At 44.7% G+C, this 115,343-nt stretch carries 135 protein-coding genes, 1 pseudogene and 1 riboswitch (1 of these 137 running past the window's edge); of the genes and pseudogenes, 43 read left to right on the top strand and 93 right to left on the bottom strand.

Going from position 1 to position 115,343, the window contains the following annotated elements; translation table 11 throughout:
* The 66 genes from AC0YN6_RS18045 to AC0YN6_RS17720 all read right to left on the bottom strand — a co-directional run.
* On the bottom strand, nt 1–441 hold the 5' portion of the coding sequence (locus tag AC0YN6_RS18045) for a hypothetical protein (protein ID WP_475748492.1). It extends 237 nt beyond the left edge of the window; 441 of the gene's 678 nt are visible here — the first part of the coding sequence; it begins with the start codon at nt 439–441; its stop codon lies beyond the left edge, outside the window.
* Between the two features lie 58 nt (nt 442–499).
* The gene (locus AC0YN6_RS18040; protein WP_475748491.1) at nt 500–745 is read right to left on the bottom strand and encodes a hypothetical protein; all 246 of its coding nucleotides are present in this window, start codon (nt 743–745) and stop codon (nt 500–502) included.
* Nucleotides 746–987: 242 nt separating this feature from the next.
* Nucleotides 988–1,473 (bottom strand): 3D domain-containing protein, encoded by a 486-nt coding sequence (locus tag AC0YN6_RS18035; RefSeq protein WP_475748490.1) that lies wholly within the window; start codon nt 1,471–1,473, stop codon nt 988–990.
* An 896-nt stretch (nt 1,474–2,369) separates the two neighbouring features.
* Nucleotides 2,370–2,603, bottom strand: coding sequence for a hypothetical protein (locus tag AC0YN6_RS18030; RefSeq protein ID WP_475748489.1), 234 nt, complete (start codon nt 2,601–2,603; stop codon nt 2,370–2,372).
* 28 nt (nt 2,604–2,631) lie between these two features.
* On the bottom strand, nt 2,632–2,838 hold the full coding sequence (locus AC0YN6_RS18025; RefSeq protein ID WP_475748488.1) for a hypothetical protein: 207 nt from the start codon (nt 2,836–2,838) through the stop codon (nt 2,632–2,634).
* Nucleotides 2,839–2,928: 90 nt separating this feature from the next.
* Nucleotides 2,929–4,236 (bottom strand): DNA polymerase III subunit beta, encoded by a 1,308-nt coding sequence (dnaN, locus tag AC0YN6_RS18020; RefSeq protein WP_475748487.1) that lies wholly within the window; start codon nt 4,234–4,236, stop codon nt 2,929–2,931.
* Nucleotides 4,237–4,323: 87 nt separating this feature from the next.
* Nucleotides 4,324–4,620, bottom strand: a complete 297-nt coding sequence (locus tag AC0YN6_RS18015; protein WP_475748486.1) for a hypothetical protein — start codon at nt 4,618–4,620, stop codon at nt 4,324–4,326.
* A gap of 17 nt (nt 4,621–4,637) precedes the next feature.
* Nucleotides 4,638–4,817 carry a hypothetical protein gene (locus AC0YN6_RS18010; RefSeq protein ID WP_475748485.1) on the bottom strand — a complete coding sequence of 60 codons (180 nt, stop codon included), beginning with the start codon at nt 4,815–4,817 and terminating at the stop codon, nt 4,638–4,640.
* A gap of 34 nt (nt 4,818–4,851) precedes the next feature.
* The gene (locus AC0YN6_RS18005) at nt 4,852–8,151 is read right to left on the bottom strand and encodes an SNF2-related protein (RefSeq protein WP_475748484.1); all 3,300 of its coding nucleotides are present in this window, start codon (nt 8,149–8,151) and stop codon (nt 4,852–4,854) included.
* Between the two features lie 21 nt (nt 8,152–8,172).
* Entirely contained in the window at nt 8,173–9,537 is a 1,365-nt protein-coding gene (locus AC0YN6_RS18000; RefSeq protein ID WP_475748482.1) for a DUF6094 domain-containing protein, read from the bottom strand.
* Nucleotides 9,534–10,106, bottom strand: a complete 573-nt coding sequence (locus tag AC0YN6_RS17995) for a hypothetical protein (protein WP_475748480.1) — start codon at nt 10,104–10,106, stop codon at nt 9,534–9,536. Before AC0YN6_RS17995 ends, AC0YN6_RS18000 begins: the two co-directional genes overlap by 4 nt.
* Nucleotides 10,107–10,427: 321 nt before the next feature.
* Nucleotides 10,428–11,105, bottom strand: coding sequence for a hypothetical protein (locus tag AC0YN6_RS17990; protein ID WP_475748478.1), 678 nt, complete (start codon nt 11,103–11,105; stop codon nt 10,428–10,430).
* A gap of 20 nt (nt 11,106–11,125) precedes the next feature.
* On the bottom strand, nt 11,126–11,347 hold the full coding sequence (locus tag AC0YN6_RS17985) for a hypothetical protein (protein WP_475748477.1): 222 nt from the start codon (nt 11,345–11,347) through the stop codon (nt 11,126–11,128).
* A gap of 9 nt (nt 11,348–11,356) precedes the next feature.
* On the bottom strand, nt 11,357–12,697 hold the full coding sequence (locus tag AC0YN6_RS17980) for a CHC2 zinc finger domain-containing protein (RefSeq protein ID WP_475748476.1): 1,341 nt from the start codon (nt 12,695–12,697) through the stop codon (nt 11,357–11,359).
* 96 nt (nt 12,698–12,793) lie between these two features.
* Nucleotides 12,794–13,810 (bottom strand): ArsR/SmtB family transcription factor, encoded by a 1,017-nt coding sequence (locus AC0YN6_RS17975; RefSeq protein ID WP_475748475.1) that lies wholly within the window; start codon nt 13,808–13,810, stop codon nt 12,794–12,796.
* A 101-nt stretch (nt 13,811–13,911) separates the two neighbouring features.
* Complete coding sequence (locus AC0YN6_RS17970; protein WP_475748474.1) at nt 13,912–15,891, bottom strand: ATP-dependent helicase; 1,980 nt, start codon at nt 15,889–15,891, stop codon at nt 13,912–13,914.
* 268 nt (nt 15,892–16,159) lie between these two features.
* Nucleotides 16,160–16,339, bottom strand: coding sequence for a hypothetical protein (locus tag AC0YN6_RS17965; protein ID WP_475748472.1), 180 nt, complete (start codon nt 16,337–16,339; stop codon nt 16,160–16,162).
* A 53-nt stretch (nt 16,340–16,392) separates the two neighbouring features.
* Nucleotides 16,393–17,970: an FAD-dependent thymidylate synthase gene (locus AC0YN6_RS17960; protein ID WP_475748471.1), complete on the bottom strand. Its 1,578-nt coding sequence runs from the start codon at nt 17,968–17,970 to the stop codon at nt 16,393–16,395.
* 12 nt (nt 17,971–17,982) lie between these two features.
* Nucleotides 17,983–18,204 carry a hypothetical protein gene (locus tag AC0YN6_RS17955; RefSeq protein WP_475748469.1) on the bottom strand — a complete coding sequence of 74 codons (222 nt, stop codon included), beginning with the start codon at nt 18,202–18,204 and terminating at the stop codon, nt 17,983–17,985.
* Nucleotides 18,205–18,215: 11 nt separating this feature from the next.
* The gene (locus AC0YN6_RS17950) at nt 18,216–18,470 is read right to left on the bottom strand and encodes a hypothetical protein (protein WP_475748468.1); all 255 of its coding nucleotides are present in this window, start codon (nt 18,468–18,470) and stop codon (nt 18,216–18,218) included.
* 1 nt (nt 18,471) lies between these two features.
* Nucleotides 18,472–18,684, bottom strand: coding sequence for a DUF2997 domain-containing protein (locus tag AC0YN6_RS17945; RefSeq protein ID WP_475748467.1), 213 nt, complete (start codon nt 18,682–18,684; stop codon nt 18,472–18,474).
* A 1-nt stretch (nt 18,685) separates the two neighbouring features.
* A complete protein-coding gene (locus AC0YN6_RS17940) occupies nt 18,686–18,898 on the bottom strand; it encodes a hypothetical protein (RefSeq protein WP_475748466.1) in 213 nt (70 codons plus the stop codon).
* Nucleotides 18,899–18,999: 101 nt separating this feature from the next.
* Nucleotides 19,000–19,398, bottom strand: a complete 399-nt coding sequence (locus AC0YN6_RS17935) for a DUF1257 domain-containing protein (protein ID WP_475748465.1) — start codon at nt 19,396–19,398, stop codon at nt 19,000–19,002.
* A 282-nt stretch (nt 19,399–19,680) separates the two neighbouring features.
* Entirely contained in the window at nt 19,681–20,061 is a 381-nt protein-coding gene (locus tag AC0YN6_RS17930) for a hypothetical protein (RefSeq protein ID WP_475748464.1), read from the bottom strand.
* A 23-nt stretch (nt 20,062–20,084) separates the two neighbouring features.
* Nucleotides 20,085–21,725: an AAA family ATPase gene (locus tag AC0YN6_RS17925; protein ID WP_475748462.1), complete on the bottom strand. Its 1,641-nt coding sequence runs from the start codon at nt 21,723–21,725 to the stop codon at nt 20,085–20,087.
* 21 nt (nt 21,726–21,746) lie between these two features.
* Nucleotides 21,747–21,986 carry a hypothetical protein gene (locus AC0YN6_RS17920; protein ID WP_475748460.1) on the bottom strand — a complete coding sequence of 80 codons (240 nt, stop codon included), beginning with the start codon at nt 21,984–21,986 and terminating at the stop codon, nt 21,747–21,749.
* Between the two features lie 11 nt (nt 21,987–21,997).
* Complete coding sequence (locus tag AC0YN6_RS17915) at nt 21,998–23,155, bottom strand: hypothetical protein (protein ID WP_475748459.1); 1,158 nt, start codon at nt 23,153–23,155, stop codon at nt 21,998–22,000.
* Nucleotides 23,156–23,160: 5 nt separating this feature from the next.
* A complete protein-coding gene (locus AC0YN6_RS17910; RefSeq protein ID WP_475748457.1) occupies nt 23,161–23,958 on the bottom strand; it encodes a 4Fe-4S cluster-binding domain-containing protein in 798 nt (265 codons plus the stop codon).
* A 131-nt stretch (nt 23,959–24,089) separates the two neighbouring features.
* Nucleotides 24,090–24,815, bottom strand: coding sequence for a hypothetical protein (locus AC0YN6_RS17905; protein WP_475748455.1), 726 nt, complete (start codon nt 24,813–24,815; stop codon nt 24,090–24,092).
* Nucleotides 24,816–24,859: 44 nt separating this feature from the next.
* A complete protein-coding gene (locus AC0YN6_RS17900) occupies nt 24,860–25,009 on the bottom strand; it encodes a hypothetical protein (RefSeq protein ID WP_475748454.1) in 150 nt (49 codons plus the stop codon).
* 194 nt (nt 25,010–25,203) lie between these two features.
* On the bottom strand, nt 25,204–25,752 hold the full coding sequence (locus AC0YN6_RS17895; RefSeq protein ID WP_475748452.1) for a hypothetical protein: 549 nt from the start codon (nt 25,750–25,752) through the stop codon (nt 25,204–25,206).
* A 9-nt stretch (nt 25,753–25,761) separates the two neighbouring features.
* On the bottom strand, nt 25,762–26,478 hold the full coding sequence (locus AC0YN6_RS17890) for a hypothetical protein (protein WP_475748451.1): 717 nt from the start codon (nt 26,476–26,478) through the stop codon (nt 25,762–25,764).
* A complete protein-coding gene (locus tag AC0YN6_RS17885) occupies nt 26,475–26,924 on the bottom strand; it encodes a LytTR family transcriptional regulator DNA-binding domain-containing protein (RefSeq protein ID WP_475748450.1) in 450 nt (149 codons plus the stop codon). The genes AC0YN6_RS17890 and AC0YN6_RS17885 overlap by 4 nt, the downstream gene beginning before the upstream one ends.
* Nucleotides 26,925–27,080: 156 nt before the next feature.
* Nucleotides 27,081–27,545: a hypothetical protein gene (locus AC0YN6_RS17880; RefSeq protein WP_475748449.1), complete on the bottom strand. Its 465-nt coding sequence runs from the start codon at nt 27,543–27,545 to the stop codon at nt 27,081–27,083.
* Nucleotides 27,546–27,549: 4 nt separating this feature from the next.
* Nucleotides 27,550–28,227, bottom strand: coding sequence for a hypothetical protein (locus tag AC0YN6_RS17875; RefSeq protein ID WP_475748448.1), 678 nt, complete (start codon nt 28,225–28,227; stop codon nt 27,550–27,552).
* A 36-nt stretch (nt 28,228–28,263) separates the two neighbouring features.
* The gene (locus AC0YN6_RS17870; protein WP_475748447.1) at nt 28,264–28,902 is read right to left on the bottom strand and encodes a hypothetical protein; all 639 of its coding nucleotides are present in this window, start codon (nt 28,900–28,902) and stop codon (nt 28,264–28,266) included.
* A 152-nt stretch (nt 28,903–29,054) separates the two neighbouring features.
* Nucleotides 29,055–29,139, bottom strand: a riboswitch (cyclic di-GMP riboswitch).
* A 58-nt stretch (nt 29,140–29,197) separates the two neighbouring features.
* Nucleotides 29,198–29,470, bottom strand: coding sequence for a helix-turn-helix domain-containing protein (locus AC0YN6_RS17865; protein ID WP_475748446.1), 273 nt, complete (start codon nt 29,468–29,470; stop codon nt 29,198–29,200).
* An 18-nt stretch (nt 29,471–29,488) separates the two neighbouring features.
* Entirely contained in the window at nt 29,489–30,064 is a 576-nt protein-coding gene (locus AC0YN6_RS17860) for a uracil-DNA glycosylase family protein (protein ID WP_475748445.1), read from the bottom strand.
* 19 nt (nt 30,065–30,083) lie between these two features.
* Complete coding sequence (locus AC0YN6_RS17855) at nt 30,084–31,262, bottom strand: recombinase RecA family protein (protein WP_475748444.1); 1,179 nt, start codon at nt 31,260–31,262, stop codon at nt 30,084–30,086.
* Nucleotides 31,263–31,265: 3 nt separating this feature from the next.
* Nucleotides 31,266–31,610, bottom strand: a complete 345-nt coding sequence (locus AC0YN6_RS17850; RefSeq protein WP_475748443.1) for a hypothetical protein — start codon at nt 31,608–31,610, stop codon at nt 31,266–31,268.
* A gap of 324 nt (nt 31,611–31,934) precedes the next feature.
* Entirely contained in the window at nt 31,935–32,699 is a 765-nt protein-coding gene (locus AC0YN6_RS17845; protein WP_475748442.1) for a single-stranded DNA-binding protein, read from the bottom strand.
* A gap of 73 nt (nt 32,700–32,772) precedes the next feature.
* Nucleotides 32,773–32,952 (bottom strand): hypothetical protein, encoded by a 180-nt coding sequence (locus tag AC0YN6_RS17840; RefSeq protein WP_475748440.1) that lies wholly within the window; start codon nt 32,950–32,952, stop codon nt 32,773–32,775.
* A gap of 18 nt (nt 32,953–32,970) precedes the next feature.
* Nucleotides 32,971–33,171 (bottom strand): cold-shock protein, encoded by a 201-nt coding sequence (locus AC0YN6_RS17835; RefSeq protein WP_475748439.1) that lies wholly within the window; start codon nt 33,169–33,171, stop codon nt 32,971–32,973.
* 33 nt (nt 33,172–33,204) lie between these two features.
* Nucleotides 33,205–33,540 (bottom strand): hypothetical protein, encoded by a 336-nt coding sequence (locus AC0YN6_RS17830; RefSeq protein WP_475748437.1) that lies wholly within the window; start codon nt 33,538–33,540, stop codon nt 33,205–33,207.
* 3 nt (nt 33,541–33,543) lie between these two features.
* Nucleotides 33,544–33,879, bottom strand: a complete 336-nt coding sequence (locus tag AC0YN6_RS17825; protein WP_475748436.1) for a hypothetical protein — start codon at nt 33,877–33,879, stop codon at nt 33,544–33,546.
* Nucleotides 33,880–34,074: 195 nt separating this feature from the next.
* Nucleotides 34,075–34,302, bottom strand: coding sequence for a hypothetical protein (locus tag AC0YN6_RS17820; protein WP_475748434.1), 228 nt, complete (start codon nt 34,300–34,302; stop codon nt 34,075–34,077).
* Nucleotides 34,299–34,652, bottom strand: coding sequence for a hypothetical protein (locus tag AC0YN6_RS17815; protein ID WP_475748433.1), 354 nt, complete (start codon nt 34,650–34,652; stop codon nt 34,299–34,301). The genes AC0YN6_RS17820 and AC0YN6_RS17815 overlap by 4 nt, the downstream gene beginning before the upstream one ends.
* A 14-nt stretch (nt 34,653–34,666) precedes the next feature.
* Nucleotides 34,667–35,446, bottom strand: a complete 780-nt coding sequence (locus tag AC0YN6_RS17810; protein WP_475748432.1) for a ThiF family adenylyltransferase — start codon at nt 35,444–35,446, stop codon at nt 34,667–34,669.
* A gap of 5 nt (nt 35,447–35,451) precedes the next feature.
* Nucleotides 35,452–35,886, bottom strand: a complete 435-nt coding sequence (locus AC0YN6_RS17805; RefSeq protein ID WP_475748430.1) for a hypothetical protein — start codon at nt 35,884–35,886, stop codon at nt 35,452–35,454.
* Between the two features lie 12 nt (nt 35,887–35,898).
* Nucleotides 35,899–36,567 (bottom strand): hypothetical protein, encoded by a 669-nt coding sequence (locus AC0YN6_RS17800; RefSeq protein WP_475748429.1) that lies wholly within the window; start codon nt 36,565–36,567, stop codon nt 35,899–35,901.
* The gene (locus tag AC0YN6_RS17795) at nt 36,564–37,088 is read right to left on the bottom strand and encodes a hypothetical protein (RefSeq protein ID WP_475748427.1); all 525 of its coding nucleotides are present in this window, start codon (nt 37,086–37,088) and stop codon (nt 36,564–36,566) included. Before AC0YN6_RS17795 ends, AC0YN6_RS17800 begins: the two co-directional genes overlap by 4 nt.
* Before the next feature lie 11 nt (nt 37,089–37,099).
* Nucleotides 37,100–37,453 carry a hypothetical protein gene (locus AC0YN6_RS17790; protein WP_475748426.1) on the bottom strand — a complete coding sequence of 118 codons (354 nt, stop codon included), beginning with the start codon at nt 37,451–37,453 and terminating at the stop codon, nt 37,100–37,102.
* 13 nt (nt 37,454–37,466) lie between these two features.
* Entirely contained in the window at nt 37,467–38,363 is an 897-nt protein-coding gene (locus AC0YN6_RS17785) for a hypothetical protein (protein WP_475748425.1), read from the bottom strand.
* A 142-nt stretch (nt 38,364–38,505) separates the two neighbouring features.
* Nucleotides 38,506–40,404: a DEAD/DEAH box helicase gene (locus AC0YN6_RS17780; RefSeq protein WP_475748423.1), complete on the bottom strand. Its 1,899-nt coding sequence runs from the start codon at nt 40,402–40,404 to the stop codon at nt 38,506–38,508.
* Nucleotides 40,405–40,792: 388 nt separating this feature from the next.
* Entirely contained in the window at nt 40,793–41,740 is a 948-nt protein-coding gene (locus AC0YN6_RS17775) for a hypothetical protein (RefSeq protein WP_475748422.1), read from the bottom strand.
* A 172-nt stretch (nt 41,741–41,912) separates the two neighbouring features.
* Nucleotides 41,913–42,182 (bottom strand): hypothetical protein, encoded by a 270-nt coding sequence (locus AC0YN6_RS17770; protein WP_475748421.1) that lies wholly within the window; start codon nt 42,180–42,182, stop codon nt 41,913–41,915.
* Between the two features lie 62 nt (nt 42,183–42,244).
* Nucleotides 42,245–42,742, bottom strand: coding sequence for an RNase H family protein (locus tag AC0YN6_RS17765; protein ID WP_475748420.1), 498 nt, complete (start codon nt 42,740–42,742; stop codon nt 42,245–42,247).
* A 60-nt stretch (nt 42,743–42,802) separates the two neighbouring features.
* Nucleotides 42,803–43,138: a hypothetical protein gene (locus AC0YN6_RS17760; protein ID WP_475748419.1), complete on the bottom strand. Its 336-nt coding sequence runs from the start codon at nt 43,136–43,138 to the stop codon at nt 42,803–42,805.
* Nucleotides 43,138–43,599: a hypothetical protein gene (locus AC0YN6_RS17755; RefSeq protein WP_475748418.1), complete on the bottom strand. Its 462-nt coding sequence runs from the start codon at nt 43,597–43,599 to the stop codon at nt 43,138–43,140. Before AC0YN6_RS17755 ends, AC0YN6_RS17760 begins: the two co-directional genes overlap by 1 nt.
* An 84-nt stretch (nt 43,600–43,683) precedes the next feature.
* Nucleotides 43,684–44,061, bottom strand: coding sequence for a DUF2493 domain-containing protein (locus AC0YN6_RS17750; RefSeq protein ID WP_475748417.1), 378 nt, complete (start codon nt 44,059–44,061; stop codon nt 43,684–43,686).
* 933 nt (nt 44,062–44,994) lie between these two features.
* Nucleotides 44,995–45,222 (bottom strand): hypothetical protein, encoded by a 228-nt coding sequence (locus AC0YN6_RS17745; RefSeq protein ID WP_475748416.1) that lies wholly within the window; start codon nt 45,220–45,222, stop codon nt 44,995–44,997.
* 33 nt (nt 45,223–45,255) lie between these two features.
* Nucleotides 45,256–45,531, bottom strand: coding sequence for a LysM peptidoglycan-binding domain-containing protein (locus AC0YN6_RS17740; protein WP_475748415.1), 276 nt, complete (start codon nt 45,529–45,531; stop codon nt 45,256–45,258).
* 78 nt (nt 45,532–45,609) lie between these two features.
* A complete protein-coding gene (locus AC0YN6_RS17735; protein WP_475748414.1) occupies nt 45,610–46,101 on the bottom strand; it encodes a hypothetical protein in 492 nt (163 codons plus the stop codon).
* A gap of 78 nt (nt 46,102–46,179) precedes the next feature.
* Nucleotides 46,180–46,482, bottom strand: a complete 303-nt coding sequence (locus AC0YN6_RS17730; protein WP_475748413.1) for a hypothetical protein — start codon at nt 46,480–46,482, stop codon at nt 46,180–46,182.
* 12 nt (nt 46,483–46,494) lie between these two features.
* Complete coding sequence (locus AC0YN6_RS17725; protein ID WP_475748412.1) at nt 46,495–46,782, bottom strand: hypothetical protein; 288 nt, start codon at nt 46,780–46,782, stop codon at nt 46,495–46,497.
* A 125-nt stretch (nt 46,783–46,907) separates the two neighbouring features.
* Nucleotides 46,908–47,768: a hypothetical protein gene (locus AC0YN6_RS17720; RefSeq protein ID WP_475748411.1), complete on the bottom strand. Its 861-nt coding sequence runs from the start codon at nt 47,766–47,768 to the stop codon at nt 46,908–46,910.
* Between the two features lie 366 nt (nt 47,769–48,134).
* On the opposite strand from AC0YN6_RS17720, the gene AC0YN6_RS17715 reads away from it, so the two are divergent.
* Together AC0YN6_RS17715 and AC0YN6_RS17710 are read left to right on the top strand one after the other, a co-directional pair.
* Complete coding sequence (locus tag AC0YN6_RS17715; RefSeq protein WP_475748410.1) at nt 48,135–48,497, top strand: hypothetical protein; 363 nt, start codon at nt 48,135–48,137, stop codon at nt 48,495–48,497.
* A gap of 26 nt (nt 48,498–48,523) precedes the next feature.
* Nucleotides 48,524–49,864 carry an FtsZ/tubulin family protein gene (locus AC0YN6_RS17710; protein WP_475748409.1) on the top strand — a complete coding sequence of 447 codons (1,341 nt, stop codon included), beginning with the start codon at nt 48,524–48,526 and terminating at the stop codon, nt 49,862–49,864.
* Nucleotides 49,865–49,899: 35 nt separating this feature from the next.
* Here AC0YN6_RS17710 and AC0YN6_RS17705 read toward each other — a convergent pair whose 3' ends face one another.
* The 27 genes from AC0YN6_RS17705 to AC0YN6_RS17575 all read right to left on the bottom strand — a co-directional run bounded on the left by AC0YN6_RS17705 (nt 49,900) and on the right by AC0YN6_RS17575 (nt 64,415).
* Nucleotides 49,900–50,148, bottom strand: a complete 249-nt coding sequence (locus AC0YN6_RS17705; protein ID WP_475748408.1) for a hypothetical protein — start codon at nt 50,146–50,148, stop codon at nt 49,900–49,902.
* Nucleotides 50,136–50,417, bottom strand: coding sequence for a hypothetical protein (locus AC0YN6_RS17700; RefSeq protein ID WP_475748407.1), 282 nt, complete (start codon nt 50,415–50,417; stop codon nt 50,136–50,138). Before AC0YN6_RS17700 ends, AC0YN6_RS17705 begins: the two co-directional genes overlap by 13 nt.
* Nucleotides 50,401–50,604 carry a hypothetical protein gene (locus tag AC0YN6_RS17695; RefSeq protein ID WP_475748406.1) on the bottom strand — a complete coding sequence of 68 codons (204 nt, stop codon included), beginning with the start codon at nt 50,602–50,604 and terminating at the stop codon, nt 50,401–50,403. Before AC0YN6_RS17695 ends, AC0YN6_RS17700 begins: the two co-directional genes overlap by 17 nt.
* A gap of 487 nt (nt 50,605–51,091) precedes the next feature.
* On the bottom strand, nt 51,092–51,367 hold the full coding sequence (locus AC0YN6_RS17690) for a hypothetical protein (protein WP_475748405.1): 276 nt from the start codon (nt 51,365–51,367) through the stop codon (nt 51,092–51,094).
* 113 nt (nt 51,368–51,480) lie between these two features.
* A complete protein-coding gene (locus AC0YN6_RS17685) occupies nt 51,481–51,678 on the bottom strand; it encodes a type II toxin-antitoxin system HicA family toxin (protein WP_475748631.1) in 198 nt (65 codons plus the stop codon).
* Between the two features lie 26 nt (nt 51,679–51,704).
* Nucleotides 51,705–51,920 (bottom strand): type II toxin-antitoxin system HicB family antitoxin, encoded by a 216-nt coding sequence (locus AC0YN6_RS17680; RefSeq protein ID WP_475748404.1) that lies wholly within the window; start codon nt 51,918–51,920, stop codon nt 51,705–51,707.
* Nucleotides 51,921–52,038: 118 nt separating this feature from the next.
* On the bottom strand, nt 52,039–52,314 hold the full coding sequence (locus AC0YN6_RS17675; RefSeq protein WP_475748403.1) for a hypothetical protein: 276 nt from the start codon (nt 52,312–52,314) through the stop codon (nt 52,039–52,041).
* Between the two features lie 45 nt (nt 52,315–52,359).
* Nucleotides 52,360–52,800, bottom strand: a complete 441-nt coding sequence (gene rnhA / locus AC0YN6_RS17670; RefSeq protein ID WP_475748402.1) for a ribonuclease HI — start codon at nt 52,798–52,800, stop codon at nt 52,360–52,362.
* A 103-nt stretch (nt 52,801–52,903) separates the two neighbouring features.
* Nucleotides 52,904–53,176 (bottom strand): hypothetical protein, encoded by a 273-nt coding sequence (locus AC0YN6_RS17665; RefSeq protein WP_475748401.1) that lies wholly within the window; start codon nt 53,174–53,176, stop codon nt 52,904–52,906.
* 47 nt (nt 53,177–53,223) lie between these two features.
* A complete protein-coding gene (locus tag AC0YN6_RS17660; RefSeq protein WP_475748400.1) occupies nt 53,224–53,484 on the bottom strand; it encodes a hypothetical protein in 261 nt (86 codons plus the stop codon).
* A 143-nt stretch (nt 53,485–53,627) separates the two neighbouring features.
* Nucleotides 53,628–53,870 (bottom strand): hypothetical protein, encoded by a 243-nt coding sequence (locus tag AC0YN6_RS17655; protein WP_475748399.1) that lies wholly within the window; start codon nt 53,868–53,870, stop codon nt 53,628–53,630.
* 19 nt (nt 53,871–53,889) lie between these two features.
* Nucleotides 53,890–54,141 carry a hypothetical protein gene (locus AC0YN6_RS17650; protein ID WP_475748398.1) on the bottom strand — a complete coding sequence of 84 codons (252 nt, stop codon included), beginning with the start codon at nt 54,139–54,141 and terminating at the stop codon, nt 53,890–53,892.
* Nucleotides 54,138–54,332: a hypothetical protein gene (locus AC0YN6_RS17645; RefSeq protein WP_475748396.1), complete on the bottom strand. Its 195-nt coding sequence runs from the start codon at nt 54,330–54,332 to the stop codon at nt 54,138–54,140. Before AC0YN6_RS17645 ends, AC0YN6_RS17650 begins: the two co-directional genes overlap by 4 nt.
* 80 nt (nt 54,333–54,412) lie before the next feature.
* Nucleotides 54,413–54,580, bottom strand: a complete 168-nt coding sequence (locus AC0YN6_RS17640) for a hypothetical protein (RefSeq protein ID WP_475748395.1) — start codon at nt 54,578–54,580, stop codon at nt 54,413–54,415.
* Nucleotides 54,581–54,634: 54 nt separating this feature from the next.
* Nucleotides 54,635–54,781 carry a hypothetical protein gene (locus AC0YN6_RS17635; protein ID WP_475748394.1) on the bottom strand — a complete coding sequence of 49 codons (147 nt, stop codon included), beginning with the start codon at nt 54,779–54,781 and terminating at the stop codon, nt 54,635–54,637.
* Between the two features lie 280 nt (nt 54,782–55,061).
* Nucleotides 55,062–55,298, bottom strand: coding sequence for a hypothetical protein (locus tag AC0YN6_RS17630; protein ID WP_475748392.1), 237 nt, complete (start codon nt 55,296–55,298; stop codon nt 55,062–55,064).
* Entirely contained in the window at nt 55,298–55,519 is a 222-nt protein-coding gene (locus tag AC0YN6_RS17625) for a hypothetical protein (protein ID WP_475748391.1), read from the bottom strand. Before AC0YN6_RS17625 ends, AC0YN6_RS17630 begins: the two co-directional genes overlap by 1 nt.
* 20 nt (nt 55,520–55,539) lie before the next feature.
* A complete protein-coding gene (locus AC0YN6_RS17620) occupies nt 55,540–55,809 on the bottom strand; it encodes a hypothetical protein (protein ID WP_475748390.1) in 270 nt (89 codons plus the stop codon).
* A gap of 658 nt (nt 55,810–56,467) precedes the next feature.
* Nucleotides 56,468–56,728, bottom strand: a complete 261-nt coding sequence (locus AC0YN6_RS17615) for a hypothetical protein (RefSeq protein WP_475748389.1) — start codon at nt 56,726–56,728, stop codon at nt 56,468–56,470.
* Nucleotides 56,728–56,976 (bottom strand): hypothetical protein, encoded by a 249-nt coding sequence (locus tag AC0YN6_RS17610; protein WP_475748387.1) that lies wholly within the window; start codon nt 56,974–56,976, stop codon nt 56,728–56,730. Before AC0YN6_RS17610 ends, AC0YN6_RS17615 begins: the two co-directional genes overlap by 1 nt.
* Nucleotides 56,973–57,242 carry a hypothetical protein gene (locus AC0YN6_RS17605; protein ID WP_475748386.1) on the bottom strand — a complete coding sequence of 90 codons (270 nt, stop codon included), beginning with the start codon at nt 57,240–57,242 and terminating at the stop codon, nt 56,973–56,975. Before AC0YN6_RS17605 ends, AC0YN6_RS17610 begins: the two co-directional genes overlap by 4 nt.
* Nucleotides 57,243–57,340: 98 nt before the next feature.
* Nucleotides 57,341–57,682 carry a helix-turn-helix transcriptional regulator gene (locus tag AC0YN6_RS17600; protein WP_475748385.1) on the bottom strand — a complete coding sequence of 114 codons (342 nt, stop codon included), beginning with the start codon at nt 57,680–57,682 and terminating at the stop codon, nt 57,341–57,343.
* Nucleotides 57,682–58,017: a DUF6877 family protein gene (locus tag AC0YN6_RS17595; RefSeq protein ID WP_475748384.1), complete on the bottom strand. Its 336-nt coding sequence runs from the start codon at nt 58,015–58,017 to the stop codon at nt 57,682–57,684. Before AC0YN6_RS17595 ends, AC0YN6_RS17600 begins: the two co-directional genes overlap by 1 nt.
* A gap of 524 nt (nt 58,018–58,541) precedes the next feature.
* Nucleotides 58,542–58,811, bottom strand: coding sequence for a hypothetical protein (locus AC0YN6_RS17590; RefSeq protein WP_475748383.1), 270 nt, complete (start codon nt 58,809–58,811; stop codon nt 58,542–58,544).
* A gap of 12 nt (nt 58,812–58,823) precedes the next feature.
* Nucleotides 58,824–59,072, bottom strand: a complete 249-nt coding sequence (locus tag AC0YN6_RS17585) for a hypothetical protein (RefSeq protein ID WP_475748381.1) — start codon at nt 59,070–59,072, stop codon at nt 58,824–58,826.
* A gap of 527 nt (nt 59,073–59,599) precedes the next feature.
* Nucleotides 59,600–63,346, bottom strand: a complete 3,747-nt coding sequence (locus tag AC0YN6_RS17580) for a hypothetical protein (RefSeq protein ID WP_475748380.1) — start codon at nt 63,344–63,346, stop codon at nt 59,600–59,602.
* A gap of 568 nt (nt 63,347–63,914) precedes the next feature.
* Nucleotides 63,915–64,415, bottom strand: coding sequence for a hypothetical protein (locus AC0YN6_RS17575; RefSeq protein ID WP_475748379.1), 501 nt, complete (start codon nt 64,413–64,415; stop codon nt 63,915–63,917).
* A 756-nt stretch (nt 64,416–65,171) separates the two neighbouring features.
* Between AC0YN6_RS17575 and AC0YN6_RS17570 the strand changes: the two genes are divergently transcribed.
* The 41 genes and pseudogenes from AC0YN6_RS17570 to AC0YN6_RS17370 all read left to right on the top strand — a co-directional run.
* Entirely contained in the window at nt 65,172–65,411 is a 240-nt protein-coding gene (locus AC0YN6_RS17570) for a hypothetical protein (RefSeq protein ID WP_475748378.1), read from the top strand.
* Entirely contained in the window at nt 65,396–65,581 is a 186-nt protein-coding gene (locus tag AC0YN6_RS17565; protein ID WP_475748376.1) for a hypothetical protein, read from the top strand. The genes AC0YN6_RS17570 and AC0YN6_RS17565 overlap by 16 nt, the downstream gene beginning before the upstream one ends.
* 188 nt (nt 65,582–65,769) lie before the next feature.
* Complete coding sequence (locus tag AC0YN6_RS17560; protein WP_475748375.1) at nt 65,770–66,120, top strand: hypothetical protein; 351 nt, start codon at nt 65,770–65,772, stop codon at nt 66,118–66,120.
* A gap of 116 nt (nt 66,121–66,236) precedes the next feature.
* Nucleotides 66,237–66,590, top strand: coding sequence for a hypothetical protein (locus tag AC0YN6_RS17555; protein WP_475748374.1), 354 nt, complete (start codon nt 66,237–66,239; stop codon nt 66,588–66,590).
* Between the two features lie 49 nt (nt 66,591–66,639).
* Nucleotides 66,640–66,882 (top strand): hypothetical protein, encoded by a 243-nt coding sequence (locus AC0YN6_RS17550; RefSeq protein WP_475748373.1) that lies wholly within the window; start codon nt 66,640–66,642, stop codon nt 66,880–66,882.
* A 26-nt stretch (nt 66,883–66,908) separates the two neighbouring features.
* A complete protein-coding gene (locus tag AC0YN6_RS17545; RefSeq protein ID WP_475748372.1) occupies nt 66,909–67,289 on the top strand; it encodes a hypothetical protein in 381 nt (126 codons plus the stop codon).
* A 16-nt stretch (nt 67,290–67,305) separates the two neighbouring features.
* Nucleotides 67,306–67,590, top strand: coding sequence for a hypothetical protein (locus tag AC0YN6_RS17540; protein WP_475748371.1), 285 nt, complete (start codon nt 67,306–67,308; stop codon nt 67,588–67,590).
* Between the two features lie 2 nt (nt 67,591–67,592).
* Nucleotides 67,593–67,886 carry a DUF1653 domain-containing protein gene (locus AC0YN6_RS17535; RefSeq protein ID WP_475748370.1) on the top strand — a complete coding sequence of 98 codons (294 nt, stop codon included), beginning with the start codon at nt 67,593–67,595 and terminating at the stop codon, nt 67,884–67,886.
* A gap of 91 nt (nt 67,887–67,977) precedes the next feature.
* Nucleotides 67,978–68,517, top strand: coding sequence for a hypothetical protein (locus AC0YN6_RS17530; protein ID WP_475748369.1), 540 nt, complete (start codon nt 67,978–67,980; stop codon nt 68,515–68,517).
* Between the two features lie 510 nt (nt 68,518–69,027).
* Entirely contained in the window at nt 69,028–69,774 is a 747-nt protein-coding gene (locus AC0YN6_RS17525; protein ID WP_475748368.1) for a hypothetical protein, read from the top strand.
* Nucleotides 69,771–70,130 carry a hypothetical protein gene (locus AC0YN6_RS17520; RefSeq protein ID WP_475748367.1) on the top strand — a complete coding sequence of 120 codons (360 nt, stop codon included), beginning with the start codon at nt 69,771–69,773 and terminating at the stop codon, nt 70,128–70,130. The genes AC0YN6_RS17525 and AC0YN6_RS17520 overlap by 4 nt, the downstream gene beginning before the upstream one ends.
* A gap of 6 nt (nt 70,131–70,136) precedes the next feature.
* Nucleotides 70,137–70,595, top strand: a complete 459-nt coding sequence (locus tag AC0YN6_RS17515; protein WP_475748366.1) for a hypothetical protein — start codon at nt 70,137–70,139, stop codon at nt 70,593–70,595.
* A gap of 16 nt (nt 70,596–70,611) precedes the next feature.
* Nucleotides 70,612–70,962, top strand: a complete 351-nt coding sequence (locus tag AC0YN6_RS17510) for a hypothetical protein (protein ID WP_475748365.1) — start codon at nt 70,612–70,614, stop codon at nt 70,960–70,962.
* 17 nt (nt 70,963–70,979) lie between these two features.
* A complete protein-coding gene (locus tag AC0YN6_RS17505) occupies nt 70,980–71,405 on the top strand; it encodes a hypothetical protein (protein WP_475748364.1) in 426 nt (141 codons plus the stop codon).
* Between the two features lie 48 nt (nt 71,406–71,453).
* A complete protein-coding gene (locus AC0YN6_RS17500; protein WP_475748363.1) occupies nt 71,454–73,208 on the top strand; it encodes a terminase large subunit domain-containing protein in 1,755 nt (584 codons plus the stop codon).
* A 15-nt stretch (nt 73,209–73,223) separates the two neighbouring features.
* On the top strand, nt 73,224–73,496 hold the full coding sequence (locus AC0YN6_RS17495) for a hypothetical protein (protein WP_475748362.1): 273 nt from the start codon (nt 73,224–73,226) through the stop codon (nt 73,494–73,496).
* A gap of 158 nt (nt 73,497–73,654) precedes the next feature.
* Nucleotides 73,655–74,902, top strand: a complete 1,248-nt coding sequence (locus AC0YN6_RS17490; protein WP_475748361.1) for a hypothetical protein — start codon at nt 73,655–73,657, stop codon at nt 74,900–74,902.
* A 77-nt stretch (nt 74,903–74,979) separates the two neighbouring features.
* Nucleotides 74,980–77,241: a hypothetical protein gene (locus AC0YN6_RS17485; RefSeq protein WP_475748360.1), complete on the top strand. Its 2,262-nt coding sequence runs from the start codon at nt 74,980–74,982 to the stop codon at nt 77,239–77,241.
* Nucleotides 77,241–78,719: a hypothetical protein gene (locus AC0YN6_RS17480; protein ID WP_475748359.1), complete on the top strand. Its 1,479-nt coding sequence runs from the start codon at nt 77,241–77,243 to the stop codon at nt 78,717–78,719. The genes AC0YN6_RS17485 and AC0YN6_RS17480 overlap by 1 nt, the downstream gene beginning before the upstream one ends.
* A gap of 27 nt (nt 78,720–78,746) precedes the next feature.
* Nucleotides 78,747–79,964: a hypothetical protein gene (locus AC0YN6_RS17475; protein WP_475748358.1), complete on the top strand. Its 1,218-nt coding sequence runs from the start codon at nt 78,747–78,749 to the stop codon at nt 79,962–79,964.
* A 21-nt stretch (nt 79,965–79,985) separates the two neighbouring features.
* Nucleotides 79,986–81,071: a phage major capsid protein gene (locus tag AC0YN6_RS17470; RefSeq protein WP_475748357.1), complete on the top strand. Its 1,086-nt coding sequence runs from the start codon at nt 79,986–79,988 to the stop codon at nt 81,069–81,071.
* 87 nt (nt 81,072–81,158) lie between these two features.
* Nucleotides 81,159–81,632, top strand: a complete 474-nt coding sequence (locus AC0YN6_RS17465; RefSeq protein WP_475748356.1) for a hypothetical protein — start codon at nt 81,159–81,161, stop codon at nt 81,630–81,632.
* 23 nt (nt 81,633–81,655) lie between these two features.
* Nucleotides 81,656–83,737, top strand: coding sequence for a hypothetical protein (locus tag AC0YN6_RS17460; RefSeq protein ID WP_475748354.1), 2,082 nt, complete (start codon nt 81,656–81,658; stop codon nt 83,735–83,737).
* A 16-nt stretch (nt 83,738–83,753) separates the two neighbouring features.
* Nucleotides 83,754–85,835, top strand: a complete 2,082-nt coding sequence (locus tag AC0YN6_RS17455; protein WP_475748353.1) for a hypothetical protein — start codon at nt 83,754–83,756, stop codon at nt 85,833–85,835.
* A 21-nt stretch (nt 85,836–85,856) separates the two neighbouring features.
* Complete coding sequence (locus tag AC0YN6_RS17450; RefSeq protein WP_475748351.1) at nt 85,857–87,590, top strand: hypothetical protein; 1,734 nt, start codon at nt 85,857–85,859, stop codon at nt 87,588–87,590.
* 21 nt (nt 87,591–87,611) lie between these two features.
* On the top strand, nt 87,612–88,130 hold the full coding sequence (locus tag AC0YN6_RS17445) for a hypothetical protein (RefSeq protein WP_475748350.1): 519 nt from the start codon (nt 87,612–87,614) through the stop codon (nt 88,128–88,130).
* A gap of 15 nt (nt 88,131–88,145) precedes the next feature.
* Nucleotides 88,146–88,457 carry a hypothetical protein gene (locus tag AC0YN6_RS17440; RefSeq protein ID WP_475748349.1) on the top strand — a complete coding sequence of 104 codons (312 nt, stop codon included), beginning with the start codon at nt 88,146–88,148 and terminating at the stop codon, nt 88,455–88,457.
* On the top strand, nt 88,454–89,320 hold the full coding sequence (locus AC0YN6_RS17435) for an Ig-like domain-containing domain (protein ID WP_475748347.1): 867 nt from the start codon (nt 88,454–88,456) through the stop codon (nt 89,318–89,320). Before AC0YN6_RS17440 ends, AC0YN6_RS17435 begins: the two co-directional genes overlap by 4 nt.
* A gap of 334 nt (nt 89,321–89,654) precedes the next feature.
* On the top strand, nt 89,655–90,473 hold the full coding sequence (locus AC0YN6_RS17430; RefSeq protein WP_475748346.1) for a hypothetical protein: 819 nt from the start codon (nt 89,655–89,657) through the stop codon (nt 90,471–90,473).
* The gene (locus tag AC0YN6_RS17425; RefSeq protein WP_475748345.1) at nt 90,473–90,973 is read left to right on the top strand and encodes a hypothetical protein; all 501 of its coding nucleotides are present in this window, start codon (nt 90,473–90,475) and stop codon (nt 90,971–90,973) included. Before AC0YN6_RS17430 ends, AC0YN6_RS17425 begins: the two co-directional genes overlap by 1 nt.
* Entirely contained in the window at nt 90,948–91,985 is a 1,038-nt protein-coding gene (locus AC0YN6_RS17420; RefSeq protein WP_475748343.1) for a hypothetical protein, read from the top strand. Before AC0YN6_RS17425 ends, AC0YN6_RS17420 begins: the two co-directional genes overlap by 26 nt.
* A complete protein-coding gene (locus AC0YN6_RS17415) occupies nt 91,982–92,656 on the top strand; it encodes a hypothetical protein (protein ID WP_475748342.1) in 675 nt (224 codons plus the stop codon). Before AC0YN6_RS17420 ends, AC0YN6_RS17415 begins: the two co-directional genes overlap by 4 nt.
* Nucleotides 92,643–95,405 carry a hypothetical protein gene (locus AC0YN6_RS17410; protein WP_475748341.1) on the top strand — a complete coding sequence of 921 codons (2,763 nt, stop codon included), beginning with the start codon at nt 92,643–92,645 and terminating at the stop codon, nt 95,403–95,405. The genes AC0YN6_RS17415 and AC0YN6_RS17410 overlap by 14 nt, the downstream gene beginning before the upstream one ends.
* Before the next feature lie 77 nt (nt 95,406–95,482).
* Nucleotides 95,483–96,202: a hypothetical protein gene (locus tag AC0YN6_RS17405; protein WP_475748340.1), complete on the top strand. Its 720-nt coding sequence runs from the start codon at nt 95,483–95,485 to the stop codon at nt 96,200–96,202.
* A 77-nt stretch (nt 96,203–96,279) separates the two neighbouring features.
* Nucleotides 96,280–96,768, top strand: a complete 489-nt coding sequence (locus AC0YN6_RS17400) for a virion structural protein (protein WP_475748339.1) — start codon at nt 96,280–96,282, stop codon at nt 96,766–96,768.
* Nucleotides 96,765–97,529, top strand: a complete 765-nt coding sequence (locus AC0YN6_RS17395; RefSeq protein WP_475748338.1) for a hypothetical protein — start codon at nt 96,765–96,767, stop codon at nt 97,527–97,529. Before AC0YN6_RS17400 ends, AC0YN6_RS17395 begins: the two co-directional genes overlap by 4 nt.
* A gap of 64 nt (nt 97,530–97,593) precedes the next feature.
* Nucleotides 97,594–98,028 carry a hypothetical protein gene (locus tag AC0YN6_RS17390; protein ID WP_475748337.1) on the top strand — a complete coding sequence of 145 codons (435 nt, stop codon included), beginning with the start codon at nt 97,594–97,596 and terminating at the stop codon, nt 98,026–98,028.
* Nucleotides 98,029–98,037: 9 nt separating this feature from the next.
* Nucleotides 98,038–98,727, top strand: coding sequence for a hypothetical protein (locus tag AC0YN6_RS17385; RefSeq protein ID WP_475748336.1), 690 nt, complete (start codon nt 98,038–98,040; stop codon nt 98,725–98,727).
* Nucleotides 98,728–98,871: 144 nt separating this feature from the next.
* The gene (locus AC0YN6_RS17380; protein WP_475748335.1) at nt 98,872–104,838 is read left to right on the top strand and encodes a hypothetical protein; all 5,967 of its coding nucleotides are present in this window, start codon (nt 98,872–98,874) and stop codon (nt 104,836–104,838) included.
* 12 nt (nt 104,839–104,850) lie between these two features.
* Nucleotides 104,851–111,867 (top strand): PolC-type DNA polymerase III domain-containing protein, encoded by a 7,017-nt coding sequence (locus tag AC0YN6_RS17375; protein WP_475748334.1) that lies wholly within the window; start codon nt 104,851–104,853, stop codon nt 111,865–111,867.
* A gap of 13 nt (nt 111,868–111,880) precedes the next feature.
* Nucleotides 111,881–115,343 (top strand): annotated as a pseudogene (locus tag AC0YN6_RS17370) (lysozyme family protein); the annotation flags it as partial.

Genomic DNA, 115,343 nt, shown 5'->3' with positions numbered 1-115,343 from the left:
TTTGCTTCCATACCTCTCCTCCACTATCACGGTTATTTCAGATATCTCGTCATACTCAAGTTTGTTCAACTCTAAATCATCTTCAGCCATTTCTTTAATTAGTTCAGAGAGCTTGTACTCATCCTTACTTGTGCCAAGAATTTTCTGTAGTTGTTCTTTGATGGTTTCCATGCCCTCTTTGTAAATCGAGTTATCAAGTTCCTCTTGGATCATATTAAGAATGACTTGGTTGTAAGAAGGAATGTCCAGATTTTGAAGGTTAATAGCTAGGTTGGATTCAACTTCTGTTTTTAGCTGCTTACCAAAATCTGAATAGCTACGCAATGCGTCTTTCACTACGTCTTTAATCGTATCCTCTAGTTGCGTCTTGACGATCTTTTCAACATAACCTTCAGCTTTCAGTGCTGTAAGAGTGTCGTTCACAATTAAATTCAAGTCCATTTCATTTTCCTCTATTCATTTTTCTTTATTGCGCAATATGCACCATCGTCGAACTGCGTCACTGAACACTGCTATTCCATGACATGTCTTGTTCCAGTTTCTCGATTAACAACTTGACCTCTTCGTTATTGTTTTTAGCCCATTCATACAGCTCATCCAACACCATGTGTGCTGGCTTCTGCTTGTCATAGACCGAAATTACAGCGGTCAAACCCTGCGTTTTCTCAATGTTTTCAAACTTCATATGCCCAACGCCAGCATTCATTTCAGTGACTTGCTTTGCTAAATTTTTTACGATTTCCAATCACTTCACTCCTTCGCAATATGTGTCTACTGCGCAAACTCCAGATTTATTTTGATACAAGACGACGCCAAATGTCATATACCCTATTGCTCATCCAAACATATGCAAAGAATAATGTCATAATCGGCATGAGCCAAATATAGTTATACCACTTTGAATATTCTTTTGGATTCCATGGGTTAAAATGCCTTAGCAACATGAACACCACCAATTCACTGAGCTACTTCGATATAAGATGAAACTCATTCGAATCCTGCAAGAACCCAAACTTTACGAGTCTCTCGGCCAAAATCATTGGCGCTTGAGACCTTATCCATGAATACGTCGACATGGTAGCCTTTTACCGCGCTGCCTGTGTCTTCAGCTCTACAGTATCCATAATCTTCAATGTACAATGAGCTGCCTAGTGGAATGTAATTTGGATCAACTGCGCAAGCTCCTACGCGAGCTTTAGTGCCCGTCTTCGTAATACCATAGCCTTTCATGCCAGGACTCTTTCCTGTTGATTCTACGCCAGCTGTATACGCTGTAGTAAGCATGTCGACCGGATCTGTCTGATTTACATTTATGTATTTGGTGATATATTCAGTCACAACCCTTGTTTCGACAATGGTGTTTGTTTTAACAACAGGCTGCGCTTCAATAGTGGGACTTGTTAAAGTTGGTTGAATCAGAAGCATCATTCCAATTCCGATCAGTGCGCCAATAATAAAGTTAGATACCTTCATACTGTCACCCCTTCTCCAGTTGTATTGGAATAGGTTGTCCCAATCTCACCAGCCTAGTTCATGCGTGATTTATAAGGTGTTGCCTCCCTCCGTCGATTTAGGTGAAAGAACAGGAGTGGAAAGCTCACTGACGCATCATCTCGGCGTATTAAGAGTGTTGATTGGGACCATACCCATCTTGCCGGCACGTCCTCTGGCACAATTTATAAGCGATGCAATAGATGGAGGCTTAGACGCTGGAATATATCTCCCCGCGAATGCGGAGGCTTAGACCCTGGAATATTTCTCTCCATCTGCGCTGCTGGCCCGGTGCTCATGCACGATTCTCAGGCAATTTGACAGACCTCATGCCACCACTATCTGTCTGGGGAGCCCCTATTGTTGCTCCTTCCTGTGTCTGATACTGAAATGCCACCAGCGTCGGATTCGAACCGCGCCTCCCGATTATCATTCGGACGCTCTACCTGTTTAGCTACTCCGGCAGACTCACATTCAATATCAGACAATGATGACCCTCACCCACCGCTTGGTCATCATGGGAGATCCACAACGTTTAATCTCCTTCTCTGCAAGGTTTACGGCTTATCCTGTGCCGGCGCAAGCGACTTCCTGTTTGTTTAGTGGAACATCAACCAGCCTTGACCGGTCGTGACGGCATGTCATGCACCATCACTCGTATCTGCCAGCCTATCCAGGGATTACTTACAACAGGCAAAAAACCCATCCCATTATTCGTATTTTGCAAGGGGAACAGAACGAGAGGAAAACAAACCCCTTAGAGGCTCACAATGCCGTCATGTCTCAAGATTCGCAAGGCGCGAACCGGTACAGAGGAGCGGACGATTATGAGACCTTTAAGGAGCCCCGTAGCAAGAAGCCACGGATCAACACCCTACTTACCTTTGCGTCGATTGAATCCCTATATTCTTTTGCGCCCAGCCTATGAAAACAGGATCTTTCTTCTCTTTCATCCATCGAATGTAAGCGACGTTATCGGCCCCATGGTATCCGACACGACTCTTAGAAGGAATATCTTTTTCGAACTGCATCCATAGAGCGGTATGCTCCGCTGGATACTCGGATGCAAAAGCATTTGTAGCGAATATCGCTTGCTGAATTGACTTATCCATGAGCTAAAACTCCTTTAGTTGCTTCAACCTAATGAAACACCATTTCCAATTGTCCTTCGGCATCTTTCCAGATGTGTCTTACCTTACCCTCTTCCACAACATACACCTTATCGGAAACAGGATAATTTCCATCGTAGCAATGAATAACATCGCCGATATCCTTGCCTGTAAAGTCAGCTTGTGGAATCAAACTATCGAATGGTCTGTTAGTAATTGAGTTAACTGCAACTGCCATTATGATCACCTTTTTCTATTAGATAACCACAATGTAAGGCGATACATTCATTATAGACGCCCTACATCGCGATTTCAAGAGATAAATCGATTATTCTGTAACAATATCCTCTGATTTGGCGTAAGACGCCGCACGATCCTCGAATGGCTCAGCATCCTGGACTGTAATCGAGAACTCTGGCATCTCTGCTGTCTCTGGCATAGTAGGGTTTTTTACCGGAACAATGAGATTAACATTTTTATCATTGCCTCCTACCTGCTGTATGATAAATGCACTGAATCCATTGAACGATAATTTGAGTGTTTCATTATCGCCATAGGCTTTAATTGCATCCAGCAAGTATCGAACATTAGAAGAAATAACGATCTCGGTGCCATCCGCTCTACTTGGGCGAACATCTTCTACGAGTGTTCCAAACTCCGACTTCAAGCTTGTGAAGCGCAGCTGCTTGTCCTTCGGGTTAAGCTGCATGAAGGCCAGGGATGCTCCCATATCATCCGCATATATCGAAATGCGATCAATGATTTTCTTCAGATCACTAACGCCGATTTGGAAGCTTGTCGCATAGTTTGGCTGAATCAAGCGATCGATTGGCGGATAAGTTCCTTCGATTGTGCTGGAGAAGATCGTAACATTCTCCGTCTTGTAGATGACCATATTGTTGCCGAATCCTATGCGGACATTAGTGGCTGTTTTTAAATGCTTACTGATTTCAGCGATCACAATGGCAGGAACCGTTTGACTGATGTCTTCTGCTTCGATATCGACTTCATGGTAAACTCGCGCTAAGCGGTACTTATCTGTTGCTGCGCAGCGGAATTGGCCGTCTTTAATCTCGTGGGATACGCCCATTAGAACTGGTGTGCTGTCTGATATCGCAACAGCGAAAGAAGTCTTCTTATACATCGAAAGCAGTGCGCCTGCCGGCAATTCAAAGCTATTCTCTTCTTTGATCGCTGGGAAATCTGGATACATGGCGTGATGCTGTCCGACAAGTGCTGCCTTGACTCCGCCACACTTAATCGACGTGGAAAGACCATCGAAAGTCATGGTGATTGAGCTGCCAGTCACTTTGTTGATCAGGTCAATAAACTTCTTGCCTGGGAATACGATCGCTGCGTCGGAGCCATTTTCAAATACGAAGTCTTCCGACGAGATTTCTGTCTCGGCATAGAAGTTTCCGTTTGCAACACGAAGACGAATACGATCCTCCCATGCATGCATGTAGATTCCTTGCAGGATTGGCGAATTTGTCTTGCTAGGAAGACCGCTCTGGATACGATGCAAGGCGCTGCGAAGTGCATCCGTCTCGATCACCAGCTTAGATTTTTGATCACTTGAAAAAGCTTGTTGGTCAGCTTGTTGCTCAAGTACAGCTTCATGGGTAAGGGTCATCATGTTAATCCTCCGCTTCGTAGTCATTACCGTTATTTTGTGAAAAGAATATGCCGCCGTCAGGTGGCTACTGATTCAATAGGACATTATTTACAGTGAAAGAATCATGATGCGAAGATTATTGGATTTAACAAGCTTCTGCGCATTAAGTGGAATCGGTTGCCCAGCTTCCCGAAGAAGCGTCATGTTAAATTGATCGACATTGCTATCATTAAGATTTGCCAGTGCAGTCTTCTCTTCAATGAATCCAAATATGGAATAGCCGGCATCTGATTCAGCTGCGTGAGGGAAATACTCTTTGCCCGCTGGCAGACTATCCGCCATTATTTGCATTTGATCCTGATTTATCGTTTTCTTCCCACTAAGTTTAAGAAATAGTCCATCCATGATTTCTTTTCCTCCTCTTATTTTTGTGGTGGTCGACCGCCACCAACATTCCATGTATTTATTCTTGTTTCCCTTCCCGAATCGGAGATCCATTGTGAGATACGCCTTGGGATAATGACAGGACTTGGGCCACGCTTCTTCTTTTTTGGTGGTATAGGCTCTTCTTCGTCTTTAGCTTTCGCTTCTTGTTGCGCCATGATTTCATCACCTCCAAAGAGACGTGGGAGGCGCCTAAAAGAGCGCCAATTCCCCTTGTCCTTCCACAATCTGATTCTTCTTGCTTATGCCACGATTAAGATCACGCACATTCTCAACCATAGAGAACATTTCCTCTACATGCGTCAAGTACTCTGCAAGCTCCTTGGCTTCCATGCGTCCAGACGCAACGTCTGTTTGCATTTTAGTCACGATGCCCGATTGAATCTCACGAAGTCTTTCCATGCCAAGTGGGTTCTGCTCATAATTGTCATAGCCACTGTACTCGACATTTCGAAGCTCGCCATGAGCCTCATTTATTCGCTTCCACCGGTTCTCTATAGAGTCGACATTATCCAGTCGACCTTCGCTCATGAGCTTCTTGGCCAATGCATTAATGCCATCGCCAGAGTCAGCCATCGCGCGCAAACCTTCTTCAGAGAACTTACCTTGCAAGGCCATAGCCGCATCAATCTTCTTCGATATGTTTTCAAGAACATCGGTTTGGATGGTTTCACGATAAGCAAATGTGAAGACCTTTACGTCTTTGGTTTGCTTGATCCGCCAAGATCGACGAGATGCTTGCATGTAGTTGTATGCTGAGTAATCCATTTGATAGAAGGCGATGTTCGGGAAGTATAAGATATCAAGACCGACAGCCATCAAGCGAGAGTTGGCAATCAAGATGTCCCAGTCATGCTTCTCCATCTTATCGCGCAGCCATTTCTCACGGTCTTCCGGCTTCGGAAACTTCATGCCGTCATATTGACCACTAGAGCGCATGATTCCAACATTGTACCCATCAAGCTTCAGCTTATCGTACAAATAAGTATCCATTGGGACACCTGAATTTTCACCAGTGAATCGGGCGTAAATCATCATCTTACGGCCCTTCTGCTCAACCTCTTCATCAATCAGATTCAGAAGAGAATAGTACTTCGAAGGACTGAACTCGTGCTCGTCGAAGTTTCTTGGCCGTGCAAGAACGCGTGTTGTTCCATCCTGATCATACGTGATTTCGCTTTGTCTGAAAGGTGCATCTGCATACTGATACAAGCGGGATACGTAGGTAGAAACGTGCTTCATGCCGCCTTTTGCAACATTGAGACGCATTGCATTTCCGATCTCTAATTCTAGAGTATTATAAGCCTCGCGATGCTCGTCACTCATTTCCACGATGATTGGATGCTCGGAGTATGGCGGAAGCGCATAGCCAATATCAGAGAGCTCAATGAATGCACAATTGCTCATTAAGAATCGTGGGAATACTTGCGGCGAAACGCCAGGGTGAATCTTTGTCTTATTGCCGACACGCGGGTTTCCTGTGACCGTTGTTGCTGTACGCTCATATACACCGTATCGTTGAACAAACAAGCTCATTTCATTGTAGCCGATGCCTTCACGCTTCAATCGCTTCGGATCTAGTCTTGCAAGCAGATAGAAAATATCTGTTGCCATACCGCCGAGCAATGTGCCTGTCAGCAAGATTTGCTTAGTCGTGTGATTTACAAGCTGACCAAAAGCATTTGCACGATCAGAGTCGCCAGCCTTAAACTCATGCACCTCGTCAACGATTAGATACTTGAAGAATCCGCGACGAAGGTATTTATTGATATACCAAGCTGGAGACACCTTACGGCTTGCCGAGTCTATAGCCAATTGCTTTGGCTGACGAAGAATGAATCCGCAAGTTTGTGTTGGCTCATTAGGATCAATGACATCATAGGATGGCAGCGACTTTGTTGGCACCGTATTCTTACAACGATAGTTCATCTCATTCATATTTAATGTGGTACTAAAAGTGCCGTCAGCAAGCCGCTTGCGCCGCGAAAAGAAATTCTCTCCAGCGATACGATTACGCTGCTCACGCAGTGGATTACCACAACGAGGACAGTGCATGCCTGTGTATCCAGGTCGTGCTTCTTCTACCATGGAGAATCCACGGTGAATTTCCTCAACGCTAGGGCGAATACGAACCTTACGGCCTTCTGCAGCAAACCGCTCTTTGTATTCAGCAAGCTGGCTTTCGCCGTCTTCTGGGTTCTCAGGATCAAATGTCATCCCTACGCGGAAATCCTCAATTGGCTCCATAGGAAAGGTTTGCTTTGATACGTCACTCGACATCACATAATACTCAATTTGCGATGGCTTGTAGGAGTGGTCGCGCAGCTTCTTCACATCAGTCCAGCGATTGATCTCAAAGATCTTTGCATCTGGCACACGCTCAGCGATTTCTCGCTTCCACTTCTTAACGGTGATTGCTGGAACAAGAACCAATGCACGGAACGGATCAGGCTTTTCTTTCTTGCAGTTGATCGCCTCGGTCACATAGGGAACGATTTCACCCATGGATGTCTTACCGCTTCCTGGTTCGCCGATAATGAAGGCGTAGTTGTCAGTCATAAGAGTCTTTGCCACACCCATTACAACGTCTGCTTGAGGCGGGTAGAGTCCTGTAATGCCTTGCTCATTGGCATGCATGTTTGAATGCCAGATGGAGCGATGATGATCCTCTGTATTTGGATCGAAGCGAAGTGCACTGTTCTCCTGCACGCGGTTGCCCAGTTCGCCTGCAAAGTTCTCAAGATACGAATCCAAGCTATTGCAATCTTTTAATACACCCTCGTCATCTAACCGACTGTCTCCTTGATTGAAAGAGCCAAACATAAACTCGCCGACTTGGATGGCTTCCGTAATGATACTCTCGAGCTGCTCTTCTGTGATGCGCAACATTCCTGCGCGAAGATCGTAGCTTTGACCATAGCTTCGTACTTGCAGTTCACGGAAATAGCCCATCATGATACAAGTTTCTATAATGTAATCTTGCCACTCTGGAAGCATTGGCGTGTTATACCAATCATTGAGCACCTTGTATAAGTGACCATGCAGATCTCCATCCCAAGCAAGTATAACCTCGCTAGGGGAAGGAATAGGTGGCTGTCCATTTTCTAAAGCTGCTTTGTTCTTTTCTTCCCAATCCTGACGACGCTTTGGATCATACTTGGCAATCTTCCGTACGAACAAAACGTTTGTCATGTCCTCAGTCTTGCTGTCGTACATGTCAAACGCCTTTTTGTCTGATACGTACACATTATAGGACTCGTGCCCTTCATCACGGCTGGAACCCTCGCTGCGACGAACAATGCCGGCTTTGATGTTTTGCATTTCCGCCATCATCATTTTAGCTTTTGTATCGGATGCAATAACATTGGCCAAGATGATTTCATTTCGAGTAGTTGGATCTGTTACAATCAAATCTATATAAGCCGTGTCACTCTTGCCTCGGTTTACATATAGCTCCAGCGTATATATTTCGTCGCTGCGCAGTTCTGCCATGAATGGCACCCTCCCTTGTTATTACAGTAGTTTGTGAAACTCCCCGTTTCGATCCAAGAATTTAATGCCGATGTGGAAGTATTCCTTTTCAACGATCTTTGTTTCTTCCCGTCCATCCGGCAACTCTTCTGTCACATCAGTTTCCGTCGAAAGCTTAACTACGCTTCCCTTTACCAAGTGCTCATCTGGACCTGTTCCAATATAGCCGTTCAAAAGCCCACTAGATAGCAAAAGTCCAATATGACCTTTATGCAACTGAGTAGGCGGCTGCGGAACCTCATTGCTCAAGTCCAAGCCATGATTCTTTACATAGGTACTAATTGTTGTAGAGCGCTGCATTATCTGCAAAACCTCTTCTTTTGTAATGCTACCGACTCGGAAATGAAGAACATCTTCTCGCTTCTTTGAAGGTACGGTATATGTAGGTTCAAGTTGCGGCTCAATAGTCGGAATGTCTTTCCATGATTTTGTCTTATGCGTCATAAGCTCATAAGCAAGTTCTTCATTCCGCTCTACGCGCTGGCGCTTTCTTGCGATAATAATACATTTGCGATAGCTCTGATACTCGTCATCATCAAGTCTTACAATTTGAATATCCTCGTAATTGTTCACTAGCTTGAAGCAGATTTGACTATCAATAAACTCCTTAGGCGTAATGAAAACCAATATACCTTTAGGAGCTAAATACTTCGTAACCATGGCAAGCATGAATTTATCATCCCGGTATGTTTCTGTCCGCTTCTCTTGCTCACGAAGCATGCGGCGATATAGAACCTGCCGATCTTCGATGGCTTTCTTCACCTTCGTTTCGATCTCTTGCCACTGTTTGAAACGCTGCTCGTCAGTAATGCCATCCATGCCAAAGTCTACCTCCACGACTTCTGGAGGAAGAACAGGGCCGTACACCAATTCACCTGGAGCTTCTTTTACTTCTGATGCAGGTGTCTCTGCAAACAGATCTATTTCGAGTTCTCTCTTTTGCTGTTCGATCGCCATGATGCGGCGTCGCTCTTCGGCTTCAAAGTTTGGAATCTGGAATGGATCAAACCCGTCAAAAAGATCATCCATGAATCGGTAGTCGACCGGCGGATTCACCACTGCGAGTGAGAATACATCATTTGTAATCTTAGACTGACTCTTTACGTCAGCCACGCATGCTTTGACAAAGCCGTAATCCCTCTCAGCACTGATACTTTCTCCTCTATAGCCACAAACACCATACAATGCACGATCGACTACTCCACCTGTCAGGCTGCCTAGAAAGGATCCGTCCTCGCAGGCGAAATCTACAGCTGTAACGGGCTTGTCTTCAGGAAGCTTTAAATATGTTTTCAGCAATTTAGCTGTGTATTTGGATAACGGATCATTGATTTTATCGGCGATCATTGGATACCCTCCCATAGTAAATCTAAATCAAGATTAAAGCTTTCTTTACTCACACTAGGAACATCAGCCGTCAGGCTGTTCACGGTTTTGATCGTATCAATCGATAGGCTATCGAAAATAATTCCATCCGCGAGTTTCGCATTAAACTTCGGATCTGTGGCAAACTTAATGTCTTGCTGCACTTTTTCAATTAACTCGAGCGGGACGCCCTTTTCAACAAAACCTCTTGTTGTTTTCATTTCACGACCATGCCAAGCTTTAATGTCTTTGAAGCGAATGGATATTTCTCGACTTGTAGATACAGATTGATCCTGCTCCAATTGTGCAACTAAAAAAGGAACAGGCATATCAAGATTAAGCAAGTCTTCACCTGCTGTTTGAAATCGAATCATTACACGAAACATGGTACCGCTTATATCAAATCGCTTGTTCATGACACGGAATCTTCCGAGATTGCCGCGGTCGTCATTGAACCAATCGAGATTTCTCAAATTCGAAAGTATATGTAAGGGAAGGCCGGCTGTTTGTATCGATAAAGCATTGAATAAATACATGGACAAGAGTTCCACTTTATCACCTCATAGGGTATTATAGCACAACATGGGCAAAAAGAAAGACGCTACAAAGTAAAAAATGTAACGTCTTGCAATATTTCTGGATATAGCTGATTTTATCTTCAGGACGCTGCGAATCTTAATCACGCGAGCTCTTGTTATCCCTCTGGTCGCAATATGTATTCCATCCCCATACTGCAAACAAAATGGCTATAAATAACCACAAAGTACCTGAGCCAAACTGATTTGGAACCCATATTCCCAAGTAACTAAGCAGAGCAAAGATCACGGCAAGAGAAACAATAATACCAGTACGAATCAATGTTATTTTCATCGCTATGCCGTATGCCTAGCTGCTTGATCTAATATATTGAACACAACTTGAAGTTGATCCATTGCCAGCTCAGTTAAATACGTGAACTGCTTTGTATTCATGATGCATTGTTGGTGCAGCTGAGCAAGCATATTTGGACCACGGGATTGTAGCTGGCTAAGTAGTGCATTGACCTGATTCTCCAAAAGAGCTCGCTCTTGCTGGATCTGCTCGGTCTGCTGAACTTTTGCCATCTCTTCTTGGCTTGCACTGCCACTATGGTATCCAAGATTATCGAGTGCGCGTCCTGCTGCGGATTCTTCGCAATTCTCCACCCAGGCTGTCTTGTCTGCTTGCTTTCCACCGGCGATCGATAGAGAGTAGCCGATACTGTCAGCGTTTAGCATAAGTCCAATGGTGGCCGCTATGACGCCAGCATTATCCGAATTTACTGTTTGAGCAAGCTTAGACACTTCCGCTAAAACGGCTGCGTCCGAAACACGAGTGGACTTGTCTTTCCAAATGAGCGCCAAAAATACGACGAATTGATTAGCATATCCAATGCCTGAAACTTGCACGGGGTAAATAATAGAGTTGGGATGATCATTACGCAAACGAGATTTTCTCGACTTGACGGTTTCATACTTTGCAAGATCAAATACGCGATTGCCGCCACCTGAATTATACTGCTGCTGACTCATAAGCTACAGCTCCTTGTTGTTTATGGATTTGGATTCGCTTGTTCCTTATACTTGCGCATGATCTCTGTAAGATTAATGCTCATGTCCACTTTATTTTGCTGAATCTCAATCATTGTAGCTGGGATGCCATGCCCTTCAAGGTACTTTCTTTGCTCCCAAGCCAGATCAAACGTACCACAGATGGCATCGATTTTGGCGACGCCACCCTCTTCTTTAATGACCATGCGTAAAGTTTTTCCCATGGTACCCTCCTAAGCCGACAGTTTAATAATAACAGCATCATAGCTAATATTAAACATATCGCTGACTTGTCGAATATAGATATCGCGCTCAATCGGATCTTCAATCCCATCAAGAATACGAACTGCTTGCATGATTCGAGTAGACTGCAGCTCTGCGATTTGACCATAATGGTAATCAATCGTGTTCTGTGTATCAGTGTGCAGGCGCTTAATTTGAAAATGATGCAATGGCATAGCTGCATTGTCGATCCATCTAGACAAATCATCCTGGCGACCGTAAAACTGGTCGCAGAACTCACAAGGATCAATGCCGCCTTCGAGAGGAACAATCAATGACTCGATCCCATGCTTTGAGAGGATCTCGCTATCGCGCATAGCCGCCTTCCAGCCAGCCTCATCGCCGTCACGCATACTTAGAACCCGTTTAACGCCATAACGCTTTAGAAGCAGAACCTGAGCTTCTGTGAGTGCTGTACCCATAGTGCTGATTGCATGTTTTGCACCATACTTCTGAAGCTTGATGACATCGGTCCAGCCTTCAGCCAGAATGGCCACTCGCCACTTCTGCAGATATTCCTTTGCGGCATGTAATCCATAGAGGAATGTGCCCTTCTCGAATACAGGGAATGGATGATGCTGAAAATTAGTATGATCGCTTTTAAGTGGATGGCGATCCAAATATTTTGGAATGGTCGGCTTACTCTGTGACCGAAGAGTTTCATTTGTCTCTTTTAAAACATGATCAGGCATGAGAACACGGCCAGTAAAGCTTGTAATATTATCGTTATGGTCAAATAGCGTAAAGACAAGGCGATCTTTGGTATTCAAGAAATCAAAATCTACATTGTCTCCCCAGCCAAGCTTCCATGTCACGATATCAAGCATGGTGAATCCTCTATGGTACAAGTAATCCATAGCTTCTTTATTAGACAAAAGGTTCTTATGGAACCGATCAGCAGCTGCCGCGCAGTACTCGTACCATCTCTGCTGCTTGTCTACCGCCAACTGCGAAGCCGGATCCATGGCGGGCAGCGGCTCTCCAAGAAGCTGAGCAAGCCATTCGATAGCCTCACCTAGATTACATCGAAGCATTCCTTTGATGAATCCGTAGACATCTGATGACTGAACGTCGCTGTGCATGCGACTACCAGCCTTGCAAGAGTGGCAATGAAATGTATTTGTATCAGGATTAACTTGCATACTTGGTTCTTTATCTTGATGAAATGGACAGCTCGCCATAAAAAGGTTTCCTTGCTGCTGAAGCGGGATGAAGCTCCTAATTACGCTTACAATGCTCGCCTTGCCTTTCAGATGAATCTTAAAGTCGTCCGGAAACGATCGTGTTGTCATGCAAAATGCCACCTCCAGATCAATAGTAAATAATCATGATGAATTAGGACGCGTCAGCGACCCGTTATTACAAATAAAAAAGGAGCCCGGAGGCCCCTATTTACCGTATTGTGTGATGTAACGATACAGGTTAGAAACTTCTTGCGTATGTTGCTTTTTAAACTCTCCAAAACCAAGACGCTGTGCATGACTTGGCAGACGCTCATACGCATCAATAAGACTATAAAGTCCTTGAACAGAAATCTGAATGCGACTTAGATCAATTTTGCGATCATTTTGTTGTCGCATTTCATCCATATGTTGACGCATTTGCTTCATGTCATTCTCGTTAGCCTCGAGTTTTTTAATATTTTCATTTCGCTCTTCGATCAACATTTGAATCATTTTCTTATCTTCAATGGTGGATAATTGCTGAGAAAGGTCTTGCATATATAGGACATGCTGGTGTATAGATTCTGTAAGAACAGACATGATTTCACGATCATCTTTTTTAAGGAGCATTTCTGCATTTGGAAGTGCATTCGATCTCGCCTCGAAGTCTGAAATATATTCATCGAGTCCTTTTTCACGTTGTTCCATGTGTACATCAAAAGCATCTTTTTCTTTTATTGAGGATGCATGTTCCTGATGAATAGTCGATTTTTCCTGAATTTCTTCCTGATTTTTTTCCTGAAGAACACTCTTTACCTGATCTACAACTATATCATCAGACTTTGGATTCTCAGGTTCATTGTAAGGTGGTAAGTCTTTAGATTTGTATTGATCTGAAGCCTCCGTTGACTGACCCATAGCTTCTTGAGAAGCTTTTAACAGCTTTGCAAAGATCTCAGAGTCCTCCCCAGGATTCGAGATAATTGGGAAGTTCGATTCATGGTTTGGTATACGATAAATCCGACAGTTATATCGGCCTTTTTTATTTGTAGTAATTAATTTACCTTCATCAACAAGCTTATTGAGATGATAATCCACGGTTGGCGGGCTAACATCGAACTCTATAGATAAATCTTTAGCTGAAACTTCGCCCTCGATACCGCCCTTCTTTCGAATCATCTCATAAGCTAAATTCAACAGATGTTCGCGATCGACATTTTTTCTTGCTGTTGATGCGCTCATAATAGACGTTCCTCCCCCAAGTCTTCATTCTATAATCAATTGTGTTTAGTGTCATTGTGTCCCGTTACAATTGATTATAGAACATGATGCAGTAAATATCATTAGTTTTTTTGAGGAAGCTCCATTTTTTGAACGATTTCTTCAGGAAGCTCATTCAGGAACCGTGATGCCTCTTGTGCTTGCATGCCTCCACGGTAATTGGTTCGCATCTTCGTCGTAGTCAAATAAAGCTCTCTTTCCGCGCGTGTTATGCCAACATACATAAGGCGTCGTTCCTCTTCTAAATCCTCTTTTTCCGTGCTACGCCAAGAAGGAAACAGTCCTTCATTGCAGCCGACAATAAATACGCAAGGAAACTCAAGGCCCTTGGATGAATGCAAGCTTAACATGCGCACAGCATTGTCTTCGTTGCCTTCGCCAAAATCAGCAAGTAAAGAGATCTCTTGCAAAAATTCACCCATAGTCTTTTCAGGATTTTCTTTCTTGTAGCTCTCCACTTGACGCAAAAACTCATTGATATTCTCAAGTTTCTCTTGCGCCTCTTTTGTCGTCTTGTTGGCCCATAGAGCCCAATAGCCGGTTTGCTCGACCATATAGCGGACAAACTTCAAGATGTCGTGTGTCTTTCGTGATTCAATATCATCAAGAAGATTCATGAAGTCTTTGATCTTTGTGATCGTACCCTTCTTGATCTCAGGAATATCCTCACAGGTCTTCATGGCACGAAACAGGCTAACGGTGTGATTGTGGGCATAAGCCACCAAATGATCCTGCGAAGTGTCACCGATTCCTCTTGCAGGTTTGTTCATGATCCGAGTCATGGCCCCATCGTCTTTACGATTATGAAGGACACGCAAATAAGCAATAACATCCCTGATCTCTTCTCTCTGATAGAAACCAGTTCCTCCGATAACCTTATAAGGAATCATCTGATGTATGAAAAGTTTTTCAAAATTAGCAGACTGATCGTTCGTTCGGTAAAGAATAGCGAAGTCCTTATACTTTGCGCCTTCTTTCACCTTTTTGGAGATGACATAAGAGATGAAAGCCGCCTCTGCCTGCTCATTTGCGCATGTGACTTGAACAAGCTTTTGTCCACCAGGCTTATCTGCAGTGAGATCGCGATGATCCTTGTCGTTTGAATCGTTTCTGTCGATCAAAGTATTACCTGCTTGCACGATAACTTCCGTAGATCGGTAATTCTTATGAAGTACGATTTTTGTGCATGGAAAGTAATGATTCTCAAAGTTCAAGATTAAGCCAACATTCGCGCCGCGGAACTTGTAGATGGACTGTCTGTAATCACCTACTACAAATAAGTTGTTTTGCGGATAGGCGAGCAAGGCCAATAATTGAAACTGAGCATGATTCGCATCTTGATACTCATCAGAGTATACATACTTAAATTTGTTCTGCCAGTAGTTGCGACATTCTTCGAAGTCACGAAGTAGCACAACCATGTTCATAATCAAATCGCCAAAATCCATGGCATTTTGCTCTTTCATAAGCAGCTGGTAATCGCGGTACACGATCGACATACACTGATCGGCAGTTGTCTCCGCATTGTGCATCGCACAAAATTCCGGATCCCAAAGCTTATTCTTTGCATTATCGATGTAATGTAATGCAAGTCCTGGCTTGTATTTTTTGGTGAGACCATGAATCTCATAAAGTCGATCAATAAGATTCAAGCAGTCACCTGTATCATAAATGGTAAAATTGCTTTCGTAATTAAGAAGCTGGCAATGTTTGCGCAGCATCCGGACGCACAGGCTGTGAAACGTCCCCATAAATAAGTCTTTAACTTTATCCTCGCCGACAGCTTTGGCGATTCGACCCTTCATTTCTTTAGCGGCCTTATTGGTAAAAGTGGCGCAGTAGATCTCGCCTGCCTGTATATTTTGAGACATCATATTAGCGATGCGGTAAGTTAGCGTCTTTGTTTTTCCTGATCCAGCTCCAGCTAACACCAAGACTGGTCCATAGAGGGTTTCGGCAGCTCTGCGCTGCTCAGGATTTAACTCGCTCAATAAGCTTTCAATCGTGGACGGCGCAGGTGCGCTAATGGTTTGTGTAGACATAGGTGATCCTCCTTTGATTTGTCCCGGTGAACCGGAGCGTTAGCGATATTTTTAAAATCTCCATTTGGTAGGCAACTTGACCCACCTTCCATTCCTATGCTTGATCTCGTGCATGCAAATAACGCAGCCAAGCTTTCCTCCGCCAATCAAATAAACTTTATGCGCACACGGGATTATCGATTTCCAGATCCCTTTAAGACACTGTATCATGGAGAAAATCCCCCTTTTATGTAAGAAAGCCGCAATTTGCGGCTTCCTGAATACTTTTTTACACTTCAGCAAGTGCATCTGCAAAACGCTTCTTGAAAGCTGCAACACGCTGCTTTGTAATCTTTTTGTTTTCGATGTATTGTTGTCCAGCAACATGAGACAGACGACCTTCTTCTGCTCCTTGGAACTGTTCAACGAGTTCATCAAAAACTTCTTTCATCTTAGCTGTGTTAGCCATAGTAATAACACTTCCTTTTAATATAATGTAAGGCATTACTATTTTATCACAGCTTAACGTCTTTTGGCACTCTTGATTAATGTCGGATGAACTTTCTCTATTTGAGACAATAATTCCTCAAAGGTATCTCGGATATCCCACTGCGCTTCATCTGTCGTCCGAAGGTTAATGAGATGATAAGCCTCCCATAAGCTGAAGCTGGCCACCACGCGGCGCTTGTGAGCGTTAAGAACAACATAGGCAGCTGCTTCTGGGGCATCAGAGTGCTCAATATTCATGTAGTAGAATTTTGATGCCTCCGCCAATTCCTGCAATAAATGCCCTAAACCGGCCTCTTTGATTCTTGGAGGAATGGTAATCCCAGCATGTACAGTTGGCTCATTGAAACTGAAAGACACGCGACGATTGTGGCGAAGCAATTGATGCCAATTAGCCTCGGATACCAAAAAGTCAACTTTATAATGGACTGACTTAAAGTATTCCGGTGCCATATCATTTGGCCCCATCTCAAACAGTAGCTGGTCAATTAGCTGCTTCTGTTGAACTGGACCCATCATGCGGGCGCGGTGAGATGCTTCGGCAAGAGAGGCACCTGACTCTTCAGAAATGATTTGCGATACAATACCTTGGATGGCCAATTCCTCCGGCTCCCATGAAGACAGTTGGGCACTCCAAGTAGGATAAGGTGCAGGAATCACATTCTTCTCGAATGCACGAACTCGCTTCTTGCTGTTCACTTGGTATTGTGATGCATTAGCATGGCGAAGCAGTGTAGGTAGCACCTTTGTGATCTCTAGCTTCAGATCATCAGCCAGCATTAAAACCTCTGGATAATCAGAGTTCTTCAGCTTTGCAATGCCATCTCGCCAAGCGCGGCCATTCGCCGTCATGCCAAGCTGCGTATACATAGCCATAGGCAAAGCATAGCGTGCATCTTCGAAGGCTAACTTCATGGCATTCGCTTTGATGCGGTTGATTTCTAAGTCGGAAGCAGGATAGTATCCGCCTTCTGTAAGGTGCTTGTATACGCCATCGATCAGCTTCTCGAACACATCAAAGCACCTATTCATGTAGAACTCGAAGTCCTCATTCATCATGTCGTTCAACGGGAATGGATTGTACCATTCACCACGAACCGGCTTCTGATAACGCTGACTGTATTCTGTGATCGCATAGAACTCATTAGAGAGCTCCAGTTCGGCAGATGCCAGGCGTGACACTTTCTCTACGCCAACATGAGCGACAGCATGTTCAGCAACGCTGGAATGACCATAGGATACGGTCCACTTCTCATGAAAGGCGTTAGCTTTTTCTGAGAGGCGCGAATAGGCGCCGTCATAAGAAATGGAGCTATCGATTAATCCTTCCTCAATGGATTCGATTAGATGCTGCTTAAACGATTTTGGGGATCGAGACACCCATGCGAATAGAACAGCGACAAATTCTTCTGGCAAATTTGTAATGCAATACACGTTACCTTCCGGATTAGTAACGTATTTAGAAATGATGGAATGTGTTTCATTATCCAAAGAAGGATCACTGTCGACTAATCCAAGATTCAGAGTCCCCTGATCAGAGGACTCCTTGGCTAGAGATTTGCCGGCAGCTCGTGATTTACGTTGCTGTGTCATACAATATCTCCTTTAGCTTTTGTTTTGTTTCCGATAGGATTGAAGTTCTTCATAATCGGATCGAAGGTTTTTGAGTTGTTCGGGTTTTAAATAAATCACGTACATATCGTCTGGATCACAATTAAGCTTATCTTTCATGCGCTTAATTGTGCCATCTTTTTTAACATGTTCTATACGACTTGCTTCGTACGAAATATTTGCAGGAATCTCATCAAGTGATACTGGCTGAGTCATGCGACATCTCCTTAAATAGATTGCTGATATGTATCATGCTCAAAGAGCTCGATGCATGCCAATATGCTTTGACGATATTTAATTCCGCCTTTTCCAATAACCCGCTTGCCATGCACAATGACATTGATATCAAGCGGGCCAAGGATGGTTCCATTCTTAGGGATCAGCTCATGCCGATATTTCACCACATAAGCTTGCGGCCCATACTTTTCGACGGAGGCATGACCGACAGATCCGTCCTCAAACGTGATCGCCGTCCGATGCATATTAATTACCGCCGAGATCGTTAAATACGTCGATGCTTGGGCCAGCTTCGTAATACTCCGGCTTCTTGCCTTCGTCTACTTGCTTGCCAACCTTGCCCAAGTGAAGCTCTATATCTGTTGTAACAAGTGAACAAGACTCGCCTGTGCCACCCATTACTTCAAATCCAATACCGCCACCTGGCTTGATTTTAAACTTCGCTGTATGTTGTTGCATATTAAACAGCCTCCTCTTTGATTTGTTTTATGAGATCGGCATTTACATCTGCCTCGTTAATTCCTTTGTAAATAAAGGCTTCTTCGCCCAAAATGGTCTTGATTTCGTTATCATCAAGGCCTTCGGTATCACGATCTACAATCGTCACCTTTGCAGGCTGATCCGTAATGATCTGGCGAACGCAACCGTCTTCGATTATAACTGCGATTTCCATCGTATACCTCCAATATCGAATTTCAATACCGCCGTCCCGTGCGATACATTTCAAAAAGCAAGCCGAGGGCTAATGCCGCCGGCTCCCCTTATTGTAAATTCCTAAGCCCAGCTTGTCGCAAGGAACTCGATTTCACCTGCTTCGTTCGTTGTGAAGGAATCCTCGTCAATACTCCAGCCGGCAGCTTCGCAAGTTTCCATTGCTACATATTTGTCGTGCAGTTGTGCAACTTTGTTCGTGAAAGCTTTCTCGCCCATCGGTACTTTGTACCAGTCAGACCAAGTGTTAATGACTTGCTCGCCTTCTGCGTCTTTATCGACAGAGAAGCCAAGTGGCAGAAGCTTATTGTCTTTTGTTACGCCAAGTGCAACCTTACGGGTTTGGTGAGCCCAATCTGTGATCGTCACATTATGCTGAACACCGAAGCCCATCTCCAAAACAGCTTTCTCTACGAAATCCAAACGGGAAACCTTACACTCATACGTCTTAAAGTGAGACATGTGATAACAACCCTTCTATGATGAATTTTTTAATACCGAATTTAGCATGTGGGCCAAGGACTTACACCTTGGCATGATAGCCGCAACATTCAGGGAGCGCGGCAGCTGTCTCCGCACACTTGCTCCCTACCCTTCTTTTTCGCCCCATCACCGCAGGCACCAGCACTTCCGGATCTCTTTTTTCGCCATCTATCTCCACCGACGTAGCGTCTAGCGTCTTTGCCGGTCGGGACTGTAATACTAAGTCTCCTCGTGCTTATTCCGCCACCACATGCTTCTTACTTAATCACCGAAATAGGTTCCGACAATCTTCTTCAACAATTCAGTGCGTCTTACTTGCGTTTCGGTCACTTGCTGGTAAATTGCATCGGGCATTTGCTCGAGCTCTTGCTTTGTATAAGTTTTTTCAATCATATATTTCGATTGCTCAATTATGCTGCTGACTTGCTTGGAAATCGGGGCTGAAATCAAGTCGGTGAACACATGCAAATGTCCGACCCGTTTTTGGAGGTCGTCAAAAGCCTGTTCGAACTCCTTGACCTCATCCAACGCAAACCCGATAGCCCGCTGGACGCGATGCTGCTTAGTTTCGTCCTTTTCACCAGATGAATACTGATTAACAAGCTCAAAGGCCTTAACTCTCTCTTTTTCAGGATCGAACATGAATTACCACAACCTCTCTTGATCTAAACTTCGATATCATTAATAATACGCAGTCTGTTAGGTGTCTCCTCGCGATAACCAGTACCATGAATAAAATCATGCTCCTTGCTAGATGCACATTTTGCAGCCTGTTTTGCCCACTTACGAAGATCTTGCAAGAGAATCGGATCACGCTTAGATAAAGGAACGAGACGCTCTGCCTGCATCACTAGATCGTCTGAGCAGACATAGTGTGTATCACGCTCACCTTTACGGAAGGCAGCGAATGCGCGGCGTCCAGCCTCTGCTACGACTTGCTCGATCTCAGCTCCTGAGAAATCAGGTGTTAGCTCCGACAGCTTTTCAAGAAGATTGCATGAGATTACATTTCCACCTTCCTTGATCACTTCATTTGGATCTGTGGAGATGGTATAACCACGCTTTTTCAAGTGAATACTAAAGATATCTTTTCGCTCATGCTGATGCGGCAAGCCAACAAAGAAGATTTCATCGAAGCGACCAGCACGAGTAAGCTCAGCCGGCAATCGCGTAATATCATTAGCCGTTGCGACAACGAACACAGGCTTCTCTTTTTCCGAAAGCCAAGTCAGCATCGTTTGAACAACGCGACTCATCGTACCCGCATCTGAGCGATCAGACGAGCTCATGCCAGCCAATCCTTTTTCAAACTCATCGATCCACAGGACGCATGGACTAACAGCCTCTGCCAGCTTGAGGGCACGATCAATATTTTTCTCGGACTGACCCACGCGGGAGTCCATAATGTCACCCATATTCATTTTAAGAAGCGGCAAGTTCCATTCAGCAGCAACAGATTTTGCTGAAAGAGATTTCCCGGTTCCTGGGAAACCTGCAAGAACTACGCCTCGAACCGGATCAATATTGAAATTTGCAGCAGCCTCAGGTTCAAATGCATAATAAGCATCATCAAACCAGTTTCGCAAATTATCGATGCCGCCGACATTCTTCATGTCTCCAAGCTTCGTGATGTATTCAAGCAATCCAGTTTTGCGAATAACTTGCTCTTTCTCTGCTGTGATTTCAGCCAAAACAACTTCTTTGTGTTGAGAAACTGACTTTTTCAATACATTAATAATTTCTGATTCAGTCATACCAACAAGGGCATGAATGATAGCTTCTCGCAGACGACCTCCTGGAAGTGGCAAGTCTTTTGTTTTCAACATTACTTCGATGGACTCAAGAAGTTGAATGACGCGTTCGCGGTCCGGAAGATCATAGGACACCATAGTGATTAGCTTTTCAAGCTCCATAGGAATCTGTGTTGTAGGTGATACAAGTAAAATTGGCTTGTATACTGCATCCGCCTTTTCAAGCGTGTCGCGCAATTTACGTTTAGCTTGATAATTTCCCCAAATGTCATGGAAATCCTTAATGACAAAAATAGCTTGAGAGCTGTAAGCATTTATGTAATCCATGATCTTTAGCGGATCAAAGATCTTCTCAACCTGCTCGCCTGTCATGAGGTCAGTTAGTCCGCTTGTAATCGTCCATGAAAAGATGTGATAGCCCTTTGTTTCAGCGATCATTTTGAGGTCATCTTGGAACCTTACCTCTTCATAAGTGTTGACAAGAATGGAACGACGACGCGAACTCATAAGTGTAGTGATTTCTTCTAATCCTGAAAGTTTCATAATTTGGCTCATAATGGCCTCCTAGTATTTTAATTAGATCGATTGTTTTTCTTTTGACCAGTGAGTTGTTTCTCCGTCCAAACTTTCAACGAACAGTACTTCAATGGCATCGCCTTCAATTCCATATGCATCGGTTTGCTCAATACCAGCGATCAGATCTTTATCTGTTATGACGCCGTTACTGATTTGAGTAATAATGGCTTCTATATCCGATGGATCCTGAACATCGATTGAAACTGTACCTGTTAACGTATATACGATGTTTGCTTTCAATTGAAATCCTCCTAAAATTCGATATCTGCGAATTGCTGCACCATCTTCATCTTGGATGCTGCTTCTCTCGATTTTCGGACGATGCGACTACGGCTTTCTCTGTACGAATCAAACTCTTCAGTGAAAATTGGATCATTAGACTCTCGACCGATGACTGCACTCAAGTAAGAACTCTCTGCATGAATCTGTTCCGCTTTATCGTCAGGAACACCGATTAAAACTTCGCACGAGAATCCAGACGACATGACCATCGACGCGTCAGCGACGTTAGACTCTTCTGTTTTAAGTCCTGGAGGAGCTGTAATGCGCAGTTGGCGATTTTTATCTAAATCATAATAGGTGTATACATAACGATCAGAATCGTCAATAAGATCAGAAAGCGGACGAAGGAGCGAAAGCAGGTCGTTGAAGATACCCGTAACGCCATTTTTATCCTTACTGCTTTGAATGGTTATATGCTCAAATGTAGCGACTTCTTGATTCGCTTTTGTATCAACAACAACGCCTAGTCCGCCTTTTATGACGATTGTCTTACCAGCATGAATAACTAGTTCATTACTTGATTCACAGTAGTTGCTTAACATCTCATCAATCAAGGTGCGAAATAGATCCGTACCCTCCAGGCGCATGCTCTGGTTGTTATGTACAATATCAGAAAGTATTGCTTCCAATTGCTCGGTTTGAATCGTTTTATTGAGCGTAGAATTGTCTGGAAATTTTGCGATCAGCAAGATTCTCTGCTCATTTTCGCCAGCAGCTAGAGACAATTCCACCTTGTCACGCTTACCAGTGGTCATGTTGATCAAGTACTCAGGCTCAATAATCGTGCGGTCAAGAAGTGAGAAATCGATATGATCCATTTCACCTTCAAAAGATGGTTTTGGACTTAGTATTGGCATTTGAATCGCCTCCAGAAGTTTTTGTAATTGGTGAATATAGGTGGATTGCTGCGGGTTATTGCCCGTAATAGCAAGTATTTTTCCATAAAAATTTAGGGACTTTGATACAGACCCCATGTAGCGATCAGACAATTCAATATCAATGTCAGCCAAGCTCAAATCAGGGACACTCGGATCATCGTCTGGATCGTAGCCAATTTCCCACTTTCCAGTGTTGGGATTGTAGCCTCTATTGCCTCCAGCTCCAAGCCCCCATTCTCTAGGCAGCATATGCATTAGACACCGCCAATCTTAGCCATCACCTTGGCCCTACGATGATAATTAGTCTTGCATGTATAATCACAATAAGTGAGCCTGCTATGAATGATATGCCCACAGCATCGGCAATGCTTCTTTCCTAACTGACCTTCCATCCACTTATCAGCATGCTGATAAACAATGTCATGTGTCGTTTGAAGTGTCATCTGCGTATCAATGACGCGCTGATTACTGGAGCCAACAAACATGCCTTCGTTCATATATTTCTCAGTAGGAATCCTGTACTCAGCCTGGTAGTCACCGTCAACAAGAAGGTCTATTACTTCCATGAGCTCGCGGATCTGATGAGGCAAGACGACCTCGTGCATGCCATCTCTTTCTGTGCGACCAGAGTAGACCTCTAATGCTTCTTGAACATCAGGTCCATCTTGCAGTCGTGTCTTATATTTTATGCCGTGTGTCAAGAGACTCTCTATCTTATAGGCAGTGTAGACAACGATATGAAACTTCGGATCAATAGCTTTTAATCGCCGACAAACCCGAATCAAATTGCGTGTTTGGAGCAATGGCTCACCGCCACAGAAAGTGACTTGTCGATTCCATGCGTCGCGGGAAATCATACCTGCAACTTCATCAACCGTCATTTCCTTGCGAAGACCGCCAAACTCCCAGCTTGTAGGGTTAAAGCACCCTTCGCAAGGATTGACGATACCGCGAATGCAGCCTTTCAAAAATAACTCCAGCCTCTTACCTGGGCCGGCAGTGGTTGCATCTTTAGTCACACCCATAAAGCGAAGAACATCATTGCTGCTCATTTCAATCACCTCGTATTCGCAAATTGTATTGCGTTACATTAGTATAAAATAAAACATAGGGAAAGACAAGAGAAAAATGGCGATCTCATTAGTAATAACGAGATCGCCATGAGTTGCGCCGTCATGGCGCCTTATTCTCCGCTATTCCAGCGGATAGCGAGTGATTTTGTCTCGCCTTGATACTTCAGTGCTTCAGGCAACGACTTTTTGAATCCTTCGATTGCCTCTTTAATTGCAACTTGGACACCTGCAAGAATATCTTTCTTTTCAGCAGCAAAACGAGCTTGCTCAATTTTCTTCTCTTCTGGCTTTAACTCTTTTAAGCGCAACTTAACTTCCTCTTCTTTTGCTTTGATCAGATCTTTAGCAGAATCCTCTATCTTTTTGATTCCATTATCGACATAGCTAATCATGTGAGCGCGGGCCAGGGTTTCATTGAACGGACGGTCACCAAGAAAATCTTCATACAGGTTCACGTTTTTCAGATATGTGACAAAAGCATCTGAATCGGAAACCTCGACTTTATGCTTAGTTGTACGCATAGATAAAGTGGCAACATCAAGCATGATCTTTCCGTCTTTGTTGCTCGCCACAAATGCCTCTATTACGCCTTCAAGCTGCTTCGCCTGATCCAATGGCTTCTTCAGTTTTTTATCCCACTCAGCAACAACAGCATCGCGCATCGCTTTTATTCTCTCTGCTTCTTTAGTTAGGATTTTGCGACGGATTACCATTTTTCGAATCGTAAGCTCATCAAGCTCTGGGCGGACAGCACCTTCTGTTTGGACATCTACAAGAAGCTGATCAATCATACTTAAGTCTTCTTCAAATATAGCTGCTTCAAAAATTGAGTTCATGGATGATTCCTCCTTAGTTGTATCTCGTAATGAATTTGGGAGCGTTAGCGACCCTCTTCGTTCTTAATTTCTTGCTCTATAATAGGTGTACACGGCGGGCAGATTGCAGACCCATCTTCAAGCAGCCAGCACAGCTCTTCATCGAAAATGTCTTCGATGTCTTTACCACATTTGAAGCACTCGCCTTTTTCCACTATAACACACCCTTGTTAAATGTATTGAAGCAGTTCACAGTACTCGCCACTGTGTTTTTTATACAGTGTACTGTTGTAGACCTCGGACCAATCACCAGTTTCCCTTGCATTTATGATGCGTTTTATGTCCGCTACAGTAGTGCGACTCTTTTCTCGCTTACTCTGAATAGTGCGTAATATTCCTTGCACGACAATCACTCCTCGTCTCCCTGCAGCTGCATTTGAAGCAGCCTTATTGTTTCATGCATCGTCTGGATCGTCTGCACATAGGCAAGCAGTCGATCATAAGTCATGGCCACATAATCAGTATCACTTCCCTTGAATGTAAAGGGAAGAAAATAAAACTCTCGATTCATGGCGCGAGCTTCTTCTTCTAATTTGTCGAGCCATTCTTTCTTAATAGAGATTTGCTTCTCTCCTGTGGCGCTCTTGGTCCCGCGCTCCTTGAACTCGGCAAGCGCAGCCGTTAACGATTCTTCAGTAATCATGTCACCCAGCGCATAATGAAGAGCGCCAGAGGCTAGTTGCCGGCGAGCAACATCCCTGGCGCTATGAACAGCTTTATTATATTGCTTGGTTCCGCGATTTTCGAAATTCATGCCTTCTTTTTTCTCGTTCTGCTTATAGCTTCTCGAGCCAAGACTGGATTTTGCCTTCATTGACTTATATTGATTAAAGCCAAAACACTTTCGACAAGATTTGTCGACGTTGGCACACTCTTGCGCATAAACACAATCGCTCATGTAGACTCCCTACTTCGGCAAATAATCCGATGGATATTTAGTTGCGTAATAGTCTTTTATATCTCTGTAGTTTTTAATGAAAATAATTCCAAGTCCAATTATCGCAACTAGGATGAATGAAAACTCAAGAAAGTGTCCGTAATTATGATTTGAACTAACCCAGTGAATCCCGAAGTGAATGCATGCAACGCAGGCCAGGCATATCGAAGTTACGATCAAGTTGAATCCTTTGACTGATTCTCGGAACGTAACTTTTTCGGAAAGCCAAACGAAGCCTATGTTTGTTTTTCGTAGTATTAGTGCTACAGAAAGCATAACGCCAGCTGATATAAACTGTGTTAACAGGGTTCCGATTACACTATCCTGTATGGCTTCAATGGATCCGAACATCTTCAACACTATAGAAAAAATAACCACGGCTTGAACGATACCAGCTATCAGATACCCTGCGACATAAGTCACAAATGCATAAAGAAATCTCATTCGAAGCAAACTTAGTATTAGGATAAGAGTTAATGTGGTTGACCATACATTATTTACGAGCTGCGTCATATCAAGAATATGAAGCATGAAAACAGATGTGACTGCTACAATGGCGGATCCGAAGAGTAATCGTAGATGAATGCCACAAGTGGGTAATCGAAAAATGACGACACCCATATACAATATAGCAAATGTTTCTAGCGTTGACCCAATAATACGAAGCATGTAATCGGTTAAAATCACGTCTTACCAAACCCCTTCAGCAATTTGTGTATGCCTGAAATAGGTTTGTCAACGGTAGTCTCTATTGTAGTATGGTTGTGATGACTAACAACACTACGAATGAATTTCTCAACAAATTCTTTCTTAATGCGAGCTACAGTGGCAAATTTACTATTTTTACACGGCACCGCAACAAAGTATACCTTACCGAGGGCTGAATCGTAAAATTGTATTTTTTTCATGTTGACAAGATAAGGCCTATCGAGTATATCAAACCCCTTGTCCAAAAGAATCTCTTCGATCTCACTTTTAGTCGTTATTTGATAATATTTTTCGCTACCAATATGATATGCAATGCGACGACCTTCGTTTTCAATAAAGTCAACGTCCATGACATTAATACACTGGACAGTTGTATGACCATGGCTGTCTATGTGAAGAACAGACATAGGGAACTCCGATTTCATATGATGACTCCTCTAAGATGACTTACAACCCCAATCGAGCGGAGTATAAAATACCACAAACATTTGTGTTTGTCAAGTATTTTATATGTTCCGCTAATTATGTATACAGGGCGTGAATTGCACTTTATACTAAAAAAAGATCAGGGTAATAAGCACCTATACGATATTGGAGTCGATTTTAAGAAGCGAATTGCTTGTGACTTTAGCATTGGCTTTTGCTTCCAAGCTTTTAATCGTTGCCTCCATGCGATAATGGAAATCAAGAAAATGATCCTCAAAATCAAATAGGTTTACAGTAGGCGATCTATAGCCATCAGGAGCAGGATAGTTGCGAGCATGTTGAATGCCGCCTGCGCGCCTGGCTACCTCATTTCCACCCGTATATAAATCCTTGAGCACAGTTTCAATTAGACGCTGGATAGCATCCTTATTGCGACGTGCTCTCGCGAAGTCATATTGGGCCCTCGTGTATAGCTCGTTGATATGATGATTCAGACTTGACAGTGATTGAAGATCTGGCTGAAGTGGAACCAATATTTTACGACAATCTTGCTCGTATCGATCTACAGTACGACCCCATGCAATCAAATCCTCATTAAGAAGCCTATCAATAACGCTCACATAGTCACCCCATTATTACTTTTCCGGATTGGCAAATATGAGAAGAACTGCAATTGCTACAAGAAATGGAATCAATATCGTAAATGCTGCAATAGCAAACTGCAACTTCCTTCATCGGTAAGTTTGAAGAAATTGTTTGGATATCATTATTGAACAACTGGACAACGATTTTGATATGATCAACAGCGCCGTTTTTATACACCGGCGAAACGGTGAAGCTTCCAAGCATGTTTGATTTTTGACCTATTCCTCGTTTTACAAAGCTTCTCGTATCGCCACCCCAGCACTTCTCCAAAAGAAGGTTGAGGCGAAGCAAACACTCATGACCTTCTTTTTGGAGACATAAATAATCAGAGATAGAGCTACCCACAACCTCCGACGACAAAACGCCAATTTTATAACACAATTCATATGATGATCCAATGAATACAAACTGACCATCGATTTTCTTTAAATAGAAACACAGATCGTCTGAATCCTCATCTTCCACAACATCGCAGAAGTTGTCCAAACGAGATTGTAGCTCTTGCTGAATGCAGTGTCGCAGCTCCTGTAAAGTTACTCCGTTCAGGCTTGCAGCCTCAACGATTTTCTCCTCAAAATGCTCATTATGGTTCCCAGCATGACGAATTAATGACTGGGCAAGCCATTTTGCCTTTACAGAAGTGTCGGTTATGTCCATTATGCGCTCTCCTCTAGTTGTTATTGCGATGGTTTATTATTGAGATAGTGTGTTCTCTCTTGCGACGACATATCCAATTGTTCCATTTCCGAGATCCGTAATTGAAATCACATTGCCCGCCTTAAAGGGATTTTCATCCGACTCTACCAAGCGTAGTTGATCTTGAAGGGCAGCGTTGAGTGCCTGTGCCTTTTTAAGACGATCACCTATTCCATCAAGCTCCTTGTAAAGATTCCGGTTTTCACGCTTTACATTTTGAACCTCTTGCTTAGTTCGATTCACCATTGTTTGCCAGCGTTCCAAGTTAAGTGTGATTTTAGATGACATGTCAACCAATTCTTTGAATTGTTCACCCTCATCGGGCAGTCCGAAATATATAATTTCATTCGGCAATGATTTGTCTCGAGAAGCTTTCACTTGTATAATGCCTTCGCCTTGCAACTTTCTAACAGCTCGATGAACAGTCGCCTCGCTAAACGACTTTTCCTCTGTAGGGCCACTAGAAGTATTCCGATTTCTCGCAGGAATACGGTCACTAAATCGACTTAGAATATTTTTAGCCATCGAATCCATTGGTTCTTTAACAGATCCATGAATTGCGGCTTCTTCTTTAATGTATTCATGTACAAGTAATTCATTTTTACTTAGTAGGCTTTCAATCAGGCTCTCCGACATAATAAATTTCCCCTCCTTGAAAATTGGCAACCCAGCAATTGGCACATTGCAAGGTATTGCATATTAGCAATATCACCTATTTGCAATACATTATATCATGACAATATAAATAATGCATTACAATTATATGTATTGGAGGGAATTAGCTCAGGTTCGGAAATTCGGCCGCCATGGATTAATATCTTTAGGCCCGTAATTTTGCGTCCTTACCTTTAGATAAGTTTGCCGTGTCGTTTAAGATAAGAGTCCAATTTCATAGAATAAACTATGATTATATAAGGCATTATTTGCTGTGTCAATATGCAGGTTTTTTTCTACAATTAACCGAATTTGATAGAGTTGATTTTCGGTTTAGATACCCATCTATTTGTTTGTCAATATTTAGGTCAAACATTTTCCGGAACGTCGCGATCTCTTTTAACGCAGAGGCGGAATAAATGCGATAGTTGTTGCTAGGATTTCGTTTAGCTTTTGGTATTAAATTATTTTCTTCCCAATAAATAATCGTATCGCGATGAACACCTAAAATGAGCGAAGCCTGTGTGACATTAAAAGTTTTCTCATCCATCTTTTTAATCCTCCTAGCCTACACATGCTGCATGTTATGACGGTTTTGAGCAATATAGGCGAATTGATCATGAAGCATGGCCATTTTGGATGGATCATGCCTGGCGGCTATTAAATTATATGTTTCTAGGCCGTATACGCCAGGATAAATCGTATGCCATTTATTGATGGCCGGCTTAGGATCAAAAGCTGATGCGACTGAAGAGCCTAGAAGAACGACCACGGAAGGTCGAACGGTCATAACCTCAGCATTCAGATGATTGCTGCAAGCAGCAGCATCCTTACCGTCTCGACACTTAATCATGGATGTCACATAGACTTCTTGCGGCAGTATACCGAAACGTCGTAGGAGTCCTGCCAGAACTGATCCACTCTCGGTTTCGAATAAAACGTCATCGGGAGTTTCCCCGATGACCATGATTCGAGCTGTTCGATTGTGGAGTGATAGCGGCTTCGCATAAGAGCTAAGCGGGCAAGATTGACAATAACGAATGCTTTGCAGCAATTCGTCGTGCGACATTTCAAGTAAACAGCCGTCCGGCATGCCCACCAACTGATTAACGAAGATCTTTGGGTCCTCGTAAGCTGTGCTCATGCAAAACGCCTCCTATTCATTAAATTAATGCCATCATGGCAGGGTCTTCTTCGCGAGCCAATTCTTCATCCGTAGGAGCTGGTCCATCATCTGGCTGCTCTTCGACAAACTGTGCATCGCGTGGAATATTGCCAAGCACCACATTATTTGTGTAATCATACAAGGCAGGTGAACTACGTAGCGCATCAAGCAATGCTTCCTTGCCCTGCCAAACGAGCTTATTTCCGGCTCCATCAATATATGGGTTCTTTGTACTCTCACCAAAGAAGTAGTATGCGCCGGCACGATGAATGACATCCATTTCAATAGCTGTCTCTGATATGTTTTTAATTCGATCGACGCCGCCGATCCAGTAGTAATCATATTCAGCTACCTTAAATGGAACTGCACATTTATTCTTAACAAACTTAATTGTTGTCGCTTGTCCAAGGAATGCACCTGATTTCTCGATCTTCTTGGCGCGTACATCAAGACGCATAGAAGAATAAAAGCGCAGAGCCCGCCCGCCTGGTGTTACTTCAAGCGTCATACCTTGACTGCCTGGCTTCTCGCGCAGCTGATTGATGAAAATGAAAGTCGTATTGTGCTTGGAAGCAAGGCCTTTCAATTTACGAAGACCTTTTGACAACATACGAGCTTGCAGTCCAATTGGATTGTAGTTCATGTCATTCTCAAGCTCAGCCATCGGAGTAAGCGAAGCTGCTGAGTCAACGATAACAATGCCGAAGGCTTCAGATAAGCACATGGCTTCCATGAGGTCAAATGCAGCCTCTCCTGAGTCAGGTTGATTAATGAGCATGCCGCTTTCCTCTGACACATCGACTTGAAGATTTCGAACATGCAGTGGATCAAGCGCATGCTCGGCATCGATGAAGCCGGCCTTTTTACCGAAAAGCGGGCCGGGCAGCTTGGATAGCCTTTGAAACTCCGCAACAACCATTAAGCAGAAGCTTGTTTTACCAGCCGATTCAGGACCATAAGCCTCAATGATTCGTCCGAGCGGGACTCCGCCAATGCCTGAAGCATGATCCACACTAGGAATACTTGTCGATATTGGGTATATTTCTACAGCATCTGATTCAAACGTGAAAAATGTTCCATCGCCGAATCGCTTATTGAAGTCTTTCTTTACATCCTTAGTGCCGGCAAGCGCCTCTGTGACCTTATCCAAATTCGACTTCTTATCTCCAGCTGCCATTTACTACACTCCCTTGTAAGTCTTGATGAATTGATCGATTGCATCCTTAGCGGATTTTAGCTGACGAAGTGCAACAAGTAATGGATCCTCTGGATCAAATTCTTTTTTTGCCGATTCCGTTAACTTCTTGCCACGCTGATACAAAGCTTGGGAGAAGAATTGCGCTGCAATCACCAGTAGGTGATCCGGTATTTCTTGCTCCTTATCGATGAATGCGCGTACAACTTGAAGCGTCTCGTCAATCATGCGGCCTTTGGCCTTTTTTGATCCGATACCCTTGTCTTCATAGTGAGCGTAAATGCCGTGCATAAAGCGAGGCAATGCATCCTTGGGGTTATGGGACATCAATTACACCTACCTTCTGTAACTGTTTCTTATACGCCTTCTTGAGTTCCAATCTGTGAAAATGTTCATCCAAACAAGTGGCCACAATACAGAAGCTAGAACAAATGTAGTAATCCATGACAACTCGAAAAATCCGCTGCCTGTGTAGATATTTCTGATCCAGCAATAAGCCGATCGAATGAAGTAAAGAATAATACCGATGGAAAGGTATCCTAAGATAACCCACCCTAAATAAATCAAATAACTCATAGCACATCCTTCTTTCTTCGCACTTGATGAAACGGGGATACGAAAACAATCTCGTAATCCCCGTCATCTAGGCTATTCTTATCGACCGCTGTAACCGCCTTGTTGACCATAAGGCGGCTGTCCACCAAATCCTTGACCATTGGGTACAGCTGGAGCACCATATCCACCTGCTCCAGGAGATGCAGGTGCGCCGTATCCACCAGGTCCAGGTGATGCAGGAGCGCCGTAAGCTGGTGCGCCATATCCACCTTGAGCACCTTGCGGAGCGCCATAGCCTTGAGGTTGTTGACCGGCAGGAGGAGCAAAAGGAGCGCCACCAGGAGGCTGCTGTTGTTGATTACCATAACCACCCTGTTGCTGTTGGTTGCCATAGCCGCCTTGTTGTTGCTGTTGACCGTAGCCGCCTTGTTGATGCTGGCCACCCTGTTGCTGTTGACCGCCACCTTGCTGACCGTTATTGTTAGCTGGTGAATCAAGTGCTTTGATCATCGAAACGCGAATCGTTGGCCAATAAGCGCCATTAGCATCTTTATTTAGGTACGGTGTACCTTTGACGAATACTTTACGTCCAATTGCCAAATGCTCCATTATGAAATTGTGATTCACTTGAGATCCATTAGCGTAAGCCCATGCTTCCAGCTTCCAGAACTCAGCGTCATCGCGGCCTTGAAGGTTAACTGCAATGTTGGAATTGGCAACCTTCGCCCCATCGTTCATCGGCTTAGTGGTCGCATGAACGCGCGCGCCGCCGTTTGGATCTTTGATTCCAGAAATGTTTCCGATTAGTTCAATCTCAGCATGATTATCAAAATGACGATTATTGTTTGGTTGATTAGTTGCCATAATTGCATAACTCCCCTTTAAGGATAGATTGGTATGATTCTCAATATGAATAACGGAACGTTAGTGACGGACTTTAGTATCCCAATACGTAAACAATGCGCTTTTCCTCACGCCTGATTTCCGTAACCGTAAGCAGGTGGGTCGAATCGTCAAGGAGGGTAACAGATAGCTCTGTCCCCTCTTCGACTTCTCGATCCTTTGGGTACATAAAGTCCTGCTCATCGCCGGTAGGAAACTCCAGGACATTACGCATGATTACGACTTCCCCTCACTAGATCTTGTGTACGTTGCACGCTTGCGCGCCACGATTGCCTTGCATGATTTCAAATTGAACGCGTTGACCTTCATCTAGCGACTTGAAGCCTTCTGTTTGAATAGCTGAGAAATGAACGAATACATCGCCGCCTTGTTCTTTCTCGATAAATCCGTATCCTTTTTCTGCGTTAAACCATTTCACTGTACCTTGTTCCATGTTGTGCACCATCCCTATTAGTATTGTTTTTTCTTACAATGTGACGACTTGAAGATCAAAAGCGACAACAGAATAATCTGTTTGAGTGCCGATTTTTGTTTTTTGACTGACCATATTTACGAATCCTTGGATGCATAGAAGCTGACTAGGATCAATAACTGGCTTGAAGTGCTCATACATTTCACTAGACATAAGAACCGTTGTTTTGCCAACCACATCATCAATCCTAACGACATGAAGGTCATCAGATAACTTGAATTGCTCGGTTACAAAACCGCCAACCGTAACTTCCTCGGATTGCTTGGCTTTTAAGCGAATCTCTTCAGAGAAATGTGTTACATGCTTTCGAATATCTTGAATCGTAGCCATTAATTAGCGCCCCCGATCACGATATTCGCGAAATAAATCTTCAACCTCTTTGTCGAGTTCACGCTGCTGAATAATACCTTTATTGATCAAGATATTAATGAGGGCGTTGGCGATAATATACGCGGTCTGCATCTCTTTCTTTCCCGCATCGTCGTTAGATGCGGCAGAAGTCTGATTTGGACCACCCACGCCGACTAACTCGCGCTCCGGCATCTTACCTGCCTCCAAAGACTCTAGCCCTTTTCGAGACGGCGGTATAAGGTCATCGAAACCGCTCTGCTCTCGCTCATTAGCAAACTCAAACAAATCCTTATCAGGCTCATTACTGCTAGTAGACATCTGTATTCCTCCTGTAAGCGATAAATGTATTGTAGCATCTTTCCCTATGTTTTGCAACGCGTTACAAAATTAAAATAGACGCTACAGATAACAGTCATCCGTAGCGTCTACATATGGCGCAAATACATGGATTATTGTCTATATAGCGACGAATAGATCCTTCTTTCTATTATAATCATAAGGATTCAGGAGTCGTCAGACGACCTTCTTAACTGTAGTCCATTTATTCTTCATCCGAAAATCGACGATACAGTTTTCGATATCTCGGAGTGTCAAGCCAAATTCAGCCAGCTTTTTATGAAGAGATTCTATTGGTTGTTCATGTGGCCTATGTACGCTTACACCTAAAACTTTCAATATTGCAACAATCAGAAGTCGGTTCTCGATTGCGGTGGCACCAGGCTTTTTCTTAGATGCTTTCATGTTAGTAGCCCTCTTCTCTTTGCTTCTTTGATCATAATCAAATACGTTTGCTTATTTATGATCCCCTTAATGATTCGCTGATTATGGGGTGTGTAGTGTCGCTTAATGTACTTGGATACGGAGATCTGATTCGCTATTTCCCGAATAGGCAGAGGTTTAAGCCTTGTCTCTGTTTTCCGAATGCAATTAAGCAGGTGCTGATCATTCATTTGCCGTGGACGCAGTGCGTGCCCTTCTGCAGTCACCCAGAATCCAAACAAGGACTCGTCATCCTGCTCCGCCTTTACTCGGTTAATGGCAGCCTGAAATGGCCCAGGCGGAATATAGTTATAAGCATTAATTAGCTCCATATGACTTCTCCTTGCTATACCGCCGATAAATACACTGGACGCGAAAGCATTGTGCGTGCATTGAAATTTGTGTAATGGGATACAATTTCTTTATCGGAAAGTATAGTGTTCAGGTAGCCGGCAAGTACAATGGCAGCCATTTCATTGGTCATCATTCGCTGTGGGTGATTCACGACTGTATCGCCACAGGACTGTGAAGGTAGTTTAGATTCAGTGTCATCAAGCACATCGGGATACAAACTTCCTACGGGATCAAGAAGAACCTCTCCGTCAATCTTAACGCCACATACGACTTGTCCTGAGTAACCACTGCGCCGATCATCTTCGATGACGCCATCGATCGCACTATCCAAGTACACAATATTTCGCTTCGTCTCTATGAAGAATTGATGCAGAACCTGTCGCGTAGCATGGTTGTCTACGCAGCCAATCAGTACAATGAGATCCGACGGACCTACATTAACGATGAGCTTGCTGGCATCATCTATGGACTCAATGAAGCTGTCCAGATAAAGGATATCTAGGCCGTAGGCGGATCCGTAGCGTTCCGAAAGCGCTTTGCATTTGAACTCCCCTATATCCTCTTGAATGCAGGGTTGTCTTAGTAGGTTCTTATATTCAAACCGGTCACCATCTACAAGCATATACTTGCATGGCGTAAAAGCTCGTTGCTGACTAAAGGCATGAAGCATCTTAGAGAGACGCTGCACCAAGTATCCGCCATTTCCACCAACACCGATCTGAATCAGATGGATGTTGGTGGAAATGGGAAGATTTATTGTAGGATGATACATATTCGTCACCCTTTCTTCGGTGATTTGATAACTGGAACGATCTGCAGCTTTTCGGTATCGATAAGCATGTCAGTCCGCTCTTTGCTCATTTCAGGGAAGTCCGTCTCCAAATAACTGCGCAGAGACTCGATCGTCATATCGTTATCTGGCACCTCGATGCGATGGCCAGCATAATAGACCGTGTATTCTTGACCAACAATCTTTGATGGCTCTGCTTTTTCTTTCGGAAGAGACACAGGAGCAGATTTCGGCGCCTCACCCTTTAAGCGCGCCAGCTTTTCGGTTTTTGTTTCGGGTATGATGTTTCCGAAAAGATCGTAGTTGTTCATATCGACAACCGGTGCTGCTGGAGCTACTGGATCTACCTCCTGTGGCTCTTGATGCATCGGTTTTATGATGACCTCCGATTTATTTTCACTTTCAAATTCCATTTCAGACATATAAATGCCTCCTTATTTTATGTGTTTGTTAGCCCATTGCTCGAAAGTGCAATTCATTGGAACAACCATGTCGTAATCAAAATCGCAGTGCTGACTGGAATCGAATACTTCGCGCAACGACTTATTCCACTTATTAGTGCTCAATTGATTGTACAGATGATCATTGTTAGGGAGTTCGCGCCACCGGTGCGGCAGCGTTTGAAGCTGAACAAGATCTTTGATTGGCTCATTGATCCAAAAGCACAACTCTCCTGTGGCATGAACGTTGGAGTATGGAAATCGGAACAATTGTGTATCATCACGCAGATATTTGTCCTTATACACTGCACAGTGTCCTTTCACGAAAGACTTCCCCTTGACCTCAAAGGCAAACACCATTTTAGGAAATGGCACAGCCTCGTATGTAGATTCGTGATACTGTACATTTGCTTCAACTTCATCTTCAACCAAGTAAAGGAAATGCGATCCGTTTTTTGTCTGCGCATACTTTACGGCTCCAATCGGGAGAGTTGGCGACGCAAATAGGGTTTCATCTAGCTCGATTACACGCTCTTCTGCAGCTGCTTGGATGATTCCGATCAGTTGATCGTGATGAACATAGAAGCCGCGCTTTCCGCCGCTTTCCTGCTCATAAGCAATGTGAGGCATCCGATCATGAGATAATGAGATTTGAACATTCATGAAGCTTTTCTCCTCTTCTTCTCAGACTTATTAGCAAGGTAGGGTTCAATCAAAGGTAGTGCATCAAGAAGATAACCAAATATCCCTCCAATATTGCTGAAATATTCGTATTCAACTGCAAGCACGTTTTCAATCCATGGCGTATCTTCATGACACTCCCATGATGCAGTGAGCCCGTTCTCATGCATGCCATTATCGGGAAAAGCGGAAATTGTCTTCTTGACCTCTTCCAGATCCTCCTTTTGCTTCTTGCTATATTTATTGCGAAGCGGAAACACCGCTTTAAAAAAGTAGGTGGTAGAAGTATTATGATTTACATCAAGCAGCTCAATGCCATACTTAGAGAATACTTGCTTCAAACACTCCATCATGAGATCTTCTGCACCGGAATCATGATAAGATCCGTTCGAAAATTTATATGTTGGCAGCTCATACCCCTTATCAAACATCCATTTCAGAATCATGATGCGATCTAGCTGATTAATCCAGTATTCGCGCTCTTCGTAACCACCAAGCAGCATAAAGAATCCTCCTAAAAGAAAGTGGTTTTCGGTTTTATTTGTTGCATTCTTGAAATGGCATCAATCCAGTCACGACTGTAGCAATATTCAAACATAGGATTTCGATAATCTTCAGTCTTCAACTCATCAGTATCGTCTTCATGAGTTGGAGCATACATGACGGCATCCATGGCAAGTTCGAGTTGTTGAATCGTAATGGATGAAAGAAAATCGTCTGTCACCTCTTCGTTATTTAATACCATATCGAACACAGGAAATGTCACGGATGTGTGATCGGCAACACTATCTTCAATTGGATTTTTAAATCCATCTAGCACCTGAACAAGCTTACTGTAATTAAATTCTTTTACGGTAGTTTTACTCATGTAAACGACCTCCTCACCGATATTGCCTTAGCTTACCGTGAATACCAGGATAGTCCCTGTACCTATTCATCATAATGTATACGGCCAGGTCACTGGTCACGTTTTCCCAGAGTGCTGCCTCGATTTTCTTACCCATCTCTGCAACGCCGCCCGTATGTCCGTATCCGGAGGAGCTGAACTCAAGTTTAGGGTAAATGGTATCTTTATAGACATTTCTCCCCGTACTGTAATCACTCCGCCCATCAGGTCCTTTATCATAAACACGATCGTATCTAATCTCTTTTGAATAGAATGTGCCTCCACCCATTGGCCTCTCTGCACCTCTGTAGTAGTTTTGACGACCAACAACTGCGTTACTAAAGCTTGTCCAGGTCGTTGCTACCCACCAGAGATCGCCATCAATTTCTTTGATGATAGGCTTGCGATGCTCAGAAGCAGTAACGCGTGGCCACAACTCTGTCTTAAATCGATCACTAGCTTCAAATTCCTGAATAGCTTTGATGCAGGCTATACGCGCCTTCTTTATGCCAGTCATGATCACACTGTCAATTAGCGTTATTTCGATACGAGAATCGTAACCACCTGATACGGATAGGTTTACGATCCAGCCGCGGCGCTTCCTTCGTCCGCCATACATCTTGCTTGTAGGGTCTTTCGGCCTCGAATAATGCGGATATAAAGATCCGACATAGTTATGTAGGTTTCCAAAGTCACCAGGCCTTGCTTCAATTTTGTAGCTGCCACTCCATTCCCACTCGCCATCGGGATATGAGGAGCCACCATTTCCAACAATATTAAGCAATACATAAAGACGATCCGGGCTCTCATGAAGAGAAGCCGGATCGTTATAATCGTGTCGAGGGGCAAGAACATCATATACTTGTTTAGTTGAACCGTATATGTCGTCCACCTCGCTTGTCGCTTAAAAACGATTGCATTTTTTGCTTATTATGAAGTCGTTTCTCCTTCACTGATTGCGTATCTTTCCTAGCAAGCCTTGTCATCGCTTCAATTGTGTCAAAGTATGCTGATATATATTTGGGTGGCATAAATTATCCTCCAGATGCCTTATTAGACTTATCTTTTTTGGCCCTATTGCGCATCAAACTATCGATGGCCATTTTACTCACGTTTTTGCTGCGGGCACGGGAGTCTGATCCGCCAGAAAGAATCTGGTTGGCGAGCTCCTGCTTTCGATCCAAAATGCCGAGCAAGTGCTCATCATAGGATTGGCTCATGATGAGATAGTAGATCGTCACATTCGAAAAAGCATTACCTGTACGGTCAATTCGGCCGTTCCGCTGCTCAATCAGTGTCGGATCCCAAGGAAGATCGGCATGAATCATATAGTTTGCCACCTGCAGATTGAGGCCTGTTGAGCCAGCATCCGTGCAAACAATGGCTTTGATGTCGGGATTGCTAACAAATTGATCTTTACTCCACTCTTTCGCGTTGTCTGACATTTGTCCGTGATACATGACCGCTTGCTGTTGATCAGCTGGCTTTCCATTTGACTTCGTGTTCAAAGCCCGATGGATCAAGTCACACATGCGCTCAAACTTAGTGAAGATGACGATCTTCGATTTTGGCTCATCGTAGAGCATCTGCTGGTAGAAGTCTCGAATGTAATCGATCTTCGGCGATTTGAAGTCCTTCTCCACTAATGGAATGTCTTTTAAGATCGTATTCGCCATGTTGCTGTCTGACATTGTAATCAGCTGCGTGCTGTCACAAGTGCCAAGCAAGAACTGCTGATAGCCTTGTGAGACGGCATCGTAATAATCCTTTGCCTCCTCGGGACTCATCGACTTGCCATTTAGGAAGGTATATCCACTAACACTTTTCGCCTGCTCCTTCACATCAGAGAGCTTCTCCACCAAGTAGTCATGCAGTTCAGCCTGCTTGTCAGTCATGTCTAAAAAGACATGGGAATGCTGAACTTCCGGCAGCTGCTGCTGAATCTCAGGCATATCTTTCGTTCTACGAATGAAGTACGGGGCAATGCGCCAATACAATTCACCTTGGTTCTGATAATCCGTAATGCCATATCGAGAACTATATGTGCAATATCGTTCACGAACATGAACCCATGGGCCAAGTATGTGAGGATTCACAAAATGCATGATACTCCAAATCTCTTCTACCTTCCCTTGTACCGGCGTAGCGGTGGCCACGAATCGATGAGGAATGTACATGAGCTCCTGAACTGCTGCTGCAATTTGACTCGGTTCGATGCGTAGTAGTGTATCAGTCACGCCTGACTTAATCTTCTGAGCCTCATCCAAACCGATGCAATCAAACGGGATTTGCTTAATCATATCAAGTATCTCGCGATCCCTAAGGGATTCGTAGTTGATAACCATGTACTGCAAATCGTCACGTTCTCCGAAGCCTTTGATCAGCTTTTTTCGTCTTGAAGATGTTCCGACAACAGAAATCGCAGTCTTGCCTGTAAACTTCTCGACTTCTTTTGCCCACTGACGCTTGATACCATTCAGTGTGACGATCAATCCACGGCGTGCGCCACGCTCGAACAGTTTTTCAAATGCACCTATGATTTGGGGGGTCTTTCCTAGACCGCAGCCATCAAATATGGCAGCCGAACCACGGTCTACTAAGAAGCCGGCACCGACCTTTTGATAGGGATACAGATCCATCTTGAAATTCGGAAAGCCTTTTTCTTTTTCCCACTCCAAATGGTTTTGGACTAACTCATGATTCAGGGGGATGCCCTCTACAATTTCCGAAAGGGGAGTCATCCATGATATTTGACTACCGAAGTTAGCCAAAAGATGCCCTACGTCCTTTCGATCCATAATCCACTCGGCTGTCTCCATATTGAAGCCGCGATTCGGAACCATGCGGAGTTTTTCTAATGTATAAGAAAAGGCATCACCCATTTCGAGAACCTTAACGTACACATTATTGAATTGGGATCGAGCTTGTATCATGGATGAGTCTCCTTTCTGCTACAAACAATGATTTTACTTCTTTTTTCTTCTCGCAAGAATTGCTTTATCCTTGCAACCGTCGCACTTTCGAGGGTAACCTGGTTCTTCGAAATCCTCAATATATGATCCACAAACTTCACAAAGAAGCCCGTTTAGTATATCTTCAGCTATTTGCCCCATGTAATCCTCCTGCTATGTATTCTTGACAAGTATAACATAACACCTGATTTTTGTCGCATAGATATGAAATATTAAGGGGGGATTTATTTCACCTTTGAGGGGTAAAAGCTATTTTATGCCGACAGGCGGGCATTCCCGCCTGCAACACACCAGAGTTAATCTATTGTGATATTGTAATGCTATTCATTTTTTAAGATGTAGGTTTGTTTTACCAAGCCTGACCATCCCCTGCCCAGTTAAACTGTCCACCCTGCTGAACTGGATTCGATTCCATTGGTGCGGAACCAGGTGGTGGTGCGAAAGGAACACCGCTATGACCGCCACCAAATCCACCGCCAAATGCAACTTCTGGTTTTGACTCGGCAGCAATAGCTGCTTGAGCCTGAACGATCATTTGCTGCACTTGCGGGAAGGATTTCTCCATGGCAAGCTCGAGAATGGCTTTCTCATAGATCACGGCAAGCGCGCGGAATGCATTGGATACATCTTGCAGGTAAACAAACTCGGAGTTGTCAGGATCAACCTCCGTCTTATTGCCTGCAATACGAGCAGGAGCCTTCACATAAGGAGAATGATTGCGGTCTTCTTGGTACACACGAAGGCAGCGCACCTTGTCTGGAGAAAGGATAGCATTGCCTTCATTAAAGCTATCAGCGTTACGATCCCAGCGATCGTCAGATCCGATCATGTGGCGTGTACCAGGCTCTTTGTTGCTGTCGATAACACGGAAAGAGATGGAAAGCATATGGAACGGAGATCTTTCATCAGTCACGTTAAGTTGAATCAGAGTCGTTTTGTCACGCTGACTCACAATAAACTTGGCTTTGTCGCCATAAAAATACTCGGCACGCTTGCCATATTGACCGTCAAAGACTTGATCTCCCTGCATAAAGCGCTGATCGATGCTCATTACAGTGTTATAGACGCGGGAAAAACCGGAAATCGTAAGCTTAGTCAGCGCCTCTTTGCCATCATACAAGCGAGTATTGTTGGCAACCAAGCGAGGATAGTACATGAGCGACCATCCTTCGGTGCCTGAACCAGACACAACATCAGTTACACTAACTGGATATTGACCATAGCTATTGATTGGGTGAGCTTGAATGCGGATACCGCCGGATACGATTGCTTTAATATTATCGAGTACTTTGGACATAATAGTCCCTCCTAGTAATGGTGTTGTATTTGATGTTGCTAATAAAATAAATGAGGCGACATTAAACCTCAGGTCTTTGCACGAATAAGCTTATATAACAAAAAGCCGATCAAGATGGGAATCGCCCATGCTTGACCGGTAACATACAAAAGAAATATAACAAGAATCGCGATCATCGAGCAGATGGCTTTCTATAAAAATCTTCATTCATTTTGCGCTCAGCATGGAGAATCAAGTCATCCATGGCGGCAAGCTTAGAAAGATTCAACATCGCAGCAATATGCTGCTTTTCGCGAATGTTAACCTCCAGAGCTGCTTCGATTTTTTCTGATGCTTCACGCAGCACCATATATGCGGTTTCAGAATCCTGATCCTTCAGGATAGCTGTAATGTTTTCGATGGAACCCGAAACTGTGATCATTTCAATAATATGTGCTGACATAATAAAACGCCTCCATAATAGTTGGTTTGATTCAATAGGAATAAGCGGCGTTAGCCGCAGTCTTACGATATTTGGACGTCCATGAAAGCCCTACGTGACTTCATTGCGTACTCACTTGCTGTGTGTACGACTCGGACATTATTTTCTGGAATTGGACTAGCAGCTAGATAGTGGACTTTGTAGGAGAATACTTTTGTTTCTAAAAGATCATGGATTTGACGCCATAAATCCTCATGCTCAAGGTCAGCGCCATTTGCGCGCTTGAAGCCTTGCTTAGACCAAGCATGAATGTGTTTATTAAGGCCCACAGAGACCTGTGGTATGCCTGTATAGATATGAATGAAGCTTTTCTTCTTGATTAACTTAAGTCCCTCTAAGACGGCTTTAAGCGTCATGCGCGTCACAGTTGAATTGACACCATGACCAGCCAGTGTCTTACTGTAATTGGTTCCGCCAATATGACTAAGCAGGTGGACACAGTAACCGCCAAACTTTTCCTTATCAATGGTGCCGCTCACCCACATCTCTACACGGAGCTTATCGAACGTTTCTTTGCCCACCTGAATAGCCTCCTTAATATCTATATAAAACAAAAAAGCCGCACCCGAGTGTGCAGCTCATTACGCCGGTATTACACGAGCAGGTGAAGCTGGAAACCATTCCACCGATTCTACTGATGAAGGCCTATCTTGCCTGCACCACTCATGGTAGTCATCGTATGCTTTCTTTACTTCTAGTTCGATTTCAAGAAAAGAGAATCCAAATCGAGCAATAGTGTCATCAATGCGCTTCTTGTAAGTGTTATTCAACTTATGATAATCAATGGAGAATAGCTGGTTAACTATCGCTCTAAATTGAATTTCTGCATCATTATCTGCACACTTTTCACAAATCAAGCCATCACGGGCAGTGAAAAATCCACCACTCTTGTCTTCATTACAGCGAACGCAATGCATTACTTTTTATCACCTGACATTAATACGTGATTAAAGAACTCTTGAATGACGAATGGTGGGATGCTCGTGTGCTTTTGTCTCATAAGCAAATCAAGCAGGCTCATTTTTGGCTCTCCTTCCTCTTGCCCCTCTTCCTTCTCCTCATCGAGCAATCCTTCTGCAATGAGAGATGAAATAATGGCGGGAATACTCGAGCCACCGCCCATGACATGAACAATACGAGGCTTTTTGACTTCTTCTTCATTAATTTCAGTCGATGGCTCATCAAAAGACTTCTTGATTGTAGAGAATGCAGATACAGCTTCTTTAACGACAGTGCAAATCTCCATTGCAGAGCCTTCAACCTGGCATTCGAGGCCGTCAATTGCGATATTGACATGAACTGACTCACCAGTTCCAGTTACTTCTTTCGGCAAAGCAACGTTTAATTTAATTGATCCCAATTTGAATGATGTTTTCATAGTTAATAGTCCTCCCAGACGTAAGTTGTATTATTTGATAATCAACAAGAATATGGAGCCGTCAGGCGACAGCTCTTCAATAATTTAAGGTGTTACGATTCGATATTCCTTACCAAGCTTAACTAGAATATCACGCATACCACTTGTTCCAGGCGAAACACCGTCCCAAAACAGAACGGCAGAATCACATATTTCTGCCATCGTTCGATTACGCTTGTGTCCAGCACCCCTGTCCAACTTCTTACCGCCCAAATGTGCAGGATACCAATCAGCAGGATACTCATCAAGCATGTAGCCTCGCTCTTTCGCATATCGTTCACCAAGAGTATCTGCACCTGCAGCTTTGCCGGATATGATCACAATTTGGTCTCTCACTTGATGCTGAAGAAAATAATCGAGTCGATTCCGAAGGAGCTCGTAATTAGTGAACCCTCGCGATCCTGCGACCACTAATTTAAACACAGCGGATACCTCCCTGACATCTTTGATTGTGATGGCTGCTCCATCGTAGTGCCACATATTAAGAACATCCGATTCTGTCTCACATATACGGACACAGAGTTCACCCCAAGAGGTATCATCTTCAAATTGAACAAGGAACATATAACACCTCCGCCATGAATAATCGACGTTAGTCGAGAATGCAATTAATGTCAAGTAGGTTCACTGATTATTATCATAATTCATAAGTATCCTGTGAACAATTAGTGAACGTTTTAAAACAGGGTCTATTTTTGCCCTTTTTAACGGTATCTATAGTATATAGAGGGACATTACAAACAGGCAAAAGAAGTTAAAGGTTTTACCCTCTTGGATCCGATATACAAAAATGGAAATTAGACAACAACAAGACACGCCTGATCCAGTCATCGAAGCAAGCTTCACTACACTCGACCGGTGACGCAGATTGGGTATTGAAACATTCACATAAGAGAAGCCATCGAGCCTCCTGGGCAAACTATGCCCAATCGGGCTCGCATAGGCTTATCAAATATTCTTTCCTAGTCATTATCCCATGTGTATGGGCATGAGTAGTTTTACGCCGCTGGATTACCGCCGACGCGAGCTACCTGGATGTACAACTTCGATGCCGTCTTTGCTCTTGAAATGGTCTACGGTTCTCACAGCTATCCTGAAAGCAACTAGGCACAAGGCGACAAAGAATATGATTTTGAGAAACACGGGAAACAAGATGAGCGCACCTGCAGCAAGCAGGATTAATAATCCATAACGAAGCATGGAATCACTCCCTTCTTAATAGTTCGTTAGTGTGATGCTTATAGCGATTACGATGATGAATGAATCGTTTTGTTTGATACCCGTGTGGTTGATTGAGCTTCCTATACATAAAGCGATGAGTAAAAGACCAAAATATATGCCACAGTTTCAAATGAATCACCTAATCCTTCTGAATAGATCATCAAACTCTGATGTCGATTTTATTGGTATGTCCTTCTCCTGGCATATGCCTACGATATGCATGGCCAGCTGCTCCGCCTCCATGTCTCTGTCCTGAAGACAAGCTGTGACCGCTTGTAGCCACAGTTGCCTCAACGGTTCGGTTAGCGGGCTTTGTGTTAATAGATGCAGTCGGTCTTCGAGGGATAAGTCTTGTGTCGACAAAGTACCATCTCCCTCCTACGTTGAATGGTGTAGTCATTTGACTGGGACTCGAATAGTCATGCCTGGGCGCAAATCTTCCGGCCCCACTCTATTCTCGCCACGGATCAGCGATATAGTTTCACGGACATCACGATACACATTGTATTCGTGAGCGATACCCCATAATGTGTCTCCAGATTGAATCCGATACGTCTGCCACTCTATAGCTACAGTCGGCTGCACAGCACGAATGAGTGTATAGAAAAGAAAAACCAGCATGAATAGCGCGGCGAAAACAGTTGCGTTTCTTTTCATAAAATGACGGATCATCCTATGACCTCCTCCAAATAAAATAGGCGCCCGTAAATTGGACGCCGTTCTGAAAGGAACTTGTCGATGTCAATCGACTTAATAGATTGCACGATCAAGGAAGCATCCTATATCGAGAGCGGTCTGCGCTGCGTCTTCTGTTCTGTAATACGAAACAGATAAACGACTATGTGGAAACCAGCATCCAAATTCAGCCTGGTAAACCTCATGCCCAATATAATAGCCGGCAGCGGATCGTAGAACTTTTAGTTCAGAAACTGTACCGTCAGAAACAGGCAGCTCCGCTTCTGTTAGAACGATCTCCTCGAGATCATGCATGATTTTCATGACAAACGTACGCGCACCTTCTTTATAGTAGATGGACGAAGAAAATGGATCAGTGTGGTCAACGCCGACATACTCCAGCTCAACCACCTCAGCCTCCTCCCCCTCCCTCTCGAGTGACAAGTGAAGAATATTTGTATTGGAAGCAACATCCTTATGTTGACCATAATTAAATCCAGAACAAACAAAGCCGCCAAATTCCTCGACGTATGAAAATGTGACCGGTGCGATTAGTGTGTGCTGCATGAATAAACTCCTCCTTATATTTGCATACAAAAAAGAGGCCCTCAGGCCCCTGCTTTCTATCAATATGAATATGTGGCGTTAGCCACCAATGCGATATGGTAAACCGAATCGGGTCAGTATGCTGAACTTGGACATCTGACTGGCACTAAAATAGGTTGGTGTCTCATCGTCATACGTATAAATCTTGTGACGACTTAATTGCTTAGATTGCCACTTGATCAAGATTCGTCCACCCGCAGGGTCAAAGCTAACGTATTCGCCGACAGCGTAATACTCCTCTATTCCGTTCCAAACACGAAACCGCACGACATCGCCAGGCATAATAAAATAGCCATAGAAGTCGTGAATGATTGCAGAGTTGTATTCTTTTATTAGCTCCAAGTGAAGTTCACCTCACAAATGCCGCTTAACATTAACAAATTGAGTATAGTCGGACATGAGCCTCATAAGTTCATCTTGGGACATATGTTCAATGCCAAGAATGGCGTGTTCTGCAGCGAACTCCATAAAACTGCTGGAATCTGATACGCGCTCAGATCCATTTGATGTGCAATGTGAGCACTGATCCATGGGCGGATCGTTCTCAGGATGATTAGGTCGCTCAACAAAGATAAAATTATCACAAGCATCACAAGTAGTTGGCGTCAAAAAAAGTCGCTCATTAGACTTAAAAATAGACAAGACGATCACTTCTCCTCGGTGTTTAAATTCACAGTGCCTATCATATAACAATAAGAATCAATTGGCGTTAGCCAATGGGTTTAAGTTACATAAAGAAAAAAGGCAGGTAGCCCATGGTGCAGCTCCTACCCTTTTTTCATAAACATGCGAACAAACCACGGTAGCCCACTAATAAGTTCCTTACGCATTTCATCCTTTTCCTCTGACAGAATCTTCTTGTCATCAATCAGTTTCCTGGTCTGCTCCATGAGGATCTTGTCCCTAGTCTCAGAGTCTTTCCGCATATCTTTGACGATCTCTTCCATCTTCGTAAACTCTTCATCAGATTTCATCAGCTTTTGAAACTCTGATAACTGAGTAGCTATACCACTCAGGTTTTCGTTCATTTCTGCTCTGATCTGCTCTGTTTCGATACGGATGACTTCCTGAATATCTTCATTGTTAGGCATCAGCATGAGCTTGGCATTGAGTTTCTCATCGACTAGCTTATTGATGAACTCTGCAAAAGCAGCTTGCCGATTCTCACCGCCGGCAAATGGATCAGCCAAGGACGCGTCTTCTGTATTGTAGCCTTCCTCGATTACTCGTATGTTGCCGCTATTGACCAGGCCAACCAGTTCGGACACACGAGACAGCTTCACGTTTTGCTTACGAAGCAAGAGGGCCATCTTTAGACGAAACACCGATTGATAATCCATGAATACCGTTCTTCCACTCATCCTAGCTTCCACGTATGTGTTCAATGACTTCTGCCAACTGCGCATCGTAGAGCCGGTGCCTAAGTAGTCCGCCGTCTCCTTCTGCGTGCAGTACCACTCTTCAAAGTCTGTGGTTGTGTAGTCGACACCCTCTCGCAGTGCCTCCATATACTCATCAAACAAGCTATCAAGCAAGTCAAGCTTCGTGATCAGCTTGTACAGCGGATCCTGCTTGAACTCCTGAGCAAGACGCTCACTCATCTGAGCAGATCTATTTCCATTATCCATCAGATCACCTCAGTTTCTATTCTATCATAATCTGATCCATTCTAACATAATAGGGTGCCAATCAGATTTGAGAATAACCTAGTAAAATAGAGTAATATGAGAAAAACTAATACAATCTAATGAAATCTGAGTCAATTTGAGCTATATCAGCGCACATCAGATCATATCAGATTGTTTTCTGCGCAAATCTGATGAAAAAAGGAACTATTTGGCTTGTCAATCATGAATCAGCGTGCTAAAGTATAGCTATATCGATGTGGTTCATAAAGAACCAAAAAGCGTATATAATGGTTCATGAGGAACCACAAATGGTTCATAAGGAACCGCAGGCACAAAAGGGTAAAATAAGTTGAAAGGAGTATCGCAGTGAATCCATTCGATAACATAGAGTACGAGCCTGAGGCACTAGCACTACTCGCTACAAATTTACAGGACGATGATGTAATGCATATCTTTCAGCAAGTTTGGAGATTTAGGGAAAGAGGTGGATTTAAAAAATCTTACTTACCGGACTGGGGAAGTAAAAGGAGGAGGTATGATAATTCCTTCTTAATATTAGAAGCTACACGCTTCATTGCAAGAAACGAAAAAGGTTCAAGCACGCCATACTTTCCTACAAGACGAGGAGAGCAGCTCGTCCTATACTTAATCAACGATTTGAGCATGAAAAAAGAACATTTTGTTAAGGTAAATGACGATGAATACAAGCAATTTATGAGTAGTTTATGATTTCAAAATCGAAAGGGGAATAATAAATGATTAAATCCGACTTCAAAGAAATGAATCTTGGAGCAATTAAAGCAACAATCGCACCGTTTGCTACAACTCCAGAAGTGGGGGAGCGACTAACGGACATACTAAATGTAAACATTGTCACTCTTGGTCAAGGCGGGGGCCGAAAAGGAGCAGAGTTGGCTCGATTTGGCTGGGATATATGGATGGTAAATTCAGCTACGGTAGATATGATGGAGCATACTGACATTGAAAAAAAAATAATTCTAACGGATCCAGATCGTGGAAAGTTGGAGGGCACGGCTAAAAATGCCGGAATAGGACACGTAATTGCACAAAAAAACGTCAATGCATTTAAGAAAATCGCAATCGATACACAAGACTGCGATCTACTCGTAATTACTGTTGCTCTCGGTGGAGGACAAGGTAACGGAGCGATACCAACGGCGACAGAATGGTTCAATAAAGTTCGTGAGATGGCAGGAAAAATAACAGAGAAAGGTAACTCAACAATTCTTGTTATTGCATCTTTGCCTGCCCGAGATGAATCTAATCCTGACATTTGGCAAAACGCCCTATCTGGATTGAAATACTTACAAGATCTAATCAGTGAAAAGAAAATAGGATCTGTCATTCTTGTAGATAACGAGTTAATAAGAAACTATTACGAGAAGGATGATCCTTTTGTATTTAACAATAAAGCATTCAGAGCTCTTGATTACAGTAATGTTATGCTTGCCAGAACTTTCTTTGAAGTGATGACATTGCCGCTTCTGGCGGGTCAAGTTTCAATGGACTCAGCTGAGTTGATTGAAATATTAACAACTCCTGGTTGGCTAACAATAAACAAAAGGGAATTTATTTATAATGATGATACTAAAATCGAATATGAGATCGATATGTTATTCAAAGACAATGAAGTTTTTGCCACTTTAGAGGTTAACAACACAATAGCGGGCGGAATTGCCCTTATCACGAGTAAGCATCAAAAGAATTTGCCTCCTTCAGTAGTAGATCAAGTAAAGCCTGTTGCTAATAAAATACTTGGTAGGCCGAGTATCTTGCACTCATCCGTGAGTCAAACAAGCTTAGCTACACAGACATCATACTTAATTGGTCTAGCAGTGACACCAAAACTACCAGATACCATACTTGAATCACTAATGAATAAATACAATGATGAAAAGAAACGTAAAGAAGAGCGAGAGCTTGCAGCGCGTCAAGCAAGTGCTGCGCTGGAAGGGTTTGATAGTGTGTTTTCAAAAACCACCGTGGCTTCAGATAAAAAGAAAATTACACTTGATGATCTGAATACAGGGGCAGCACCAGTAGAGAAAAAACGAATAACACTTGATGACATCTAAGAAAAAAGCTCGCCAATAAACCGGCGAGCTTTTTTCTATCTGTAGCCATAGATGGATCTGATTTCTTCACGACCAATAACAACAGGCTGATCATATCTGAATCCAACCCCGATTATGATGAAATCTGATGAAATCTGATTCAGTCTGCCGAATGTCTCATAGGGCTCAATACTAGAATCATCAATATCAATCCGAATGACGGTTATGATCTCACCAAGACCAAAACAGTATCCATCAAAGGAGAGGATTGGAACAAGAGAATGATACGAACTTAATAGCTCCATGGGTAGGTCACCACATCATCAATCTTTCTCTTCATCAGACTCTGATCCTGATGCCAGGGAGTCGTGTTAACGCCATCTTTGGAAATAGCTATCTTGCAGAATTTAGAATGAACCGTGCCTTCAATGCCATGGTGTCCGACAAACTCGGCAATAACGTAAAGAGGATCAGAATCAGCTTCCTTACGATATGTGAAACGATACGTCCGACCAGGCAACATATCTTCTGGAGTGAGAGGGGAAAGCACTTCATAGTTAGCGAGTAACTCCATGATCAGTCTGCTCCTTAATAATTCTCTTCATGACACGAATGCTCGGAACCCAGCAATCAAACACAAACTTAGGCTGAGTAACAAAGCCAAGGCGCGAACAAATATGCTTCGCCTCGGGATGGTTCTTATGAATCCTATAATGCATGCAGCTGGCGCAGCAATGAAACTTACCGATCTTCTCTGCCATGATAATGAGCAGCTCCTCTTGCTATATGATATGAAGAAGCCCCAATGCTATGAGGCTGACTTCTTTTTATTAATAACTGCATGAGCAACGTATTGTCGATAGTTTACAACGCCAGCCCCGCCGCATTTAAAACAACGACCAGACTGAATGTGTTTAAAAACTGTGACTCCAGTTCCATTACAACGTGTGCATTTTTCTGAGTGCATAATAGATCGCCTCCATGTCATTTTTACATCGACATGAACCTCGGCCGTTAGGCCGGTATCTATTAAATACCTGAAGGGTGCACGAATAATAGATTACTAGATTGGACATAATGATAATGATCCACCGCGGATAGGGATCACACAGGTGCACATACATAGATGAGGCAAAGATCATATGCCGAAGAAGTCATCTGGGGATTCACCATGTGCCAACAAGTAATTAAGGTGTACACTTGATGAAAGTTGGGTTATCGGGACGCTGATGACCTATTTGTGCTGGGCTAAGACGACCTACTGTATACCTCATGATTATTGAATCGAACTCTCTTAATTTCAAGCGGCAGCAGGAACAAAACGGAATGATGATGAATGGGGCGAAACGTGTTACCATCTCGACGATATGCTGTGACATCTCTAAAATCATGATGTAAGACGTCAAGCACCAAGGCCTTACCACTATAAGTGCCGCGATAATAATATGATGTGCTCTCTATCCAATACATATTACCAGAGGAAAGCATAAGGGTTGGATTATTATAGGTTGCCAACAGATCCATTAGTTAACCTCCTTAATAGTTATGCAGTGTAAAATATAGCATGACAATACAAAAGTGTCACGTTGCAATATGTAATGGCAAAATAAAAAAGCCCCCTAAGCAGGGAGCTTGTACTAACCTAAATAATTATTAAACTGATTAACTGTTAATCCTGAATCAGAGATCAGGCTACGCAATGTACCGCGATCTAAAGTTCTATGATTAGGTATAGAAAGAACAATAGGGCAGTTTACTTTAGCAAGAATCATATGAGAGCCACTTTGTCTGCGAAACATCCATCCGGCTTTCTCGAATGCCTTTCTTGCTTCCATACCTGAAACAACGGGAAGAGGAGGCACTAAATAGCTACCTCCACTTCAGTCATGCTCTCAATATCAGTCATGCCCATCTCACGGCGAACTTCGATGCAGCCCTCGATGGCTTCTATGATATTCTTAGCAGCTTCTTCTTTTGTCTTACCTTGAGACACACAGCCTGGCAGCACAGGACATCTTGCGACAATGTATCCATCCTCGCCATCGGTAAATATAACAGGAATCTTCAAAGGTCTCACCTCGATTCAGCCTCCTTATTATAATCAGAATACATCCATATTATACATGAAAGAATGTTGACAATCTATAGAATCCTGTTGCGGGTGGGGTGGGGAGGAAAAAGCTCATCAATTTTCACTAAACAACTCCTTTGATGTGCAAATGAGTAGGGAAATATCTATGAAGCAGTAACAGTGCCTTATTGTCAGCGCCCTGATAAGCAAACTTGATTCCCTTATAGCCGTGCTGAAGCTTGGCTATAGCGGTCTCATTCTGATAAGAAACAACATACTTCTGACCATAGGGCAGATCACTCTTTTGAATAACAGATAGGTGAATGTCATCGCTGGCAAGATCCAGGATGACGGATTCAAATAATTCACATGCATGAGATAAAGATTCTATATTACTCATACGATACAGCTCCTTATTATGTAGTGGGGCGGGGGAAGTCCGCCCTTATGCCAAAACCAATCGTGAAGCAGATTTGGCCAGCTCATCACAACGCTCATTAAAGATAATGCCAGCGTGACCTTTGACCTTGGTAAATGTAACCTTGTGGGTGGTTAGAAGCGGGAGGAGTTGCTGCCATAGATCCTGATTCTCTACAGGCTTTTTGTCAGCCTTCTTCCAATTGTTACGCTGCCAGCTATCAATCCATTTCTTCTGAATGGCATTAATGACATACGCAGAATCAGAGCAAACCTCAGCCTCACAAGGATACTTGAGGGCTTTGAGCCCTTCGATGACAGCAGTCAACTCCATGCGGTTATTGGTGGAGTGCTCGGCAGATCCTGAAATTTCTTTCTGGTGCTCACCGTGAAGAAGTACACAAGCCCAACCTCCTGGACCTGGATTACCCGAACATGCACCGTCTGTATATATTGTAATGTGTTTCATAAACAACAACTCCTTTATATAGTTTAGTGTACCAACCTCCGGCAGATTGCCGGAACGCTATGAGCCTAATGGTCTGTTTTAGTTCGCTCATACGAACATGGGATTATGCAGCTCGATTCGCATAGATCAATCGCGTAGTGTCCTCAACAAGAAGAGTGAGAAAATTCAGAAGACTAAGCCCCAAAGACTTTGCTTTTTCCTGAATCCGGGCAGTGTCGAATACAACAGTATGATCTGGGATAAAATAAAGAGAAGGCTGCTCAATATAACTATCCACGAACAAGATAGCGGCACCTGTATTCTGCTTCTTCATAGCAGCCTCAATAAACGAGCGAATTAAGACGTCTTTCACACAATCAGTAAACTGTTTCCACATAATAAACACTCCTAATTATATGCTCACCCATGATGGACGGCGGAATTTTAAGAACAAGCGTGAAGGCGCTGTATGCCAAGCTCAGAAGGCTTGATCATCTTAACACCCATGAATCCTTCACGAACAGAGATGAATCCATGCTTAATCATGATCTCAACAGATTCAATAATCGTATCATTTGATTCAAAACAACGATTAAACTCTTTATGCATATTAGGTACAGCGTCGATATTAATCCAAACGCTGTCATTCAAGTTGATAAGACGAATCACTGTTTGAAAAACAGATGCATTCAATGCTTTATTCATACAAAACACTCTCCTATGAGACAATATTGTAGAACCATACAAAGTATTTCATTAGACCGTATCCGACACCAGCAACAAGGGCAGTGCCTCCTATAGAAAAGGCACTAATCGCAATAAGCTTTTCTTTCACTGATAACACTCCTTTATGATACTATCATGACTACACTGAGACCAATAGTCGCGGCATAATCAGACAGTTCTAATTTTTGATACTCTCCATCAATACGAATCATAGGCTTCGGAAACATAACCTTGCAGCCTCTAAACCAAACATCACCATTAGGGGTAAACAGCATACGATCACCCCTCTTGGTATCATCAGGAGAGGATTCCTGAGCGATAAGGATCCTTCCTTCATCAACAAGTTTGTCAATAATGACGCTCATATCGCTCAACTCCCTATATTTACTTGAAGACAGGAATAAGTAACTCGGATCCCGCTTCAAATGATTTAACGGACGGATTTAATAGCACGACCTGGTGGATCAGATCCTCATCTACACTGTAGTCAGGATTGTATTTAATCAGGACAGAGGTGACTGAATCACCAGCCTGCATATGATGCACAACAAACCGATCAACAGGATCGGCAGGGGAGTTAGAGATAGCGATATACATGGCAATGGACAGAGACAGCAGCAATAGTAGTTTCTTCATAGTGGCAAAACCACTGGAGATACGATCTTTACATTGTGAACAGGAACAATATATGAGCGATACTTCGTAGGCTCAGTAGGCTTCATGGTAAATGCACCGAAGAATATACTATTCACAATGCCTTGAAGACGGGTACCACAAGAAAGGACAACATGATAATGCTGCCCCATTTCAATATTAGCTGTAGACATAAATAACACTCCTTATAATTAGAATCAGCAAGAATAGGCGACTGTTAAGGAGCAATGCCTTAACTTGTAACGCAATGCAATCAGAAGAAAGCCGAAGGATCTTGGCAAGGGATGCATGTATGTAGATCCCGCTTCATGCTCCAATCCACCCATGTAGCATCTCCACATGAGAAACACTGAACACAGGCTTTGCCGTAATTCTTATCAAGCTTCTGTACTTCGATATCAATATCCAATACTGCATTCACAGTCATCATCTCCTCTATATAGGTGGACAAATAAAAAAGGAACCCGAAGGTTCCTCATCTTACATGCTTTCCTTTATCTTGATCAGCCGCATATTGATTATTTAACTGATTAATCGGGGATCGATCTATCAAGTAGGTTAGAAGCAAGGATATGCCAGAAATAGCGACGCCGGTTATAACAATAATCCAAGTGAAATCCATTAAGAAACATCTCCTTTATAAGAATCATCAACATGAATCCGGAGCCGTTAGGCTCTATGACATAGCTCAACAGACGAAATAGCATAATCCTGCAAAAATATAAGGTTTCCAGATGGAGTCATGATTGAAATGCTATCGTTGTAGATATGACTAATGACATCTGTGAAACAAGTACCATCTCTTATTCGATAAGCTATAGTATCGCCAGGCATAATAATTACACCGAAGCGGGCATAAGTCCCGAAGGGATCGTGATTGCAATAGGAAGATAGGAGCTCCATTATCGAAGCTCCGATATAAAGATGCCAACGATCGCATCAATATTCTCATATGGCAAAAGTTTAGATATGCCGCGGCGAACTACAACGACACCATCACTCGTAAATCTCTGAATAACACCGTCATCCCAATCCACACCATAAGGCATGTCTTTCAAGATATAAGTGACAGCTTCACCAGCACGAAACAATTCTCCCTTTATGGATACGGATCCAGTATATGCTGTAATCAACTCCATCAATGCACCTCCAATATCTTCACGCCAACTATACGGCAGGCAGGGATGCCATGAAGACCATCTGACTTAACATACGCATCACCCTCATGAACACCATTAAGAACACCGGTTACAAGGTGAGTACCAGGACCGAAGCTATTCGTAACAGTAATCGTAACAACAGACTTGCGTGGGATCAGCGATAGGAATCTGATCATATAGGAAGAAAGCAATTCCATCATGCCACCTCCAGTGTAATTGGCTATTGGTCTTCCATTTCCATCTCCATCTTATGTTTCTCATATAGTCTACCCATTTTCCAAATATCCTCAAGCTCCTCCCAATCACAAGAGGAATCGTCATCAGATAATTCGTCAAACCATTCTTTCAATGAAGCTCGATCGACACCAAAGTCTCCGCTAAAAAACACGCGAACGATAAGGTAATCTAGCTTCACGACAATGCCCTTATAGCTCGAATAGGATATGCCATCGAAATCAATATGTACTTGGTAATCTAGATGTTCGCTCAACAGCATGTACCTCCTCTGAATAGAATCGGTATACATTATAGCATGATACGGTGTATCGAAATAGGTTTTGGCGTCGTTCCGAAGGATCGACAAAAGAAAAAGAAGAGAAGGCATACCCCTGACTCACAGTAGACTACTATCAATCCTTAATAAGCCGCATCGTCATAAACTCATGAGCATATATAGTGGCAACAGGAACAGAGACACCCACATGATTGATGTATCCCAAGCAATCCGTAAAGATGTATCCTTGCTCCGAAATAGAGTGGAGATCACCAACAAAGCTTATATCGGTAGCATATCTTTTATAGAGAACATGATACCTCGATCCTCTATCATGCCTTATATAGGGATAAGCAGCTAATAGATTCATGAGCACCTCCGTATAGATAGCATCTCAGCCAAGGATAAGCCAAACCACGGAAGGCTCTCCGGTTCCTGATTGCGATAGTATAGGGTGGCGGGAGAGAAGGTATGGTAAGCCACACCATCATGGTAGAGAAAACCTTTCTCAAGCTCGCCGAATATATAATAGCCATCAGCACAGTGAATCCAATATGTCTCACCAGCGACCAGCGGATGGAGCGGGACCCGCGAATATATCTCCTTAATAACAATCTCTCTATATAGGCTAAGCATATCCATTGCGACACCTCAATCAAAATTCTTTAACGCTATTCGGATCAGACCGGCGCAGTATCTCACCATAAACAGCATGCGCATAATCCCAGTCTTCAAAGATCCTATCATATATCGATATAGTCTCCATACCACTAACACCGCCCACATGCTCATAGTATTCTTTATAGACGATGATTCTAGCAGGCTGAGGGAATCTATCACCAGTCCGCTGCAGGCGAGCATAATGATTAACGCCATCTCTAGAAAAGGAGCAACGCTTTAATGGTTTAGCTCCCATCACACAAGCTCCATATTATCCAGAGGAAAGGACATCATCACACAAACAATGTCCTCAATCTTAACCCTAAAGTAAATAGCACCATCTAGGGTGATATAAGTATGCCCAATCGAATAAAGCTTGCCTGACACCTGAGCACCAGTCTTCAATTGCAAAACCAGATGCTCATCCAGATAATACAGGCATCCATCCAACAGTATGTGCTTACGATTAATCAGCATGTAGCGATATGTAGATAGTAGGTTCATGACTCAATCCTCCAATGATGCTTAATATTATGTATGCCGCCACTATATAGGGAGACAATGGAGCGGGTGTCATCACTGCTTCGCCATATCACATCAAAAAAGATGCGATCAGCATACTTACCACCTATGTGCTTCTTGCATCTAGCTATATAGTGGACGGGAGAATCATCTAATATTGCAAAGTCGAAAGCATACATCACACCAGGTATCATATGCTCAGCAGCTGTAACCACTATGCGATCATTGTAAGACGTCATAAGCTCCATTAAAGCACCTCATCTACGCCTACGCCTCTTCTTCTGAGAAATCCTGCCCGCTACGAATCCTGAAACAAACAACCAAATTAACATTAGTGGGTACTCCATCAGAATGTATCCTTATTACCACATGCGCCACAAGATACATGGACAACATGATCAAAGTCAGGATATACAATTGCATCCTCATCTCCACATTGCAAGCAGACAAACTTGAACTTCTTATCGTTAGTAAGCACAGGCGCACTTTCTTCTCTTAATAGATCCGACGTATCAACGTCCAACATCCTTGCTAAAGTGGAAAGTGTATACAAGCTGGGATTATATCGATTCCTCTCCAAGTCAGCAAGATAGGATCTCGATATATTTGCGAGCTTAGACAGCTGATCTTGAGTCAACTGCCTCTGCTTACGATAGTGCTTAATGTTATCTCCTATAGTAGCCATCATCAACCAACCCTTCTTTTCGCATATCCAGAACTAACAAACCTATTCAAGTATCGAAGCTGCTGTGCTGCATAATTAGGATCAGCACTATCGCGAAGCCGACTACTCACATCAAGCAACACTTCAGTAGGGAAGTCATACTCACCAATCAGCCTATTAATCTCTGACGATACATAATCATGCTTCACATACTTCTGAAGCTCCTGAAAGCCCGCTTCATCTGTAAAGCAAGAGTCACCAATCGTACGGCAACTAACAGTAAAACTATCAATCAAAGCAATCACAGTGCTTTCTTCAACAACACCAGTATCAACAAGTTCAGTAAGGTTATATAGCATATAGGCAACTCCTCATAGTTTAGTATAGGTGAAAAGGGCATGACAACACAAATAATGTAGCACATTGCATTATAGAATGACAAATAAAAAAGCCCGACTATTTGCCGGACTAGAAGCTTCTTGATAATAGATACTACTTTAGCTTGATAGTATTGCGACGCACGATGTTCATCTTCTCTTCCTTAACGTCAATCAAGTAAGAAACTCTGCATCTCGGACATGTGACATTAACGTAATCCCTGTTACTAGGGAGATTAAATGGGATCACTTCTCCACATTTGTTATATGGATACCCAGTACGACAGGTCATTTCAGTATCGAACATAATAAAAGACTCCTTCTCTAATGCTATCATCTTGCATATTGTAGCACGAAATCAAAGAGTCTGTCTGATCTAAGGTTTTGGCGTCGTTCCGAAGGAATGACAAAGAAGAAAAAATAAAGCCCTCCCCATAACATATAGGAGAGGGAATACACCATATAGACTATCATCAACTAGAGAAGAGTATATGATGCATAGTAGACTATAGTAGATTCAATCTCGATATGCCTAGCTCAGAAGGTCGATATATATCCTGACCACCATGATACTCTACATAGCCTGAAGCCACTAGTACATGCACGATCCTCATGAAGGCATCATTATCAATAGAATGACTGCCATGCTCCATATGGTGTATACGCCAACCATAGTGATTCACTCCTTGATATATAGGGAACAAAGCTTTAAACAAATCATGAAGCGACTTAAACACATCAGCATTCTGGTTACGTTGTTCATTAGTAATATTCATGTAGCATACCTCCTATATTTTACGAACAGTATAACCCAAGGATACAAGTCGATCCTCTGTATCAGAAGACACATAGCCTATCTTCTCGATAACAGGAAATGTACGACCACCATCCTCAGATTCACCAGCACGATCAGAAGTCTCAAATGGAACATGCTCCACAGATAGGAGCTCGTGATATAGCATCTTACCCATAGGACGAGTAACAGACACTTTATGCTTGCCTCGCAATGTAGGATGCGCATATTTAATTGATGACATATACAAACCTCCAATAAGGAATAATGTAACACATTACAGTATTATGACACAGATGACAAATACAAATAAAGCTGGGAATTATCGCGGGGGATTGGGACACTTTTAGGATGCCAACTATGGAAGGTATGTGCTTCCTCCCCCTCGCGGGGGTCCAAAGGGTATGTGCCAACAATTGAGCTGAGTCTCCCCAGGTTTCGTTGCCGACGAGTATATGCCACCATATGCTTCAGGATGGCTTGTGAGGCATCGCATGTTTGATTGGTGCAATAGGGATAGAAGGAGAGAGGAAGGGGTTATCGTCTGCTTGGCAGGGCTCACGAGGAGCCGGATGTATAGTGCGTCATCATGTAACATGAATCAGGATGAACTGGCAGCGTCAGCTGCATGTTTTGATTTAGGTGACACAGTAGTGGACAGGATGCATGATCGTTTGCAATCCATACCCGAAGGGTTGATATAATAGGCACATATGTTAATATAGATGCAGGAGAACATGCTCGTAACATGCCTCCTGCGTGTAGTTGATACTATACGATCTCTGTGATCGCGTTTGCCATGGTGAAAACAGTATTGTTATTTGCTGTGGCAGATGTGATTGAAACTCTCCACTGTGAACCCGCCTTGAATACTCCAGTTGCATCCTTATACAAGAAGCCTGCAGGATAGATAGTGTCGTTAACCAATATGCCTACATTAAAACGATCTGCATCACAATCCTTGTTGTATCCATACTCCACGATGAACTCTTTCTTCTCATTAAGTAGATTCATAAATGCCTCGATGCGTTTACCCTTGAATGCAAAGTTGATCTTAGTGTCAGCCATCTCCACTTTGAATGGATTCTTAATGACCTTATTGTTTGATACCATTGCGCATGTAATAAGCAGCTGGCTCTTGCATACAGACCAAGGGAAGTTGATGCTTGGTTTGGATAGCTCACCTGTTTCCTTGTCCACTGTGATTGTACGGTTGCTGTATGTCTCCATGTAGGCAACATAACCAATGTCACCTGCATTGTGGATACGCTCCATGCTTGCAACAATTGATTGGTACTTTTCGCTGATTAGATTCTTAGCATCATTGTAGGAGTTAGAGATATCCTCGATCTCACGATCAAGAATGTACAGGTTCTTATTGGATGGCTTGATTTCTCCATAGTTTGCTTGGAAGTTGCTCTCAGCCATTTCAATCTCAGCTTGCTCTTTCTGCATAACAGCAGAATAGTCTGCACCGTATAGTGCTTTAACAGCTTTCAACTTCTCAGCGATCACTTTGTATTGATCGGCATCGATGCTGTATTTCTCTCTAAGGTCAGCAATGATGTTGTGCTCATCCGCTTCAAACTTCACCTCAGCACGACCGGCAACGATGTTTGTCGTGATCCACTCTTCCATGAACTCGTTAACACGGCTCATAACGGAATCGCTGCTCTTGCCACCGGACTTCTTCTTGTGGACACTCATCCACTTGAGTTTGTTCCAGATGCGCTTGCCAGTCATGCGGCCAAACTTCTCTTCAGCAAACGATGCATAGTGAGGAGGGTTGTTCTCGAAATCAAGAAGCTCCTTCAGTTCCACCTCATAGTGGCCACCATGCTTCGCACGGTCAATCTCCCATCCTACACAGAAACGCTCTACATCAATCAGGGACTCGTAATGCTTAATCACATTAACAAGCTCACGTACTTCAGGTTCTGTGCGTCTAATAGCCTTTCCATTCTCATCGATGGACTCAACAAGCATGTATCCAATCTTACGAACAGCATCAGCAAGTTTAGTAGCATAGTCAGTACGAGCACCAATCTTGTTCGGCTGCATAGCACGGATAACATAGTTCTTAGCTAATTCATGAATAGCATCTAAGAAGCCAGGAGCATTGAACTGCTCATCTGAGAATGTAATCTTGAAATCCTTTTGGCTAAGTACATCAGCAGCAATCGCAGGAACAGAACCAATCTCTTGCTCTGCATAGGACTGAGTGTATGGGCAACCAGACTCCCATGTGCCATCTTCGCCTACATACATATCAAGTACAGGGATGAAGCGGGACTTGCCGTCTTTACTAATCGCATCAATGATGCGTGCATCACGAGTATCAAACTCCTCGTCACCATCGTTATCTGCTCCACCCATAGCTTGAGTATTAAGGTCATGTACGCTGCGGATCGATACGTTCTTGAACGCACCAAGTTTAGCTCTGCGTGCATAGTCATGATCATTTACAGCAACAGCCATACGGCCTTCACCCTTTGTGATAGCTGGGTTGCGGAATGATGCAACTTCACCTTCGATAACTGTCTTTCCATCACGATCAACCATGAACACTGTATCAGCTTTAAGTCCAACGTTAGCTGGAACAAGAAGCTTGCCGCACTCACTACGCTCATTGAAGCGTTTAGCCATAAGAGCTGCAAGTGGATCGTGTACCATGTAGCGGTATTCGCCTTGCACAGGGATCGTACCAGCTTGCCAGTGCTTCGCATACTCATGAATCAAACCAAGAGCCTTATCCTGCATCCATGCATCCTTGTAAGTGAAGCGGGCATAGGATAGGAAGGCAGAGAAGGTAGATGTAATGGACTTGTCGACAAAGCGTTCAACTTCTTCATCGTTCATGTAATTCAGATCCTCGATGTGTTTCACGCCAGCAAACTTACCAATGCGATCTGGATCATTCTTAATCGCAAGCAGATCGGACAATGCCTCTTGTGCAATCTCGATCATTTGAGCAGCATTCAAACGAGTAACATGAGCGAACTGGTAAGGAAGGCTGATGTACTGTGCCTTCTTAGCTAGTGGCTTGTTGTAACGCGCTACACGCAAGCAAAGGTCAGTGCTCTCAGGAAGGTAGCCGTTCTCATCAGCAAGTAGGCGGTAGTCACCTTTGATAGCCGACTTGAATGCCACGATGTTAGCATCGTAGAAGCGACGCAGCTGAGGAACAAACACCATAAGGCCTTTACCAAATGGATTCATACGAACTTGCCATGCATCGGAATCAATACCAGACTCAGAACGAAGCGCAAGATAAACGGACTCATCGGCAAGAAGCATGCCATCAGCAACAGCTGTCAGCATCTCCTTTGTCTCAATAGCTTTCCAGTTAGCATCACTATTGTCTTGCTCACTAAGCTTAACGAAGAACTTGCCATCAACAGCTTTGAATGTAGCAGGAGCATTGTTGTGCCATGCTTTGAACTCACCGTCTGTGATGCGAACAAAGCGATCCTCAGCCACATACATGGAGAAGTTGTCAGATACAATCTTGTATTCACCATCAGCCATGCTGGAATCAGTTACAACGCGTGCATTCGGGAATGTAACCATCGATGATCCAGTTGTATTTGTGCCGGATAGGCCAAAGCGCTTCAACATCTTCGATACATCAAGTGTCCAGATACCTGTAGCTACATCACGGCTTGCATAAGCACGGAAGTCATGGCCAAGGCGAAGGAATGCTTGAGCAGGAGACATCGCATGGTCAGCAAGGAACATACCTTGGATCTGACGCTCTTGTGATGGTGTACGAAGCCAGAAGCTTGCATGACGAAGCTCGCCACCTTCATTGTAATAGAAGCCTTCTTCAACCAGCTTGCGCTGAAGCTCTTTCGTGTTATCATCAGCATCTTCTTCAAGTCTCATGTCTGCATAGAAGATGTTGCGTGCATCAATAACCTCTTTGTTCGAGAACTCGAATGTAGCACGACCCATACCAATCTTCTCAGCGATCAAGCTGCCACTAGTCTTAACGTGGCCACCATGAACCTCATCTAGGCTGATAGTGTCATAGTCAAGAACAGATACAAGGATCTCTGTGCCATCTGCAAGAACATCCTCTCTAAGGCTGGCGATGTTGATGCGGCTGTTTAGAACAGGGAACAGAGTGTCACGAGTGGAAGTACCAGCAATATCATGCAGCTCAACGAAAGCTTGGAAATAGTGGTGGTGAGAAGGTGCGATACCAGCAAGACCCGGATTGTGAAGGATGTGAGACAAGTTCATGCCGGCACGCATAGCGCGATCAATCTTGCGGAATGCAGTCGTCTTGCTGTGCATACCAGGAGCCACACGAACAAGGTCAAGGATTTCCGATGTACGTTTCACATCGGCAATAGAGTCTTGAATAATAGCCTTCGTTTGACGGCGAGCTTCTTGCTGAATCATGTTAACAGTAGCTACATGCTTAGTCATAGCTGCATGCTTATACTTGTTGCTTTTGGAATCGACGATCTCGATAGATTTAATAGCGTTAAATTGTTGTTGTTTCGTATTCATAGTAGAATACCTCCGATTAGTTTAGTTTGTCTGCGGTAGCGTATACGCCCATGTCCCCACAGCCTAGACATGGACCGGCCTGATTCCTTTCCTAAATCGGAATCGAGGCAAATCAGAAAAGCGAATAAATAGAAAAACAAAATGAGAGGGTACCTATATATAGGCACCCCCTAATAAGAGCTACATCGTAAGCCCTGCCAAGAAGACGAATGTCTCCTATATACCCATCTGGGGAGCGGGTCATATATACCCCTCACATGCAGGCCCCTATACAGAGGGCTACTACCAGATGGTCCCGTATTACCCCGTACATACTCACCTATATCGGATCTTGATCCCGATAGTAGGGGCATTGGTACAGTAGCCTATGTATACATGTTAGGCCATACATGAGTATGCATAGTAGGTGGACCTGCCCACCCATGACCCCTGCATACTAGGGTCAATTCAGTATGGTACAATGGCTACCCCTGTCTCCAGGTAGCCAAGGTGCCTAGCCCTACCACATCCCCATCATCCACCGTTATCGTGTAGGGGAGGGCATACTAGGCTGCTATGATCGCCCCTATTAAAGGACGAACATAACAGCAGCATGGAACCATGCTAGTGTAGTAAGGTGCGATGCGTAAGCAACAGCCCATGCTAGTAGGTACCCACCATACACAGCAAGGAAGGGTACTAGGCAAGCTATGTTAGCAGCACCAAAGACCTGCATGTAGCTCATCTTGTTGCCTAGTAGGCGGGCAATAAAGACATACAGTGCCATTAGTGGAATGGCTATCAATGCTGCCCATCCACCTACTGCTGCTGTAGCAGTCAGTATCGTAGCACCTGCACCTGCATGTGTTGCTACGCCAGCAGCCACAGCAGCTACAGTACCTACGATAGCCGTATGCTTGTTGATACCCATAGCCTCAGCAAGGACAGCAGTACCTGTACGTAGAGCTCTACCTGTTGCACATGCATAGTGTACCAGGTAGTCCTTAGCAGTAAGGATGTACTCCTTTGCAATGTGTGCACCTAGTGTAGTAATTACTGCTACCTTGCCGATTGTTGTTGTGTAGTTCATTGTTATTTCCTCCTTGGCCCATTGGCCTTGTTTAGTCATACATGCTATACATGTATGCTTTAGTGCATGCGACCGATATCACGTATACGCTTAGCGACATGCGCTTAATGCGTGATATCAGCTGCTCATGTCATCGTTACCATGCTGTTATGAATAACAACATAGCGTGATGACATGACCAGTGTGATCGGTCATTTGATTGTTGCATTGAAGCCTAACCCTTCAACTCCACCTAAGTCAGGTGGGGTGGGGCGCTAAACGTCGACACATGCAACAACTAAAGAAACTGTTACCCCTCGCAAATTTTTTTATATGTGGAATTTCCTTATGGGGCATTATTTGTTTCGTCAACTTGTAATGCGTTACATTTATTGATATTATGTATTTGTCACCTCCTATGACATATAGTCCAACTGGTTTCGGACGACCGTTGGCGACAAAAGGGCCTCTTAGCTGGTGGCCTTTTTTGTACTTCGCACCAAGAGGGGTCTCGAGAAATCGAGGCCTCTTTTGTTTTGCATTGTCCCTATTAATCGAATCTTCGGGACAATGCTGTGGCACAGGTAAAAATAAAAAATAAAATAAATGAAGGGGACCACTAAGTTACAAAAATTAGCTCCCGCTTCGTGTTCGCGATACCTGTAAAATTTTTTTATGCGAGAAATGACCTCATAGGGTGTTTGTGGTTGTCAACAACATTGTAAGGCGTTACAATATGATAAGAGTTTTATTAAGAATAAGAGATGAGGTTTCACAATGTCCCATTTGACGAATAGCACAAGACTAAGTGCCAATATTGCAATTGAGGGTAGATCAGTGAAAATCTACGACCCAGAAAGCGGGGTCATGAAGGTTCGCAAGATTCCGGATAACATCGAAGGGAGCAGAGTATGTCTGGTAGGAGGAGACGTCTTTATCGATGGTTACCAATTATCCATGAAAGACGGTTGGAAGCGTACAATCCGCGCCTGGTGGTACCGATGGTTCAACTTTTAGAAGCTGAGCCAGCAAAGGAACCGGTCAGGCAGTTCCAGATCGCCTACGAGGTGTTTCCTATGCGTGCAATCCATTTTCTTGATATCAAGGCTGATGATTTGGATGACGTCGTGGACGCCGTTTATGAGCGTGTAGGAGCGGTTCGGATTCGAGGCGTAATCGAGCATTGAGTCATAAGGAGGGGGCAGGTTTTGAAGTACGTTAAAAGGTTCTTGTGTTGGATAGGGGATCACTCCTTTTTCGTTGGCTATGACTACATAGGTCATGATGGAGCAAGCTTTCATGCCAAATGTAAGTGGTGCAAGTTCAAGGGGATGGTAGACAGTCAAGGTAATTTGTTTTAGGGAGGGCGATACAAATGTGCATAGTTGAAGGTTGCAGTGAAGAAAAGACGATTGCAAAGAACATGTGCTGGAAGCATTATAGGCGACTGCTTCGACACGGCAGCGCAGAAACAGTCATGACAAACCGAGGCCAGAACTCCAGTTGCGAAACAGCAGGCTGCGCCGGCAAGAACTATGCCAAAGGTAAGTGTCAGTCATGCTACAACAAGGAAAAGTTTGAAGCTAGAATCGCAAGAGGAGATTGTGGCGGATGCGGAAAGCCTAATGATCGCAAGGAGGCTGTATGCTCTGAATGCTTAGTGAAGCGACGTGCCTACAAACAATCCAAGAGAAGAAAAGCCAAAGAGGCGAAACAGAATGCATGATTGCAAGATGTGCTTGAGCTTCACGGTCACATGTCCGTGCGGTTGCGGCGTGTCGTTCTGTCCCGATTGCATGACATTAGAAGAGGATCTAAACAACAATGAGGAGGAAGAAAATAATGGGTAAGAATGCGGGTATTGTAGTGTTAACAGGTGAATTGGTGGCTAATCGATTGGGATTCAAAGAAGGCGTTCGGATTAGAGCGATTCGACATGATGGTTTCATGGATCGTGTAGAAATGCTTGTCGAAGGTGAAGGCTTGCCGGAATGCGCGGAAGGCGCTGTCCCGATTCAAGTAGATCCAGAGAGCGTCATGAGTGTTCCAGTTCATGTTGACGAAACAGCTATGGCTGAGTTTATCGTAGAGAAGATGACAGAGCTCGGCGCGAACGTTGATCTTGAGGCCATCAAAGTGATACTGGATCTCGAGTACAAATACATGGAAGCCATCGGCCTCGTCAACGGACAATAAAAAATGAATCACTGGAGGATGTGCCACACAAATATAAGGTGGTGACATCATGTTTCTAGCTAGTAATCGCGCAATACAAGCCGGCAGTTCGCTATTCTCTCATGCCAGAGGTCGTGTCCAAAACGGTATTAAGAATGGTATTCAGAAGACAAGGGATGCAACAAGAGGCTGGATACAAAAGATGGATGAAGGAATCGATGACGATGATGAGTTCTATGCACATTGGCAGCGAATGAAGACGGATAAAACCTATCGAGCCAAGGCGATAGAGGACTTCAAAGACTTCGGGTGATTTAAGGGGAAGGGGTTGGGGAGCCCATGAATTTGCTAGAGGCGTACTTGGATAAAATCCAATACAGTAATGGCGTGTATACGATATCAGCAAGCGGATTGACAATGGAGCAACTGCATATGATTGCCAATCAGTGGTCAGCGGTGTATGGAGATAAGAAGGCACTTATTCTCATGCCTGACTCCAGGGAGATCTTGCACGCCGAATGCTTTGACTTTGGCGCAGCGTTTCGTATGCTGCGATCCGGTTGGAAGGTAACCATTCGAAGCGAGGTTAATTTTTATCTCTACTATGACACAGAAGCAAACAAAATCATGGAGCAGATCACAGTTCCTGGGCATGATCCAACAGAGTATGCTCCAGATCAGGAGGACTTGCTCAAAAAGGATTGGGTTATTTACAGGTAGAGAAGGAGTCATTCAAATGATTAAGTGTGGCGAATATTGTGATGAAAGATGCGGCAGCTGCGTGTATATGTACAAGCAGCATGACCCTGATCTTGATGAAAACCGTAAGGGTCTTTGTACGATCTACAGAGAGCCAAGAAGCTATGATCAAACCTGCGACAAGTTTCACTGCTTTGATATGACAACCAATGATCCAAATGATGATCGCATAATTTCGCAAAAACCGGCGTTAAATGGAGAAAGATTTAGTTTGAAGAAATTTTTGAAAGCGGGCCTTCGGCCTGTTAAGAGGGGCAAATGATAATGGCTAATCCAAGAATAGGATCTATTTGGCAGCATTACAAGGGTGGAACATACCGTGTAGTTGGATTCGGGAAGCATTCGGAGACAAGAGAAGAGCTCATTGCCTACATGGATGCAGAAGGTGATATGCACTTCCGACCGCCAGCCATGTGGGAAGAATATGTCGATGTGCCCGAATACAACTACAAAGGTCCAAGATTCCGTCCAATGGGGGTGCGACATGAACCTACTAAACCAATACACACTCCTTCAGCCTCTAAGGCGCGTAAGGCTCACCAGCGGCGAAGCTTATAGCTTCTGGGACGACTTCCTAAACACGGACGATCACACATGCATCATCGCTGCGAGGCGAACAGGGAAGACTCACGCTATTCTGAGGCGAGCTATGCTGCGACGAGACAAGGATGTCATAATCGTTTGCATAAATGACAACCAAATGAAGGTGATGAAGCATGTGTTTTCCGAAATGCTTGCTGATAATCAGTGGAGTGATGTTGTGATTTCTGGCAGCAGCAGAGGCATACAGTCCTTTAGATTTGACGATCACGAAGTATCATTTGTCACTTCACTGGAAGGTTATCAGTCCATCTGGTTTGCTGATAAAGAAGTAATATTTGATGAGCCAGAGGCTAGAACTCACATCCCGAATTTCAATCGATATCTGCAAAGTTTTCCTAATATGCGGATTATTATGGTCGGATCCCTGTCTAGGCGGGAGCCAAGCAGATTCAAGGATTTCTTCAGATACTGCTCAGTAAGTGGGTATGCAGAGACAATGACGGCAGAGCGAATACCGGCACTCTTTGAGGAAAGCCAAGAGAATAGGAATGCGGGATGGATAACCGAAGAGAGATGGCTGACTGAGTACATGTGTAGGTTTAGTAACAGGCCATCCGACTACGAATCACACCTGGAATATGCTTGATAAAAAACGCATTAATAAAACATTGTAATGCGTTACAATATTGATGTATAATATAAACAACCCCCCTTTTTACATTGGTGCTATTCATCCTTGATGGATGGCGCCTCAAAAAAAACGAACAAAAAATGCGAACAAGTGTTTGCTATTTTTAGCCTTATGGCTTAGAATAAAATCAGCGAAGCTCAAAAGGGATCTCCGACATTTCCCCTAGCATCCAAGTAAACAGGTTTCAGAGATGGCACTCTCTGGAGCCTGTTTTTGTTTTATGCAGAAAAGGAAAGAAAAATGGCAATATGCTGGGCATTTCCAAGAGGAAGCCCACTGATCGAGCAATACCCCTCAAGCCACCTCATATCGCCTCAAGACGCACAACCACTAAGGTTCTCTACATCACGACCCACCATGTACAATTAGAATTAGGGGGAAGACCGCCCACATAAAACCTATACGGACATAACTCATGTAGGGGCGACGACATTTTCCCTCACTTACATATAAGGAGTGAGCAGCATGGCAAGTACAGGACCCGTAACTGAAGCTGGTAAACTAACGGTTTCACAAAATTTAAACCCGACAGCTTGGACTAAGAATCCGGCTGCTGTTGAGGCTATCGATATTGCAAGACGATTACGAAAAACCAAGCATGGTATGTATGCATCCGTGCCTATTATATGCAAAGCAGAATCGTGTCCATATGCTGAAAACTGCGAGCTACATAAGCTCGGAATAGCGCCTTTTGCCGAGAAATGTCCAATAGAAATTGCAGCGATTGAAGAGCTATATGATCGCTATTGTCATGAGCTCAAGATAGATCCGAATGACTCCACCAACACCATTGACCTATTGATGGTTAAGGATATCGTGGACATCGACGTATCCCTGCTGCGCTGCGACAACAAGATGGCAATTGATGCCGACTTTATCGTTGATAATGTAGTGGGCATCACAGAAAACGGTGATGAGTTGCGAAAACAAGAACTTCATCCTGTTGTCGAGTACAAAGAGAAACTTCGCGCATCTAAAGGCAAAATGTTGCAGCTGCTTAACTCCACAAGACGCGATAAAGTCGGATCGAAAGTGACAATCGAGCTAAGTGCTTCTCAGCGCGCATCAGACATGATGAGAGTGCATCAGGATATGGCTGCGCATGACCTAAGTGAGGATGAAGAAGAAGAGGCGTACTATCGTCGTAAAAACGGTCCCACTCCTGGCGATGTAGTTATCGACGTCGAGCCAATAGGGATGGATGAGCAATGAGTGCCGTTAGATTCGCAGGAAAATTCGGAAAGTACATGAAGGATACATTTACGGAAAAGTCCGTCAATAAGCGAGCATTGAGTAATGTGTACACTGGTCGTGATCTAAACAAAAAAGGTGCAGCCCTTGCTGGTCTTGGCGTTGCAGCTTATGCCGGATACAAGATAGATGAGGGTCACGAGGATTATTATCGTGATCGGGCATTAGAGCGAGGCGGTGATCCAGACCTTATTCAATCGCTTCCAGGTACGCGATCAGATGGTCAAGCATACAATTCGACTCCTTATAATGGGCCGAAGCTGGAGGCAACTGGAGACCTTGTGTTCGCTCTTCATAAGCTCAGGAATGGAGGTTGATGAACAATGAGTAATCAAAGCGGGCCGACGAGGCAGGGATTATTAAATGGGCCGGCCGGTCCCACGATTAAAGGTAAAAAACCAGAAGGATGGCTTGGAAAGGGGCTTGGCGGTGCATTTGTCATTGGCGACTCTTATATGAGGATCAAGGATGGCGAAAACCCTGTAATGGCTGTAGGTAAGGCCGTTTTATCCAATGCCTTATTCATGTCGATGGGCCCTGTGGCAGGTACGGTCGCTGCGGTTGGCGTAGCTGCTGCACAGATGACGCCAGCTATCTTGCGAGGCGTGGATGCGGCAAAGGCCGGACATGGAGCCAAGGCTTCTATGTTTGGTGGCGGATTCGCTGAAACGGAAGGTCAGACCTATTTAAAACAGATGGGAATGTCCAATATGTCAGGCGCACGCCAGCAAGCAGCAGCGGTCATGAGTAATCATGCCAGAGGAGCCTTCAAGACTTATTAAGAAGGAGGTGTAAGGGATGAATCAGCCTTATCAGCGAGCCTCGCATGACAACACATGGAATGGGATTGCAATCGGTGCTGGTGTCGGAATGGGGGCCGCTGGAGTCGCCCACGGTATTTTAAGCACGGCAAGCAGGCGTGCCATTAAAGGCCGCGAGGATACCATGATTGTAAAGCCTAAAGGCAGGTTCCAGAAACAAGATAAGGTCTTGACTGGTAAGAGTGCCGAAAGATTCATGAGAGGAAACACGAGATCAGGTCGTGTCTTTGGTGGTCGATTTGGGTTGGCAAAGACAGCGGGGATCTATGCTGGTTCAGGACTTCTTGGCGGTTCCATCGGGATGGGAGCAGACTACATGACCGATTAAGAGAGGAGCAATAAGAGATGATGTATGCAAATCAACCTTACCAAAAGGTAGATAACGGAATTGGAGCCGGATTTGTTGGTGGAGCTATGGTTGGCGGAGCGGCATTTACTGCGGCAAGGCTTGGACTACCGAGAATGAATCAGGCACATGATGCAATTAGTGTTGCAAAAAACACAGGGGCAGGCAATGTAAGTATCAATCCGTCCGTACTGAAAAACATGAGCGCTGATCAGCGAGCAGCAATGGGTGTCGATGGATTAGGCACTGCGCAAAAAGTAAAAGGCGGGGGCGGCTCAACACTGGCTGGACAGGCTAACAAAAAAATGTTCGGCGGAAAGAAAATGTGGGGCACAGGAATTGGTAAGCGAAGTCTAATTACAGGTGCCGCAGCTATTGGTGGCGGTGCAATACTCGGTAGTCTGATGGACGGTGCAAACAATTGATGAAAAAATCGGATAATCTTCATAGTGCGAGTAATGGGGTTGTAGCTAATGAGTGCACCCAATAATGAACAAATGGATGACATGGAGCGGGAAATCCGCTCCGATCCAGTCAAGTGGGCCTATTGGAAGTTAAAAGATCCAAAGGGAAACGCTTGGAAGGCCAGATGGTATCAACGGAAGTTAATTAAAGATATTCTTAACGGGTCAAGGCGTCTTGCTGTGCGAATGGGTCGACGGGTTGGAAAGACAGAGACGATGGTTGTATTCTGCCTCTGGTACGCTTTTCACCACCCGAATGCAAGACTACTTATTGCAGCGCCTTACGAAAACCAAGTTCGACTTATCTTCATGCGTCTCAATGAGATGATTCTTGGAGCTGAAGAGATCCACAACGATATCGTATCCAATACAAAGAATCCATTTATGATCGAGTTTGCTAACGGCAGCCGAATCATGGGATTTACGATTGGAGCAAATGCCGGAAGTCAGGCGGGTGCTTCAATACGTGGTCAAAGGGCAGACTGGATCTTTATTGATGAGATCGATTACTGTGACCGAGGCGGTATCGAATCCGTAACAGCCATCGCACTCGAGGATGCAAAGCGGATCGGCATATGGTGCTCTTCCACACCAACAGGTAAGCGAGACTTCTTCTATGAGGTCTGTACAAACCCGAATACGGGATACATGTCTTATCATTTCCCATCAAGCGTCAACCCTTCATGGGATGCCATGATGGAAGGCGAGTTTAGGGCGACAATGACCGATCAGGCCTATATTCATGAGATTGAGGCAGAGTTCGGAGAAGAAACAGTCGGTGTATTCAGTAAATCGGCGGTAGAGTACGCAAAATCGCAATTCATGTATAGCTATAGAGAACTGAACGTCTACGAGCGCGCACAGCTTGAAAAGAACAACGTGGCGCTGGATGACATCATTTACCTCGGACCCTATACTAAAAAGAGATACGCTCCAGCTGCAATTCGAATCGGAGGGGTCGATTGGGATAAATACGGAAGTGCCACTCAAATCGTCATTTCCGAGTTCGATGAGACGCTTAAAAAGTTTAGGCCGACGATTCGTGTTGAGATTCCGCGAGGCGAGTTTACTTTTGATAATGCGGTAAACAAGATCATCGAACTAAATGAGATATATGATCCGAAGTTCTGGTATATTGACCGTGGTTATGGTGAGTATCAGATCGAGGCGCTGCACAAATACGGACAGACCAATCCTGAGAGTGGACTTCACCGAAAAGTGAAAGGCATTGCATTCCAACAAAACATCGAGATTGTGGATCCTGGAACTCGCGAGGTCGACAAAAAAGACGCGAAGAACTTCATGATCAATCAGACGCAGATTCTTTTGGAGCGTGGACAAATCATCCTCTCGCCATTTGATGAAGATATTTGGAAGCAGATGATGAATTACCAGGTGGTCAAGATATCACAATCAGGTAAACCTCAATATACAAGCGAAAACGAGCATGCCCTCGATGCCTTTATGCTAACAGTTATGGGATTCACACTAGAGTTTCCTCAAATCACTAAAATACTAGAAAAAGTCGAAGTTGCAACGCGAAACGTTATTGTTAATAACCGAATAGAAGAGCAATTGTCTAAGAAGGTATTTGGTGGATCAAGAGATGTGTTTCAGCCAAACAGGCAGCAGAGAGAGCGAGAGGCACGCGATAATCCAAACTGGCACATGAATAAGGTGACGGTTGGATATGGAAAGAAGACGGGCTCAAGCCCATGGGGAAGAGGCGGGTCCAGATTTAGTTCTGGAAGAAAGAGCTTTTAAGAGGAGTGATGATACATGATGCAGTCTAACCAGCCTTATCAGAGGGTTCAGAAGAAAGAAAATACGGTTATGGGCGGTGCCTGGACTGGAGCGAAAGCTGGCGGCATGATCGGTGGCGTGATCGGCGGCGCATCCAGTGTTTATGCGCATAGAGTAGGTGGGATTGATAATATTCCGCGAGGTTGGAAGGGCGCTCTTTTAGCTGGAGCTATCGGTACAGGCGCTGGAGCCTTAGGAATGGGAGTCTCCGGCGCTATGATCGGTGGCGGAATTAACGTATTCAGATAATCATTTGGTTCTCTACGCGTAGAGATTAAATTGCACAAGTGGTGCAAGCCAATAGAACAAACCCTGCATTTCTCTTTGGCTAAGCTTCACCCCCATCCCTTTCCCACTGTAGCAGTTCCCCGCTGCTACAGCTACATACTTTGACTACGAGGTGAATTATGGAGGAATTATTCGGAAACGCCGGTGTCGACACCTCCTATGAGCGAGAGATACTAGACTACCATCCTCGCATCGAAAGACCCGACAATTCGCAATATGGCGGTATATCGTCGGATGTTGTTTTAAAAATCGAGCGATCACGGGATTTTACCATAACAAAGAGTCTAATTGACTACGATGAGTTAATTACTAGAATCCAGACTCTATTAGACCTCATTGATGAGAGAAACAAGGGGCAAGCATTCGCATCCTACAAAAAGGCACTCGCTTCTGGTATCTTCTTGGATGTAACGTCATCAGAGGAGCAGATTGGCTCGCACGACGGTTCAGGAGATGCAGAGATCTATTCCATCCTTTCACGAATGAAAGCCTCCTGTTCGCTTCGAAGAGGGTTTATGGACGAATACTATCGAAGCCAGATTACAGAAAAAACGCAGATCGATGAAATTGCTGAAGCTGAAGACAAAAAGATCAGCGCTTGGCTGCAAACCGAGCAAAGGTTCATCCATCTTGATGAGAAAATTAAAGAAGCGTATCGCGAATCGGATCACGAGTCAGGCGCAACAGATTCCATCACGATTTTAGAGAATGAATTATATAGCACCGAAGAGTCCAAAAAGACGCAAGACATGCTCCATACTTCATTTGCTGATGTTGCTTATGTGCATAAGAATCGATACGCGATGTTCTCTCAGATCACAACGCAGATTGAAATGATTCTCAGATTTCCAACATCGATCGTAGGAGTCGGCGTGAAGGATTTTATCATGAACGTTTCTACGGCTCCAGATCTGTCGCTTGTGATCGGTCAGCTCGTATTCAACTTCACACAGTTAACGCAGAAGCAGAGTGAATTGAAAGGTCAATTCCACATGACAGATGACTATAAAGAAGGATTCATCTCGAAAGAACAGTGGTTTTATCAGCAGTTGCAGACAAAAACACAGGTTCCATTGCAAGGATGGCTTTATGATCAGCAAGAGCTGCCTGGAGCTTTTCAATCATTCGCTAATTTGATGGTTGAATCGTTATCTGCGACCAAATCCAAAAACGAATCGGCAATTACGGATCTGCTTCGCTTTTACCAGCAAGAGTCTATATTTTATGACACACAGATGGCCATGATTCAAAAAAAGGAGCTTATTCGACTTTTCCTTCGAATAATCAAGGATTTCAAAGATGTGAAGCCCGTCACTGACGAATGGGCCGTGCAGTATGCAATCACACACGGATACCCCTCTTTATAGGAAGTGTAACGCCTTGCATTTTCAGGATATAATTAAACATGATATTAATGGTTCGAGCGCTGAAAGGGGAGGAGTTCTTGGCTAAACTATTCAATCGTCTAATCGAACGGTTTGGAATCAAGAATGCTACCGCACCCGCGCCAACTTCTGGCGGAAGCTCAGGCGTTGCCATCAACCGTGATCCGAAAGCTACGCAAGTAAAGCGAATTGGCTATCAGATTTCAAATGCCGCAGGCGGTGGCAGCGGGCGAGAAATTCTGGAGACACCGAAGTATGACTTCAACATCATACAGACAGCCTGTGAGCGAGACAGCTATCTTATGCAGACTATGATGAAATATAGTGAACTGATCTTCAAGAGCGGGTATGGTTACCGAACGAAGAATGAGCAGTCCATCGAATATTTGCGTCTTCGCCTAAATATGATGCAGATCGCGACTTTGGTTCCAACAGAGGAATTGTACCATGGTATTGCCGACGATATCGTCAAATATTCTAACTCATTTCTTGTCAAAGCAAGAGCGAAGAAGGGCGTAGGGCTACCACCGGGAATACCGGCGCTTGCCATGCTGCCTGCCAAAGATCCAGTCGCTGGATACTTTAGACTCGCTCCTTACACCATGACGGTGAAGCGAGACATGAATGGTAATGTCACTGGGTATCGTCAAGAGGTGCAAGGCGCCGGCGATCCTATCGACTTTAGACCAGAAGATATTGTTCATATTAAGGTAAATGTCCCTGTTGGTGAGGCCTTTGGCGTGCCATGGGTAACACCGGTTTTGGACGATATACGTCTTCTTCGAAAAGTCGAAGAAAATGCGGCATTGCTGCTGTATCGGCATATCTTCCCACTCTTAGCTTATACCGTAGGTACGGATAAGCCAGGATCCGAAGCATCCGATGAAGAGTTAGAGGCTTTGCGAGCGACGGTCGAAAGCATGCCTACAGATGGCGCGATGGTGCTGCCAGAGCGGCATAAGATTGAAGCAGTCCAAGTGACAGCTATCGACGGTAAGCCGTATCTGGAGTATTTCGAAAACCGTGTATTTTCCGGTCTTGGTATGTCTCAAGTCGATTTCGGCCGTGGTGATACGGCCAACCGAAACACTGCTGACGCTATGGGCGGCAACAAGGCGGATCGGGTCAAAGGATGGCAACAGGCTATCCAAGTGCAAATCGACAAGTACATTATCGAAGAGATCCTAGTTGAAGGTGGATTTGACCCTATGGTTAACCCAGACTTCGACGTAGACTTCGTATTTAACGAAATCGAGCAGGAAATGCGCATCAAAATGGACACGCACGAGATATTCAAGTTTGAACACAATCTACAGACCTGGGAAGAAACCCGTAAAAACATGGGATCAGAGCCAGTGGCGGACGAATCCAGACTATTCTTCCAAATGATTGGCATGCAGCAAGCTGAACACCAGGCAACCCTGGATCAAGCTGCAGCGGCAACCGCTGCAACCGATAACAAGCAACAACCTGCAAATCAAAACGGCAAGAAGAGTGGACCTAAGAGGGCGACAGAAAGTCAGCAAGACAAAGCCTATCGAGAGAACTATCCTTCTCCGCCAGAGATCGCCTATCATCCAAGATGGAGTATTGAGTTTGAAACGCCGCAAGAGAGTGTTTCACGCATTGCTAAAAGGTTTGATTTCTCCCGTGTGGACGAGCTTGTTTCAAGTCTTGAAAGAATCTATGTGCAAATGGAAGAAGATGTTGTTGGCGAGATTGCAAAAAACAACGAGCGTAACACATCGGAGTCCAAGAGTGTTAAAACTATGCTCTCCTCGATCCATTTCGGCAAAGACCGTATGGAGAATCTCATACAAAAAACTGCTCGCCCTGTACTAATAGAAGGTGCAAAAAAGGCAGCAGAGGAAATGAAGCTGTCGAAGACACCGGCGATCAATATGCCGATTGCTCTCCGGTCAGTATGTGAGACAGGACGCGATTCTTTCAACAAGATGGAAGAGACCATCTATAGTCAACTGGCCAGCAGGCTAGAAGGTATGGATGATACGGTCAATATGATCTTGACTGCGAGATCGACATTCCAGGCAATAAAGCACCGCTTACGGGCGATCGCAAAGACAACCTTGCTTAAAACTTACCACTACGGATACGTACTGGCTATGGCGAAGGCTGGAGTCGAAACGATTCACGTCGAGCATGATGGCGGATGCAGCATGTGCTTGGAGTTATCCCAGGAGCCCATTACTTTGGTGTCACTCTCGTCTTATGACGAGTCTGCCATATATACACGCATTCCTCCGTTCCACACGAACTGTGAATGTGATCTAGTTCTCGAACGAGAGGGAGGTGAAAGTTAGTGAAAGTTGCGTACACGCTGAATGAGCATGCAGCTAAAAAACTGGTTCCAAAACAAGTTATCGAGCAGGTCAGAATCACTGCAAACTTGAGTCAGGAGTCGGCTAGTAAGCTAAGTGAAGCAGCACAAGGGAAGAAAAAGAAGCTCTTGGTGCAAATGGAGGCCATCCACGTCGGACGTACGAAAAACTTCACGTTCTACACGAAGGAGGGGCTGAGTGCAGGACTTGAAAGTTGGACGTATCCAAGACCGAAGCCAGTCCTCACGCACCATAATGATTATAACGGAGAGCCGATCGGGCGAATCATCAAAGCAGAGTTTCACGATGTTACACAGTCTGGTAAACCTGGACTCATGTTTACTTGTGAAATCACCGATCCGGAAGCCGTAGAGAAAGTGTTGGACGGACGTTATCAGACTGTCTCAATTGGGGCGACGACAGACAAAGTAACGTGCAACATTTGTGGTACAGATCGAACCGAATCGTGGTGTGATCACTATCCGGGGGAAAGTTATGAAGAGCAAACTGCCCACTTCATAATCGGAACCACATTCGGAAGAGAAGTTTCGTACGTTAACGTGCCCGCAGACGAGTTCGCCGGCAACACACATGTAGAACAAGTAGGGGATGAAGAAGGATCTACTTCCGCTTCTTCTGCCGAATCGGTACACGCGGAGATCTTCCAAATTGCCGAGGGAATGTTTCACAGTATCAGGCAGCCTGAATCCAATCTATTTGGATCGCTGAGTGAATCTATGAAAAACCAAATCAAGAGTCTTCTGACTTTTGAACAAGAAGGGAGCGAAGTTCCAATGAGGAGCGAGCCTGAGCCTGCTAACAAACAGCAAGCAAATACGCCAGTTGCCGAGGGAGAAACACCTGCAGCAACACCGGTAGTTCCAACTACACCTGAAACACCAGTTGCCGAAGGTGCTGGAACAAATCCAGAAACACCAGCTACTCCAGAGACACCTGTAGCAGAGGGAGAGAATACTCCAGCAACTCCAGCTACTCCAACTACACCAGTTACTGAATCTGCAACTGCGTCGCAAATGCAGAACACAATCACTAACTTGGTGGTGGAGAATCAACAAAACAAAACGCTTCTCGCAGAGATGACGACTGAAAACACTCGTCTGCTCAATGAGAACACAGATCTTCATTCCAAGCTGCATCGCATTTTGGCTGAAAAGGTTGTCGATGCAAAAAGACAGCTCAATAAACCAGATGTGGTTGGCGTGGATCATGAAGAGGCCGTTAGTGCACATGTTACCCGCTCCAAAGAGTCGCTGGAAAATTCACTCGCAGATTTGCTTGCTGAATCAAAGAATCCACGCGGCATTGCTGGCAGCGTAGCTAATCCAGGCTACAGCACTGATGAAGCGAACGGCGGAGAACAGCCGAAAGTAATCACAGTAAATGAAGCTGAGGATATCTTGAAAAACATGTTCAATAAAAAAGGCAAGCACGGCAAGTAATCTACCTTGAATAGGAGCTGAAAAGTAATGGGAATGTTCCGTGGCGAATCGAACATTGAAGGATCTAAAACGCAGTACATGCGTTCAAACACGAAACTGCAAGCTGGTACTCATGATTCTCCAGGTGAGAAGTTCATGATTGACCCGCGTCTACCGCGCTTATTTCAATATCACTTCGGTGGTGATGGTTGGGTTGTAATTCCGAAAGGCCGCGCAGTTGCTCCGGCTACTGACAACGATGGCGTTTTGAAAAACGGTCAAATCAAGGACATGGAAGGCGGCGTTATGCGTCCCGTTCTTACCTTGGCAAATGGCGGTGTGGACACTGTAGAAACAGGTCGTGACGGTAACTCGTACACGCGTGCTGCTAACCGTCCAATCGGCGTAGCATACGGCAACCTTTACGAGCAATTCGTTGATGGTTTCAACGGCATGCAGCCTACAATCGAGAATGAAATCTACATCGAGCTTCCGTACATTCCGGTTAAAGCGGATGCGTACCAAATCGAGTGGGGTTCTTTCTACGACACTGATATCTCTCGTCCAGTTAAAAATGGCGATCTTGTTATCTCTGATTCAACTGGTCGCATTATCAAAGCGGACTACGAGAAGCTAAACAGCGACATTGACGCTGCTGCAGATCTTGCTGCACTCAAGCCACTTTTGAAAGAGCAAAGCCGCTTGCAAGAGCAGGTATTTGGTCAAGTATGGTCCGTTGAAACCAACATGGCTCCACAGGGCTGGTTGAAATGGGTTGGCTGGTCTCAAGAGGACATGTATAAAGACGACAAGCACATCAATAACAGCGGCTTCCGTCCAGAAGACATCGGATCACAAGACGGATTCCCAGGCTATCCGTACGAAAAAACGTACGCAAACTGGGACAAAGGGCAGTACAAGCCTAAAGGTATTCCGGGCCTTACAAATGGCTCTAATATCGAAGTGTCCTTCACTGATCAGAAAATTGGCTTGATCCAACCTGGTCAAAGCGGCAAACACAACTTCTATCTATTGAACCTTCCAGCTATCGAAGGATCGGTTGTTATCAAAAAGGGTGGCGCTACAATCACTCCAGACTACATCGATGTTGAGCGCGGCTTGGTTATCGTAGATACAGATAATACTGGTTCGACTCCAGTTGAAATTACGGCAACGTACAAAGCAACTGGCCAAATCCCAGGTATTCCGACTGGTTGGGACTTCAAAGGTTCCATCGGTGCTGTTCGGATTCTACTACAAAAATAATAGAAGGAGGGCGAAAATAAGATGAAAAACGTCAACGAAATGCAACTTTCCGAGCAATCCACTTCCGTCCTAAAACGCATGCAGCGTCAGCTGAATGTAAACGAGGATTGGACACAGATTCCTAAGCAGGAGCTCGTATCCGTTAAAGAAGCCTTGACTACTCAAGATGCTTCCATCCTAATCCCACGCGTTATCACTGGTATGATGCGTGAAGCAGCTGAGCCAATGTATATTGGTTCCCAATTGCTTCAAACGGTTCGTCTTACTGACGGTCGTTCCATTGAGTTCCCTTCGATCGGCGCTATGCGTGCTCATGACATCGGGGAAACACAATCGTACCTAGAAGAAACTGTTGACTTCCAACTGCACCGCACGCAGGAAGTTAAGGTTGGTAAATCAGGTATGGTAGTCCGCGTAACAGATGAAATGATCAACGACAGTCAATGGGACGTGATCGGTATTCTGGTCCGTAAAGCGGGGGAAGCAATGGCCCGTCTGAAAGAAGAAAAAATCTTCATTCAGTTCTCGAACCATGGACATATCGTGTTCGATAATGACATTCGTCAGAAGTACCAAGAAGCGGGTACAACTGGTATGGATATCGAGGGTAACCTCAATAACACGATGAGCACAGAGGACATGATCGACATGTTTATCGCTGTAATGGCGAATGGCTTCACGCCTTCGGACATCATCATGCATCCACTGACTTGGAGTGTATTCTTCAAGAATGACATCATGCAGTCCTTGTCACATGCTGCACTTGGTGGCAGCCAGATCACGAACCTATCCATCAGTCCTGATCAAGTTCAAGGCCGGATTCCGTTCTCGATCAACATCAACTTCACGCCGTTTGCACCGTTCAACTACGAGTCGAAGAAATTCGATATGTATGTTGTTGACCGCAACAATGTTGGTATTCTTTTGGTCAAAGATCCTTTGTCCACAGAACAATTCGACGATCCAATGCGTGATATCCAAACGATCAAGATTCGTGAGCGCTACGGTATTGGCGTATTGAATGAAGGTAAAGCAGTAGCTACGGCTCGCAACCTAGCATTCGAGAAAACGTACCCAGCTCCAGATCGCATCAAAATCGTTTCCTAATGGAAAATGCATAATCAGAGCTGCCGCTCCTGCATAAAGCGGGGGCGGCGCTTTACTTAAATCGAACCATATGGGAGGTATCACAAAATGGCAGAAATTAAAGTAGGCCTAGCGCCGAACAAGACAAGCTTTTATGATACTCAGACCAACACGTATATTACGCTGGATAAGCCATTCACAACAATCACATTTGACGCAGCTTCGACAGTTGATCAAGCCAAACTATCGAAGATTGCGCATGCGTTGTTCTGTCAGTTCCCAGCTCTTGTGTTGTATGAGGGAGAGTTGCCAGCAGAGACTGTTGCAGCATGGAAAGCGAGATACGATGCATGGGGCGGCCCTCAAGCTAGAAAGAGAGCTGATAATACCAATGCAGGAATCAAGCCTAGTATGCAGTCTGCCCATGAAGCAGAGGAGCTAAACCTGTTTACAGCGGCTGACAAGACTGATGAGGCAGAAAAAGAGACTGACAAGGCTGATGAAGTAGGTAAAGAGGATGAAGTTGCAGGTTCTGCGACTAAGGCTTCAACAACTACTAGAGGCGCAAGAAACAATAAATAATCGGGTGGAAGGCAGGGATTATTATGACACTGGAATCGCAGCTATCAAATTTTGCGATTGCCATGCCACAACCCATGCCTTTCGCTGTTGATTTTAAGGATCGAACAAATGACCGGCTACACCGGCATATATCCTTTCCTGGGAGCGATGGCGTCTACCGTATTCGCACGGTCAATACTGGGCGTAACACGGAATCAACAGTGGTGCAAAGGCATGCTGAGACTGCACTGCCACTCGATACAGTGGAAGGTCAAGTCTTCCGAATCAAGGCTGTTCTTCACGCACCCGATACAGGCGTAAGTGAATCCTACTGGTTGACGTTAAATCAAAGCCAGGAGGACGAATCAGAGCGTCTGAATCAGTATCGTGTTCGAGGCATATCGACTGAAAATTGGAAAAGCGACTGGTCTTATTCAGAGCTTAGAACCAATGAGAATGAGCTGGTCATATACGATATGCTTTACGACATTCTGGATCTGGTCTTATCTGTTCGAGACAATGATATAGATGCGCTTCTTACACTTTTGGCAAGCGATGCCTTTCAGTTGTTTTCCGGAAGAGAGCGAGCGGCAATCACCTTCACAAAAGAAGCTGACGAGATTGTGGATCACAATATACTTGATCAGGCGAAATTGGAAGGTCTACAAAATTCTCGACATGAAGAATCGGAAAAGGTTTTAATACAGGAATTATTCCAGCAGATCGGCAAGCATTTGAAGAAGGAGTTCACAGAGTCCTTTATGGCATCAAGCCGTGAGTTCTCGGAACTACTGAAAACGTACCGTATTCAAGATAGGGTTGACCACAACTACAGTGATATAGTCACCTTGATATTCCAAGCTTTCCTTGAAGATCGTGTGGAGAAGGTCGTCAAAAAGGCAACAATCGAGGTGTTCGCTGAAAACGAGGGAAATCAGCAGATTTACTTAGAAGGTGCATTCGAATTGGACGTAAGAGCGGAATTGCTGCGCTCAGCATACGATTTAATGCCCACAGACCGCTTTTTCATGAACCTGAACTCTACGGTACAATTGATCATAGGACCAGTTGCTACAGAGTTTTTCCCTTATCAGCAAGTAGAGAGTATCAGGCAGCAAGCAAGGTTCTTCCGAAATGAAATTGCAGAGGTAATTACGGCTGCTCCTACTGAGGAGCTAGACATCTTCATGCGTCTTTTGGTAGAAGACCTGTATCTTCCTTACCTGCTGGTTGATCAGCGATTCCTTCAGGCCTACATCGATCTTAAAGATGATGCAAGCGAAGTCACCAGTGTTGGTGATGGGGTTGTTGAGTTCGATATGGATACGCCAGAAGGCTATGTTAGACACATGCTGGTTCGGGATATTATTGAGCAACTTATTTCTTCTGATATGCAGCGTGCAACCTTCTTTGGGGAAATGATCGATCGGATGATTACATCTCTAATGGACAACAAGAGGACAGCCATTGTCGACTATAACTTTAGCGAGATGTTTGAAGTGTTTTCCGATCTAGGCGAGTATGCTCAGCATCGGCTCCGTAAGATTGCGAAAGCAATTGAAGAGCAGGGAGAAGTAGGCATGCATGACGCTGCAAATCTTGATATTGATCCCAATCAGTCTTATATGGAGCTTCTACAGACTCATATTGATGAAGAAGGGCGAATTGTGGCACAGCCGAGTGTTCGTTTGACGGATGCATTCACCTTTGACATACAAGACGACGCATTTGTAGATCCAACCATTCGGACTTATGCAAGCGACATCTTAGGTCTTTCCATGAACGAGGGTGCTGTATTTATCTCTCCGAATAAAAAGATTGGCTGCAGCGAAGAGTTGCATGTGGAATCATCATCAAAAGAAAGTTTATATGAAGAAGCAGGGCAAGAGGTCTATGAAACACTTTCTACTAGACTAATAGACAGAATGAATCCCCTCTACAGGCTTAATCCTTCTGACAGCTATCAGCGTGTATTCCGTGAAAAGAAAAATGTTCACTTACACCCGAAACTTTACGATCGATACCAGATTACAGGAAGAGAAATCGTCCGATATGTTCTTGGTGATGTGAGTAAAGATGGATGGCCAGTCGGCAAGTTCATTCTAGGCGCAAATACTTTGAAATAAGGAGTGACATTCGATCATGAACAATGAAAAGGTCATGAATAATACAATGAAGCAGTTGCTTGCGATGCTTCCAGATGGACCTAAAAAACAGGCATTGCTGAAGAGAATCCGTACCAGTGAGTCGGCTGCCAAGGGTGGACTGAACGATACGTTCGAGTTCAAGGCTAAAGGGCACATCATGATTGAGGAGATCGATGCAAATGGTGTTGCTGTAGGCGTTCTTGCCGATCAGCCAAACCTTGTTGTCAAAGGCGCGGAGGAAATCCTGCTGCGTGCGTTCTCTGGTGATCCTGCTCGCGTTTTGTACAAGAACCGCACGCCAAAAGCAACAACCGGCACATCTCCAAAATATCACATTCATTTGTCTGATAACATATCCCGTGTTCTCGGTACAGTGAACCAACTGTCATTCCCTCCAAACACGTACTGGAGCGCTGTAAAAGATGAAGATTTCGATATTTCTTACAGCTATCGTCCAATCACGCTCTTCTTGAAAGAAGAAGCATCTGATGAGGTTGGAAAAAAGGCGTTTACTATTTCTAAGGTGTCGGCCACAGGCGCGATTCCAATCACATCAGAAATCTACTCCTCCAGCACAAACCTGTTTATCGGTTTGGGGGATGGCGAAAATGCACAAGTGGCGCTTGGCGATTCGAGGCTTGCCTACACAGCTTCATGGACGGCATCTGAAGGAAAGCGCACGGCTAACAGTGTAGGTGAAACCATTACGGTTACTGATAAAATGAGCAACATTGTCGTCGAGTTTGAAAAGTCCTCCACAGGTGGACAGATCGAAGTATCGATTGATGGTGTTCCACAGACCGCTATTGAGACACTTGACTCCACTCTTTCTGAGCCAGTGAAGTCGTCTAAGTCCTACGATGGACTGAATGGTGATGTTGAGCACGTCATTGTGATCAAATATGTTGCATTTGACCCATCCTTAACTGCTGAGAATGCCAATGTTGTCATTACAGGCATTCGCACAGACGGCTTGACGAAGAGTATGAATGGATTGATGCGTGAGTTTGACAATCACACGAAGAAATTCGATACAACAACAATGTACAATACAACAAATGTTGCGCCATACTTTACTTCTTTGGAGCAGTATCCAGTTGTAAAAAGCACGGTTGTTGTGGAGTACAATGGCTCTGAGTTGGAGCAAGTAGAAACAAAGTCAGAAGTTGCCGAAGGAAAGTTCTTCGTTGATGAACTAACTGGCCGCGTATACTTCAACCGCACACTGTCAGGCCTTCTTGTGACGTACGACATCACTGGTGAGTCCTACAATGTAAAGGCGACAACTGCACTGGCAGCATTCTCCAAAGACGTTAAAGTGATCGCGGAATCGTTGACACCAGATGGCGTAAAAGTGGCATTCGACTTGGCTCGCAAAGGTCTAAGTAATGGATCTGTTGTGGTGACAATCGATGGGGCTGTTTCCTCTACAGGGTTTACGGTTGATAATGTAAACGGAAAAATCACATTTAGTGTGGCTCCAATTGCAGAGGCTGTTATTTTGGTGGATTACACCTTCAAGGTGACAGGGAAGTCTTACGATGCAGGTGTTCCTGTTCGCGGAGCAAAAGTCTTGAACTTTGATACAGGCGAAGCGTTCACACTTGTTTCAGAGGTAAAGGATCTTGCTAATGGCAAGCTTTTGATCGATCCAGATAATCCAAACAAAGTGGTTGTTCATGCGAGCGATAGCAATAATGCAGCTGTGGTCAACTACCTGATTGTCGTTGACTCTGCTGACCTAAAAGGCTTTGCTACAAATTATACGCGCCAGGTTATTGAGAAGCCGAAGTCGGGCATCGCATATCCGTGGTACCAGCTAGACAAAGGATCTGTTAGCTTTGTAGCCGAGTTTGCTGAAAAGACACCTAACTACAATGTAACGATCCGTGAGATGGGACTCTTTGACGGCCCTCGTGATAACGACAAGGTTGAGGGTTACAACGGCTATCCTGTTGATGCATTCTCCATTGTACGTGTCGGCGCAACGCGAAAAGAAGTAACTACTGGCATTCGCGTAACGTGGACAATCACGCTTGTAAATAAAGACGGTGACCCGTTCTACGGTGGATTCTAATTGAAGGGAGCTTAACAAACCATGAATGATCAAATGAACCTGAATGCGAAAGGCCAAGTCAAGCTCGAACTTTACAATGAGTGTGGCGAAGTTACTTTCACGAAGGAGAAAAAGAATCTGGTTGTGTTGAGCGCCAATGAGATCGTCGGCCTGGTCATGAGTGACCCGGCCCGTACGATCAAGGCGACTCAAACCGACAAGGGCGATACACTTTCAGCTCCTAACAAAGACGGACTGTTCGAATTTCAATTGTCCAAAAACAGCCACGCTGCCGGTGTTTACGCCAAAGACGTTGGATCTAGCAATGCAAGCCTTGAGATCGTTATTCCAGAAATCAAGAGACTTGTCGATTTGAAGAAGGTTACGGTCGATGGCGTAGATCTTATCATCAACAAAGATGTCTTTATTAAGGATCAAGAGACTGGCGCATTGTCTTTTGCAGTGGCTCCACTAAACATTGTCACAATCGAGTTCAGCCACCTGATTAATGCTTATGCAGACATCATCCCTGGCAGCTTGAATGTAAAAGTGGGCAACACAGACTTCAAACAAAGCAATATTCCTTCTGATATCGACAAGTCGTACGCCGTGGACTTCAAAACAGGTAAGATCGTATTCGCATCCGCAAAAGCGGGCGTTGTTGCGAGTTACTTGTTCCGCGTTAAATATGCGCTTGGATTTATGGGTGCTGGTACAAAGCCAACTAACCATCCTGCAGGTAGTCCAGTTGAGTTCTCTCAATCAGACAAGCTAAAGGCTTCTATGGAAGGCGAATTTGTTGGCGCCCGCCAGCTGCTTCAATACCCAGCTGTCGTTAGTACGGGTGATCCTGAAATTGAGGTGTTCCCAACAAAACCAATTTCCTATTCAGAGAAAGCAGTTATGTTTACTGGCGACGGTGCAGTTAAGAAAATTAACCTATCCAACGTGAATAAGGCGATTAAGTTGGTAAGCGTGAAGAATGTTACCGATGCAACTGATATCGAATTAAACACAGTTACGTTTGTGGGCACGGCAGGATCCGGCAGTGTGGAGCTAAGCGTAGCACCTGAAGCGGGTAAAGAGATCCAGGTTAAGTTTCAGGAGCAACTAGACAGCCGCCACTTGCAGTTTGAGCTATCTCAGACGCCGCTGCTAGAGTTGATCTCTGTGAAGCACCAAGCACTAGACAACACGGTCAAAGCGTACACAATCGCCAATAGCGGCCTTACACTAGGTCAAGGTGACGTATGGGTAACGAATCAAAACAAAGGATTCGTTGAGTTCAGTGCTTCACCAGTAGGTGGTGTGCCACTTGAAACGCCGGGAACGATCACTTTCGAGTATCGCGTAAACTCTGGAACAACCGTACAATTTGTAGCTGATTTCCCGAAAGGTGTCCCAGGACCCGTGCTTACGGCAGCTAATAACGAGGTGATCGGCGTAAATGGCGTGCAAACGACGTTCAATTTGCAGCATACGATCGCTAAGGATAGCAGCAACGCATTCATTGCAAAAGTATTTAAAAATGGTGTAGAAATTGTAACGGGCTACACAATCAGTGCAGACGGCAAGCAGGTGGTCTTCACAGTGGCTCCACTTTCCACAGATGATGTGAAAGTGACATACAGCTGGCTAAAGACCACACACGAGATCTACCAAGTAGCTATGTTTGCAGAACAAACAGGCGGCAAGATGTTCAACATCTCCGGCATTGGACCGGTGACAAAAGATGAGAACACAGGTATGCGCATTACTTGGAGCGTAACATTCTAATGACGGGACGGTGAGAGCAGCATGGCAACGCCCAATTACATGAGAAGAATTGCCTTTCTCGACGGACAGGTACTTCACGACTTTCATTTAAACAACCTGCAAAAAAACGTCGCTGAGGCAATCAAGCTTAAAACCATGTACGAGCGTTACGACATGATGCTACTGTGCTCGCCGTATAAAAACTACTTTGCTGAACCCTTCGTAGATGAGTCGAACAGAGATCCTTCAAGCACCGCCGTGCTGGACACGTTAACACATAGCATTAAGGCGGATGCTTGGATCTCCAATCTTCTCCAGTTGCCAGCAGTCACAGATTCGATCTATCTGCTGGCCAACTACGAGGATGATCCAGCAAACGGCGCCACGGTTTCATTTTCGTACCGCTTGAATACAAGCCCAGGGACAGCCTGGACTCCGTTTCAGCCGGACAAAACAACCCTATTAGCTTCACCGACAAGATTTATTCAGCTCAAGGTGGACTGTAAATACACAGGGACAGTTCGTCCGATCGTATACGATTACTGCCTGATGTGGAATTAAGAGGAGGAGATCCGAATGGCACATGTTACAAAGCATCCTACGATGCCACAGTATCGGGTCAAGATCGGGGTCATGCCTGATTTCAGCGGCTCCAATCAGGTAAGGCAGGAGGAGCCAATCGGAGCAAGAGACAGCGTTAATCGAACATATACATTGAATCATCAGCCGACCAGAAACACCGAGATGGTGTACAAGGACGGAATCTATATGCGAAAAGGCGCAGCCTACGACTACATGATCTCTGGAAAGACGATCACGTTCACGGAAGCTCCGCCATCTAAGGCTGTTATCTTGGTCGATTACAAGTACGAGGAAGAAGTGTCATGAACATCTTCCTCCGTACTACTCCAAACCATCTACAGAAAAAGGTGCTCATTGATACAGAGATACAGATTCAGCTCGTGATCGATATCAATGCCCTTACTGTAACGGAAAAAACTGTCGTCCTGTTCAATATGGATTCGCAAAAAAGTGAGCCCGTCTCACTCAAATACAAAAACAAAATATTGAATATCATCCCGAAATCCAAACTGCATCCTAACACCTATTATCAAGTCGAGTTGCTGGCCGGATCAGAGGGCATTCAAGACATATACGGAAATCTATTAGAACAAAGCTATAGTTTCGAGTTTCATACAGCAGATGTTCAGGGAATTAAGCCTCCTGCTATTATTTCTCCAGTAGATATGTCTCAGGTAGGAACAAGCGTTACATTTAGCTGGTCTCCCGTAGAAGGAGCCTACTTCTATGAAATTCAAATTTCTAAGAGCAACATATTTGATGTGATTGATTGGCCAGGAGAGGGACACCGTATCTACGATACTTCCGTCACACCAGACATTCCATATCAATCGGCTACGTATTTTGCCCGTGTTCGTACGGTGAATAACGAGGATCAAAGAAGTTCCTATTCTAAAGTTGTTCGATTTGCCGTAAAGATGCCTGCTGAAAAAGCGGCTGTCGGAATGGATGCGAAACCTGTTTCAGAAATTGAATCATTGCAGAAGTTGCTTCTAGATGCGACTGATCCAAGCGAATCTTTTCTGGAGGCTCAATCCATTCATCCCAAAAATAAATCAGTCCATATAGATCTTGGATTTACTCCTGCAATCGCCATTACATTCAGCGATCTTCTTGATCCAAGCTCTGTCACAATCGACAGTATTTATCTGGCTGAGGAGAAGAATTAACAAGACGGCGGAGCAGTAGATGATGAATGACACTCTTTATTTTGAAGGGTGTTACATAATAACAAGCATATATAGGCATCCAAATCGAGTTCCTTGTTGAATATGGTAAATAATCATCGATACTCGTAGGACGAATGACGTATGACGAGCTTTGCGTGCAAATTTGCGTAGATTCGCCCCTAATCACTATTGCCGAGTATTTATATGCAAATAGTCTAGCTACGGTCGTGCATGTTACACTTGAAACACTAGGGATTAGCAGGTATGTTGGTCCAAAAATGAGCGAAAAGAATGGCGCTACATATTAATAAAGGTCAATAGAGAGGATGGTGAGATGATGGACACCTTGTTTGGGGATTATGTGCCGCCGCGAGATACAACATTTTTAGTTGATCTGTTTGTAGTGACAGAGGAAGGTGCTGAAATAACCCTTGAAAATGCAAAAGTGAACAATGTTCCATTTCGAACCATCATTCTAAAACCAAGACAGGCGCTCAAGAAAAACCGTAACTACTATGTTGTAACGGATGGACTAAGATCCGAATCTGGCCTTGAGGCTAAGATCGCCGAGCAATCCGTATTTAGCTCCACGTATGCGCCACTATACGCACAGCCTTCTGAGCTTCGATCCATATTGAAAGCCATCTTTGGTGCATTTCCCATCGCAGACATGTATGTTGCTCTTCGAGATGCTGGAATTAAGGCGCATCAAATGAGAGGGCTATCGCAGGATGCAAATGACAGCCGGTATCGACCTGTGCTTGACCGCGAAACCATCTACTATCCACTTACACGCTTCGTGACTTATGAGGCTGCACGCGTACTCCTGAGTCGTCTAATGATGGAGCTGATTAATAATCAGGGATTAGTTGAAGGTGGCGGTGGAAATGATGGCGTGATTATGGGGGATAGCGTAAAACTGGGAGACTTTTCGATCGGAAGCTCGAGCGGCGGCGGGTCCAGTGCAACGGAGTCCACTGCATCTGCTTCGCCTTTGACGATAATCAAAGCAGCCTTAGACCAGGTGTCAACAGATCTCCGTTTTTGGACAGACGCAATGATGGGTCGAAACGCAAGAGGCTACTCTTCTCCAGTTGCAGCACAGTTCCGAACAGACGCAGGGTCTCCTCCGAGCAGGGGGATTGATGCGTAGTGGCTATTGATATTCGTCTTGCAATAAGTAACCTGTTTGATGGATATGGCCATTACTTCCTGTATGTTCGACGAGATATGCGATTTACATGTGAGTGCTATGTAGAACGAAGTGGCGAAGCCAAGGCTTCATGTCAAAAGTGTTTCGGTCTCGGATATGTGGTATCTATCACATCTGTTCGAGGCAGAAAGCAAATCTCATCGATTCCGGAAACATTGGTTGGATTGATGCAGAGCACTGGCGTTGGACAGATTTCATCACACGCCTACGTGTATTACATTGAGCATCATGTTATTCCGAAAAAGGGAGACATGATTATTGAAGTGGAGTGGGATGATCCAGAGAGCGATGAGCGAAAGCCGATTCGCATCAAAGAGAAAAATCTCATCTCGCACGTTGAGCCAGAGCTTGGAAGAAAAGGCCGAGTAGAATTTTATCAAGTGTATAGTAAATACGAGCCGAAGGGGGCCCAAGATGAAGCAGCCCTCAGCCAATATTGATTACATTCAGCTGGCAGATACCTATGCGGCAATCGAGCTACCTATTGGAAAGCGCATTGTTGTCATGGGTGACGCAATAAAAGGTGAATATATTCAGCCTTATGCCATATCTACGATAGGACAGGCAGAGTTTCTATTTGAAGAAGGACCGCTGATATCACGGATTGATGATGCTCTAACTGGCGGCGCAGATGCGGTGTATGCCGTTCGGGCAGCCAAAGGAGACTATTCATTAGCATGGGATAATCTTTTAAAGTTCCCTTTCGACCTAATCATTGTTGATGCACTGGATTTTCAAAGAGGATCAGAAATGATTCGGAAATTTGTAGAGTTCTGCAAAAACAAAGAGTATCAAGGCGAACTTGTTCACGGATTCTTCAGCATGGGTACGACAGACATCGATCTGATTCGCGAGCAGTATGCTGTTATCAGCTCGTTCTCTAATTCAATAGAGGATGGTCTCGAAGAAGAAGGGCGATACTTTTCTGTCATATTGGATCAAGTGAAAGATCGAAATGCAGCTGCCGTATATGCTGGGCTGGTTGCGGGCCTTAGTGCCGGAACTAGCCCAGTCAACAAAACAATAGATGTCGAGCTCGCGGTGGAGTACAAGAACGACGTTCTCAATGAACTCCGTTCCGCCGGCATCGTGTGCTTCAAAGAGTCGATCAAGAAAGGCGTCGTTTGTCACGGCTCCCCTTGTGCAGTACAAGATCCAGATAGTGCCCATCGGCAGATCTCGAACTTTCGGATTGCACAAGAGATCATCAATGAAATCGCATCCGAGCAACAGCTCTATGTCGGTCGCATGGGCGCTGCCTATGTGGTAAGTGAAGTAGACCAGATCATTCGCGCTATCCTATCCGATCACTTGGAACAGGGCAGGCTGAAATGGTTTGATTACTCTATTCATGTGGATGCAGCTAATGTCATTCACACCGAAATCGAGCTTGTGCCCATCTTCTCGGTACAGAAGATGACCCAATTTTCCCAAGTGAAGGTGAGAGTATGAGTAATCCGACGCCAGAAGAATTAAAGGCGATCCAAGAAGAGTTTGCAAGAAGGGATCCATACCTGGATAACCGCCTGCGCTCTGATAAGCCGATAACGCCGCTTGGATTCATCGACGACTTGCGTACACTCTGGAAAGCCACTGGGCATGAGGTGGATATTATCCGGCACACGCCATTTGATCGGGACACGGAATACCCGTTCCCGCTGATTACGTTTCGCACAACGCGGCGCGTAGTCAACACGGCACTCAAAGACCAAAAGCCTCGATATCGAGGAACGATTCGTCACCCACTCAACCCAAATGAGTACATTGAGCTTCGTGGTCAAGTGTTTGACGTCTGGATGGAGTTCACAATCCACTCCACTAGTCAGGAAGAGGCTGATGAACTTACAGAGGAGTTTGATGACTTCCTGAATGACATTCATCACAGAGGCCACTTCAAGAGAAATGGTGTGCAAGAACTTCGATTTTTTGCGCAGCTTGAAGATTTGGTGATCGCGGACTATCGGTTCCCAATTGCCGTTAGGACGATCCAATATACTTTCCGGTTCGAGAAAATAACCCCCATTTTCTTGAGCCAAATCGAACGCATAACAACGTTCGCCAAAGTAAGTCAGCCCCCAGCAGATCAATCCTTTAAGGAGGAGAAAGTAAATGGCAACGACTAAAAACGACAATCTACCTGGCGTAAAAGTCACGTATGAAGATGGTAATCTATATGCCGGAAATCAGCGCCTTGGTGCAACTACACAAGCGATCCTCATTATGGGTAGCGCAGTAGATGGTCCGGTGGGCGAACCGGTTTCGGTCCGCGATATCGGTGTTAAAGCAGCAGAAAAACTGTTTGGCGGTGTAGTTGACCGTAAAACAAAAGAGCCTCATGGTGGATCGCTCATTCGAAGAATGTACGAAGCACTGATGGCTGGAAACGATGATATTCGTTTGATTCGTATCGATGGTAAGGCAGCTAAAACGGAGCTTAAAGGTAAAGACATTGCTCGATCCAATGAGCAATTCCTTGACTATGCTGACGGAAACACCGTGTTCTCCATGAACTTGAATGTTCCCGCAGGCGGCAGATATGTAGGCAGTCCGTTTGTTACTCAAATCGATGCTGAAGGTAATGAGTCAGTAATCACGAATGCAGTTGATTTCGTTGACTCTACTCCTGGCTCTGAGAAGATTCATTTCTTCGCAAACAAAATTCGCCCAGGTCACACTGTAAAAGTGCGATACGACTATGAGGTGCGAAACTATACAGCAGTTCCTCGCTTGGATGGACAGAGTAATCCAGACTATACAGATCCTGATTATACGCTATCGAAAGATGCTTTAATTAGCAATCGTTTCTACTCTGCAAAACTGAACTGGTCAAGTCGCTTGGAGTCGGGGCACATCCCAGTTGTATACGTGAAAGATGGAGAAACAGGTGTTGTTAGCACAATCTCATCCATGACGCCAAATGGAGATTACATCTACCGCGTTGGTAAAGGAAGCGCAGATCCGCTAAAAGATATTTGGTCCGAAAAGGATTACAAAGACGGCGGTATCTTGTTCACTTCCGCATATGATGCAGAGGTTTCGGCTGGCGTTTATCCTGCCCTTAGCGGAAACGTTGTCGTTATGGCTGAATATTCGCACTATACATCTTCGCCAAACAGCACAACAGCAAATAGCCTTGTTCCAGGAACAAATGTGGAGTATGACCTTAACTACCTGCCACAATCCGAGGAGTTCAAAGTGTACTACTTGGTTGGCAATGTTCGAACAGAATTGGTAGCAGGGGTAGATTACACGTTGTCCTTGGTTGATCGAATCGTATCGATCACAGCTGGAGCAGCTCCAGTGGGTGCACAGTTGTTTGCAAGCTACAAGACAAGTGACTCGACGGTTACTGATCCACGCATTGTCGTTGAAGGTCGATTCTCTGGTAAAGTATACGGCTCCTTGACTGACATCTATGACAAAGACTCTATCCGTGGCGTAGAAGTTGAGATTCAAGAAGATCCATCAGATCCTGCTGGACTCGAGAAAATAATCATCTTCCACAAACCTGAAGAGAAGCGTCTGACGAGTAAGGATTTCGCTCTGACTTATCGGACGAAGGACCTTGCAAAGAGTCGTATCAGAACTTTCCGTCAGTTTGTAACGCATGTCAATACAGATCCACTCAATAACGTTGTGTCTTTGGGTGCTACTAATGAGCACGGTGCAGTTCCAATCCAAGGACTCCTGGCTACAGGTCGCATGTATCTTGGCGAAACAGAACCAGGCGTGATTGCAGAAGATTTGACGAAGCCGACAGATAGTGTTGAGCGCTACCCGTGGATGGGACAAGACGGCATTTTCAGCACATCTAGCACGAAAGACATGCAGGCTTTGTATACGAAGCTTGGCGGTATTTATGAAGAGGATGCAACTGGTGAAATCCGCATGGTTGAGCAAGGTATTTACTCCAAGCTTGAAAACTATGTGGCTGACATCATCATCTTGTCTGATGTGTATGCAAATACGATGATTGACCCTCTCAATGCAGAGAAGAACTTTGCAAGCCAGCTTGCACAGCACTGTGCGATCGTAACAGCGAAAACATGGGAAACAATCGGCGTTATATCGATGACTCCTTCCATGGAATCTACGCTGCTTGAAGTGCAGGAGTATGTTGACATTGCAACAGGTGGATTGGCTATCTTGTCGGAAGACAAGAAGAACAAATACCTCAGCGCTGGCATCAACATCGAGTACGTGAATACGCACTCTATGTACAACGAAGCCAACAATGAAGCGGTGCTTAACGACGATGGTGATCCGATCGACGTAGGTCGATACCTCTCCGTATTGTTCGGACCAGAGGTTGGATTGTCCAGTGAAAAGCTTGGAAACTACGTGGCAAGCGGAAGTGTTGTATACGGCGCCTTGATCTCCACACTGAACGCTGAGGTTGCAACGACAAACAAAGAAGTGACTGCTGCCTATGGCCTTCGCTACCGTCTGTCCGAGCCACAGCACAATCAGCTCGTTGGAAGCCGATATGTCACTTTTGATCAAAAGATGTATTCTGGCGGCGTCGCTAACCGATTGGTTGTTAAGGATGGCGTTACTGCAGCTAGGGCTGACTCTGACTATGCTCGACTGTCGACAGTTCGAATTGTTCACACAGCTGTTCAATTGGTTCGTATCAAAGCGGATCCGTTCATCGGTTTGCCAAATGGTCTTGCACAGCGCAATGCGTTGTCTTCTGAGATTCAAGCTGGACTGGACAAGCTCAAAGAACTTGGTGTGCTGGAACGTTTCAGCTTCCAAATCTTCAGCTCCATTCAGGATCGCGTACTGGGCAATGCTTTCATTACGCTTGAGCTTGTTCCTCAGTTTGAAGTTCGTCAGTTCAATACATCTGTTGTACTGAAAGCTTCTTAATCCGATTCGAATCAGAGTGATATAGGAGGGCTCTAGTCCTCCTATCATTCTACTAATAAAAAGGAGTGAAACTCGAAATGGCAAACTCTGCACCTAATATGGAAGAGTACACTCGTACGTTTTCCGCCTTCAGTGGCGCGGATATTACGGCTACCTTCGGAGGTAGATTAATAGGCGAACTGCAAGCAATCTCGTATTCTATCGTTCGCGAAGTAGCACCTGTTTATACGATGGGGTCTCCAGATCCACGTACATTCTCTCGCGGCAAGCGCGGAATCAGCGGCAATATGATCTTCACACAGTTTGACCGAGATGCTCTCTTGGAAGAAATGAAGAAGAACTACAAAGGTGCGCCTATTATGCAAACCTTCCAGCAACACAGAGCGAATATGGACAATGGTGTCATCTTCGGTGCTAAGGGCACTGGTCGTGGCTACGGAATCCAATCGTGGGATGAAATGATGACAAACCTTGGCTACGGCACAAGCGGCGCAAACATGGATCCTGATGCACTTACTGGATTCTATACGCCTGAGTATGCTGACCAATTGATGCCATTCAACATTACCATCAATGGTGCGAACGAGTTCGGCCAACGTATGGGTATGGAAATCTACGGCGTTCAAATCTTGAACGAGGGCTCTGGCTACTCTGTAGATGACGTTGTTTCGGCAAAAGCCTACACGTTCGTTGCTCGCAAGATCAAGGGCGTTGAAGCAAAAGAGAACCTTCGCACGAGCGGCGGAGACAGTTTCTCAGGATCTGTCGGTAACACCTTTAGATCCAACTTTGTGTAAGAAGATAGCTTTATTCCATAAAGGCAGCGCAGGCAACTGCTCTGTCTTTTTTACATACCACGGAAAGGGTGATGGGTGTGATAGATACATCAAACTACACAAAGACGTTCAGCAGCTATGCTGGGGCTGACATGATTGCAACACTTAATATTCCTGGCAAAGGCCCCATCGTTTTCGGGGAGCTATCCAGCATTTCATATTCCGTATTTAGAGAAAAGTTTACGGTACGAACCCTAGGACGCGTGACACCTAAAGGATATACAAGGGGAATGAGGAATGTCACAGGCATTATGAGTTTTACCATGTTTGATGAATCCATTGTCCTCAGAGCCATGGAGGAAATCGTAAGTCAGGGGTATAGGATTCTTATGGATGAGATGCCGGCATTCGACGTGACAGTCTCCATGGCTAATGAATTTGGTCAGCAGAGTAAGATGACAATCTATGGCATTACAACGTATACAGAAGGACAAGTCATGAGCATCAATGCAATGACGATGGAAAACGCATTTGAGTTCTATGCGCTGGATATCGATCCAATGACAAGGGTGGTGAACGGAAGATGATTAATGGAAGTCAGCAATTCAAGAAACCTGCGCCAAGTGGAAATATTTATCGTCGCCCAGCCGGTCATGTGGAGTACCAGATCTTCAATGAAGACTACTTCTCCAGTGCAGATGTTAACTTATTCTTCGGAGACATTTGGGTTGACGAGGCTATATCGTTAGGCTTTTCGATTCAAGAGAGCGTGCTTCCAGTATACGGCTACGCATCTTATACTTTTGATACTGTTGTACGCGGGCAGAGGATCGTCAATGGATCGTTTGGTATCAACTTCAAGCATCCGAATTACTTGCAGCAAGTACTCGAGAACGCTGGCGCTATCCAATATGCGGTCCAGTCTGCAAAGGCAGAAGGCGTGGTTAAGCCGGAGGACTTCAAGAAATATAAGCTGGATGAAATCATGAAGATGTATGGCAAAGAGAGCTTTGAGCAACTGGCGGATGAGTACGAGCAGGCGCTATGGGGCGTTGCAGAAGACAATCGTGACTTCTTGTCGAATGCCAGCCGAACATTCTTTCCTAACTATGGGTTTGATATTCGTATCAATTATGGTGCGGTTACAGAAGCCATGGAGAAAGATCGGCAGCGATACTATACAAGCGCTGTTCGCACGCAGCCTAACATTACGGTAGAGACCATAAATGGCGTGCATTTGAATGGCATGGCAAAGCAGGGGATTGGAACATCTTCGCAAGGATCACCAATCACTGAAATATACACATTCATTGCAAAAGACATAAATGGCCCTTTCTATCAATCTTGATATCGAATATAATTAAAATGTAACGCATTACAATATTAACGCAAGCTGAGGGGAGCATTTGGGGATGAATGAGGGAAATAGCCAGCAAGAAGATAAAGGGTTCCTAAATTTGGGGAAAGATGAGCCAAAAGAGGAAACGAAAGAGCCAGAATTGAAGGAAGAGGATTCGAATCCTGAGCTGTTCATGGATGGTCCTCGAAAGCAAGAGATTGACGATTGGAAAGCGAAATACCCTAAAGGCGTCTTCTTTTGCGTGTATGGTGATGAGACTTATATTTGGCGCATTATGGAGCGTTCAGAATACCGCAGCATCATTGATAATCGTGATTTAACTGCGATGGATCGCGAAGAGGAGATTACATTGCTAACGACGTTGTTCCCACGGGATCTGACTAGAGATAAATTAAAAAAAGGTAAGGCTGGCATTCCAAGTTTACAGTTTGAAATGGTCATGGATAAGAGTGGGTTTACAGCAAATTCTGCGCCAATTAAATTGTAGGTGAACGCCATGTATACGCAGGCAGACATCGAAAACTGGAAGCATCGCTATGAAGATATATTCCTTCAAGAAATCGACGAACAACAATTTATCTTTCGCGCCATAGGTAGACAAGAGTATCAAACCATCATAGATGCAGATATGAGGATCAGTGAAATGCAGGAAGAAGTCTGCCGTGTGGTTGTTCTTTACCCTTCTGATCACAATTGGTCTTCGGCAGCAGGACATGCTGACACACTATATTCTTATGTACTGGAACTAAGTGGTCTTGCTCCAGGGCATGCCCGAAAGCTTCTTGACGCTTCACGCAATCAGATGATGATATTTGATCACCAAGTCGACTGCCTTATTCATGAAGCCTTTCCCGAGTTTACAATGGAGCAGATCGAAAACTGGCCGGTGCCAAAGCAGATGAAGTATTTGGCCAGAGCTGAGTTCATATTAACCCAGCTGCGCGGCGTTCCACTGCAAACACTAGATGCTTCGGATACAGCGGAGCAGCAAGTGCAGGTGCAAGATCAAGCTCCAGAGAAGCAGGATGGACCGCTAACAAAGGAACAGGTGGAGGCTATGCTGTCAGCCAAGGCAGGTAAGCGCATTTCGTTAGATAACGAAACGAAAATGAGCACCAGCGCAAGCAGTATGCCAGAGCTTGGGTGGTTTGCGGCAAGCGACGGGCTGACAGGTGACTACGGGTGAAGTTTTGGCAGAGGATATCTAATGTTCGTTTCGACAAAGAGGTCAATCGCAAGTATGGAGATGGGCAGTGGGCAATTCAAGATTCATGGCTACTATATCTCCAGATATGGGTTGAAAAAGCAGATAGCATAAAGGGGTGGGATCGTGGCTGAGCAAGAGCAGTTTGACGAAGGCAGATATGCACCTTATCTGGATAACGACAAGAGGAAGCATGCCCGTTATGTCAGCTCCGGTGAAGAACAAGGCACCCCTTTGGCTGCTAAGCTGGGTGTAGGTGCCGCAGCTGGCGTACTTGCATATGGACTCGCACATCGCACGGGCGCCGCCCGCGCGTTTTCGCGTTTTATTGAGATAAATGCAAAGGGTGCCGCGCAAGCACTAAGGCAAACGATGGATCATACAGGTCCACTTCTTAGCAAAAATGGACTTGGCGATTTTAGTCGATTCCGAGACGATTACATGACGCGCATGCGAAAGCAGATTGACGCCAATAAGGACAGAGTAGATGATTTTGCATCAAATCGCGAATACGATGTCATGCGGCAGATCCGCCATCTAAACGAGACGGTTGGCGAAGCTGGCGTATCAGAAGGTCAGCTGTCTTATGCGATGCAGAATGCATTCCGGATGCGTGATATTCAAGCCACGCTGCGCGGACAGTATTCCGATAATCAAGTGAATCAAATCACAATGGCTCTGCAAAAGGGAAGTCCTTCTATCATGCGAGGCGGCAATGAGGCTAAGCAACAGATCGAGTACCTGATGAAAGAAGCCAATCTAGGCGATCAATCCATGATCGACAACGTATTCAATGCTCAGCAGGCTCATCGCAACACTAATTATGCGGGCGGAGATTATGGAGAGTGGATACGCAGAAATCGTGAAAAGCTTTTTAAAGAAGGCGCAGAAGAGGTTGGCACGATCTATCGATCAGAAAATAAGCTAACTAGCGCAATTCGTGGATCAAAGCAAGCAACGGTTGATGACGTCCTAGACATGCACAGCACGGGTAAAATAAACCTTACAACAGACATGCAAGCACAGCTGAACCGCATCAAGTCGATCAATCCTCAGTTTGGTGATTCGATTTTTGACCGAAACATTTACGTAACCAGAGGAAAAGATGATGCGATCACAGGATGGCACGATCTGAAGACTTATGATGATGCTCGGCAGGGCACGAAACAGTTCTTTGCCAAGACCCTGTTCGGCGGATTGTTTCACATGCGAGATCAACTGAACATAGCTGAAGCTACTGACAATATTGGATTCCGAATTTTCGATCCTAAATCGGTGCAGTTTATGCTCAACGCGCAGCGAGGAAATAATCTGAATGCCCCGCTTATGGAGCCGGTAGCCTACATAAATGGGCGAATCCGAAGAATTATGGACGCTGACTCGGCACTTGATCCAGACAAAGAGCTTGAGCTACTAAATACACAGCGCAGAATGTTCCTGACGTCATCTCGATTCGGCACTGTAGCCAAGATATCGAGGCAGGTTGCCGGAATGGGAACCGATAACACTGTGGAGCGAAACGGATTCATGCGCGCGTTTGACCTCGGAAATCAAGACCGTGACTCCGTGTTTAATAGATGGACGGGCATTGTTAGCAAGTTTTGGGACCCCACTTGGGAGCGAAATGAGATTAATCAAGCTCTGGCGAATGGCGTGACAAGAGACAGCTTCTTTGGAGTTCGGCAGTATCTGGATAAATACACGGAAGGCTTGTCTGCCAGAACAACCTATGCGCTTCTTGAGCAAACAAACTCAGGCTTTCATTTAAGAAAGTATGTTGGTGACAACAAATTAGATCTATCTAATCAAGACCATATGATGCAGATGTTCAAGTACCTTGGCGGCGGAGAGGAATACCAGCAAGGCAGCGGACAAATCAAGTCACTCTATAAAAGATACATGCGAAGCCCAGATGAGTTCCTGAATAATAAGTCTCCTATTGGTGAGAGCTCCATTTTGTATGGAGACTACACAAATGTTCAGGACGGATTCAACCTGATTCAGCAAGCAGTCGGGAAAGAGGTTATCCGTCAAGTTACTGAATTGAATCCACGGATCCATGGAAGCTCATTTGATTTCAGACAGACTGTTGCACAGCTTCGTAAAGATGGGCGAATCGATAAAGGCGAGGCAGACAAAGCCCAATCTCTGTACAGTCATTACGAGTTTGATCGTGCAGGTGCCGACATAAATATCAATTCAGCACAAGCAATCAATAACGTAAATGAATTGTTTACTGGAACAAGCCAGCAAGCCCGACAGTTTCAGGAATCCATGAACATCATGAAGCGTAATACGAATCCCATATATGAGCGATTTTCTGGAGGTAAGCCTCATAATCAAGTGGAGGACGAATACCTACTGGTAAACAAGTCTTTTGATTCGGATACATTTCTGGGTCGAATGGGAGAGTTTTTTACGAATCCACTTGATAAGATTCGGCAAACAAGCCCTCTGACAGGTCGAAATAACATGGAAGACTTTACGATGCTTTCAACCTTTATTGGACACCTTCCCATGTATCGGCTGCAAGATGCACTCGGAAATATGGGGCTCGGATTCTCCGATGACTCTCTAGGAAGTCCACTGCAGGCTTTTTCTTCTCTAATGCTGAAGCGGTTCATGCCAATGACCATGGGGGCATCAGCAGTCGTTTACGCTAATCAGAAGAGTGAGGATTGGTCTGGACAGAGTATTGGAGATCGGTATCAGGTCCACTTAGCGCAAGGAAGATTGGATCGTGCTATCGCAGAAGATGAGAGTGGTGAGAACCTGCGGCAGAAGCGGGAGATGATGCTTCATCCGGGTATCGAGCACTTTGCAGCAACACCTGGACTTACGCTTCCGACTGGTACGATTCGCCCCGTTGGGCTTGTGGGTCAGATGCTCACAGGAACCCTTGGATCCACTGTAGATGAGCGAGAAGCCTACACAGGAGAAGAATACCTTAATTACTTAAACAATGGCGTAGATGAGCAGCGCAAAGGCCGATGGTGGTTGATGGGCTCCAAGACAGCCTACCGAGGCGACCGAATCAATGAATTTGCACCCAATGCCTACAGGCAAGCGGTATCAGACTGGGAGTTCTCTGGAACCAATCTGACGGCGGCAGAAAAATACGGAAAGACGAACTTCTTTCCAACATTTGAAAACCCGCTGGGTGTGTTCAGTCAGATTCTCGGCTTCAATGATCCGTACTATTGGGAGAAGAAGCATTACTTTGATCGACCATATCTGATCACAGGCTCCATGTTTAATCCAAACACGATGGCGCTTGGCGATATTGGCAATGCAACAATCGGGCAGCTGATCAAACCAAATCGACGCATGCATCCTGAATACTGGGGAGATCCAGAACTAATGATGAAGCAGGCAGAAGAGAGTGGTGAGGGAACAAGGCCTGATAGTCCTGTTGTTACTAGGTTCACTGCTGGCGGACGCATTGATAATCTTGTTTATGCTACACCAAGTGACTATGGCGTTGATAGCCAGGATGAAGGCGTCCGATATATCCAAAGTGAAGAAACAAAAGAAGCCATGGTGAAGCAAAGCGAAAATTATAAGCAAGAGGTAGGTGCCTACCCTGCCTATGCCACACGCGAACAGTTAGATGGTAAAGGCGAAAAAACAGGCGACCGCATTATTTATGAAATTGAAACCGGTGAGTCCATTTATGTGCCATCTAGCGTCGGAAATAAGGAGCACAGGCCTGAAGAATTATTCGCAATGGCAAGGAGTGGACCTGAGCCAATGATGGATACACGACCTCGTGCCATGTATGCACAGGACTATGCGTACGAAAAGGAGATCCTTCGCAAGCGACTGGCTGATGTGAAAAATCCTAACGATGTGAACTGGAAGCTGCAAGAGGCGATTGAAAACTGGACAGAGCCGCTGGGCGTATACAAATGGATCGGATTTGATGAGATCCTTGGATACGACCCGTATGCTGGAAAAACGGTTATCGAAAAAGCCGATCAGGCAACAAACCTTTCAAGTCAGTTCTGGGGCATGAACCTCGGTTCGCTTGGAAGTGACATATCCGAGATTGGTCGACGCTTTGTTCGTCCAAAAGACGGTATGCTGGACACCTACAATCCGATTCGCAATACAATGCCAAGCTGGATGCCAGGTGAAGGATATTTCCTCAATTTCCATATTGGAGATCCGTATTCCAAGATTCCTCATGGCGAGTATAGGCTGCCAGGTCAAGCATACGAATCCATGAATGAGCTGCATCCAGATGAAACGGGAGAATACGGTGCTTTCGATAAGTTTAAGATTCTTGCCGATGTAGCACCGTGGAGTGATGAGTATAAGTTTTGGCGCGATTATGTCGTAGATAACGAAGAAGACGAAGATATTAGGCGTCAAGCTGCGGAGATCAAGCGACAAGTGGCCAGACGGAAAGACAAATATGAGTTCACACCATACCGGTTCAAATACACAGATCTCGCCTATCAAGAAGTAAAGGTGACGAAGTTTCTGGATGACTACACATTCTTGACTGAGGAATTTGGCGATCAGGCAATACGGCTTGCAGGGGTGGATGTGAAGCCTAAGGCAGAAGGTGTGCTGCAAAGCTATATTCGGCCGGGATCTCGCGTCACAATCGGAGTCGAGGCTGACGAAAGAAAACGAATCTCAGATGATACGTACAAGACGATGAAGGCTGTTGTATACAGTAAAATGAATAACATCAATAACGACATCTTGCAGCGCGGACTCATGAAGGAGAGTCAAACTGATTTCTCGGCAACCGGCGTAAATGCCAGATTCTCAAGTGGAGAAATCAAAGAAGGTAAGCGGTGGGAGAAAATGGCCCACGCCGACACGCCACTTAACACGAAGTTTTTACAGGTGCGATCTGCGCTGGAAGAGTATGAGCGAGATCATGTATTCGGAAAAGACTGGGCCACATGGGAAAACTTCATGCTAAATGATTACGTGATTCCAGGATTCCAGAGCCGTGCAAGTAAGGATACGATGACGGCAGGTGCACTAGGTGCTGCATCAGGATTCTTTGTCGGATCGATCTTCTTTGCTGGGCATAAATATGCCAAGCTGGTGGGCATGGCTATCGGCGGATCATTGTCGGCAGGAGGAAGTCTGTGGCGACAGGGCTACGAGAAGGCTACTGGTGAGACATGGGTTCCTGAGCGCAGACGGAAAGAGAATGAGATCAATGAATACTTTGATGTCTTGAAGTACATGAAGGCACAAGGGATGTACAGCAAGGCCAGGGAAGAGGCAATTGCAGCTGGATACGATGTGGACGATATGATGACGCAGCTTGATCTGCGAAAGAATCAAAACAAAGAGCAGAAGCAGGCGCTTGAAAATGAAAAGCGAAAACTGTTTGTTGAGCAGCCAGGTGGCTGGGAAGATCGGCGGAAAGAAATCAATATGGAGCTTGAGAAGATAACCCTCGACAAATATGAGCAGGAGTTGCCAGAGCCAGTCTACAAGGCACTCATGTACAAGGAGAAGATTGGTGAGACCTTGTATGGTGCTGATCCATACGGAGACCGCATGAAGCTGGCGAGGGCTTTCCCGGGTAAAGAGAAATGGTTCTTTGATTCCTTTGCAGATGCCCCTCTAGCAGAGCAGGATCGTATCTTGCAGCTTGTTCCTGAGAGTCAGCGTCGTATTTATAAGGCGCTATGGGGAATGGGAGAAGAGGCACCAAAGCCGTTAGAGGAGATCTTCGATAAATACTACCTGCCGGATGCGGACTGGGCTGGATGGAGACCAGAGTTCAATCTGGAGGACATTCGAACCAATGTCATCAAGAATGAAGACTTGGATCTAAGCGACATGGATATTTGGCCGGATGACGAAGCTGCAGCAGCTGTGTCTCCTGCGCTGAACTATGATGGCGACAATGATATATATGAAGAAAATAACTTCCAGGGGTATCAGCAGATGCAACAGAACATCCAAGCTGTACTGGAGGGGCAAGGACTGTACGATGTACAAGTCATTGTCACACCAAACAACTCGACGCAGACTCGAGTGGAGATGAATTATGAAGCTGATCGAAGGGCTGAAATAGACAGTTATCTCCGCGAAAATATGGGAAATCTCCTATAAGGACGTGACAACATGGCAAATATAAATGATTTCTTAATTGCGCAAGGTATTCCATTGGTACAGTCAGGCACCCAAGATCAGTGGGTGCCTCTTGGCGTATTTGGAGATGTGAGATCGAAATACGTGGAAACGTCTCCGGATCGAGCTAAGCTGATTGCTGAAATCAATGACGATATTAATAATGCAAAAAGATCGAGGTCTCCGTATATCTCCCATGGAGGCAAGCGCGTCCTTCAAGAATTGAGGACGCCAAATAATCAGGGCGCACAAGAGGCGGTTAAAATCTTTAAGGAGTTCGCTGACCGCGTATCGAATCCAAAGAGTCGAAAAAACGGACTCATTTCCTACGACATCGAAACACTCGGAGATCAAGATATTGCAAGAAGCTTCTGGTCGCAGGAGATTTCGGCTGTAGGGTTTGAGCGATATAAAGTCAGCGAAGGCGTATATGACTTCCGTGAAACAGGTAAAGTGTTCAATGCGCTTGTGGCACCAAACGAACAACAAAGCATGGATATGAGGAGTCTGATAGAGCGGGTTCGAAATGATCCTCGCTCACTGCGTACGATGACGTCATCGCAGCAGCGATCACTAATTGACCTTATGCGATACTCCTCTCTTGATGCTGGAAGCGGTCCAGCGATACTTGAGAAGCTTTCGGGGCAAGCAGATGATGTTATCAATTATAAAATAAGACACAATCGTGTTGTCGATGAGCTTCTGTCAAGCACGGGTGTAATAGATAGTGCCAAATTTGTTCGCTACTCAAATGATTATTTGAGTCACATGATGTCAGGATTAAATGCCCTCTCCACGCATGGTGAACAGGATGCAGCTGGTGTCATGACGAAGTTCAATGCCTATGTCGAGAGAAACAAAAATAAATATTTTGTTTCACATAATGGAGAAAAGTTTGATATTCCGGCATTGAAGAAAATAGCTTCAGGGCTAGGTGTCAACTTTAATGGTCCAGCAAGCCACATTGACCTACTCCAAGTGCTACAGGCTGCCTATCCAAATATGCGCGAGTTTCACAGTGACTTCAACAATCCGCTTGAACCAGGATCATCTGGGCATGGGCTCGCTACCCTGCATGAGGTTGTCAAAACAACACTTGGTAAAGTAGACGAAGATGCACATACTGCCTTGGACGATAATAAGAATCTTGGTCAAGCTATCGGCAAGATTCATGGCAAGGTTGGAAAAAGGATCAGTGAAGCGAAGTCAGAAGGATTGGATCGATTAATAAAAGAACTTCAGGGTCAAATGAAAAAAGATACGTTTGACATGGTAAAAAAGAAGCTTCTAAATCAGGAAATGGCTTTTATGGCGGCCGGGTCTGACGTAGAGGTACGTGCGGTTCTAGCCAAAGCTGGTATAAAGAGTCCATTTATTGTAGATAAAATTGTAAAGGTCAATAATGAGATTCGACTCGACTTTAATTTTCATCCCACGGAATTAACATGGAGTGACAAAGAAATCAAAAAGGGCACAAAGGTCTTTTCTGTTGGCGGCGCGAGAGCCAGAGATCTTTCCATGGATCATCAGGCAGAGCTTGGCCCAGATGGAAAATACACAGCCAAAGGTATGGATTTTAATCGATCTGTTATCGGATCGAAATCCTTTTATCAAATAAAGGATCTTATTGATATATCGAAAGTTGTAAATGGGACTCCAATGACAAGGCTCGCCTTAGAGCTTCTCGATGAAGAAAGTGGCAAAACATCTTTTGTCGTACGTGAGGGTGACCGGGCGTTCGAAGATATTTCTGAGTTCATTCAGCGGCAGTTTTACAATTGGGATGGGACAAACAATAAGGTTAGGTCGGACATTGAATATGATAAGACAGTTGATCTTGCTCGTCGCCGATACGAAGACTTATTTACGTTAACCGGTGGAACCAACAGTCAGACAAAAGGATTAAATGCCGCAAGGCGGATGTACGGCAACGTAAGAAAGTATCGCGACCACTTGGATACTCCAAAGGAGAGTAGGGTGGGTCGTAAGGCTTTTGAGGATACCCTTGACTTTGACAGTCAGTATGAGAAAGGCTCTGCACATCCCTTTACTCACAACAAAGCAGAAAAGAAAGCATTCTTCCGAATGGCGCCTCGTATGCTGGACGAGCTGGATCGATATGAGTCAGCCATAAAAGCCATTGACAATAGATATGTAGAGCAGCCAGGCATGACTGCGGAGCAAATTTCAGAAGTTCGCCGAAAGAAAGAAGTCGCATGGGCCTTCTACGCCAATGAGATGGATAAAGAAGTGGGACAGCATATGGTCGATCGCCCGCTTCGGAAGTACGAGTCCCGAGCTCTTCGATTCACTCAGATGGATGGCGGATCTGGCTATATTAATATGACATCGCGAAGCGCAGCTTCTTCAACGATTTGGGGTATGCTTGGCAAAAAGGCTGATGGAGACAGTCTTCGCCATCAGCGAATGAGTAGTCTTATTATGTCAATGAATCAAAACGGCCTATTTGGAGACAAGGGCGTGACAGCAGAAAGGCTGCAAAGATTGCACAGTGGGCAAAAAACAAGTCAAACCATTCAGGATGTATTGGATGCGATCTGGAGTTCTCCTCACGCCATGCAAGAGAGTATACCTGTATCTTCCGTTGGTAGACGAGAAAAGGTTCTTGGATTATCGACTGATCGAAATGCAGCGCTAATTGATAAGGCACTAAAAGAAGCGGATGGTATTCGTGGCGTCATCGCCATGCATCAATCAAATGGAGTCAAGATATCAGATGACGTCAAGAGCATCTTTGAAACACTGGATGCACAGCATGCCTCATCAGAGTTGAGACCTAATAACTGGAAAGCTGTCGAATCTGTGCTTGAGTCCTTAGCTCGCGCCAGTCAGGATTCAGAATACGGAAATCTGTATTACGGCGTATCTATGAATAAGAATGGTACGGCGATTAAGATTGATGTTTCCAGACCAAGAGACAGTGGATCGACTGAGCTCGATATTATTAGAGGAAGGGATACAAGAGCATCTGCTGAAATTATCCTTCCGCTTATCAGTCAAGACGGCACCATTACCCATGGAAACCAGATTCTAAATGCAAAGGCTACGCTTATCAATGAAGGCGGCACTGTTCGGGACGCATCATCAGCAGAGGTGATTGCACGCGCTCACGCTGATTCAAGCGTAATGAAAAGGTTTGTTGAGCAGGTTCGTGCAGGTAAGTATGATGAGGCAACCGAAGCAGCCGAGCGTGTGACTTCCGAAGAAATGAAAAGCTTGTCCGGCATTCGGCGAAGCCAGTCGATTAACGATACGTCCAAGTGGCTAAATAATGCATCGGATGCAGGTAAGCAGTCACAGGTCAATCCAATTCCAGCCATGATCGAGCAATGGTACAAAGAAGGAAGGCTTGATAGTAAAGACATCAGCAATCGTGACATCATCAGTCATATCGATGAGGGTGCGAGAACGCTGCGAGTTTCACCGCATGCCACGCTTAGAGACATCTTCAGTAATAAGTCTATCGAGATGAATAACGAAGAAGTAAGCTTTGCAGCCAAATATGGATTCAATCTTTTCTTCAACAATGTAAAAGACGACACGGCTGCAAGTGGAACTCTGAGTAGAAGGAATGCACAGGACTACATTCCTTATGGCGGCAACACCTTTATGGGGCGGGGAAATCCCGTTCAGTGGAATAACGTTCGTCCTATTAGTGAAGAAATGCAAGACAATCTAAAGAATATCGGGATCAAGTCGATATGGCTAAATGACATGGCATCCACGCCAATGCAGCATGCGGAAAACCAATCTAGGAACCATAAGGTCGGTTTCGATATGAAGGTTGGATACACAACACAGGACTTCCTTGACAAGAGGATTGAAGAGATTGCTGCAAGCAGTAATGTTGATGCCGCGATTCGTACGGAAGCTCAAATGATGATCGATAATCCGCTTCTCAAGGCCCGCGTGTATGAACAGCAGATGGCAGCCACGAAAGAGTTCATGGATTCTTTTAAGGTGTGGGAAACAAAATTCTTGAAAACAGGGCCAGGATTCGTATGGTCAGAAGAATTTGTGAAAGATGGCAAATTCATAAACGGCACAATTAAGCCAGGTAAGCAGTACGGTGTTGATCGCAACGGAGCGCCGGTGTTCTACGAGCACCTAAATGATGCAGTTTTGTTTGGAAGTCCTGACGACAATCGTGTTGGCTATAGGACCTATGATGATGCCATGAAATTCGGTATTGAAATGGAGAAGGCAACAGATGGTCCAACCATGAGTCGTGGACTGATGAGCGCAATTACGGGCGATCCTGAAATCCACATGCTCTACAACACCAACGTCAAAGGGCACAGTGACTACGGCTCCCTGATGACTGGTCAAGCCAAACTTATAGCGGATCGCGTATTGTCCGAAAATGATCCTGCTGCACAAAGAGCTTTAATTGCCGAAGTGGAAGCCGCGAATCTAGGGTTGACATGGCGAAAAGGTGGAGGCGGATTCGATGTAACCACGGGTCAAGATGTTCCGGCCAATGCGTTCAATGACTTCATGAGTAAGATGGGTATTGCAAACAAGACCTCTACAGGCATAGACATGGCCATACAGGAAGTTCGACTTTACCAGGTTGAAAACTATGCAAAATCAGTGGACGAAACAGGCCGAGTTGTATTGCGTATAGACGAGAATGGTAAAAAGGTTTACGGCGACCATGGCGGTGTAAGATGGGGACATAGTGAGAGTCGCGTCTTAGATAACGTCGGGGCGAAAGTAACGCGAGACTATTTATTCGGTGAAATAGAGGCAAGCAATACTCAAACGGGAAGACTGGATGATGTGTTAAATGTAAACAAGTCTCTGTCTTCTCTAGTCATGAGTCCTGAGGAGCTAGGTATAGCTGGAAAGGACAATGTTCTATACCCAGGAGACTTTGCGCCTATTCCTGAATACAAGAATCGAAATCCGCACACGATGGATAAAACAGTATTTGATCGCCAGCATGTCGCAAATAAGCTAGGCACAACAGCTGATGAGCTTGGAGCGGGATATTGGTATCACTTGCCTGATGGTGGCGAGGAAGGATATTCATTTATTAAGAGTGTAAGTAAAGGCGGAGAGCCTGTGCGGGAGAAAATCGATAAAGTATTTATTCCTTTTACGCACACAGAAGGCTCAAAGGAAAACGTATACCTTCGGGATATTCAAAAACACATTGCAGACATTCATCGAAGGGCAGCTGAGGTAGATACGGCAACAAGCGAAATCGATGCAAGGTCAAAACGCAATGCGCTACAAGGATCACTTGATCGATTATTTAGCCAAATGACTTACGATGTCTCATCATCTCACGGCGAGGGAATCGACTCCGCATTCAAAGTTCATATGAAGAACTCAGGAACTGGGTTATTCAAGTTGATTGATCACAAGGCAAGTGCAAAAATGGGAATTGACCCAGGCAATGTATTGGATGAGTTCACGGTCATGTCTGAGGATAATGCAAAGCGCATGGGCATTTACAACGAGTTGCTTGAAGCTGAAGCTTATCAGGAAGACATCGCACGCAGAAGGCTTGCCGATCCGAATGCAATCATATCAAAAGAGCTGCAGTCGAAGGCAGCTGATGTTATGGGTATGAGTTTGCGTCCACCTACGTTCCATAATGACGCCATGCAGATTACCAAGGTTCGCATGAGTTCTGCCATAAAGGATAAGAACTTTCATGTAACCTCGCTTGCGGCTGAGCTTATGGCGGCGGATTCCGATGGAGACATGAACGGACTAACCGTGATTAGAAATGAAGCCGTACAAGAAGAGTGGCGAAACCTGTACGCAGCTAGTCGTGATGCTCGAAAGCAGCAGCATGAAGAGAGCTATGCAAGCTACTTGAAGAAAGAACAGGAGAGGCGTTTTAATCTTGGAGAAATGGAATCGGGTGACGGAGTATATGGAACCTATGATTCCAACTCGCAATCTGAAATAAATGCCAAGACCGGTAAGGTAGTCATTGGTCGAGCTCATAACTTAAACTCTTCGCTCCAGCAAATTTCAAAACAGTATGCTCCGAATGAAGAGGCCAGAAGGGCGATCGATGATTTTGGTAATACCTTTAACCAAAAGATCATTTCCTCCAAGCATGGTGCACAAGATCTCAATAAGGCACTAGACTTCATTCAGCTCGTATCAACAGCAGAAACAGAGTCTCAATGGGCGCAGGTCCATGCCTATGATAAGCTCTTCTTCGGAAGCCAAGATGATGAAATAAATCCCAATGCAAAAGGGATTTCTGAACTGAGGCAGATTCGAAATAATATTAGTAACGGGGTATATAACTCCAGTGTGAGGTTTGGTACGTCGACAGGACTTGATGTAAATAAGATCGGCGTAGAAGGTGTTGTTCATCAGCTGCGAGGTCAAGGCGACGACATTATACAAACCAATGAGCCGCTGAATATATGGCGTCACTTCACAGGAGTGGAGAATCCAGCAATAGATGGCCCGCAGCCAGCTCCTTTCGTGGCTGATCCTTTCCAGCAAAGCCCGCTTCAAAAGGCGAGTGCGAAGATAGGCGGACTGGCTGGCATGATTGGCAGCGTTGCGCATGATGCCACAGGCGGCTGGATTGGAGAGAAAGGACGACAGGCGATCGGCAGCTCCATGAATGATATTTGGAACGGTCCAAACAAGGTAAGGAATCGTGTAGGCATCGCAATGGGAGCTCTAGCGCTAGGCGGAATAATCGGTTACAATACACTTAAAGAGAAAGATGTTGTAGCGCCTTACGAATACTCCAGTCAAGGACTCTCAGAATCATATGAAACACCATCGCCGGCCATAGGATCTATTGAGTCCGATGGTTCCAGTGGAGCCCATGTGCGTATTAGTGCAAAAGGTAAAGGTCAGAATCAAAATTTAGCCCCTGCGGTCGAACAAGGAATGAGAAGTTCCGGCCACGGCGGGAAGACAAATATGACGATTAATTACCAAGACAACGCATCGAAGATGTCACGCGCTTGGTATAGAGACAAGGTAGAACAGCACATCTAGGAGGAATGATTACATGCCTCAAGCTACCACCGGATATGATGATCGTGATGCACTCTTCGGGGCGCTTCGCGAGCATCATCTGCGGATCGGTGACACACAGTTTTATGTGCCGCCGACCGCTATTACGGTCAGCAGGCGAATGAAGAATCAAAAGGTAAATGTACTTCGTGGCCGCGGCAGTTTTGTAAAAAACAGCGGCCATTTCGATTTAATCATTGACTTGAGACTATTCTTCCCTGACATGAACAGTATCAATAATGAGCTTCGCCCCTTGCTTGCACAAATGAAGAAGTGTCCATTCCTTCCGATTCAAAACACTATGTTGAATGATGCGTATGACATCGAGGCTGTTACGGTTTCTAGTGTGTCTGTTCAGACGATCCCAAGCTTCCCGTACGCCCTTCAAGCTAGTGTGCAGCTCTTTGTATTCAATCCGTATGCCTACATCTATGATGACACCGGTCGGACGTTTGAAGAGATGATTAACTGGCCGCTGTTCCGCTGGAATTATCGCCGCAGCTTGACGCCAGATCCAAAGCGAAACTTTGTTTTCTATGAACCACTACAAGCTGAGTTGCATGACGATTACGTATTTCGCTTAACAGCTGAAGAAGACCTAGTTTTCATGAAAGAGTGGCGAAAAAAACGAAATCAATTAATCAAGAGCTGGATGAAGGATCGGACAGATAAAGGATTCATGGATACGGAGGATGGTGGCGTATTTGGTCTTCCGCTATGGAGCATCAAAGCCACTGATGAAATCGGGGAGAGTGAGTTCGAAAAGAACCTTAATGAACTGTACTCAAAAGACCCGAATAATGATCCAAAGAAGATTCTTGGCGAATACGATATCCATATGGAAAATTGGGACATACCAGGACTCATCTTAGAGCAAGTAAGCGTTGCTTACGAGAACATCATTACGCCTATTCAGATCCAAGAACACGAGTCTCCGACTCACCAATACTTAGGAAGTCAAGATGCGGTGTTTGTGGCAGTATTCAAAACCGATGACATGGAGGCACTATCCAGCTTCGAGACCATGATTCAACGAGCCACCTACTTGACTCGCGAATACAACAAAGAGATTTCAAATGGATTCATTCAGTTTGAGCATCAGCTTGCTCGTCTGTTTGGAGCCAACTATATGGTCATTGAAGATGTCGTGACTTCAACGGTAGAAGGTAGCCCGGGTCTCTATCAGATCACGCTAACCATGAGTTCCTATAATCGAGCTCAGCGTCGTCTTGCTGAAACAAGCTGGATGACGGATAAGGTTAACTGGGAGATAAGTCCACTCGATGGATTCTGGCTCAATCTTGCAGATGATCCAAACCTCAAGCAAGATCCGCTCGGCGGATTCATGGATCTCGATGTGAGAAAGCGCGCGATCTATGACAGCAAGGTAAAGGAAACCTTCAAGAGTGTGGAGATATATCCAGATCTCGAGCTACCTATGTATTCCGAGGTTCGTGCAGCCGGATTCAATGTGCAGAATACAAATGATGGACAGTTTGTTGATCCAGACTTTTTTATAATGTACACAAATCCCATGGACTATGGCGCTTCCTTATCCAAGATTATGAGCGATAGTCCTGTTACGGCAAATGTTCGTGACTTTATGGGGGCCTCTGCCAACATCAATGAAGGCGTCTTAACGCCTGATGGAGCAGCACAGGGGGCGATTGATCAAACAAAGCAGGATCGAGAGGCGTCAAAGCAAGTGTTGACTGCGCAGCCAGCAGGATCGACTGATAGGGCAAATCTGACTCCTTTTGAAACTGAGGTGCTGATTCGAAACAAGGCGTTGGAGGCTGGCATCGATCAAGTGATTGTCCTGGCGATGGCTAAATCTTTCGACGTCAAGCTGCGTCAGTTCTATGAGGTTGGACCGAATGCCAATAAAGAGCTCGGGAATGTGCAAGTCGATTCAGCCGGAATACCAATTATGCTGACAGCATCCATGCTGTTTTATAAAGACGTGAGTTTCCTTCGCAATGCCTCTCATGTAGGCGTCATGAGGGTCAGCTCCTACTTCGGAGACAGTCGATCGCTGGCTTACAACATTGAATACAATGTAGAGCAAGGCATTCAAGGACTCAAATACTATTTGGGCCAGGTGATATCTGCCAATCTCGTCAACGAAAATGTGTACAACGCGTTTGGCATTACTGGAGTAGGCGGAGAGAGTGAAATCAAGAAGGCGCAGTGGGCGGGTGCCCTAGCCATGTATCTCGGATACAAGAGAGAATATAATCTCTTGTTGTCCGAAAACAAGAAGCTTAACAGCAGCCTTGTCACCTTGATTAAAGGGATATTGGATGGTGCAGACAAGTCAATCGAGTGGTCAGATGTACAGCTTGCACCACTGGTTAAGCAGTTGCCAATTGCCGACTACAAGAAGCTAGAAATTCCGCCAATTGATCCTGTCTTCAAAGACGAGGTTATTCCAGAAGAAGCTTTTGAGAATGATGAAACTATTTTCAAGGGCATGCTGCATGACACGATGAAATACGATCGACGAGGGCGACTTGTTCGCGCGTTTCCAACTTTCTTCTTAATGTTTGTGGATGAAGGGCGATTCATGGGATCAGTCAAGATGGCAGATCACTTCTTTGGCTATCGGGCTGTAACAGATATAAGTTATACAGATTCTCGTAAGGGTGCATCAAGCACGCTTGTGCTGGAGATGTGTAATGTGTTCGGCAGCCTGACGGATTCTGTTAAGGCAAATGATCTCACGCACACGAGCTTCGGTGACATTATGAACAGCATCTTGGCACCAGGATCTGCGGCAAGGGAACTTGAGCGCAGCCGGAATCGTGACAAGAACTGGTACAAGTCCATCTATCTACGCACAGGCGCACGCATTCACTTCCGGATGGGATACGGGTCGAACCCAATGAACATGCCTACGATGATGAACGGCACAGTTACAGAGGTGCAGAACAATGGAGAGACCGTATCGGTTATTGTACAGAGCGACGGAATTGAGCTGACAAGAAAGCTAAAGGCTTCTCCAGACGATAAGACAAGAGGTTTCCTGTATAGTAAAAAGGAGCCTACTGAGATTATTGACGAGATGCTCACAGATCACCAAGGGTTCTTTAAAGACTACTGGGCTAAATACGTTAGCAACTCGGCATATGCCAAACACTCCATGGGAATCATGCACTTCGGGGCACCAGGCAATCCAGTAGATTACTACTGGCGAAACGAGTTTCAAGACCGGCCGAAGAATGAAATCACCATGAACATCTATGAGACAACCGGAAAGTTGCATGGAGACAGTGATGGATTCTTCTCCAAGCTCTCCGACTTCTTCGGAATCGGTGGTGGCGACGAAGCGGGAATCAATATGAATCTCTATGATAAGACATTCTGGGATGTACTTACGGTCTGCGCAGCAATGGGTGAGGATTTTGTATTGGCCACGCACCCATTTGATTTTAGGAACACTATCTTTATGGGCAAGC

This window comes from Paenibacillus sp. J22P15, assembly GCF_056269345.1.
The sequence above is the reverse complement of the archived record's forward strand: the minus strand, read 5'-3'. Positions and strand labels throughout refer to the sequence as shown.

Coding starts and splice junctions, on each gene's coding strand:
- AC0YN6_RS17755 (WP_475748418.1), bottom strand. CDS start 43,599: ATGAAAACATCATTCAAATTGGGATCAATTAAATTAAACGTTGCTTTG.
- AC0YN6_RS17390 (WP_475748337.1), top strand. CDS start 97,594: ATGAATGAGGGAAATAGCCAGCAAGAAGATAAAGGGTTCCTAAATTTG.
- AC0YN6_RS17630 (WP_475748392.1), bottom strand. CDS start 55,298: ATGGAGTTGATTACAGCATATACTGGATCCGTATCCATAAAGGGAGAA.
- AC0YN6_RS17955 (WP_475748469.1), bottom strand. CDS start 18,204: ATGACTCAGCCAGTATCACTTGATGAGATTCCTGCAAATATTTCGTAC.
- AC0YN6_RS17810 (WP_475748432.1), bottom strand. CDS start 35,446: ATGTATCATCCTACAATAAATCTTCCCATTTCCACCAACATCCATCTG.
- AC0YN6_RS17695 (WP_475748406.1), bottom strand. CDS start 50,604: ATGGCAGAGAAGATCGGTAAGTTTCATTGCTGCGCCAGCTGCATGCAT.
- AC0YN6_RS17805 (WP_475748430.1), bottom strand. CDS start 35,886: ATGTCTGAAATGGAATTTGAAAGTGAAAATAAATCGGAGGTCATCATA.
- AC0YN6_RS17975 (WP_475748475.1), bottom strand. CDS start 13,810: ATGAGCGCATCAACAGCAAGAAAAAATGTCGATCGCGAACATCTGTTG.
- AC0YN6_RS17445 (WP_475748350.1), top strand. CDS start 87,612: ATGGCAACGCCCAATTACATGAGAAGAATTGCCTTTCTCGACGGACAG.
- AC0YN6_RS17450 (WP_475748351.1), top strand. CDS start 85,857: ATGAATGATCAAATGAACCTGAATGCGAAAGGCCAAGTCAAGCTCGAA.
- AC0YN6_RS17965 (WP_475748472.1), bottom strand. CDS start 16,339: ATGGCTAACACAGCTAAGATGAAAGAAGTTTTTGATGAACTCGTTGAA.
- AC0YN6_RS17760 (WP_475748419.1), bottom strand. CDS start 43,138: ATGCATTGCGTTCGCTGTAATGAAGACAAGAGTGGTGGATTTTTCACT.
- AC0YN6_RS17375 (WP_475748334.1), top strand. CDS start 104,851: ATGGCAAATATAAATGATTTCTTAATTGCGCAAGGTATTCCATTGGTA.
- AC0YN6_RS17395 (WP_475748338.1), top strand. CDS start 96,765: ATGATTAATGGAAGTCAGCAATTCAAGAAACCTGCGCCAAGTGGAAAT.
- AC0YN6_RS17835 (WP_475748439.1), bottom strand. CDS start 33,171: ATGGAACAAGGTACAGTGAAATGGTTTAACGCAGAAAAAGGATACGGA.
- AC0YN6_RS17475 (WP_475748358.1), top strand. CDS start 78,747: ATGGGAATGTTCCGTGGCGAATCGAACATTGAAGGATCTAAAACGCAG.
- AC0YN6_RS17720 (WP_475748411.1), bottom strand. CDS start 47,768: ATGGATAATGGAAATAGATCTGCTCAGATGAGTGAGCGTCTTGCTCAG.
- AC0YN6_RS17885 (WP_475748450.1), bottom strand. CDS start 26,924: ATGAAATCGGAGTTCCCTATGTCTGTTCTTCACATAGACAGCCATGGT.
- AC0YN6_RS17875 (WP_475748448.1), bottom strand. CDS start 28,227: ATGGACATAACCGACACTTCTGTAAAGGCAAAATGGCTTGCCCAGTCA.
- AC0YN6_RS17515 (WP_475748366.1), top strand. CDS start 70,137: ATGAGTAATCAAAGCGGGCCGACGAGGCAGGGATTATTAAATGGGCCG.
- AC0YN6_RS17700 (WP_475748407.1), bottom strand. CDS start 50,417: ATGGAGTTACTCGCTAACTATGAAGTGCTTTCCCCTCTCACTCCAGAA.
- AC0YN6_RS17705 (WP_475748408.1), bottom strand. CDS start 50,148: ATGGAGCTATTAAGTTCGTATCATTCTCTTGTTCCAATCCTCTCCTTT.
- AC0YN6_RS17960 (WP_475748471.1), bottom strand. CDS start 17,970: ATGACACAGCAACGTAAATCACGAGCTGCCGGCAAATCTCTAGCCAAG.
- AC0YN6_RS17870 (WP_475748447.1), bottom strand. CDS start 28,902: ATGTCGGAGAGCCTGATTGAAAGCCTACTAAGTAAAAATGAATTACTT.
- AC0YN6_RS17415 (WP_475748342.1), top strand. CDS start 91,982: ATGAGTAATCCGACGCCAGAAGAATTAAAGGCGATCCAAGAAGAGTTT.
- AC0YN6_RS17600 (WP_475748385.1), bottom strand. CDS start 57,682: ATGATGGCTACTATAGGAGATAACATTAAGCACTATCGTAAGCAGAGG.
- AC0YN6_RS17865 (WP_475748446.1), bottom strand. CDS start 29,470: ATGGATGAGAAAACTTTTAATGTCACACAGGCTTCGCTCATTTTAGGT.
- AC0YN6_RS18025 (WP_475748488.1), bottom strand. CDS start 2,838: ATGGCAGTTGCAGTTAACTCAATTACTAACAGACCATTCGATAGTTTG.
- AC0YN6_RS17550 (WP_475748373.1), top strand. CDS start 66,640: ATGTTTCTAGCTAGTAATCGCGCAATACAAGCCGGCAGTTCGCTATTC.
- AC0YN6_RS17645 (WP_475748396.1), bottom strand. CDS start 54,332: ATGTCTACAGCTAATATTGAAATGGGGCAGCATTATCATGTTGTCCTT.
- AC0YN6_RS17580 (WP_475748380.1), bottom strand. CDS start 63,346: ATGAATACGAAACAACAACAATTTAACGCTATTAAATCTATCGAGATC.
- AC0YN6_RS17505 (WP_475748364.1), top strand. CDS start 70,980: ATGATGTATGCAAATCAACCTTACCAAAAGGTAGATAACGGAATTGGA.
- AC0YN6_RS17510 (WP_475748365.1), top strand. CDS start 70,612: ATGAATCAGCCTTATCAGCGAGCCTCGCATGACAACACATGGAATGGG.
- AC0YN6_RS17440 (WP_475748349.1), top strand. CDS start 88,146: ATGGCACATGTTACAAAGCATCCTACGATGCCACAGTATCGGGTCAAG.
- AC0YN6_RS17825 (WP_475748436.1), bottom strand. CDS start 33,879: ATGTCTACTAGCAGTAATGAGCCTGATAAGGATTTGTTTGAGTTTGCT.
- AC0YN6_RS17945 (WP_475748467.1), bottom strand. CDS start 18,684: ATGCAACAACATACAGCGAAGTTTAAAATCAAGCCAGGTGGCGGTATT.
- AC0YN6_RS18015 (WP_475748486.1), bottom strand. CDS start 4,620: ATGGATGGACTATTTCTTAAACTTAGTGGGAAGAAAACGATAAATCAG.
- AC0YN6_RS17490 (WP_475748361.1), top strand. CDS start 73,655: ATGGAGGAATTATTCGGAAACGCCGGTGTCGACACCTCCTATGAGCGA.
- AC0YN6_RS17800 (WP_475748429.1), bottom strand. CDS start 36,567: ATGAATGTTCAAATCTCATTATCTCATGATCGGATGCCTCACATTGCT.
- AC0YN6_RS17795 (WP_475748427.1), bottom strand. CDS start 37,088: ATGCTGCTTGGTGGTTACGAAGAGCGCGAATACTGGATTAATCAGCTA.
- AC0YN6_RS17535 (WP_475748370.1), top strand. CDS start 67,593: ATGGCTAATCCAAGAATAGGATCTATTTGGCAGCATTACAAGGGTGGA.
- dnaN (WP_475748487.1), bottom strand. CDS start 4,236: ATGATGACCCTTACCCATGAAGCTGTACTTGAGCAACAAGCTGACCAA.
- AC0YN6_RS18010 (WP_475748485.1), bottom strand. CDS start 4,817: ATGGCGCAACAAGAAGCGAAAGCTAAAGACGAAGAAGAGCCTATACCA.
- AC0YN6_RS17530 (WP_475748369.1), top strand. CDS start 67,978: ATGCTGCGACGAGACAAGGATGTCATAATCGTTTGCATAAATGACAAC.
- AC0YN6_RS17925 (WP_475748462.1), bottom strand. CDS start 21,725: ATGAGCCAAATTATGAAACTTTCAGGATTAGAAGAAATCACTACACTT.
- AC0YN6_RS17525 (WP_475748368.1), top strand. CDS start 69,028: ATGGCAAGTACAGGACCCGTAACTGAAGCTGGTAAACTAACGGTTTCA.
- AC0YN6_RS17665 (WP_475748401.1), bottom strand. CDS start 53,176: ATGTGGAAACAGTTTACTGATTGTGTGAAAGACGTCTTAATTCGCTCG.
- AC0YN6_RS17385 (WP_475748336.1), top strand. CDS start 98,038: ATGTATACGCAGGCAGACATCGAAAACTGGAAGCATCGCTATGAAGAT.
- AC0YN6_RS17790 (WP_475748426.1), bottom strand. CDS start 37,453: ATGAGTAAAACTACCGTAAAAGAATTTAATTACAGTAAGCTTGTTCAG.
- AC0YN6_RS17915 (WP_475748459.1), bottom strand. CDS start 23,155: ATGCTGCCTAGAGAATGGGGGCTTGGAGCTGGAGGCAATAGAGGCTAC.
- AC0YN6_RS17560 (WP_475748375.1), top strand. CDS start 65,770: ATGTGCATAGTTGAAGGTTGCAGTGAAGAAAAGACGATTGCAAAGAAC.
- AC0YN6_RS17540 (WP_475748371.1), top strand. CDS start 67,306: ATGATTAAGTGTGGCGAATATTGTGATGAAAGATGCGGCAGCTGCGTG.
- AC0YN6_RS18005 (WP_475748484.1), bottom strand. CDS start 8,151: ATGGCAGAACTGCGCAGCGACGAAATATATACGCTGGAGCTATATGTA.
- AC0YN6_RS17775 (WP_475748422.1), bottom strand. CDS start 41,740: ATGTCCAAAGTACTCGATAATATTAAAGCAATCGTATCCGGCGGTATC.
- AC0YN6_RS17405 (WP_475748340.1), top strand. CDS start 95,483: ATGGCAAACTCTGCACCTAATATGGAAGAGTACACTCGTACGTTTTCC.
- AC0YN6_RS17570 (WP_475748378.1), top strand. CDS start 65,172: ATGTCCCATTTGACGAATAGCACAAGACTAAGTGCCAATATTGCAATT.
- AC0YN6_RS17625 (WP_475748391.1), bottom strand. CDS start 55,519: ATGATGGAATTGCTTTCTTCCTATATGATCAGATTCCTATCGCTGATC.
- AC0YN6_RS17980 (WP_475748476.1), bottom strand. CDS start 12,697: ATGACAACACGATCGTTTCCGGACGACTTTAAGATTCATCTGAAAGGC.
- AC0YN6_RS17635 (WP_475748394.1), bottom strand. CDS start 54,781: ATGGATTTCACTTGGATTATTGTTATAACCGGCGTCGCTATTTCTGGC.
- AC0YN6_RS17935 (WP_475748465.1), bottom strand. CDS start 19,398: ATGTCTCACTTTAAGACGTATGAGTGTAAGGTTTCCCGTTTGGATTTC.
- AC0YN6_RS17410 (WP_475748341.1), top strand. CDS start 92,643: ATGGCAACGACTAAAAACGACAATCTACCTGGCGTAAAAGTCACGTAT.
- rnhA (WP_475748402.1), bottom strand. CDS start 52,800: ATGAAACACATTACAATATATACAGACGGTGCATGTTCGGGTAATCCA.
- AC0YN6_RS17460 (WP_475748354.1), top strand. CDS start 81,656: ATGACACTGGAATCGCAGCTATCAAATTTTGCGATTGCCATGCCACAA.
- AC0YN6_RS17895 (WP_475748452.1), bottom strand. CDS start 25,752: ATGAGCGATTGTGTTTATGCGCAAGAGTGTGCCAACGTCGACAAATCT.
- AC0YN6_RS18035 (WP_475748490.1), bottom strand. CDS start 1,473: ATGAAGGTATCTAACTTTATTATTGGCGCACTGATCGGAATTGGAATG.
- AC0YN6_RS17520 (WP_475748367.1), top strand. CDS start 69,771: ATGAGTGCCGTTAGATTCGCAGGAAAATTCGGAAAGTACATGAAGGAT.
- AC0YN6_RS17845 (WP_475748442.1), bottom strand. CDS start 32,699: ATGGCAACTAATCAACCAAACAATAATCGTCATTTTGATAATCATGCT.
- AC0YN6_RS17500 (WP_475748363.1), top strand. CDS start 71,454: ATGAGTGCACCCAATAATGAACAAATGGATGACATGGAGCGGGAAATC.
- AC0YN6_RS17465 (WP_475748356.1), top strand. CDS start 81,159: ATGGCAGAAATTAAAGTAGGCCTAGCGCCGAACAAGACAAGCTTTTAT.
- AC0YN6_RS17585 (WP_475748381.1), bottom strand. CDS start 59,072: ATGTCATCAATTAAATATGCGCATCCTACATTGCGAGGCAAGCATAAA.
- AC0YN6_RS17575 (WP_475748379.1), bottom strand. CDS start 64,415: ATGAACTACACAACAACAATCGGCAAGGTAGCAGTAATTACTACACTA.
- AC0YN6_RS17905 (WP_475748455.1), bottom strand. CDS start 24,815: ATGAACTCAATTTTTGAAGCAGCTATATTTGAAGAAGACTTAAGTATG.
- AC0YN6_RS17660 (WP_475748400.1), bottom strand. CDS start 53,484: ATGAATAAAGCATTGAATGCATCTGTTTTTCAAACAGTGATTCGTCTT.
- AC0YN6_RS17590 (WP_475748383.1), bottom strand. CDS start 58,811: ATGAATATTACTAATGAACAACGTAACCAGAATGCTGATGTGTTTAAG.
- AC0YN6_RS17780 (WP_475748423.1), bottom strand. CDS start 40,404: ATGATACAAGCTCGATCCCAATTCAATAATGTGTACGTTAAGGTTCTC.
- AC0YN6_RS17555 (WP_475748374.1), top strand. CDS start 66,237: ATGGGTAAGAATGCGGGTATTGTAGTGTTAACAGGTGAATTGGTGGCT.
- AC0YN6_RS17815 (WP_475748433.1), bottom strand. CDS start 34,652: ATGGAGCTAATTAATGCTTATAACTATATTCCGCCTGGGCCATTTCAG.
- AC0YN6_RS17435 (WP_475748347.1), top strand. CDS start 88,454: ATGAACATCTTCCTCCGTACTACTCCAAACCATCTACAGAAAAAGGTG.
- AC0YN6_RS17970 (WP_475748474.1), bottom strand. CDS start 15,891: ATGTCTACACAAACCATTAGCGCACCTGCGCCGTCCACGATTGAAAGC.
- AC0YN6_RS18000 (WP_475748482.1), bottom strand. CDS start 9,537: ATGATCGCCGATAAAATCAATGATCCGTTATCCAAATACACAGCTAAA.
- AC0YN6_RS17840 (WP_475748440.1), bottom strand. CDS start 32,952: ATGCGTAATGTCCTGGAGTTTCCTACCGGCGATGAGCAGGACTTTATG.
- AC0YN6_RS17690 (WP_475748405.1), bottom strand. CDS start 51,367: ATGGATCTGTTGGCAACCTATAATAATCCAACCCTTATGCTTTCCTCT.
- AC0YN6_RS17855 (WP_475748444.1), bottom strand. CDS start 31,262: ATGGCAGCTGGAGATAAGAAGTCGAATTTGGATAAGGTCACAGAGGCG.
- AC0YN6_RS17610 (WP_475748387.1), bottom strand. CDS start 56,976: ATGAACCTACTATCTACATATCGCTACATGCTGATTAATCGTAAGCAC.
- AC0YN6_RS17605 (WP_475748386.1), bottom strand. CDS start 57,242: ATGGAGCTTATGACGTCTTACAATGATCGCATAGTGGTTACAGCTGCT.
- AC0YN6_RS17940 (WP_475748466.1), bottom strand. CDS start 18,898: ATGGAAATCGCAGTTATAATCGAAGACGGTTGCGTTCGCCAGATCATT.
- AC0YN6_RS17770 (WP_475748421.1), bottom strand. CDS start 42,182: ATGTCAGCACATATTATTGAAATGATCACAGTTTCGGGTTCCATCGAA.
- AC0YN6_RS17735 (WP_475748414.1), bottom strand. CDS start 46,101: ATGCAGCACACACTAATCGCACCGGTCACATTTTCATACGTCGAGGAA.
- AC0YN6_RS17655 (WP_475748399.1), bottom strand. CDS start 53,870: ATGAGCGTCATTATTGACAAACTTGTTGATGAAGGAAGGATCCTTATC.
- AC0YN6_RS17495 (WP_475748362.1), top strand. CDS start 73,224: ATGATGCAGTCTAACCAGCCTTATCAGAGGGTTCAGAAGAAAGAAAAT.
- AC0YN6_RS17990 (WP_475748478.1), bottom strand. CDS start 11,105: ATGAGTCAGCAGCAGTATAATTCAGGTGGCGGCAATCGCGTATTTGAT.
- AC0YN6_RS17685 (WP_475748631.1), bottom strand. CDS start 51,678: ATGGAAGCAAGAAAGGCATTCGAGAAAGCCGGATGGATGTTTCGCAGA.
- AC0YN6_RS17545 (WP_475748372.1), top strand. CDS start 66,909: ATGAATTTGCTAGAGGCGTACTTGGATAAAATCCAATACAGTAATGGC.
- AC0YN6_RS17820 (WP_475748434.1), bottom strand. CDS start 34,302: ATGAAAGCATCTAAGAAAAAGCCTGGTGCCACCGCAATCGAGAACCGA.
- AC0YN6_RS17420 (WP_475748343.1), top strand. CDS start 90,948: ATGAAGCAGCCCTCAGCCAATATTGATTACATTCAGCTGGCAGATACC.
- AC0YN6_RS17565 (WP_475748376.1), top strand. CDS start 65,396: ATGGTTCAACTTTTAGAAGCTGAGCCAGCAAAGGAACCGGTCAGGCAG.
- AC0YN6_RS17740 (WP_475748415.1), bottom strand. CDS start 45,531: ATGATCCGTCATTTTATGAAAAGAAACGCAACTGTTTTCGCCGCGCTA.
- AC0YN6_RS17710 (WP_475748409.1), top strand. CDS start 48,524: ATGATTAAATCCGACTTCAAAGAAATGAATCTTGGAGCAATTAAAGCA.
- AC0YN6_RS17860 (WP_475748445.1), bottom strand. CDS start 30,064: ATGAGCACAGCTTACGAGGACCCAAAGATCTTCGTTAATCAGTTGGTG.
- AC0YN6_RS17470 (WP_475748357.1), top strand. CDS start 79,986: ATGAAAAACGTCAACGAAATGCAACTTTCCGAGCAATCCACTTCCGTC.
- AC0YN6_RS17615 (WP_475748389.1), bottom strand. CDS start 56,728: ATGGGAGCTAAACCATTAAAGCGTTGCTCCTTTTCTAGAGATGGCGTT.
- AC0YN6_RS17830 (WP_475748437.1), bottom strand. CDS start 33,540: ATGGCTACGATTCAAGATATTCGAAAGCATGTAACACATTTCTCTGAA.
- AC0YN6_RS17950 (WP_475748468.1), bottom strand. CDS start 18,470: ATGCATCGGACGGCGATCACGTTTGAGGACGGATCTGTCGGTCATGCC.
- AC0YN6_RS17930 (WP_475748464.1), bottom strand. CDS start 20,061: ATGTTCGATCCTGAAAAAGAGAGAGTTAAGGCCTTTGAGCTTGTTAAT.
- AC0YN6_RS18030 (WP_475748489.1), bottom strand. CDS start 2,603: ATGGATAAGTCAATTCAGCAAGCGATATTCGCTACAAATGCTTTTGCA.
- AC0YN6_RS17985 (WP_475748477.1), bottom strand. CDS start 11,347: ATGGGAAAAACTTTACGCATGGTCATTAAAGAAGAGGGTGGCGTCGCC.
- AC0YN6_RS17595 (WP_475748384.1), bottom strand. CDS start 58,017: ATGCTATATAACCTTACTGAACTTGTTGATACTGGTGTTGTTGAAGAA.
- AC0YN6_RS17430 (WP_475748346.1), top strand. CDS start 89,655: ATGATGGACACCTTGTTTGGGGATTATGTGCCGCCGCGAGATACAACA.
- AC0YN6_RS17650 (WP_475748398.1), bottom strand. CDS start 54,141: ATGAAGAAACTACTATTGCTGCTGTCTCTGTCCATTGCCATGTATATC.
- AC0YN6_RS17675 (WP_475748403.1), bottom strand. CDS start 52,314: ATGAGTAATATAGAATCTTTATCTCATGCATGTGAATTATTTGAATCC.
- AC0YN6_RS17455 (WP_475748353.1), top strand. CDS start 83,754: ATGAACAATGAAAAGGTCATGAATAATACAATGAAGCAGTTGCTTGCG.
- AC0YN6_RS17910 (WP_475748457.1), bottom strand. CDS start 23,958: ATGAGCAGCAATGATGTTCTTCGCTTTATGGGTGTGACTAAAGATGCA.